General features: G+C 70.5%; 99 protein-coding genes, 4 tRNA genes and 1 pseudogene (1 of these 104 running past the window's edge). 52 read left to right on the top strand and 52 right to left on the bottom strand.

Features of this window, described 5'->3' with window-relative positions; translation table 11 throughout:
* Positions 1-118: 118 nt before the first annotated feature.
* Genes ACZ48Z_RS38945 through ACZ48Z_RS38955 form a run of 3 tightly spaced genes read left to right on the top strand, consistent with a single transcriptional unit; the run spans position 119 to position 2,057 of the window.
* Complete coding sequence (locus tag ACZ48Z_RS38945) at positions 119-940, top strand: YceI family protein (protein ID WP_468740643.1); 822 nt, start codon at positions 119-121, stop codon at positions 938-940.
* 39 nt (positions 941-979) lie between these two features.
* Positions 980-1,579 carry a class I SAM-dependent methyltransferase gene (locus tag ACZ48Z_RS38950; RefSeq protein WP_468740644.1) on the top strand — a complete coding sequence of 200 codons (600 nt, stop codon included), beginning with the start codon at positions 980-982 and terminating at the stop codon, positions 1,577-1,579.
* Positions 1,580-1,583: 4 nt separating this feature from the next.
* Positions 1,584-2,057 carry a PPOX class F420-dependent oxidoreductase gene (locus ACZ48Z_RS38955; protein WP_468740645.1) on the top strand — a complete coding sequence of 158 codons (474 nt, stop codon included), beginning with the start codon at positions 1,584-1,586 and terminating at the stop codon, positions 2,055-2,057.
* A gap of 91 nt (positions 2,058-2,148) precedes the next feature.
* Here the strand turns inward: ACZ48Z_RS38955 and ACZ48Z_RS38960 are convergent, their stop codons facing one another.
* From ACZ48Z_RS38960 to ACZ48Z_RS38995, 8 genes are all read right to left on the bottom strand, one after another.
* On the bottom strand, positions 2,149-2,910 hold the full coding sequence (locus ACZ48Z_RS38960) for a TetR/AcrR family transcriptional regulator (protein WP_468740646.1): 762 nt from the start codon (positions 2,908-2,910) through the stop codon (positions 2,149-2,151).
* 192 nt (positions 2,911-3,102) lie between these two features.
* Entirely contained in the window at positions 3,103-4,584 is a 1,482-nt protein-coding gene (locus ACZ48Z_RS38965; protein WP_468740647.1) for an MFS transporter, read from the bottom strand.
* A gap of 136 nt (positions 4,585-4,720) precedes the next feature.
* A complete protein-coding gene (locus ACZ48Z_RS38970) occupies positions 4,721-6,898 on the bottom strand; it encodes a glycosyltransferase family 39 protein (protein ID WP_468740648.1) in 2,178 nt (725 codons plus the stop codon).
* A complete protein-coding gene (locus ACZ48Z_RS38975) occupies positions 6,898-8,418 on the bottom strand; it encodes a bifunctional glycosyltransferase family 2/GtrA family protein (RefSeq protein WP_468740649.1) in 1,521 nt (506 codons plus the stop codon). The genes ACZ48Z_RS38970 and ACZ48Z_RS38975 overlap by 1 nt, the downstream gene beginning before the upstream one ends.
* Positions 8,419-8,432: 14 nt before the next feature.
* The gene (locus ACZ48Z_RS38980; protein ID WP_468740650.1) at positions 8,433-10,076 is read right to left on the bottom strand and encodes an ATP-binding protein; all 1,644 of its coding nucleotides are present in this window, start codon (positions 10,074-10,076) and stop codon (positions 8,433-8,435) included.
* Positions 10,073-10,813, bottom strand: a complete 741-nt coding sequence (locus ACZ48Z_RS38985) for a response regulator transcription factor (RefSeq protein WP_351195871.1) — start codon at positions 10,811-10,813, stop codon at positions 10,073-10,075. Before ACZ48Z_RS38985 ends, ACZ48Z_RS38980 begins: the two co-directional genes overlap by 4 nt.
* 300 nt (positions 10,814-11,113) lie before the next feature.
* Positions 11,114-11,989, bottom strand: a complete 876-nt coding sequence (locus tag ACZ48Z_RS38990) for a DUF2797 domain-containing protein (RefSeq protein WP_468740651.1) — start codon at positions 11,987-11,989, stop codon at positions 11,114-11,116.
* Between the two features lie 187 nt (positions 11,990-12,176).
* The gene (locus ACZ48Z_RS38995; RefSeq protein ID WP_468740652.1) at positions 12,177-12,554 is read right to left on the bottom strand and encodes an HGxxPAAW family protein; all 378 of its coding nucleotides are present in this window, start codon (positions 12,552-12,554) and stop codon (positions 12,177-12,179) included.
* Between the two features lie 119 nt (positions 12,555-12,673).
* Between ACZ48Z_RS38995 and ACZ48Z_RS39000 the strand changes: the two genes are divergently transcribed.
* Both ACZ48Z_RS39000 and ACZ48Z_RS39005 read left to right on the top strand, forming a co-directional pair.
* Positions 12,674-13,162, top strand: coding sequence for a MarR family winged helix-turn-helix transcriptional regulator (locus tag ACZ48Z_RS39000; protein ID WP_468740653.1), 489 nt, complete (start codon positions 12,674-12,676; stop codon positions 13,160-13,162).
* A 164-nt stretch (positions 13,163-13,326) separates the two neighbouring features.
* Positions 13,327-13,860: a GtrA domain-containing protein gene (locus ACZ48Z_RS39005; protein ID WP_468740654.1), complete on the top strand. Its 534-nt coding sequence runs from the start codon at positions 13,327-13,329 to the stop codon at positions 13,858-13,860.
* A 59-nt stretch (positions 13,861-13,919) separates the two neighbouring features.
* Here the strand turns inward: ACZ48Z_RS39005 and ACZ48Z_RS39010 are convergent, their stop codons facing one another.
* The gene (locus ACZ48Z_RS39010) at positions 13,920-14,408 is read right to left on the bottom strand and encodes an NUDIX domain-containing protein (RefSeq protein WP_468740655.1); all 489 of its coding nucleotides are present in this window, start codon (positions 14,406-14,408) and stop codon (positions 13,920-13,922) included.
* Between the two features lie 223 nt (positions 14,409-14,631).
* On the opposite strand from ACZ48Z_RS39010, the gene ACZ48Z_RS39015 reads away from it, so the two are divergent.
* Positions 14,632-14,820: a hypothetical protein gene (locus ACZ48Z_RS39015; protein WP_468740656.1), complete on the top strand. Its 189-nt coding sequence runs from the start codon at positions 14,632-14,634 to the stop codon at positions 14,818-14,820.
* Positions 14,821-14,850: 30 nt separating this feature from the next.
* Here ACZ48Z_RS39015 and ACZ48Z_RS39020 read toward each other — a convergent pair whose 3' ends face one another.
* Together ACZ48Z_RS39020 and ACZ48Z_RS39025 are read right to left on the bottom strand one after the other, a co-directional pair.
* Positions 14,851-15,264, bottom strand: a complete 414-nt coding sequence (locus ACZ48Z_RS39020) for a cytidine/deoxycytidylate deaminase family protein (RefSeq protein ID WP_468740657.1) — start codon at positions 15,262-15,264, stop codon at positions 14,851-14,853.
* A gap of 165 nt (positions 15,265-15,429) precedes the next feature.
* Positions 15,430-15,720 carry a hypothetical protein gene (locus tag ACZ48Z_RS39025; protein WP_468740658.1) on the bottom strand — a complete coding sequence of 97 codons (291 nt, stop codon included), beginning with the start codon at positions 15,718-15,720 and terminating at the stop codon, positions 15,430-15,432.
* Positions 15,721-16,121: 401 nt separating this feature from the next.
* Here ACZ48Z_RS39025 and ACZ48Z_RS39030 point away from each other — a divergent pair, with 401 nt between their 5' ends.
* Complete coding sequence (locus ACZ48Z_RS39030; RefSeq protein ID WP_468740659.1) at positions 16,122-16,622, top strand: hypothetical protein; 501 nt, start codon at positions 16,122-16,124, stop codon at positions 16,620-16,622.
* Positions 16,623-16,785: 163 nt separating this feature from the next.
* On the opposite strand, the gene ACZ48Z_RS39035 is transcribed toward ACZ48Z_RS39030, so the two are convergent.
* Both ACZ48Z_RS39035 and ACZ48Z_RS39040 read right to left on the bottom strand, forming a co-directional pair.
* Positions 16,786-16,858 (bottom strand) — tRNA-Arg (locus ACZ48Z_RS39035).
* Between the two features lie 188 nt (positions 16,859-17,046).
* Positions 17,047-17,137: transfer RNA gene (locus tag ACZ48Z_RS39040), tRNA-Ser, on the bottom strand.
* Between the two features lie 153 nt (positions 17,138-17,290).
* Here ACZ48Z_RS39040 and ACZ48Z_RS39045 point away from each other — a divergent pair.
* Positions 17,291-17,719, top strand: a complete 429-nt coding sequence (locus tag ACZ48Z_RS39045) for an SSI family serine proteinase inhibitor (RefSeq protein ID WP_468740660.1) — start codon at positions 17,291-17,293, stop codon at positions 17,717-17,719.
* A gap of 182 nt (positions 17,720-17,901) precedes the next feature.
* Entirely contained in the window at positions 17,902-22,347 is a 4,446-nt protein-coding gene (locus tag ACZ48Z_RS39050) for a hybrid sensor histidine kinase/response regulator (protein WP_468740661.1), read from the top strand.
* Between the two features lie 93 nt (positions 22,348-22,440).
* Here the strand turns inward: ACZ48Z_RS39050 and ACZ48Z_RS39055 are convergent, their stop codons facing one another.
* Positions 22,441-23,025, bottom strand: a complete 585-nt coding sequence (locus ACZ48Z_RS39055) for a TetR/AcrR family transcriptional regulator (protein ID WP_468740662.1) — start codon at positions 23,023-23,025, stop codon at positions 22,441-22,443.
* Positions 23,026-23,184: 159 nt separating this feature from the next.
* Here ACZ48Z_RS39055 and ACZ48Z_RS39060 point away from each other — a divergent pair, with 159 nt between their 5' ends.
* Positions 23,185-24,408 carry an MFS transporter gene (locus ACZ48Z_RS39060; RefSeq protein WP_468740663.1) on the top strand — a complete coding sequence of 408 codons (1,224 nt, stop codon included), beginning with the start codon at positions 23,185-23,187 and terminating at the stop codon, positions 24,406-24,408.
* Positions 24,409-24,554: 146 nt separating this feature from the next.
* On the opposite strand, the gene ACZ48Z_RS39065 is transcribed toward ACZ48Z_RS39060, so the two are convergent.
* The 6 genes from ACZ48Z_RS39065 to ACZ48Z_RS39090 form a co-directional block, all read right to left on the bottom strand.
* Positions 24,555-26,213: a long-chain fatty acid--CoA ligase gene (locus tag ACZ48Z_RS39065; protein WP_468740664.1), complete on the bottom strand. Its 1,659-nt coding sequence runs from the start codon at positions 26,211-26,213 to the stop codon at positions 24,555-24,557.
* A 628-nt stretch (positions 26,214-26,841) separates the two neighbouring features.
* A complete protein-coding gene (locus tag ACZ48Z_RS39070; protein WP_468740665.1) occupies positions 26,842-27,399 on the bottom strand; it encodes a SigE family RNA polymerase sigma factor in 558 nt (185 codons plus the stop codon).
* A gap of 156 nt (positions 27,400-27,555) precedes the next feature.
* Positions 27,556-28,722 (bottom strand): lipid-transfer protein, encoded by a 1,167-nt coding sequence (locus ACZ48Z_RS39075; protein WP_468740666.1) that lies wholly within the window; start codon positions 28,720-28,722, stop codon positions 27,556-27,558.
* A complete protein-coding gene (locus tag ACZ48Z_RS39080; RefSeq protein WP_468740738.1) occupies positions 28,719-29,120 on the bottom strand; it encodes a MaoC family dehydratase in 402 nt (133 codons plus the stop codon). The genes ACZ48Z_RS39075 and ACZ48Z_RS39080 overlap by 4 nt, the downstream gene beginning before the upstream one ends.
* Positions 29,121-29,143: 23 nt before the next feature.
* On the bottom strand, positions 29,144-30,133 hold the full coding sequence (locus ACZ48Z_RS39085; protein WP_468740667.1) for a bifunctional MaoC family dehydratase N-terminal/OB-fold nucleic acid binding domain-containing protein: 990 nt from the start codon (positions 30,131-30,133) through the stop codon (positions 29,144-29,146).
* 350 nt (positions 30,134-30,483) lie between these two features.
* Positions 30,484-30,798 carry a hypothetical protein gene (locus tag ACZ48Z_RS39090; protein ID WP_468740668.1) on the bottom strand — a complete coding sequence of 105 codons (315 nt, stop codon included), beginning with the start codon at positions 30,796-30,798 and terminating at the stop codon, positions 30,484-30,486.
* Between the two features lie 347 nt (positions 30,799-31,145).
* Here ACZ48Z_RS39090 and ACZ48Z_RS39095 point away from each other — a divergent pair, with 347 nt between their 5' ends.
* Entirely contained in the window at positions 31,146-32,030 is an 885-nt protein-coding gene (locus ACZ48Z_RS39095; RefSeq protein ID WP_468740669.1) for a bifunctional DNA primase/polymerase, read from the top strand.
* A 68-nt stretch (positions 32,031-32,098) separates the two neighbouring features.
* Here the strand turns inward: ACZ48Z_RS39095 and ACZ48Z_RS39100 are convergent, their stop codons facing one another.
* Entirely contained in the window at positions 32,099-32,947 is an 849-nt protein-coding gene (locus ACZ48Z_RS39100) for an AAC(3) family N-acetyltransferase (protein WP_468740670.1), read from the bottom strand.
* 458 nt (positions 32,948-33,405) lie between these two features.
* Between ACZ48Z_RS39100 and ACZ48Z_RS39105 the strand changes: the two genes are divergently transcribed.
* Positions 33,406-34,323: a DUF4231 domain-containing protein gene (locus ACZ48Z_RS39105; RefSeq protein ID WP_468740739.1), complete on the top strand. Its 918-nt coding sequence runs from the start codon at positions 33,406-33,408 to the stop codon at positions 34,321-34,323.
* A 29-nt stretch (positions 34,324-34,352) separates the two neighbouring features.
* Here ACZ48Z_RS39105 and ACZ48Z_RS39110 read toward each other — a convergent pair whose 3' ends face one another.
* Positions 34,353-34,847, bottom strand: coding sequence for a hypothetical protein (locus ACZ48Z_RS39110; RefSeq protein ID WP_468740671.1), 495 nt, complete (start codon positions 34,845-34,847; stop codon positions 34,353-34,355).
* 617 nt (positions 34,848-35,464) lie between these two features.
* A tRNA-Ser gene (locus ACZ48Z_RS39115) sits at positions 35,465-35,551 on the bottom strand.
* Between the two features lie 390 nt (positions 35,552-35,941).
* On the opposite strand from ACZ48Z_RS39115, the gene ACZ48Z_RS39120 reads away from it, so the two are divergent.
* Positions 35,942-36,541 carry a hypothetical protein gene (locus ACZ48Z_RS39120; protein WP_468740672.1) on the top strand — a complete coding sequence of 200 codons (600 nt, stop codon included), beginning with the start codon at positions 35,942-35,944 and terminating at the stop codon, positions 36,539-36,541.
* 72 nt (positions 36,542-36,613) lie between these two features.
* On the opposite strand, the gene ACZ48Z_RS39125 is transcribed toward ACZ48Z_RS39120, so the two are convergent.
* Positions 36,614-38,110: a S1C family serine protease gene (locus tag ACZ48Z_RS39125; RefSeq protein WP_468740673.1), complete on the bottom strand. Its 1,497-nt coding sequence runs from the start codon at positions 38,108-38,110 to the stop codon at positions 36,614-36,616.
* Positions 38,111-38,368: 258 nt separating this feature from the next.
* On the opposite strand from ACZ48Z_RS39125, the gene ACZ48Z_RS39130 reads away from it, so the two are divergent.
* The 3 genes from ACZ48Z_RS39130 (at position 38,369) to ACZ48Z_RS39140 (ending at position 41,060) form a co-directional block, all read left to right on the top strand.
* Positions 38,369-39,196, top strand: coding sequence for a glycerophosphodiester phosphodiesterase (locus ACZ48Z_RS39130; protein ID WP_328748646.1), 828 nt, complete (start codon positions 38,369-38,371; stop codon positions 39,194-39,196).
* 58 nt (positions 39,197-39,254) lie between these two features.
* Entirely contained in the window at positions 39,255-39,893 is a 639-nt protein-coding gene (locus tag ACZ48Z_RS39135) for an ATP-binding protein (protein ID WP_468740674.1), read from the top strand.
* A 201-nt stretch (positions 39,894-40,094) separates the two neighbouring features.
* Positions 40,095-41,060: a DUF5926 family protein gene (locus ACZ48Z_RS39140; RefSeq protein ID WP_468740675.1), complete on the top strand. Its 966-nt coding sequence runs from the start codon at positions 40,095-40,097 to the stop codon at positions 41,058-41,060.
* A gap of 245 nt (positions 41,061-41,305) precedes the next feature.
* Here the strand turns inward: ACZ48Z_RS39140 and ACZ48Z_RS39145 are convergent, their stop codons facing one another.
* Positions 41,306-41,938, bottom strand: a complete 633-nt coding sequence (locus tag ACZ48Z_RS39145; protein ID WP_468740676.1) for a hypothetical protein — start codon at positions 41,936-41,938, stop codon at positions 41,306-41,308.
* A 56-nt stretch (positions 41,939-41,994) separates the two neighbouring features.
* Positions 41,995-42,660, bottom strand: a complete 666-nt coding sequence (locus ACZ48Z_RS39150; protein WP_468740677.1) for a bifunctional DNA primase/polymerase — start codon at positions 42,658-42,660, stop codon at positions 41,995-41,997.
* A gap of 452 nt (positions 42,661-43,112) precedes the next feature.
* On the opposite strand from ACZ48Z_RS39150, the gene ACZ48Z_RS39155 reads away from it, so the two are divergent.
* From ACZ48Z_RS39155 to ACZ48Z_RS39170, 4 genes are all read left to right on the top strand, one after another.
* Positions 43,113-44,624, top strand: coding sequence for a PP2C family protein-serine/threonine phosphatase (locus tag ACZ48Z_RS39155; RefSeq protein WP_468740678.1), 1,512 nt, complete (start codon positions 43,113-43,115; stop codon positions 44,622-44,624).
* Between the two features lie 81 nt (positions 44,625-44,705).
* A complete protein-coding gene (locus tag ACZ48Z_RS39160) occupies positions 44,706-46,199 on the top strand; it encodes an aminopeptidase P family protein (RefSeq protein ID WP_468740679.1) in 1,494 nt (497 codons plus the stop codon).
* A 62-nt stretch (positions 46,200-46,261) separates the two neighbouring features.
* Entirely contained in the window at positions 46,262-47,602 is a 1,341-nt protein-coding gene (gene pdxR / locus ACZ48Z_RS39165; protein ID WP_468740680.1) for a MocR-like pyridoxine biosynthesis transcription factor PdxR, read from the top strand.
* 52 nt (positions 47,603-47,654) lie between these two features.
* Positions 47,655-48,917 (top strand): MFS transporter, encoded by a 1,263-nt coding sequence (locus tag ACZ48Z_RS39170; protein WP_468740681.1) that lies wholly within the window; start codon positions 47,655-47,657, stop codon positions 48,915-48,917.
* Positions 48,918-49,141: 224 nt separating this feature from the next.
* On the opposite strand, the gene ACZ48Z_RS39175 is transcribed toward ACZ48Z_RS39170, so the two are convergent.
* Complete coding sequence (locus ACZ48Z_RS39175; protein ID WP_468740682.1) at positions 49,142-49,975, bottom strand: triphosphoribosyl-dephospho-CoA synthase; 834 nt, start codon at positions 49,973-49,975, stop codon at positions 49,142-49,144.
* A gap of 623 nt (positions 49,976-50,598) precedes the next feature.
* Between ACZ48Z_RS39175 and fxsA the strand changes: the two genes are divergently transcribed.
* From fxsA to fxsT, 4 genes are all read left to right on the top strand, one after another.
* Positions 50,599-50,793, top strand: coding sequence for an FxSxx-COOH cyclophane-containing RiPP peptide (fxsA, locus tag ACZ48Z_RS39180; RefSeq protein WP_468740683.1), 195 nt, complete (start codon positions 50,599-50,601; stop codon positions 50,791-50,793).
* Between the two features lie 37 nt (positions 50,794-50,830).
* On the top strand, positions 50,831-53,224 hold the full coding sequence (locus ACZ48Z_RS39185; RefSeq protein WP_468740684.1) for an FxsB family cyclophane-forming radical SAM/SPASM peptide maturase: 2,394 nt from the start codon (positions 50,831-50,833) through the stop codon (positions 53,222-53,224).
* Between the two features lie 189 nt (positions 53,225-53,413).
* Entirely contained in the window at positions 53,414-54,667 is a 1,254-nt protein-coding gene (locus ACZ48Z_RS39190) for a TIR-like protein FxsC (RefSeq protein ID WP_468740685.1), read from the top strand.
* Positions 54,668-54,758: 91 nt separating this feature from the next.
* Complete coding sequence (gene fxsT / locus ACZ48Z_RS39195) at positions 54,759-58,724, top strand: FxSxx-COOH system tetratricopeptide repeat protein (RefSeq protein ID WP_468740686.1); 3,966 nt, start codon at positions 54,759-54,761, stop codon at positions 58,722-58,724.
* Positions 58,725-58,824: 100 nt separating this feature from the next.
* Here the strand turns inward: fxsT and ACZ48Z_RS39200 are convergent, their stop codons facing one another.
* The gene (locus ACZ48Z_RS39200; protein ID WP_468740687.1) at positions 58,825-59,697 is read right to left on the bottom strand and encodes an alpha/beta fold hydrolase; all 873 of its coding nucleotides are present in this window, start codon (positions 59,695-59,697) and stop codon (positions 58,825-58,827) included.
* Positions 59,698-59,812: 115 nt separating this feature from the next.
* Positions 59,813-60,262, bottom strand: coding sequence for an ATP-binding protein (locus ACZ48Z_RS39205; RefSeq protein ID WP_468740688.1), 450 nt, complete (start codon positions 60,260-60,262; stop codon positions 59,813-59,815).
* A 230-nt stretch (positions 60,263-60,492) separates the two neighbouring features.
* Between ACZ48Z_RS39205 and ACZ48Z_RS39210 the strand changes: the two genes are divergently transcribed.
* The 9 genes from ACZ48Z_RS39210 (at position 60,493) to ACZ48Z_RS39250 (ending at position 70,798) form a co-directional block, all read left to right on the top strand.
* Positions 60,493-61,395, top strand: a complete 903-nt coding sequence (locus tag ACZ48Z_RS39210) for a hypothetical protein (RefSeq protein ID WP_468740689.1) — start codon at positions 60,493-60,495, stop codon at positions 61,393-61,395.
* Between the two features lie 161 nt (positions 61,396-61,556).
* Positions 61,557-62,294 carry a YcnI family copper-binding membrane protein gene (locus ACZ48Z_RS39215; protein ID WP_468740690.1) on the top strand — a complete coding sequence of 246 codons (738 nt, stop codon included), beginning with the start codon at positions 61,557-61,559 and terminating at the stop codon, positions 62,292-62,294.
* Positions 62,295-62,369: 75 nt separating this feature from the next.
* A complete protein-coding gene (locus ACZ48Z_RS39220; RefSeq protein ID WP_468740691.1) occupies positions 62,370-63,026 on the top strand; it encodes an SCO family protein in 657 nt (218 codons plus the stop codon).
* Positions 63,023-63,475 (top strand): copper chaperone PCu(A)C, encoded by a 453-nt coding sequence (locus tag ACZ48Z_RS39225; protein WP_468740692.1) that lies wholly within the window; start codon positions 63,023-63,025, stop codon positions 63,473-63,475. Before ACZ48Z_RS39220 ends, ACZ48Z_RS39225 begins: the two co-directional genes overlap by 4 nt.
* Before the next feature lie 13 nt (positions 63,476-63,488).
* Positions 63,489-65,489 (top strand): copper resistance CopC/CopD family protein, encoded by a 2,001-nt coding sequence (locus tag ACZ48Z_RS39230; RefSeq protein WP_468740693.1) that lies wholly within the window; start codon positions 63,489-63,491, stop codon positions 65,487-65,489.
* Between the two features lie 8 nt (positions 65,490-65,497).
* Positions 65,498-66,859 carry an iron uptake transporter deferrochelatase/peroxidase subunit gene (efeB, locus tag ACZ48Z_RS39235; RefSeq protein WP_468740694.1) on the top strand — a complete coding sequence of 454 codons (1,362 nt, stop codon included), beginning with the start codon at positions 65,498-65,500 and terminating at the stop codon, positions 66,857-66,859.
* Positions 66,860-67,239: 380 nt separating this feature from the next.
* Positions 67,240-68,172, top strand: coding sequence for a prephenate dehydratase (gene pheA / locus ACZ48Z_RS39240; RefSeq protein ID WP_468740695.1), 933 nt, complete (start codon positions 67,240-67,242; stop codon positions 68,170-68,172).
* A 542-nt stretch (positions 68,173-68,714) separates the two neighbouring features.
* Complete coding sequence (serS, locus tag ACZ48Z_RS39245) at positions 68,715-70,004, top strand: serine--tRNA ligase (protein WP_468740696.1); 1,290 nt, start codon at positions 68,715-68,717, stop codon at positions 70,002-70,004.
* Positions 70,001-70,798: an HAD family hydrolase gene (locus ACZ48Z_RS39250; RefSeq protein WP_468740697.1), complete on the top strand. Its 798-nt coding sequence runs from the start codon at positions 70,001-70,003 to the stop codon at positions 70,796-70,798. The genes serS and ACZ48Z_RS39250 overlap by 4 nt, the downstream gene beginning before the upstream one ends.
* Positions 70,799-70,801: 3 nt before the next feature.
* Here the strand turns inward: ACZ48Z_RS39250 and ACZ48Z_RS39255 are convergent, their stop codons facing one another.
* The 7 genes from ACZ48Z_RS39255 to ACZ48Z_RS39285 form a co-directional block, all read right to left on the bottom strand.
* The gene (locus ACZ48Z_RS39255; protein ID WP_468740698.1) at positions 70,802-71,197 is read right to left on the bottom strand and encodes a hypothetical protein; all 396 of its coding nucleotides are present in this window, start codon (positions 71,195-71,197) and stop codon (positions 70,802-70,804) included.
* Between the two features lie 184 nt (positions 71,198-71,381).
* Positions 71,382-71,468: transfer RNA gene (locus ACZ48Z_RS39260), tRNA-Ser, on the bottom strand.
* Between the two features lie 267 nt (positions 71,469-71,735).
* Positions 71,736-71,933 carry an SGM_3592 family protein gene (locus ACZ48Z_RS39265; RefSeq protein ID WP_468740699.1) on the bottom strand — a complete coding sequence of 66 codons (198 nt, stop codon included), beginning with the start codon at positions 71,931-71,933 and terminating at the stop codon, positions 71,736-71,738.
* Positions 71,934-72,028: 95 nt separating this feature from the next.
* Positions 72,029-72,748, bottom strand: a complete 720-nt coding sequence (locus ACZ48Z_RS39270; RefSeq protein WP_468740700.1) for an ABC transporter permease subunit — start codon at positions 72,746-72,748, stop codon at positions 72,029-72,031.
* A 10-nt stretch (positions 72,749-72,758) separates the two neighbouring features.
* Complete coding sequence (locus ACZ48Z_RS39275) at positions 72,759-73,670, bottom strand: ABC transporter ATP-binding protein (RefSeq protein WP_468740701.1); 912 nt, start codon at positions 73,668-73,670, stop codon at positions 72,759-72,761.
* Positions 73,667-74,575, bottom strand: a complete 909-nt coding sequence (locus ACZ48Z_RS39280) for an ABC transporter permease subunit (protein ID WP_468740702.1) — start codon at positions 74,573-74,575, stop codon at positions 73,667-73,669. Before ACZ48Z_RS39280 ends, ACZ48Z_RS39275 begins: the two co-directional genes overlap by 4 nt.
* Positions 74,565-75,554 carry an ABC transporter ATP-binding protein gene (locus tag ACZ48Z_RS39285; protein WP_468740740.1) on the bottom strand — a complete coding sequence of 330 codons (990 nt, stop codon included), beginning with the start codon at positions 75,552-75,554 and terminating at the stop codon, positions 74,565-74,567. Before ACZ48Z_RS39285 ends, ACZ48Z_RS39280 begins: the two co-directional genes overlap by 11 nt.
* Positions 75,555-75,788: 234 nt before the next feature.
* Here ACZ48Z_RS39285 and ACZ48Z_RS39290 point away from each other — a divergent pair.
* The 8 genes and pseudogenes from ACZ48Z_RS39290 to ACZ48Z_RS39325 all read left to right on the top strand — a co-directional run.
* Positions 75,789-75,917: pseudogene (locus tag ACZ48Z_RS39290) on the top strand (M24 family metallopeptidase); the annotation flags it as partial.
* On the top strand, positions 75,914-77,671 hold the full coding sequence (locus tag ACZ48Z_RS39295; RefSeq protein WP_468740703.1) for an SDR family oxidoreductase: 1,758 nt from the start codon (positions 75,914-75,916) through the stop codon (positions 77,669-77,671). The pseudogene ACZ48Z_RS39290 and the gene ACZ48Z_RS39295, both read left to right, overlap by 4 nt.
* Positions 77,668-77,976 (top strand): hypothetical protein, encoded by a 309-nt coding sequence (locus ACZ48Z_RS39300; RefSeq protein ID WP_468740704.1) that lies wholly within the window; start codon positions 77,668-77,670, stop codon positions 77,974-77,976. Before ACZ48Z_RS39295 ends, ACZ48Z_RS39300 begins: the two co-directional genes overlap by 4 nt.
* Positions 77,973-78,938 carry a MerR family transcriptional regulator gene (locus tag ACZ48Z_RS39305; RefSeq protein ID WP_468740705.1) on the top strand — a complete coding sequence of 322 codons (966 nt, stop codon included), beginning with the start codon at positions 77,973-77,975 and terminating at the stop codon, positions 78,936-78,938. Before ACZ48Z_RS39300 ends, ACZ48Z_RS39305 begins: the two co-directional genes overlap by 4 nt.
* Before the next feature lie 146 nt (positions 78,939-79,084).
* Positions 79,085-79,633, top strand: a complete 549-nt coding sequence (locus ACZ48Z_RS39310) for an RNA 2'-phosphotransferase (RefSeq protein ID WP_468740741.1) — start codon at positions 79,085-79,087, stop codon at positions 79,631-79,633.
* 37 nt (positions 79,634-79,670) lie between these two features.
* Positions 79,671-80,126, top strand: coding sequence for a hypothetical protein (locus ACZ48Z_RS39315; protein WP_468740742.1), 456 nt, complete (start codon positions 79,671-79,673; stop codon positions 80,124-80,126).
* A 52-nt stretch (positions 80,127-80,178) separates the two neighbouring features.
* Positions 80,179-81,081: an LLM class flavin-dependent oxidoreductase gene (locus tag ACZ48Z_RS39320; RefSeq protein ID WP_468740706.1), complete on the top strand. Its 903-nt coding sequence runs from the start codon at positions 80,179-80,181 to the stop codon at positions 81,079-81,081.
* Positions 81,082-81,182: 101 nt separating this feature from the next.
* On the top strand, positions 81,183-82,052 hold the full coding sequence (locus tag ACZ48Z_RS39325) for an HAD hydrolase family protein (protein WP_468740707.1): 870 nt from the start codon (positions 81,183-81,185) through the stop codon (positions 82,050-82,052).
* Between the two features lies 1 nt (position 82,053).
* Here ACZ48Z_RS39325 and ACZ48Z_RS39330 read toward each other — a convergent pair whose 3' ends face one another.
* The 6 genes from ACZ48Z_RS39330 to hisC all read right to left on the bottom strand — a co-directional run bounded on the left by ACZ48Z_RS39330 (position 82,054) and on the right by hisC (position 92,338).
* Positions 82,054-83,121, bottom strand: a complete 1,068-nt coding sequence (locus ACZ48Z_RS39330; protein ID WP_468740708.1) for a M23 family metallopeptidase — start codon at positions 83,119-83,121, stop codon at positions 82,054-82,056.
* A 91-nt stretch (positions 83,122-83,212) separates the two neighbouring features.
* Positions 83,213-84,871, bottom strand: coding sequence for a sensor histidine kinase (locus ACZ48Z_RS39335; protein ID WP_468740709.1), 1,659 nt, complete (start codon positions 84,869-84,871; stop codon positions 83,213-83,215).
* 66 nt (positions 84,872-84,937) lie between these two features.
* Positions 84,938-88,426 (bottom strand): thiol reductant ABC exporter subunit CydD, encoded by a 3,489-nt coding sequence (cydD, locus tag ACZ48Z_RS39340; RefSeq protein WP_468740710.1) that lies wholly within the window; start codon positions 88,424-88,426, stop codon positions 84,938-84,940.
* Positions 88,427-88,485: 59 nt separating this feature from the next.
* Positions 88,486-89,490, bottom strand: a complete 1,005-nt coding sequence (cydB, locus tag ACZ48Z_RS39345; protein ID WP_468740711.1) for a cytochrome d ubiquinol oxidase subunit II — start codon at positions 89,488-89,490, stop codon at positions 88,486-88,488.
* Positions 89,491-89,521: 31 nt separating this feature from the next.
* Positions 89,522-91,030, bottom strand: a complete 1,509-nt coding sequence (locus ACZ48Z_RS39350; RefSeq protein WP_468740712.1) for a cytochrome ubiquinol oxidase subunit I — start codon at positions 91,028-91,030, stop codon at positions 89,522-89,524.
* Positions 91,031-91,258: 228 nt separating this feature from the next.
* On the bottom strand, positions 91,259-92,338 hold the full coding sequence (hisC, locus tag ACZ48Z_RS39355; RefSeq protein ID WP_468740713.1) for a histidinol-phosphate transaminase: 1,080 nt from the start codon (positions 92,336-92,338) through the stop codon (positions 91,259-91,261).
* 397 nt (positions 92,339-92,735) lie between these two features.
* On the opposite strand from hisC, the gene ACZ48Z_RS39360 reads away from it, so the two are divergent.
* From ACZ48Z_RS39360 to ACZ48Z_RS39370, 3 genes are all read left to right on the top strand, one after another.
* Positions 92,736-93,848 carry a LacI family DNA-binding transcriptional regulator gene (locus ACZ48Z_RS39360; protein WP_468740714.1) on the top strand — a complete coding sequence of 371 codons (1,113 nt, stop codon included), beginning with the start codon at positions 92,736-92,738 and terminating at the stop codon, positions 93,846-93,848.
* A gap of 201 nt (positions 93,849-94,049) precedes the next feature.
* On the top strand, positions 94,050-95,114 hold the full coding sequence (locus tag ACZ48Z_RS39365) for a metallophosphoesterase (protein WP_468740715.1): 1,065 nt from the start codon (positions 94,050-94,052) through the stop codon (positions 95,112-95,114).
* 194 nt (positions 95,115-95,308) lie between these two features.
* The gene (locus ACZ48Z_RS39370; protein ID WP_468740716.1) at positions 95,309-96,169 is read left to right on the top strand and encodes a hypothetical protein; all 861 of its coding nucleotides are present in this window, start codon (positions 95,309-95,311) and stop codon (positions 96,167-96,169) included.
* A gap of 303 nt (positions 96,170-96,472) precedes the next feature.
* Here ACZ48Z_RS39370 and ACZ48Z_RS39375 read toward each other — a convergent pair whose 3' ends face one another.
* Both ACZ48Z_RS39375 and thiC read right to left on the bottom strand, forming a co-directional pair.
* Positions 96,473-97,474 carry a WD40 repeat domain-containing protein gene (locus ACZ48Z_RS39375; protein WP_468740743.1) on the bottom strand — a complete coding sequence of 334 codons (1,002 nt, stop codon included), beginning with the start codon at positions 97,472-97,474 and terminating at the stop codon, positions 96,473-96,475.
* Positions 97,475-97,571: 97 nt separating this feature from the next.
* The gene (thiC, locus tag ACZ48Z_RS39380) at positions 97,572-99,404 is read right to left on the bottom strand and encodes a phosphomethylpyrimidine synthase ThiC (RefSeq protein WP_468740717.1); all 1,833 of its coding nucleotides are present in this window, start codon (positions 99,402-99,404) and stop codon (positions 97,572-97,574) included.
* Positions 99,405-99,657: 253 nt separating this feature from the next.
* Here thiC and ACZ48Z_RS39385 point away from each other — a divergent pair, with 253 nt between their 5' ends.
* Positions 99,658-101,442 (top strand): YibE/F family protein, encoded by a 1,785-nt coding sequence (locus ACZ48Z_RS39385; RefSeq protein ID WP_468740718.1) that lies wholly within the window; start codon positions 99,658-99,660, stop codon positions 101,440-101,442.
* Positions 101,443-102,014: 572 nt separating this feature from the next.
* Here ACZ48Z_RS39385 and ACZ48Z_RS39390 read toward each other — a convergent pair.
* The 4 genes from ACZ48Z_RS39390 to ACZ48Z_RS39405 form a co-directional block, all read right to left on the bottom strand.
* Positions 102,015-102,452 carry an SsgA family sporulation/cell division regulator gene (locus ACZ48Z_RS39390; protein ID WP_468740719.1) on the bottom strand — a complete coding sequence of 146 codons (438 nt, stop codon included), beginning with the start codon at positions 102,450-102,452 and terminating at the stop codon, positions 102,015-102,017.
* A gap of 98 nt (positions 102,453-102,550) precedes the next feature.
* Positions 102,551-103,285: an IclR family transcriptional regulator gene (locus ACZ48Z_RS39395; RefSeq protein WP_468740744.1), complete on the bottom strand. Its 735-nt coding sequence runs from the start codon at positions 103,283-103,285 to the stop codon at positions 102,551-102,553.
* 485 nt (positions 103,286-103,770) lie between these two features.
* Positions 103,771-103,983 (bottom strand): DUF5326 family protein, encoded by a 213-nt coding sequence (locus tag ACZ48Z_RS39400; RefSeq protein ID WP_037711649.1) that lies wholly within the window; start codon positions 103,981-103,983, stop codon positions 103,771-103,773.
* Positions 103,984-104,131: 148 nt separating this feature from the next.
* The gene (locus ACZ48Z_RS39405) at positions 104,132-104,449 is read right to left on the bottom strand and encodes a cupin domain-containing protein (RefSeq protein WP_468740720.1); all 318 of its coding nucleotides are present in this window, start codon (positions 104,447-104,449) and stop codon (positions 104,132-104,134) included.
* A 57-nt stretch (positions 104,450-104,506) separates the two neighbouring features.
* Here ACZ48Z_RS39405 and ACZ48Z_RS39410 point away from each other — a divergent pair, with 57 nt between their 5' ends.
* The 5 genes from ACZ48Z_RS39410 (at position 104,507) to ACZ48Z_RS39430 (ending at position 108,289) form a co-directional block, all read left to right on the top strand.
* Complete coding sequence (locus tag ACZ48Z_RS39410; RefSeq protein ID WP_468740721.1) at positions 104,507-104,884, top strand: phage holin family protein; 378 nt, start codon at positions 104,507-104,509, stop codon at positions 104,882-104,884.
* Between the two features lie 7 nt (positions 104,885-104,891).
* Positions 104,892-105,383 (top strand): low molecular weight protein-tyrosine-phosphatase, encoded by a 492-nt coding sequence (locus tag ACZ48Z_RS39415; protein WP_468740722.1) that lies wholly within the window; start codon positions 104,892-104,894, stop codon positions 105,381-105,383.
* Complete coding sequence (locus ACZ48Z_RS39420; RefSeq protein ID WP_468740723.1) at positions 105,380-106,519, top strand: cystathionine gamma-lyase; 1,140 nt, start codon at positions 105,380-105,382, stop codon at positions 106,517-106,519. Before ACZ48Z_RS39415 ends, ACZ48Z_RS39420 begins: the two co-directional genes overlap by 4 nt.
* A gap of 270 nt (positions 106,520-106,789) precedes the next feature.
* Positions 106,790-107,719 (top strand): LysR family transcriptional regulator, encoded by a 930-nt coding sequence (locus ACZ48Z_RS39425; RefSeq protein WP_468740724.1) that lies wholly within the window; start codon positions 106,790-106,792, stop codon positions 107,717-107,719.
* An 87-nt stretch (positions 107,720-107,806) separates the two neighbouring features.
* Entirely contained in the window at positions 107,807-108,289 is a 483-nt protein-coding gene (locus ACZ48Z_RS39430) for an NUDIX domain-containing protein (RefSeq protein ID WP_468740725.1), read from the top strand.
* 12 nt (positions 108,290-108,301) lie between these two features.
* Here the strand turns inward: ACZ48Z_RS39430 and ACZ48Z_RS39435 are convergent, their stop codons facing one another.
* Positions 108,302-109,846, bottom strand: coding sequence for a globin domain-containing protein (locus tag ACZ48Z_RS39435; protein ID WP_468740726.1), 1,545 nt, complete (start codon positions 109,844-109,846; stop codon positions 108,302-108,304).
* A gap of 338 nt (positions 109,847-110,184) precedes the next feature.
* The gene (locus tag ACZ48Z_RS39440; protein ID WP_468740727.1) at positions 110,185-110,817 is read right to left on the bottom strand and encodes an HAD family hydrolase; all 633 of its coding nucleotides are present in this window, start codon (positions 110,815-110,817) and stop codon (positions 110,185-110,187) included.
* Positions 110,818-111,025: 208 nt separating this feature from the next.
* Between ACZ48Z_RS39440 and ACZ48Z_RS39445 the strand changes: the two genes are divergently transcribed.
* The gene (locus tag ACZ48Z_RS39445) at positions 111,026-111,892 is read left to right on the top strand and encodes a GNAT family N-acetyltransferase (RefSeq protein ID WP_468740728.1); all 867 of its coding nucleotides are present in this window, start codon (positions 111,026-111,028) and stop codon (positions 111,890-111,892) included.
* Between the two features lie 26 nt (positions 111,893-111,918).
* Here ACZ48Z_RS39445 and ACZ48Z_RS39450 read toward each other — a convergent pair whose 3' ends face one another.
* Positions 111,919-113,127 (bottom strand): MFS transporter, encoded by a 1,209-nt coding sequence (locus tag ACZ48Z_RS39450; RefSeq protein ID WP_468740729.1) that lies wholly within the window; start codon positions 113,125-113,127, stop codon positions 111,919-111,921.
* A gap of 342 nt (positions 113,128-113,469) precedes the next feature.
* On the opposite strand from ACZ48Z_RS39450, the gene ACZ48Z_RS39455 reads away from it, so the two are divergent.
* Complete coding sequence (locus tag ACZ48Z_RS39455; protein WP_468740730.1) at positions 113,470-113,922, top strand: GNAT family N-acetyltransferase; 453 nt, start codon at positions 113,470-113,472, stop codon at positions 113,920-113,922.
* Positions 113,923-114,013: 91 nt separating this feature from the next.
* Here ACZ48Z_RS39455 and ACZ48Z_RS39460 read toward each other — a convergent pair whose 3' ends face one another.
* On the bottom strand, positions 114,014-114,629 hold the final stretch of the coding sequence (locus tag ACZ48Z_RS39460) for a serine hydrolase domain-containing protein (protein ID WP_468740731.1). It continues 770 nt past the right edge of the window; 616 of the gene's 1,386 nt are visible here — the last part of the coding sequence; the start codon falls outside the window, past its right edge; the stop codon is at positions 114,014-114,016.

The raw sequence follows: 114,629 nt of genomic DNA on the forward strand, positions 1-114,629 counted from the left end.
CCCCCCCCCCCCCCCCCCCCCCCCCCCCCCCCCCCCCCCCCCCCCCCCCCCCCCCCCCCCCCCCCCCCCCCCCCCCCCCCCCCCCCCCGGGCCGGTCGTCTTTGAGGAGGTATGTGACATGGGACTGACCGCGAGGATCCGCACCCGGGACGGGTGGGCCGTGTCGCACGCGGTCGTCACGGTGACCGACATGACCGGCACGCAGGTGCTGCGAGCGGAGGCCGACGCGGAGGGTGCCGTGCGGAACGGCACGCCGCTGGAGCCGGGGCCGTACACCGTCATCGTCACCGCCGTCGGGTACGCGCCCGCTGCGTCCAGCGCGATCGTCACAGCGAGCGGCCGCGCCGAGGTCGGCACGGTCACCCTGGCCCGCATCGGCGGCACGGAACTCCCGCCGCCCGGCCCGTGGACCGTGGACCCGGCCCACTCCGGGGTGAGCGCGGTCGCCCAGCACCTGGGCATCTCCAGCGTGCACGGCCGTTTCACCGACTTCACCGCGGCGATCGAGGTCGCCCCGGACGACGTGACCAAGTCCCGGGTGGAGGCGGTGATCCGGGCCGCCTCCATCGACACGGGCAACGCGACGCGGGACGAGCACCTGAGGTCGGCCGACTTCCTGGACGTCGAGCGGTACCCGGAGATCACGTACCGGTCCACGGGGCTGACTGTGGCCGGTACCGACCGGTGGACCGTGCGGGGTGAGCTGGCGATGCGCGGTGTCGTACGGCCCGTCGACCTGGACCTCGCCTATCTGGGGACGGGGGCCGACCCGTGGGGCGGTACCCGGGCCGCCTTCCGGGCCACGACCCAGCTGCAGCGGGAGGACTTCGCCATGAACTACAACCAGGTCGTGCAGGCGGGGATCGCCGCCATCGGGACGACTCTGAAGGTCGAACTCGATGTGCAGGCGGTACAGGGGGAGTCGCTGCCGCAGGTCTGAACCCGCGGCGTTGTCAGTGCCGGGTCGTACCGTTCGGGTATGGAACGGGCTGCGGGGGTGCAGGGGTACTACGCCGAGTCGGCTGAGCGGCTGGGGACGGTGTACGAGAGCGTCACGTTCGAGGTGGTGCACGAGGCGCTGCTGGATCTGCTGCCGGATCCGCCCGCGCGGGTGCTGGACGTCGGCGCGGGGACCGGGCGGGACGCGGCGGCGCTGGCCGCCCGGGGGTTCACGGTCGACGCGGCGGAGCCGGTGGCGGAGCTGCGGGGTGTGGCCGAGCGGCTGCATCCCGGCTGCGGGGTGAGCTGGCGGGCGGGGGCGCTGCCGGGACTGGAAGGCGTCCAGGGTCCGTACGACGTCGTTCTGCTGTCCGCGGTGTGGATGCATCTGCGGCCGGAGGAGCGGCCTGTCGCCATGCGGCGCCTGGCGGGGCTGCTCGCACCCGGCGGGGTCCTGCTGATCACTCTGCGGCGCGGTGAGCCGCCCGCGGACCGGCTCATGTTCGACATACCGCCGGAAGAGGTCGCCGCGCAGGGTGCGGAGGCGGGTCTTCGGCTGCTGCGGATCGTGGACGAGGGAGCGGACCGGCTCGGCCGTGACGCGGTGCACTGGAACGCCGTGGCGCTCCAACTAGGCTGATCCCATGGCATCGAACATCGCGACCAACAAGGCCGTCTCCCTGGACGAACTGCTGGACTTCGTGCGGACCCGGCACCGGGCGATCCTGCTGACGCGGCGGGGAGACGGGTCGCCGCAGGCCTCGCCGTTGACGTCCGGGGTGGACGACTCGGGGCGGATCGTCATGTCGACGTACCCCGAGCGGGCCAAGACGCGGAACGCGAAGCGGGATTCCCAGGTCAGCGTGCTCGTGCTGAGCGACGAGTGGAACGGACCGTGGGTCCAGATCGACGGGACCGCGGAGGTCGTCGACTCCCCCGAGTCCGTGGAGCCGCTGGTGGAGTACTACCGGAACATCGCCGGGGAGCACCCGGACTGGGACGAGTACCGGGCTGCGATGGTGAAGCAGGGGAAGTCGATCATCCGGGTCACGCCGGTGCGATGGGGGCCGGTTGCCACCGGCGGTTTTCCGGCTCGGTTGGCTTCGCCGGAAGCGTGACGCCTGAGAGGGTGGGGGATTGTGGCTCGTCGGCGGGTGCGGGATCGTTGTGGCTGGTCGCGCAGTTCCCCGCGCCCCTGGGTTGGCGCACCTACGTCGGATCGACCATCGCCTCGATTCCCTTGACCAAGAGCTCCACGGCGAACGTGAAGTCCCTGTCCCGCATCTCCTCCACCGTGTCGCCTCCCCTCGCCGTCATGATCTCCTCGTTCTCCTTGAGGATCTCCGCGGCGCCGGGGGACCGGGTGGCGGTGGTCATGGCGTGGCGGAAGAAGGCCTCCTGGGTCATGCCGGCCTGGGCGGAGCGGGCGATGAAGTGGCCCTCGATGGTGCCGAAGCCGTAGACGAACTGGAAGACGGCGGAGATCGCGCCGGTGATGCCGTGTGCGGGCAGGCCGGTCTTGCGGACGACCCGGTGCACGACCCGGGACAGGGCCAGGGAGTGCGGGCCGATGTTGAGGAACGTGCCGGCCAGCGGTGACGCCCAGGGGTGCCGGACCAGCAGGCCCCGGTACTCCCTTGCCACCGTGCGCAGTTGGTCCCGCCAGTCCTCGTCGGCCTCCGGGTCCGGCAGCTCCAGCTCGCCGAAGGCCGCGTCCAGGGCGAGTTCCAGCAGGTCGTCCTTGGTGTCGACGTACCAGTAGACGGACATCGCGGTCACGTTCAGCTCGGCGGCCAGCCGCCGCATGGAGAACTTCGCCAGTCCCTCGGCGTCCAGGAGACGGACCGTCACCTCGGTGATCCGGTCCCGGTCCAGGCCGGAGGGCTGCCCGCCACCGCGACCGCCCCGGCGCACCTTGCCGTCCAGCCAGACACTGGTTCGCGCGGCCGCTCCTTGGCCTGCCTTCACCATGGCCCACCTTCCGAGACGTTGTTGACTTGCAAGGATGCTAGGCCTGGACCGGCCGGTGAGGGCGCGGGCCTGTACCGATATGCGCCTTCGCCGCGTGAGCGCGACCAGCCACGACCGGCCATGATCGTCCATGACCGGTCGCGACGCTTCCGCTGCCGCCGCTGAGCCGAAGTCCCCGTCGTCAGAAGGGCCTTAGGGGCCCGGCGCCCGCTCGGCCCGCCGCAGCAACACCGCCGCCAGCAATCCGCCGAGCAGCACGGCAACCGCCCCCACCAGCTGGCTGGTCTCCAGACCGGAGGCGAACGCATCGGTGATCCGCGCCCGTTCCTCCTTCGAGCCCGCCTCCGCCAGCGCCGCCGGAAGCGACGCCGCCGCCACCGGAACCAGCGCCGCGAACCGGGAGTTGAGCACCGCGCCCAGCACCGCGACACCCAGCCCCTGCCCGAACTCCGCGAGCGTGCCGTTGATGCCCGCGCCCACGCCCGCCTTCTCCGGGGGGATCGCGCTCATCACGGCGTTGGCCATGGCGGGCATCGCGAAGGCGACCCCCGCGCCCATGACGACCAGGCCGGCCAGCATGCCGCCGTACCCGTGCCGACCGAGCACGGCGATCGCCGCGAGGCCCGTCGCCAGGCAGGTCATACCGAGCGCGATGGTCAGCGGTGTACCGGCCCTCGGCAGCAGCTTCGCGCTGACCCCGGTGAGGTTGAGGGCGACGATCGTGAGGGCGAACGGCGCCGTCCGCAGGCCGGCCTCCAACGGGTCGTATCCGAGGACGAACTGGAGGTGCTGGGTGAGCAGGAACAGCGAGCCCGCCATGCCGAAGGCGACGAGGATCGCGCCCGCGACGGCTCCGGTGAACCGCTGGTTGCGGAAGAAGTGCATGTCCAGCATCGGGTGGGGGACGCGCAGTTCCCATACGGCGAACCCGGCCAGCACCACGACCCCGATCGCGGCGGAGACGAGGGTGGTGGAGGAGGTCCAGCCGTGGTCGGGGCCGGAGATGATCGCGTAGACGACGCTCGTCATGCCGATCGTGGAGAGCAGCGCGCCGAGCAGGTCGGGGCGGTCGCCCTGCGGGTTCTTCGACTCGGGCACCAGGGCCAGGACCGCCACGAGTCCGATGACCGCGACCGGGATGTTGACGAGGAAGATCGCGCCCCACCAGAAGTGGTCGAGCATCACCCCGCCGAGCAGCGGACCCACGGCGAAGCCGAGCGAGTTGACCGTCGACCACAGGCCGATCGCCTTGACGCGCTCGCTGTCGTCGAAGATCTGGACCACGACGGCGAGCGTGGTGGTGATCAGGAGTGCGCCGCCGACGCCCATGCCGGCGCGGGCCGCGATCAGTTGGCCGCTGGTGGTGGCGAGGCCCGCCACCAGGGAGCCGATGCCGAACAGGGCCAGGCCCGCCATCAGCAGCTTCTTGCGGCCGTAGCGGTCGGCGGCGCTGCCCGCGGTGAGCAGGAGGCCGGACTGCACGAGCGAGTAGGCGTTGATCATCCACTGGATGTCGGAGGTGGCCGCGCCCAGTTCGCGGGTGAGCGAGGGGATCGCGACGTTCAGGACGGTGTTGTCGAGCAGCACGGTGAGCTGCGCGAGGCAGATGACGCCGAGGATCAGCCAGCGCTGGGGGTGGCCCCGGGAGACGGTGAGGGAGGCGGGAGCGGACATGCTGTACACCGTAGAACAGTTCCTATACGGCGTACAACGCGGTTTCCGGGCGGAGGGACGCCGACCGGTTTCCCGACGGAGGAACGCCGAAGGGCGGCGACCTTCGCGGTCGCCGCCCCTCTGCTCCGGTTCAGCGTCAGCTGCTCGCCTTCTGGGTGAGGTCGTAGAAGGTGGCCGAACCGACCGTCACCTTCTTGAACGTGGCCTCGACCCACGAGGTGATCTGCGAGGACGTTCCGCTGCTGCTGCCGCCCATGCCGCCGCCGGTGCCACTGGAGATGAAGTAGTGGATCTTCCCGTCCGTCACGTACTCCTTGAACTGGGCCAGCGTCGGGGACGGGTCGGTGCCATTGAAGCCGCCGATCGCCATCACGGACCCGTTGGTGGCCAGCTGGTAGCTCGCGGCGTTCTGGGCGCCGATCGCGGCCGCCGCCCAGGTGTAGTCGTCGGCATCGGCCTCCAGCAGCTTCTTGGCCTCGGAGGTGACCGTGGCGCCGTTGAGCAGGCCGCCCACACCGCCGCCACCGGCCATGCCACCGCCGTCACGCGTGGTGCCGCCGGGCATACCGCCCTGCCGGTTCTGGCCGGGCATCCCGCCACCGGTACCGCCACCCGGGAAGCCCTGGCCCTGCCGGCCCTGCCCCTGGGTGGTGCCGTTGCCCTGCTGGTTCTGGCCGCCGCCGAAGCCGCCGCCCATGCCGCCGCCACCGGGACCACCGCCCCGGCCGCCGCCGCCGAAGCCCATCGAGCTCGCGCCCGCCGGACCCGCCGTCGGGATGGACCCGGTGTGCGCGGAGTTCACCGTGCTCAGCGTGTACGCCGCCGGACCGGCGAGGGAGGCCACGATGCCCAACGCCGCCGCGCCGAGCGCCAGTTGCCGGCCGAGCCTGGCCACGAAGACCAGACCGAGGGCGGCGACCAGCCCGCCGACGAGAACCAGCCACTTCAGCCAGGGCAGGTAGTCCGGGGTGCGGTTGAGGAGGACGTACCCCCACGCGGCGCCCGCCACGACCGCGGCCGCGAGGGTGAGCGAGGCCCACATCTCGGCGCGCTTCTCCCAGAGGACGCCCGCGCCCATGCCGACCACGGCCGCGATGTAGGGGGCCAGAGCGATCGTGTAGTACTGGTGGAAGATGCCCGCCATGAAGCTGAAGACCACCAGCGTCATCAGCAGCGAGCCGCCCCACACCAGGAACGAACCGCGGGTCACCGACGTCCGCTTGAGCTTGCGCGTCGCCACCAGGCCCGCGACGAGCAGGACCAGCGCGGCCGGCAGCAGCCACGAGATCTGGCTGCCGATCTCGGAGTTGAACATCCGGTTCCAGCCGGTCTCGCCCCAGGCGCTGGCGGTGCCGCCGCCGGGGCCGACGCTGCCGGTCTCGTCGCCACTGAGGCGGCCGAGCCCGTTGTAGCCGAAGGTCAGTTCAAGGAAGGAGTTGTTCTGCGAGCCGCCGATGTAGGGGCGCGAGGAGGCCGGCCACAGCTCGACGATCGCGACCCACCAGCCACCGGAGACGATCAGGGCGCCGGTCGCGGCGGCCAGCTGGCCGAAGCGCCTCTTCAGCGAGACCGGTGCGACGACCGCGTACACGATCGCCAGCGACGGCAGGATCAGGAACGCCTGCAGCGTCTTCGCGAGGAACGCGAAGCCGATCGCCACACCCGCCCACACCAGCCACTTCGTCTTGCCGTCCTCGATGGCGCGGACGACGAAGTAGCAGGCCAGCGCCATGAGCAGCGCCAGCATCGCGTCCGGGTTGTTGAACCGGAACATCAGCGCCGCGACGGGGGTGAGCGCGAGCACGGCGCCCGCGATCAGACCGGCTCCGGGGCTGAAACGGCGGCGCACGGACGCGTAGACGACGGCGACCGTGCCGACGCCCATGAGGACCTCGGGGCCCAGGATCGTCCACGAGTTCAGGCCGAAGATCCGCGCCGCGATCTCCATCGGCCACAGGAAGGCCGAGGGCTTGTCGACGGTGATGGCGTTGCCCGCGTCCAGCGAGCCGAAGAACATCGCCTTCCAGCTCTTGGTGCCGGCCTGGACGGCCGCCGAGTAGAAGGAGTTGGAGTAGCCGGAGGCGCTCAGGTTGTAGAAGTACAGGGCCGCGGTGGCGAGGAGCAGGCCGAGGAAGGCCGGGCGCGCCCAGCGGGGGTCCTCGGGTCGCCCGCGCCACAGTCTGCGCGCGAAGGGCTGCTGGGGTTCACCGGACTCGGGGGCCGGGGGAGCGACGGGTTCCCGTACGTCCGTCACGGTCACCGCCGGACCCCAACCGGAACCCTGCTGGGTCGGATGGTCGGTCTGCGTGGTCATCAGGAGTTCCTCGGGTCGGTGTCGGTCGGGCGCACCGGCTGCAACTGCACGGTGGCGTCCTTCCAGGAGCGCTGCTCCGCGGCTTCACCGGCGCGGAACTCGGTCGTGTCGTACGGCGAGGTCGTGTCGTACGGCGGGTGCGGCGCCGTGGCGTACTGGGGCGCCGTGGGGCGCTGGGGCAGCGGCCCGTAGGACTGCTGCGGGGAGTAGGACTGCTGCGGGAAGTGGGCCGGGGAGGCGGGCGTGTGGCCGGCGACCACCGTGGACCGGGGCTGGTCCTCGTCGCGGTCGGGGAACACCCAGGCCCGGAAGAGCAGGAAGCGCAGCACGGTCGCAGCGAGGTTGGCGGCGATCAGGACCGCCAGTTCGGTGGAGTGCGCCGGGTCGCTGGTGGCCGCGTTCAGGGCGGCCAGCGAACCGGCGGTCAGCGCGAGGCCGATACCGAAGACGACCAGGCCCTGCGCCTGGTGCCGGACGGCGCCGCCCCGCCCGCGCACCCCGAAGGTCAGGCGCCGGTTGGCGGCGGTGTTGGCGACCGCGGAGACCAGCAGGGCCAGGGCATTGGCGATCTGGGAGCCGCCGAACTGCCGGAAGGCGCTGTAGAGAACGAGGTAGAAGAGGGTCGACAGACCGCCGACGACACAGAACCCGACAAGCTGGCGGGCCAGCCCCTTCGGCACGTCCTGCACATCGCGGTCGCGCGGGTCGTCGCCGAACGGGCGGGCGATCCGGTCCAGCGGCAGCGCGCCGCTGGCGAGTGCCTTGCCCACGCGCCACACCCCCTTCAGGTCGTCGGTGGCCGTCTTGACGATGTGAACGGTGGAGTCCGGGTCGTCGACCCAGTCGACGGGCACCTCGTGGATACGCAGTCCCGCGCGCTCGGCGATGACCAGCATCTCGGTGTCGAAGAACCAGCCGGTGTCCTCGACGAGCGGCAGCAGGACCTGGGCCACGTCACGCCGGATGGCCTTGAAGCCGCACTGCGCGTCGGAGAAGCGGGCCTGGAGCGAGCCGCGCAGGATCAGGTTGTACGCGCGGCTGATGAACTCGCGCTTGGGGCCGCGCACGACCCGGGAGCTGCGGGCGAGCCGGGAGCCGATCGCCAGGTCGGAGTGGCCCGAGATCAGCGGGGCCACCAGCGGCAGCAGCGCGTTGAGGTCGGTGGACAGATCCACGTCCATGTAGGCGAGGACCGGGGCGTCCGAGGCGGACCAGACGGTCCGCAGCGCCCGGCCGCGGCCCTTCTGCTCCAGCCGGAAGGCCTTGACCTCCGGTATCTCCGACTCCAGCCGCCGCGACACCAGGGGAGTGGTGTCCGTCGACGCGTTGTCCGCGATGGTGATGCGGAACGCGTACGGGAACGTGCGCTTGAGGTGCTCGTGCAGTCTCAGCACACACGGCTGGAGGTCCTTCTCCTCGTTGAAGACGGGGATCACTACGTCCAGGACAGGCGTACCGGCGTCGCCGGCCGGGAGGTGCTCCCGCGCCGGCAGAGTGCCGGGAGAAGAGTCGGTTCGCATGACAACGACTCTGGTCAGGCCCCCTGTTGTACCCATATGGCAGCGCTGTGCTGTGCCTGTGAGTGTGATTGCCAGTTCGTTTCGGGCGCCGGATGCGGGGTCACGGGACCGACGGCGGGCAGATGCATGGTGAACACGGTGCGCCCGGGCATGCTGTCCACGGTCACGGCACCACCGTGTGCGGTCGCGACGGCCTGCACGATGGCGAGGCCGAGCCCGGTAGATCCTGAGGCGCGGGAGCGTGAGGAGTCGCCGCGCGCGAACCGTTCGAAGACATGCGGGAGCAGGTCGGACGGGATGCCCTGACCGTTGTCCTCGACGTCCACGCACATCCAGGGACCGCGCCGCTGCACCCGTGCGGTGACGGTCGTGCCCTCGGGGGTGTGTTTGCGGGCGTTACCGAGCAGGTTGATGAGCACCTGCTGGAGCCGTGCCGCGTCACCGGAGACGAGGGCTGGTTCGTCGGGCAGGTCGAGGCGCCAGTTGTGGTCCATGCCGGCCGCGCGGGCGTCACTGATGGTGTCCACGACGAGCGGGATCAGATCGGTCTGCTCGAACTGCAGCGGCCGCCCGGCGTCCAGGCGCGCGAGCAGCAGCAGGTCCTCCACGAGCAGCGTCATCCGGCCCGCCTCGGACTCGATACGGCCCAGAGCGTGCCGAGTGTCGGGGCCGACCTCCTCTCTGCCGCGTCTGGTCAGCTCCGCGTAACCGCGGATGGAGGCGAGAGGTGTCCGCAGCTCATGACTGGCGTCCGCCACGAACTGGCGCACCCGCATCTCGCTCTGCTGACGCGCGTGCAGGGCGCCGTGGACGTGGTTGAGCATCCGGTTCAGCGCGGAGCCGACCTGACCCACCTCGGTGTGCGGATCGCACTCCGACTCGGGGACCCGCTCGCTGAGGTTGACCTCGCCTGTGTGGAGAGGCAGTTCGGAGACCCGGGTGGCGGTGTTGGCGACCCTGCGCAGGGGGCGGGTGGCGAGACCGACGAGCACGTAACCGGCGATGACGGCCGCGCCGAGGCCGGCGGCGGTGACGCTGATCTCGACGAGGATCAAGGTGTCGATGGTGGCGTCGACGTCTGCGGTGGGGATGGCGACGTAGTACGCGGAGGTGTCGTTGTTGGTGTACCGGACGAGGTAGTTGCCGATGCCCGGCAGCTCGACCTTGTGTTCGTTGCCGTCCTTGGAGACGGAGTTGAGCACCTTGAGCTGGGCGTCCGTGAGGTTCACGGCCGTCATCTCGTAGTTCTCGGTGGACGCCGACTTCACACCGCGCTGGGACTCGGTGATCTTGCCCTTCGTCACCTTGGCCGCGACGATGCCGTCCGGCCCTGGACCCTTGACGAAGTCGGAGAGCGTGATCTCCTTGGTCTTCTTGTCCTGCTTGTCCTGAGCGCTCTGGCCGGCGCTTCCGCCACCGGGCCCGTTGCCGGGCGGCTGGTTGCCGAAGCCGCCGCGCGGCGTCACCCGCGCCGAGACCTCGTTCAGCTTGCCTTCGAGCTGGTCGTACAGATGCGACCGCAGCGCCAGTGTCGTCACCGTGCCGATCACCGAGCAGACCACGGCGATCAGCACCACGGACGCGACGACGAGCCGCGTCCGCAGGGTACGCGGCTTACCCGCACGTTTCTGCTTGCGCGGCCGTCGTCGCCCGCTCATGAGGCGGCGGGCTTGATCAGGTAACCGGCCCCACGCCGGGTGTGGATCATCGGCTCGCGCCCCGCGTCGATCTTCCGGCGCAGGTAGGAGATGTACAGCTCGACGACGTTGGCCTGGCCGCCGAAGTCGTACGACCACACGCGGTCGAGGATCTGCGCCTTGCTGAGCACACGCCGGGGATTGCGCATGAGGAAGCGCAGGAGCTCGAACTCGGTCGCGGTGAGGTGAATACCCTCCCCGGCCCGCGAGACCTCGTGGCTGTCCTCGTCGAGGGTGAGGTCACCGACGACCAGCACGGAGTCGGAGCGGCGGTCGGCCGCACCGGAACGGCGGATGAGCCCCCGCAGCCGCGCCACGACCTCTTCGAGGCTGAACGGCTTGGTGACGTAGTCGTCGCCACCGGCGGTGAGCCCGGCGATGCGGTCCTCGACGGCGTCCTTCGCGGTCAGGAACAGCACCGGTACGTCGGGCAGCTCGCGGCGGAGACGACCGAGGACGGTCAGGCCGTCCATGTCGGGCAGCATCATGTCCAGAACGACGGCGTCGGGCCGGAACTCCCGCGCGGTCTGGACCGCACCCGTGCCGTCTCCCGCACTCCGGATCTGCCATCCCTCATAGCGCAGGGCCATGGACAGCAGTTCGGTGATCGACAGCTCGTCGTCCACCACAAGCACGCGGACGGGGCTCCCGTCCGGCCTCAGCAGTTCGGTGCGCCCCTGGGGCGAGGTCGTGGTCATGGTGAACACCCTGTCGGGGCCCCCTGAGAACACCCTTTCGGAAATCTGTGATTTCCCTGAGAAACGCACAGGCGCCTCTCAGGCAACACCTGGGAAGCCCCTTGCCCGGTGGGAGGGCCAAGGCGATCTCGCGACGGTCCGGCAGGGTCCCATGCCCGCGTTACGCAGGGAGAATCACCGCATCAGCGCCCCCGCCCGGCACGGACAAGAGGCCGCCCGGCACGGACAACAGGCCGCCCGGCACGGGCAAGAGGCGCACACGGAGGCCCGGTACCGCGCCTCAAAGGCAACCACCCCTCGTCAGAACAACCCGTCCTGAACCTCCGTCACCTCCTTCAACTCCCTTATCGGCACGGTGTTCTTCGCTCCGTCGCCCGGGACCAGCTCCCACCCCGTCATCAGCCGCGTGTCCAGTACGACGACCCCGTCGCCGTCCGTCTCCAGGTGCAGGTCGGGCCCCGCGGCCGCGACGAGCCGACCGCCCACCGCCCCGCCCGCGACGAGTTCGCGCACCTCCCCCACAGCGGCGGGCAGGCCCGCGAGGCCGAAGTTCTCGACGTGATCGACCGGTTCGTACGGCGCCCGCTCCAGGGTCTCGGGCCAGCCGCCCAGTGCCACCGCCCGCGCGTGCAGGCCGGCGATCTCCGCGGCCCGCTCAGCGGCCGACGCCGGCAGGGCGGAGCGGACGGCCCGCTTGGCGCCGTACGGGATACGGTCCGGCACCGAGAGCGCGGCCCGCAGCAGCTCCTCGGTGCGCCGCGCGGCCATGAGCGGCCCGGTGCCCAGCCAGCTGAAGCAGACGGCACCCTGCTCCAGCAGCCGCGCGGATCCCCGCTCGTGCGCGGTGATGCCGACCTTGGTCATGCCGGGTCCGAACCAGGCCAGATATACCCGGTACGGCCTCGGATCGTCCGCGAAGGTGTCCGCGGCCACCGAGTGCGACCGGTCCAGCCGCGCGCACTCCTCGCACCGCGCCCCCGTGCTCCGTCCCGACACCACGGCCCGCGCCGCACACGCGTGCCCCCGCGCTCCCACGCATGTCCGCACACCCCCCTCCGCGACCCCGAAGGCCACCCGCTTCCCCCAGGTCAGCGCACTGCGCTGCCCGCCGTCCCACTGCAGCACGGGACCGTCGGCCGACCATCGCAGCCCCGAGCATTTCCACGCCTGTGCCATCCCTCACGAGAGTAGGGGGCACCACTGACAACGAGAGCTGCGCGCGGGACGAGGAGGACCGGCCGTCGACTCCACAGTCCGCAGCGTCCGCAGTCCACACTCAGCACTCAGCAGTCCACAGTCCACGGAGGCGAGAACACCACAGCCGGTGCTCATGGCTCGGCCCGGGCGCGGACTTCGCGAAGGGTCAGCCCACCGGCTCCGCGGAGACGGTTTCCGCCACCGCCGCACCCCCCGGCTCGACCACCGTGACCGGCTTCCTCCGGGCACCCCGCCCCGCCATCCGGCACCCGACGCACCCGGCATGTCCCTGCCGCGCACCCGTGTCCCGCACCCGCATCCCCCACTGCTCGCGCGGTCGGCGCCCGGGCGGCTTGCCCCAGCCGGTCAGATGCAGGGCCCAGGTGACGAGAGCGCTCAGCGCGGTGATCACGAGGCCGACGACGATCAGCGGACGGGACACCATGCACACCCCCAGCCCCAGCACGGAGGTCCCGACGGTCGCGATGGCGACGCCGGTCCACCCCGCGACCGTATGCCCCTCGTCATACTGATGTGCACTCACAGTTCCTCCTCCACCCCGCAGGTCTCTCACTGGCTAAGAAGTTTAGTACAGAAACCTCTTACAAGCTAAGAGAACTGCATCCTCGTACCGCGAGCACCCTCCACAGAACCGGGAATCCGATGCACGCCGAGCCCCGCCCCACCGCCACTCCGGCCCAGGCACTGGAGGCGATGGACTTCTTCATCGCCACCGCCCACCTCGGCCAGCAGGAGATGGCCCAGCGGCTGGGTCTGAACGTCACCGACCTGCTGTCCTTCGCCTTCGTGCTGAAGGCCGGCGAAGACCTCCTCACCGCGGGCGACCTCGCCGAACAGGCCCACGTCACGACCGGCGCGGTCACCGGAATCCTCAACCGCCTCGAACGCGGCGGCTACGTCACCCGCGTCCCCGACCCCACCGACCGCCGCCGCGTCCGCGTCGCCGCGGTGCCCGACGCCGTGGCCCGGGTCGTCGCCCTCTACCAGCCGTACTACGACCGCCTCGGCGCCGTCTTCGCGGAGTACTCCGCCGACGAGATCGCCGTACTCCACGACTGGTTCAGCCGTACGAACGACCTGGCGCTCGCCTACATCGAGGAGCTGCGGGCGAAGGACGCGGACGGGGCGTAGCGGAGGGCGACGGGCGGGGCCTCCCCACCCCGGGGGTGTAGCCAGCCCCACCATGAGTCCGGTAGAGCACTCCATCGTTCCGGCGAGCTTGCGACGGCATCGTTGATCTCAGCTGATCCACCGGGATCGAGCGGATCGCAGAAGCCACGCCGGAGGGGCACACCATGGAGACGCAGACGGCCGACAGAACCCAGTCCCCGTCCTCGCCCGAGCTCTCCTCCCCCTCGACTCCCGGCCCCCTCGCCTCCTTCGTCCGCTTCGTCGTCTGCGGCGGCGGGATCGGCGTCCTCTCCAGCTTCGCCGTGCCGCTGGTGGCCATGACGATGCCGTGGGCGGTCGCGAACGCGGTCATCACCGTGCTCTCGACGCTTCTCTGCACCGAGCTGCACGCCCTGTTCACCTTCGGCACCGGCCGCCGCCCGGGCCTGCGCCGGCACGTGCAGTCCTCCGGCTCCGCGGTCGCCGCGTACGTCGTCACGTGCGCGGCGATGTTCCTCCTTCACACCGTCCAGTCGGCGCCGAGCATGGTCACCGAGCAGGCGGTCTACCTCACCGCCTCCGCCCTGGCCGGCATCGGCCGCTTCCTGGTCCTGCGCCTGTTCGTCTTCGCAGGCACCCGCAAGCCGCAACGCCTCGCCCGGACCACGCAGTTGCCCCGCCCGGTGCTGTCCCGGACCGCGGTGAGCGCCGCCTGCTGACCGGGCCGCCGCGCGCACGGACCACGGGAGCACCGCTACCGAAGCCTGAGCAGTGGGGTTCAAAGCGCCAGGTACCGCCGCAGGGCCTCCACCCCGTCGGACACGAACGTCCCGCGCGCGACCGCCTCCACCAACTCGCCCTCACCGAGCCAGCCGTGCCACGCGATCTCCGCCGGATCGGGTACGAGCGCTCCGGTCACGACGGCTTCGTGCACCCCGAGCCAGTAGGGGCTGATCTCCCCACGGCACAGGAACTTGAACACGAAGCGCACCGGCGTCCCGAACACCCCCAACTCCTCGGCGAGTTCACGAGCCGCCGCTTCCTCGTACGACTCCCCGACCGCAGCGGCCCCGCCCAACAGCCAGTTGTACTGGCCCGGGAACCGGGAGACGTCGTCCGGCCGCCGGTGCACGAGAATCCGCCCACCCGGATCACGGCAGACCGTGACCGCGATCCGGTGCAGCCACCCCTCCTCGATGGCCTCCGCCCGGTCCACCACTGCGACGACCCGGTCGTACTCGTCCACCCGCTCCACCGATTCACCCATGCCGGCGACGATCGCAGAGAGGTACGACACAGCGCCGCCGTCGGAACTCCGCAGGCTCTGTGGGAGGGGTGACGACCCCCTGGGGGTACAGCTGGCCCCACCCCGGATCGGGCAGGCCGCCACATGTCGCCGTCCCGGGATCGGAGGCATCGTGGAAGCCATCGGATCCCGGATCCCCGGGCCCCGGCCCCGAGTTCACCGCCCTCCTCAGGAAGGAACTCCCATGAGCCCGCTCCTGTCCTCCCTCTCTCCTGTCGAGCCCTCCCCCGACAGCGAGCTGACCCCGCTCCTCACCGCCTGGGACCTGGCCCACCCCGCCGCGGCCGACCCCGACTGGCGCCACCTGCTCGACGAACTCGCCCACCCGGGCACCATCCAGGCGTTCCACAGCCTGGCCGTGAGCGCCGTATGAGCGCCGTATGAGCGCACGACGGTTCGTCGTTCACCCGGTGTCGAGCTGGTGGTCGGCCCAGACGTAGCTTTCGGGCAGCAGGTCCGTGATGAGGACGGCTCGGAGACGGTCGTTCGCGCCGACGATGACCTTGAGGCCGGGGAAGTAGTCGAGGAGCACCTGCCGGCACCGACCGCACGGCGGAACGACCCCGCGCTCGCGGTCGCCCACGGCGACGATGGTCTCCAGCTCGTGGACGCCCTGAGCGGCGGCCGTACCGATGAGGACCAACTCGGCGCAGGGGCCGCCCGTGAAGTGGTAGGCGTTCACCGCGGTGACGATCGTGCCGTCCCGGGCCCGGCCCGCGGCCGCCATGGTGTGGTTGTCGCCCCGGCAACGCGTGCGAGCGACATGCGCCGCGGCCTCGACGAGTTCAAGGTCGACGGGGTGAGTCTGCGTGGTCATCTGCACATCCTCCCCTTAACCCTGAGATCCATGACGGCGCCCGTCCGCCGATACGCCTCGCCCGGACGCCCCGACGCCCCGACGCCCCGACGCCCCGACGCCCCGACGCCCCGACGCCCCGAGGGACGAACGCGAGCCGACTCTGCCTCTGCCTCTGCCTCTGCCTCAGCCGATGAGTTCGTGGATCGCCGCCAGGAGGTTGAACACAGCGGGCAGGATGAAGACGCCGCCGAAGCCGATCCACATGCACCCCGCTGCGCGCTGCCCGCGGCTCGGAGGCGTCGGCGGGATCAGGCGATCGGTGGTCCTCATCACCTCGCCCGGAGCCAGCGCACTGCGCCCGGTCCTGCGCTGCCGCAGCCCCAGCCAGATGAAGACGACCGCGGCCACGGCCGTGAAGGCCGACAGCTGGAGATGCTCAGCCGGCGTATCGGCACCGGCCAGCGTCACGGCCACATACGACAAGGCACTGCCCCCCCATGATCACGATGCGTGGAGTGGATCACCTCACAACGGCCCGCCCACGTCAACCGAATCGGGCAACCGTGGGTACGCCACAATCGCCGAAGAGACCGCCGCGTCCTGATGAAGTGCTCGCCTTCCACAACGGCGACACGTTGGGGAACATCCCCGTCATCCGTGAGACCGCGCGGCATCGCTTCCCTTGGAAGGTCACGATGGCGGGGGGAGCCGTCGCGATCATCCTCGGAGTGTGCGTAGCTCTGCTCCTGCGGCACCCGGCCGGGAGCGGTCAGGCTGCCGACGCTACAGCCCATACGCCAGCGATGCGCAGCACTCCAGGAGCCCAAGGTGTGAAGGCCGCTGGCTCCTCCCCGACGACGACAGCATCTCCCTCGGTGGCCACGACCGTGCCGACCTCGGCGAGCAAGGTGCCGGCATGCGTTCACGTGACGTACAAGACCCCTCGCGGCGATGCAGGCTGTGAATCGAAGACGGACGTCTGCAGCCCGGGGGCGCCCTGGTACGTGACTGACATCGAGGCGCTCTGTGGTGGGCCCACGCCCCTCCAGGCCATCCATGTCATCGCGGAGCCGGCCACCGGCGGAGATCCCGGTTCCAGCTACTGTCTCGCCTGGACCGGCAGCAGTGACGGTGCGGGGAAGGATGCCACCCTGCTCATGAACGCACCGGGATATCAGTGCGGGGCTGGTCTGGTCGGCGCTGACGGACAAGCGATTCAACCGGACGGAACATCCGTCTTCTACGCCAGCCCCCGGGACTGCGCCCAGTCCTACCCGGACACCCGGATGACCTACCCGGCCGTCCTGGACTTCCCGAACGACGGCGGGGCGCAACCCCCTCAGTACGTCTGCGTCGCAACCAACGCGGGAGCCTGAGCCACGGGCTCGCCCAAAGACACAAGCGCCGAGCTGCGACCTTCATAGCCGGTTTCGTCGGGAGCACGCCGTCAGGCAGCGTTCAAGCGGTGCCGTCAAACACTGCCGTCAAGACATAAGCCAGAGGCCCTAAGGATCAATCCTTAGGGCCTCTGATCTGCTGTGCACTCGGCAGGATTCGAACCTGCAACCTTCTGATCCGTAGTCAGATGCTCTATCCGTTAAGCTACGAGTGCTTGTTCTTTTTTCTTGCCGTTTCTTGCCCTTCCGGGCCGCCCGCGGCGACAGGAAGAACATTACATGACTGCTGGCGCCATGTGAAATCCGTTTGCCGTAGCCCTTGCGACCTGCGGAAACGCGTTCGAGAGCGGTCAACGCAACGACGAAGCCCCGGTCCGTGGACCGGGGCTTCGGTGATCTTGCGCGGAGGCGGAGGGATTTGAACCCTCGATGGGATTTGCGTCCCAAACCGCATTAGCAGTGCGGCGCCATAGACCGGACTAGGCGACGCCTCCAGCACAGCCGCCCGCGCGAGCGCGAGTGGTGCGTGCAGATGATGACACAGCCGAAGGTCGCGCCACCAATCGGCTCCCACGGTACTAGGCGGGCGGGGCGCAGGGCAAAGTGCTTTCGCGCAACGTACGCCCGCGTCCGGCGTTAGTCAGGGCATGTCACACGTCATCCGGTTCCGCCGGCTCGCACGGTTGAGTCCTCTCCCTCTGTTCCTCGTCGCCCTGGCCCCCGCGCCCGCCTCCGCCCACGAGCCCGGCGGCGACCACCTCACCGTCACCGTCAAGGACGCGGGTGGTGGTGCCGACGGGACCTTCGAGGTCGACTGTCACCCCGCACGCGGCACCCACCCCGACGCCCCCGGTGCCTGTGCCGCCCTGGACAGGAACACCCGGTGGGGGCGCGAGACCTTCGCCCCCGTCCCCGAGGGCAGCGTCTGCACGATGCTCTACGGCGGTCCCGCCACCGCCCATGTCACGGGGACGTGGGCCGGTCGCCCCGTGGACGCCCGGTTCGACCGGAGCGACGGCTGCGGCACCGCGCGCTGGGACCGGTTCGTGCCGCTCCTGCCCAAAGTCGGGTCGTAGACCGGATCAGCACGTCGACGTACGGGCACACGTTCTACTTCACTTCGTCGTGCGACCTCCCTCTCATCCAGCACCCCCCGCACAATCCCTGCGCTTAGACTCCCTCGCGTGACACGTCGCGGGCAGGTTGGCAAGATGGCCCGAGCGGTCGGCAAGGTGCGGTAACAGGGAGGAAGCGTCTCGTGAGCAGCAGGCCATCCCGAGGCGCTGCTCGCCTCGCAGCCATACTCGACGCGCTTCCGGACGCGTTGGTCCTGGTCAACGCCAATGGGACCGTCGTCAACGCCAACACCATCGCGTTGGAGGCGTTCGAGGCGCCGGGGACGGCTCTCGTGGGGCGGGGGCTGCTCGATCTGCTTCCGCACTTCGACTCCCGGCTCATCCCGGGCTCCATGCGGCGGCCCGACCACATGGACCCGCGCGGGCGGACCAAGCCGACCCGGATGATGGCCCGCAGGACCGACGGCACCGAGTTCCCCGTCGAGGTCACCAGCGCGAACCTGGAGAACGGCCAGCAGGCCTACGACGGTTACGGCTACGGCAGCGACGAGTTGCTGATGCTCGTCGTGCGCGACCTCACCGGGACCGTGGACACCGAGGCCGAGCTGGCCCGTTCGCAGCGGCAGACCGAGATGATCCTGCGCGCCGCGGCGGAGGGGGTCGTAGGCACCGACACCGACGGGCGGATCGTGCTCGTCAACCCGGCCGCCGCCCAGATACTGGGGTACCGGGCCAGTGATCTCGGCGGGCGCGAGCTCCACGACCTCATCCTGCACTCGCGCACCGACGGCACGCCCTTCCCGTACGAGGAGTCCCCGCTCGCCGACACCCTGCGCTCCGGGCGCAAGCACCGGGTGCGCGGGCAGGTGCTGTGGTCCAAGAAGGGCGAGAAGGTCTCGGTCGACCTGACGACCGCGCCGGTGCGCGACGGCGACCAGCTCGTCGGCGCCGTGCTCACCTTCACCGACCGGCGGCCCTACGACACCCTCGCCGACGAGAAGGCCGCCGCCGAGAAGGCACACGCCGAGGAGCTGGAGCGGATCGAGGAGGAGCACGCCTCCGAGCTGACCGCGCTGCGCCAGAAGCACATCACCGAGCTGGAGGAGCTCCAGGAGCAGCACGACGAGGAACTCGCCGCCGGTGAGGACCGGTACGCGGCACTCGGGGAGCGCGAGAAGGACCGCTACGAGGCCCTCTCCGGTCGGCATGATCAGCTGCTGACGCTGCTCGGGCGCTCCCTGCGCGGTCCCCTCGACGAACTGCGCCGCGAGCTGTCCGCGCTCGCCGCCGACGACGCGGGCCAGCTGTGGCCCGAGGCCAACCAGGTCCTGCACCACCTCTCGGCCGGCTACTCCCGCATCACCCACCTCATCGACAACGTCCTCGGCTACCAGCGCCTGGACGCGGGCAGCGACGCCATCACCCGTACCAACGTGATGCTCGACGCGGTCGTCGCCGCCGGTGTGGACGGTGCGGTCGAGCTCATCGGGCCCGGACGCGTCCAGTTCGCCGTGCACGCGCCGCCCATCGAGGCCGAGGTCGACGCCCTGCGTCTCGCGACCGCGCTCGCGCATCTCATCGCGGATGTCGCCGGGGTCGACGCGACCGGCAACTCGCCCGTGTCCGCGGGCGGTTACATGGACAACACGGTCGTGGTGGCGGCCGCGCAGCGCGGTGAGGTCGTACGGATCGAGGTGCGCGGCCCGTATGCCGGGGGAGACCCGGTGCACGAGCCGATCGTGCGCGGGATCGTGCGCGCCCACGGCGGTGTCCTCCAGACGCACGAAGTGCCCGGCATGAGCGGCAGCGCGTACGTCCTCGAAGTGCCCATCGGGGGTGGGGCCGGGGCCGTCGCGCTTCCCGGCCCGGCCGCGCTGGAGGCCGCTCCCGCGGCTGCCGCGCCCACGGGGACAGGCCTCGCGGAGCTCGCTCCCGCCGAGAGCGGCGGGCGGCGCCGGGCCCGGCGGCCGTCCACCGACTCCTTCCTCGACGGCGACGTCCCGGCCGAGGCCGACGAGCCCGCCGCGCCCACCGCGACGGCGCCCACCGGTCGGCGCAGGCGGCGGGCGGCGGCCGAGCAGGAGCAGCTCGGGTCCGTACCGGCGCAGGTCTCCGGCGACGACGGGGACGGCTCGGGCGGTACCGGGCGGCGCCGCGGACGGCCCGCCGAGGGTGCCGAGCCCGGCGAAGCCGACGTGTTCGACGGGGACGACGTTTCCGAGGGCGCCGTGGTCACCGCGGCGGAGCACGCGGCGGGAGCCGCGGCCGCGGGGACCGGTCTCGGCGGGACCGTGCCGCCGCAGGGTGTGCCCGCGCCCGCGGGGCGTCGCGCCCTGGGCGACGGCAGTGAGCAGCACGCGCTGCCGGCGGCGTTGCCCGCGGGCACTGGTGTCTCCGCCCCCGAGTCCGGCCAGGGACAGGGACAGAGCCAGGTTCAGGTCCAGATGTCCGGGCAGAACGTGCCTGACAACGGCACACAGCAGCAGGACGGGCGCCGCCGACGCGCCCTGGCCGCCGCGTCGGAGCGGGCAGCCGCGCAGGAGGCGGCCCCCCGCGCGGTGTTCGCCCTCCCGCCGGCCGACGCGGACCGCCCGGCCGACGGAGGCACGGCCCCGGCCCCTGCGGCAGCGGCAGCGGCCCAGATGCCCGGCCAGATGGTGCCCGGGCAGATGCCCGCCCAGGCGCAGGCGCAGGCGCAGGCGCAGGGGCCGGGGCAGATGCCAGGACAGGTCCCGGCTCAGGCGCAGGTTCCGGGGCAGATGCAGATGCCCGGCCCGGGGCAGGTTCCCGGCCCCGCCCAGGCCCAGGCTCCCGTTCAAGCCCAGATCCCCGGGCAGGGGCAGGCCCCCGTTCCCTCCTCGACCCCGGTCCCGGCCAACGGGCTCGTCCAGGTGCCGGGTCAGGCCGTCGCCGTTCCCGGCCGGCCTGTGCCCGCCGACGGCCACGGCGAGGACGGCCGGCACGACGCCGTGCCGCACGACCAGGCCGACGACCACACCCCGCCGCAGCCGCACCCCACCAGCGCGCCGACGGGCCGTCGCCGACGGGCCGTGGCCCAGCCGGTGGAGGCGGCAGCCGATACCCCCGCGCAGGATGTTCCGGCGCAGGCGGCCGCGCCCGGGCAGCCGGTTCCCGTGGGAGTTCCCGCAGCGCCCGCCCAGCAGGTCCCCGGCGCGGTGCCGCCGGCCCAGTTCCCGGGCGTTCCCGTGCAGAACGCGGCCGGTCAGTCCGGCCCGGTCCCGCAGGCCGCGCCCCTCCCCGCCGAGACGCCCCAGCCACAGCCGCAGGCGCAGCCACAGCTCCAGGCGCAGCCGCAGGAACAAGCCGCGTCCGCTCCCCAGGCGTGGCCCGGCACCCACGACACCTCCGGCGCCGCCACCGCCGTACCCCCGAACCAGCCCGCGCCCCAGGTCCCGCAGACCGGGCAGGGCGCGTTGCCGCCCGGTGCCCCGCTGCCCGCCGAAGCGGCCGCCGCGCCCGTCGACCCGAACTCGACGCAGGGCCGGGCGTTCAGTGTGCGGACCCTGGGCCAGGGGGTCCCCTTCACCCGGCAGGCGGCACAGGTGCAGCAGCAGGGGACGGCCACGCCTCCGCCGCATCAGTCGAACGGTTCCGGGCGGCGCCGCAAGCTCGGTACCCGGCCCGAGCCCGCTGCCGCCGGGGCACCGGAGCAGGCGGCGCGTCCGCATCCGGCGGCCGAGCAGGCCGTACCGGCACAGGCACCGCAGCCGCAGCCCTCGCTGGCCGGGCAGTCGCGGCTCGCGCACGCCACCGAGGCGGCCGGACGGTCGTACGCCATAGGGGCACCGGACGAGAACGCCGCCGAGGGGCCCGAGCCGTTGGACGGTCCCGGTGGGGCCGTCGAGATCCCGCACACCCCCCGGCCGCAGCCGATGGACGACGAGCTGCCCCCGGAGCCGCTGGACAATCCGCGGCGGTTGCTGGTGTGGCCCGCGCCGGACGTGACGACCCAGCAGGCGCTGAGCGACCGCGGGTACCGGCCGGTCATCGTGCATTCCCGGGAGGAGGTCGACGCGCAGATCGCGGCTTTCCCCGCCGCGCTGTTCGTGGACCCGCTGACCGGGCCGATCACCCGGACCGCGCTGCAGTCGCTGCGGACGGCGGCGGTCGCGGCCGAGGTGCCGGTCCTGGTGACCGCCGGGCTGGGGCAGGCCTCGCGGGAGGCGGCGTACGGCGCCGACCCCGCCGTACTGCTGAAGGCGCTGGCGCCGCGGGACAGCGAGCAGCATCCGCCGCGCGTACTGCTCATCGAGGAGCACGCGGAGATCGCGCTGGCGCTGACGGCGACGTTGGAGCGGCGTGGGATGCAGGTCGCGCGCGCGGCCAGTGACGCGGACGCGGTGACACTCGCGGGGCAGCTCAGGCCCAACCTCGTCGTGATGGACCTCATGCAGGTGCACAAGCGGCGGGCCGGGATCGTGGACTGGCTGCGGGCGAACGGGCAGCTCAACCGGACGCCGTTGGTCGTGTACACGGCCGCGGTGGACCAGGCCGATCTGCCTCGGCTGGCCTCCGGGGAGACGGTTCTGTTCCTCGCGGAGCGGTCGACCAGTGCGGAGGTCCAGTCGCGGATCGTGGATCTGCTGGCCAGGATCGGGACGAACTAGACGAACCGGGGGCGCCGTCGTCGTCTGCGGGCTCGTCGCGGCCGGTCGCGCGGTTCCGCCGCGCGCCTGGAGACCTTTACTGGGCCAAGACCTCTACTTGGCCACCAGCCGCCGTGCCGCTTCCTTCACCGACGCCCGTAGCCGGTCACGGTCGGTCTGTTCCCCGCCCACCAGGATGCGCTTCATCTGCGGGACCACGGCCGCCCAGTTCGCCACCGCGATCAGCAGGAACAGCAGGTCGCGGGGTGGGATGGCGTCGGTGACCACGCCGCGGTCCTGACCGTCCTGGAGGGTCGCGACCTTGCGGAGGTAGTGCTCCTGGCGTTCGGTCTCGTCGGGCAGCTCGCCGGTGGAGCCGTACTCCAGGCCCTCCCAGAACAGCAGGCGCAGCACCTCGGGGTGGGCCTCGTGGTAGTCCATGAGGCGGTCGATCCAGTTCTCGATGTCGTCCGGGTCGACCGGGACGGCGACGGCGAGGTCGAGCATGGCCTTGCCCAGGACCTTGGTGAACAGCTCCGCCTTGTTGCCGAAGTAGGCGTAGATCAACTGCTTGTTGGCCTTGGCCTCGGTCGCGATGCGGTCGATGCGGGCGCCGGCGATGCCGTGGCGGGCGAACTCGGCGACCGCCGCCTCGAAGATCCGGGCCCTGGTGGCCTCGGGGTCCCTTGCTGCTGCCATGGGGCCAGGGTAGCGCGCCAAGTAACCAACTATTTGGTTGACAGGGAATCGACGGGCGCACCAGACTGTTGAGCTGTTCCAACCAACCGGTTAGTTATGGGATCCGGTAGCTACCCGGTAGTTATGGGATCCGGCCCGTACTCGAAGGAGTCCCCGGCCATGCCACCAGCCGCCACCTCCGCATCCGCCTCCGCCTCCGCCTCCGCTGCCACGGAACGGTCCACGGAGTCCCCCGCCCAGCGGGCGAACTCCCTCCTCCTCGTTCTCATCGCCGTGTGCAGCGCGGTCACGGCCGCCAACATCTATCTCGCGGCCCCGCTGCTCCCCCTCATCGCCCGCGACTTCCACTCGACCCCCTCGGCGGTCGCCTGGGTGGCCTCGGTCGCGCAGTTCGGCTACGCCTTCGGGCTGCTCGTCTTCGCCCCGCTCGGCGACCGCGTGAACCGGCGCCGCCTGGTCGCCGCCCTCTCGCTCGTCGCCACCGCCGCCCTGACCGCCGCCGCGTTCGCGACCGGCACCACCGCCCTCGCGGCCGCCGTCCTGGTCGCCTCCGCGGTGACCGTCGTGCCCCAGCTGCTGGTCCCGCTGGTCGCCCAGCGCGCCCCCGCCGACCGCCGGGCCCGCCACGTCGCGGCCGTCATCGCGGGCCTGTTCACCGGCATCGTCGCCGCCCGGGTGCTCGGCGGCCTGGTCGGTCAGGCCTTCGGCTGGCGGGTGGTGTTCGTGGGCGCGGCCGTCCTGACGGCCGTCCTCGGACTCGCCACGGCGTACGCCCTGCCCGTCGAGCGCCGTCAGCGCTCCGGCCCGCTGTTCGGGGGCCTCACCGCGCTGCCCTCGCTCGTCCGCCGCTCGCCCGACCTGTGGCGCGCGTGTGTGCGCCAGGCCGGGATGTACGGCGCCTGGAGCGCGCTGTGGACCTCACTGGCCCTGCTGCTGACCGGCCCCACCTACGGCCTGTCCACCGCGACCGCCGGGCTCTTCGGCCTCTTCGGGCTCGCCGCGAGTGTGGTGGCACCCCTGGCCGGCGGGTTCGTGGACCGCTTCGGCGCCGCCACGGTCGTACGGTCGGCGTATCTGCTCGCCGCCCTCTCCGTGCCGCTGTTCTGGCTCGGCGGGCACGCGCTGTGGGCACTGTTCGTCGCGGCGATCGCCGTCCACGCGGCCCTGGTCGCCTCCCACATCGCCAACCAGACCCTCGCCCTGACGACCACGTCGACCCCGGCCACCGCCAACACGGCCTACGTCGTGGCCGGTTTCGCGGGCGGCGCGTCGGCGTCCGCGCTCGCCGCGTCGGCGTTCGGCTGGTGGGGCTGGGGCGGGGTGTGCGCGGTGGCGGGTGCGTGGCTGGGGCTGGGGTGGATCAGCACTTCGGTACGGCGGTGAGGGCTGCTGCGGTGGGGCAGTGAGGCTGCTTCGGTACGCGGTGGCCGCCGAGGTGAGGGTTGTTCCGCTACGGCGGTCAGGGTCCCCGGTGCCGACCCACCCGGGCGCCCCGATCGCCGTACCCTCATGATCCCTCGTGCTGCTTGTCAGAGCTGGGTGACGTCCAGCTCGCCCTCCGCGTACTGCTTGCGCAGCACCTTTTTGTCGAACTTTCCGACGCTCGTCTTCGGGACCGCCGCGATGATCGACCAGCGCTCCGGGAGCTGCCACTTGGCGATCTTGCAGACGTCGCTCGCGAGGAAGGCGCGCAGGGACTCGAAGTCGGCGGTGGAGCCCTCCTTGAGGACGACCGTGGCCAGGGGGCGCTCGCCCCACTTGTCGTCGGGGACGGCGACGACGGCGGCCTCGGTGACGTCCGGGTGCGACATCAGCGCGTTCTCCAGGTCCACCGAGGAGATCCATTCGCCGCCGGACTTGATGACGTCCTTGGCGCGGTCGGTGAGGGTGAGGAAGCCGTCGGCGGAGATGGTGCCGACGTCACCGGTCTTCAGCCAGCCGTCCTCGCTGAACTTGTCGGCGGGACGCAGGGGTTCGGCGTCCGGGCCGTTGTAGTAGGCACCGGCGATCCAGGGGCCGCGGACCTCCAGCTCGCCCGCGGACTCGCCGTCCCAGGGCAGGCGTTCGCCGCCGGGGCCGGAGAGGCGGGCCTCGACGGACGCCGGGAAGCGGCCCTGGGTGAGGCGGTAGGCGAACTCCTCGTCCGTGCCGACCGCGTGGGCCGGCGGGCGCGCGACGGTGCCCAGCGGGGAGGTCTCCGTCATGCCCCAGGCGTGGCAGACCCGCATGCCGAGCTTGTCGAAGGCCTCCATGAGCGAGGGCGGACAGGCCGAGCCGCCGATGGTGACCTGGGTGAGGGAGGAGACGTCACGCGGCTTGGCGGTGAGCTCGCCGAGCAGGCCCTGCCAGATGGTGGGGACGGCGGCCGCGTGGGTCGGCCGCTCGCTCTCGATCATCTCTGCGAGGGGCGCGGGCTGCAGGAAGCGGTCCGGCATCAGCATGTTGACGCCGGTCATGAAGGTGGCGTGCGGCAGGCCCCAGGCGTTGACGTGGAACTGGGGGACGACCACGAGCGAGGTGTCCTGGTCGGTCAGGCCCATCGACTGGGCCATGTTGACCTGCATGGAGTGCAGATAGATCGAACGGTGGCTGAAGACCACGCCCTTGGGGTCGCCCGTGGTGCCGGAGGTGTAGCACATGGCGGCGGCCTGGCGTTCGTCGATCTCCGGCCAGTCGAAGGTCTTCGGCCGGTCCGCGATCAGTTCCTCGTACTCGTGGACCCGGGGGCGTGCGCCGTCGAGGAGGGAGCGGTCGCCGGGGCCCGAGACCACGACGTGCTCGACCGTCGCGAGCTTCGGCAGCAGCGGGGCCAGCAGCGGCAGCAGTGAGCCGTTGACGATGACGACCTTGTCGGCCGCGTGGTTGGCGACCCACACCAACTGGTCGGCGGGGAGGCGGAGGTTGAGCGTGTGCAGCACCGCGCCCATGGCGGGGATCGCGAAGTACGCCTCCACGTGCTCGGCGTTGTTCCACATGAGGGTCGCGACCCGGTCGTCGCCCCGTACGCCCAGTTCGTCGCGCAGGGCGTTCGCCAGCTGTACCGCGCGGGTGCCGGCCTCGGCGAAGCTGCGTCGCTGGGGCTCGCCCTCTCCGGTCCAGGTGGTGATCTGGGACCGTCCGTGCACCAGCACTCCGTGCATGAGGATGCGGGTGACTGTCAGCGGTACGTCCTGCATGGTGCTCAGCACGGCGTCCTCCCGGTGGCGACATTGCCTTCGCGGTGGTCAGGGTCGCGCCGATTCTGCGCACATACCACGTGGTATGTCACTAGAGCCGGGCGATCGATCACGTCACGATGCCCTCACAACGGCCGACCGTCACGATCGGTTCCCCGCCGTGGTCCCCCGCTTGCCGGGCTCCGGCGCTCGCACCGGTTCCGTTCCTGGGTCCCAGCACGGCGAACTCGGCACGCGCTCCCACTGCCCGCTGCGGTCCCCGGCCGGCGAACATCGGCGCAAGCCGGTCGCCTGCCACGGCCCCTGCCTACGACCCCCGGCACACGCTCCGACTGCCCACCACGGCCCCCGCTTGACGAGCCTCGGCGCGACCCGGTGCCCCACCACGGCCCCTGCCTGACGAACCCCGGCGCGAGACCGGTCACCTCCACGACCCCTGCCCGGCGAACCTCAGCGCGGGACCGGCCGCCTGCCACCGCCCCGACCCCGCGAACCCCGGCGCCAGACCGGTTACCTGCCACCGCCCCCACCCGACCAACCCCGGCGCCAGACCGGTTACCTGCCACGGGCCCCTGCCTGACGGCCCCCGGCACATGCTCCGACTGCCCACCACGGCCCTCGCCCGGCGAACCCCGGTTGCCTACCGGGCGAGTACCAGCTCGGGGTCCTCGCGGAGCTTGCCCAGTGCTCGGGACACCGCTGACTTCACCGTCCCCACGGAGACTCCGAGGACCTCGGCGGTCTGCACCTCGCTGAGGTCCTCGTAATACCTGAGGACGACCATCGCGCGCTGCCGGTCCGGCAGCTTCATGATCGCCCGCCACATCGCGTCGTGCAGGGCCTGCTGCTCGGCGGGGTCGTCGCCGGCGGGCACGGGGTCGGGCTCGGGAATCTCGTCGGTCGCGAACTCGTCGACCCTGCGCTTGCGCCACTGCGAGGTCCGCGTGTTCAGCAGGGCCCGGCGCACATAGCCGTCGAGGGCCCGGTGGTCCTCGATGCGCTCCCAGGCGACATACGTCTTGGCCAGGGCGGTCTGCAGCAGGTCCTCGGCATCGCACGGGTTCGCGGTCAGCGACCGGGCGGTACGCAGCAGCACCGGCTGGCGGGCCTTCACGTACGAGGCGAACGAGGGGTACGCGAGGGTCTGCGTCGCCGGTACGGCGGCCTTCGAAGCACTGGTGCAGACGAGTGTGGTCATGACTCCACGCTAGATTCGCGACCGCCTCCCGCTCATCGGCCACAAGTCCCGAAGGCGACTCCCCCTCAGGTTGTAGAAGTGGTGCTGACTGCACCTCCTGAAGGTGGACGAGCCGGGCCGCAGTACTGCGGGTTTACCCCTGGGGGCCTCGGCGATTTACGCGTCCGAGGTGAGCACCAGCCCGGACGTCGGCACTCCCGTCCCCGCCGTCACCAGCGCCCGCCCCGCCTCCGGCACCTGGTTCACCGCCGTGCCGCGCAGTTGCCGTACCGCTTCCGCGATGCCGTTCATACCGTGGAGGTAGGCCTCGCCCAGCTGGCCGCCGTGGGTGTTGAGGGGGAGCCGGTCCTGGCGTACGAACTCCGCGGCCTCGCCCTTCCCGCAGAAGCCGAACTCCTCCAGCTGCATCAGGACGAACGGGGTGAAGTGGTCATAGAGGATCGCCACGTCGACGTCCTCGGGGGTGAGGCCGGAGGTTCGCCAGAGCTGGCGGGCGACCACGTTCATCTCGGGGAGGCCGGTGAGGTCGTCGCGGTAGAAGCTGGTCATCTGTTCCTGGGCGCGGCCCGCTCCTTGGGCGGCGGCCGTGATGACGGCGGGCTTGCGGGGGAGGTCACGCGCGCGTGCCAGGGACGTGACGACGATCGCCTGGCCGCCGTCGGTCTCCTGGCAGCAGTCCAGAAGGCGCAGCGGTTCGACGATCCAGCGGGAGGCCGCGTGGTCGGCGAGGGTGATGGGGCGGCCGTGGAACCAGGCGGCCGGGTTGGTGGCCGCGTGCGCGCGGTCCATGACGGCGACGTGTCCGAAGGCCTCCGGGGTCAGGCCGTAGGTGTGCAGATAGCGCTGGGCCGCCATCGCCACCCAGGAGGCCGGGGTGAGCAGGCCGAAGGGGAGGGACCAGCCGAGGGCGGCTCCCTCGGCGGAGGGCTCGCGGTGCTGGACGCCGGAGCCGAAGCGGCGTCCCGAACGCTCGTTGAAGGCCCGGTAGCAGACGACCACCTCGGCCACGCCCGCCGCGATCGCGAGCGCCGCCTGCTGGACGGTCGCACAGGCCGCGCCGCCGCCGTAGTGGACGCGGGAGAAGAAGGACAGCTCGCCGATCCCGCAGGCCTGGGCGACGGTGATCTCCGGGCTGGTGTCCATGGTGAACGTGACCATGCCGTCCACGTCGGCCGCCGTGAGCCCTGCGTCGTCGAGCGCCGCACGGACCGCCTCCGCGGCCAGGCGCAGCTCGCTGCGGCCGGAGTCCTTGGAGAACTCGGTGGCCCCGATACCGACGATCGCGGCCTGCCCGCCGAGCCGGTCACGCGCGCGTGCGCTCATTCCGCGCTCCCCAGGGTGTTCCGCAGGCTGAGGGTGGCCGTCCCCGTCACGTGGTGGCCGATGCCGTTGGACCCCACGATCCGGACGGTCACGGTGGCGTCTTCGAGGGTTTCCACGGTTCCGGTCAACACCATGGTGTCTCCGGGGTAGTTGGGTGCGCCCAGTCTGATGGCCACCTTGGTGAGCACGGCCCGTGGTCCGAAGTGGTCGGTGAGGTAGCGGCCGACCAGGCCGTTCGTCGTGAGGATGTTCATGAAGACGTCCGGGGACCCCTTCTCCCGGGCCAGCTCCGGATCGTGGTGCACGTCCTGGTAGTCGCGGGAGGCGATGGCCCCGGCGACGATCAGCGTGCGCGTGATCGGGATCTCCAGCGGCGGTATCCGGTCTCCGGCCTTCATGCGACGGCCCTCATACGGCAGCTTCATACGACGGCCTCCTCGGCGGCGGCGCGGAAGACGGGGAGCACCAGGTCGTCGTCGTAGGACCGGAACTCCAGCCGCACCGGCATCCCGATCCGCACCTTGTCGTACGGCGTCCCGACCACATTGCTGATCATCCGGACGCCCTCGGTGAGTTCGACGAGGACGACGGCGTAGGGAGGATCGAAGGCCGGGAAGGGCGGGTGGTGCATGACGACGTACGAGTACACGGTGCCCTCGCCGCTCGCCTCGACGGTGTCCCAGTCGGGGCCGCCGCATCGCGAGCAGCCCGGGAGCCAGGGGAAGCGCAGGGCGGCGCAGGCGGTGCAGCGCTGGATGAGGAGCCGGCGCTGCCGTACGCCCTCCCAGAAGCCGGCGTTGTCGCGGTTGACGACGGGCCGGGGGCGGGGTGGGGCCTGCTTCCGCCGGGCGGGCGCGTACTTGAGGATGCGGAAGCGGTGGGTGCCGACAAGGGTCCGGCCCACGCGGACGTCGGTGCGGGTGGTGACGAAGTGGCCGGCGCCGAGCTTGGTGGTCTTGCGGGCCGAGACCGACTCGATGACGGAGTCGAAGGTGATCTCGTCGCCGGGGCGCAAGGGTGCGAGGTACTCCTGCTCGCAGTCGGTGGCGACGACCGAGGTGCAGCCCAACTCGTCGAGGAGGGTGAGGAGTTCGTCGTACGCCTGCGAGCGGCCAGTGGTGTGGCCCGTCAGGCCGCCCATCGTCCAGGCTTGGAGCATGGTCGGCGGGGCGATGGCGTCGGGGCCGGTGTAGGCCGGGTTGGTGTCGCCCAGGGCCTCGCACCAGTGGCGGATCATGGGGGCGTTGACGGGGTCCTTGCCAGTGCCGGCGACGGCGGCGGGGAGTCCTTCGTAGGCCTTGAGACGGGCCGTCGGGTCGCCCTCGCCCCCGGGGCCCACAGACTCCGAGGTATCCACGGGCTCCGAGTTGTCCACAGGTTCCGTGGGATCCACAGGGTCCACGGTGTTCATGGGCGCGTGCTCCCTCCCTCGAACCGGTTTCTGACTGTCCGTCAGATGTGACGGGATGTCAAGGTCGTCATCGGGTCCGCGAATACGACACGCCACGCCACGAAACGCCACGACACGTCTGCGCGGCGGCGCCGAAGCACCGCCGCGCAGACGTGTCATCCCCGGTGAGTCCCTTGCGAGTCCCCTGTAGCGAGTGTCCTGTTGCACACCTCCCTTGAGCGTCCCCCGCGAACCGCCTTCAACGCCCCCTGCGCCCCCTGCGCCCCGCTGCCAACCCCCCTTGAGCGTCCCCCCGCACCCCCGTCCCCGCGCGACCCGCCCCCCGTCGAGGTCCGGTCAGCCCTCGCGGATCACCACCACAGCGGGGTGAAGTTGACGGACGTGTTGCTGTTCCCCTGGTTCACGGCCGTGAACGCGGAGCCGTTGACCTGCGCGGTGTTGCTCTGGTTCGAGGCGCCGGAGCCGACGGCGCTCTGCTGTGTGGTGGACGAGTTGCCGTTGTTGTCGTGACCGACACCGCTGCCCACGATGCTCGCGACCCCCGCGTTCGATCCGTCGTCCGCGACGCCGCCGTTGCCCGCCGCCGCGACGCCGGTGAAGAGAGCGGCGGCGAGCGGGAGGGCGGAGACGGCGGCGATGACGCGGGCGGTACGGATGCTTGCCATGGTGTTTCCTCCAGAACCCGGCCTGTTGCCGGTGGTACGTCAAGTCAGCTTGTTTTCAGGGCAGTTGGCCGACTGCCCCGGTGTTGTGCACGACGTCGCAGGACCAGAGTTGCCCACCGAATCCCCGGCGAACCAGAGCGGAAGGGGTTATTCCCCCTGAAGCGTGAGGACAAGTCGATAAACCCCTTTCGCGACTTCCTGCACCACGCCGGGACGACGAGAGCTCTTGATCGCCAAGCGGGACACCAGAGGAAGCGTTCCGGCAGATTTCCGGCCAATCCGTCGACCCCGGCGAGTCGAGCCCTCCCGCCCTTCCTTTTTTCGAACACTCGTACGAACATAGAGGCATGGCCACCACAGACCGGCAGGCCACGACGCTGGCCCTCGCACACGCCCTGTCAGCCGCCGAGCGCGGACTGGCCGTCATCCCCCTGTCCCGGACCAAGCTCCCGGCCCTGCGCTCCCCCCACCGAGACGAAAACCCCGAAGGCCCTCCGGCACCGCCCTGCCACGGCGAGTGCGGCCGCTTCGGCCACGGGGTCTACGACGCCTCGACCGACCCCGTCCGCATCCGCGAGCTCTTCGCCGCCGCCCCCTGGGCGACGGGCTACGGCATCGCGTGCGGCCTGCCGCCCCACCATCTGATCGGCATCGACCTGGACACCAAGACGGGCACGGACTCCTCGGCCGCCCTGCGCGAACTGGCCCTGCGCCACCTCTTCACGATCCCCGACACGGTCGTCGTCCTGACCCCGAGCGGCGGCCGCCACCTGTGGCTGACCGGCCCGCCCGACGCCGCCGTCCCCAACTCGGCGGGCCGCCTGGCCCCCGGCATCGACATCCGGGGCGCCGGCGGCTACCTCGTCGGCCCCGGCTCGGCGACCGACCACGGCGTCTACGGCACGGCCCCGGGCACCGCCCACCTGGCCCCCGCGACCTGCCCGCCCGCCCTGCTCCGCCTGCTCCTCCCGCCACCGCGCCCCACCCACCCCGCGACCCATCCCTCGGCCGGCGACCACGGCCAGGGCCTGGTCCAGTTCGTCCTCGCCGCCCACGAGGGCCAGCGCAACACCCGTCTGTTCTGGGCCGCGTGCCGCGCCTACGAGAACGGCATCGGCCCCGCCCTGGTCGCCCCCCTGGTGGACGCGGCCCTCAACACCGGACTCACGGAACGGGAAGCCCGGGCGACGATCGCGTCAGCGGCACGGATGTCGGGGCATCGGGCGCCGTAAGGGGGCGAGGTGAGGGGGCGGGGTGCCCCTGTCCGTTCGGTCGAGATGGCGGGGGAGAAGATCGCCCCCTACTCGACGGGGCTCCGCTTCGGGCGGTGTTCGGTCAGCCACTTCGACGCGTACGCCACCGCCGGGGCCAGATCGAACAGGCGGCTGTCGGCGGCGCCCAACCGGCCCCGGGCCACCGGACGTTCCGGAAGTGACTCGAAGGCGTCCCCCAGCGCCGGGAAGTCCGACGTGTCGAAGTCCACGTCCAGGTACCGGTGCCAGCGCCGCCCCGAGCCGTCGGCGACCGCACAGCCGTACTGGCGGCTGCCCTGGCCCGGCACCCGGTACTCGGCCAGGTGGAAGGCCGTGCAGACGGAGTAGCCGACGCCCAGCAGCAGGACGCGGGCGTCCAGTTCCTCCAGCCGGGCGAGGGGGGACTCCTCACCCAGGTGACAGTTCAGGGCGTGTCCGGCGGTGATCCGTGCGGCGGCCGGCCCCAGGGCGGCGAACGAACTCTGCGGATGGCTGCTGCGCAGGGCGCCGGGCCGGGTGCGGACCTCCTCCGGCAGTACGCCGACGCCGTAGCTCGGGGTCAGCCCGGGGTCGAAGGCGGGCAGGGTCTCCCGAAGCCGGGACCACTGCGCCGCCGGCACGGCGCGACCCCGGGTGAGGGGCCAGCGGGACGGGTCGGAGTTGTCGGGGGTCTGGGTGTAGACGACGAGGGTGCCGTCCCCGCCGAGCGCGTCCAGCAACGAGTCGACGACCGCACGAACACCGCCGCGCACCCGCCCGACAGCGCTCAGGGACGCGTGCACCAGCACGGTGTCACCGGGGCGGACGCCCAACGCCCGCAGCTGGGCGGTCAGTTCGTCGGGATCGAGGAAGGACCCGGGCGGCGGCTCGGCGAGTCGGACGGCACGGCTGGTCAACGCACGCTCCCTGAAGGATGTCGGTGGCTCTGTACGGGTCGTCGCATGGGATGTCCGTGATCCGGTCCGGGCGTTCGCATCGTGCGGTGGACTCAGATCGGCGGCATCTCCAGAACGACGTCGATGCGCCTGCGGTCACCCACTCACCCGGGGCGCGATACGCCCCGACTCGAAGTCCTGCTCGACGCTGAGCGCAGCCACGCGGAGGTCCCGCCGAGCACCGTCGTCACCATCAGACTGCGGTCCGACGCGCCGCGGAAGGGGTGGCCCCGCACGGTTCCCGTTCCGGTGCCGGTCTCAAGTCCTCGCCGGACACGCGGTGTTGGCACCCGGACGACTCCACGTCACCATGAGTCTTCCCCCCTTCCTCGCGAGGTGACTCATCCATGGCGGCAACCACACCTGGGCACAACGTCCCGGGGCCGCGCGCGACGATAGGAAACGACGACCTGCCGCCGTTGTTCCGTTCCAACGACCGGTGGGCCATGAACCGTCAGAGCGAGGCGTTCAGGGCCACCATGACCCAGCTGGCGCTCCTGCTCGTGGCGACCGTCTGCGCCACCCTGGCCGACCACTTCGACAGCCACGCCCTCACCGCACTGTCGGCCCTGCTCTACGGGCTCACCGTGGTCACCGGCGTCGTCATCCAGCGCCGCCGGGCCCGCGCCCACTGGCAGGCGCACCGCGACGCCGCCGAGACCGTCAAGTCGCTGGCGTGGCAGTACATGGTGCACGGCGGGCCGTTCCACTCCAAGGTGCCCGACCCCGACGGGCTGTTCAACCAGCAACTGGAGGAACACCTGCGGTCGTTACGGCGCATAGGGTGGCAGGAGCCCACCCACGACCCCGGCTCGGGCCCGGCCCCCGTAAGCAACACCCCGGGGTACCCGGCCGGCCGTCACGAGCCGGACGATCCGCGCCACCCGCAGATCACCCGCACGATGCGGGCGGTGCGCGACAAACCGTTCACCGTCCGCAAGGACATCTACCTGCGGGACCGCGTCCTCGACCAACTCGGCTGGTACGGCGGCCGGGCCGTCCAGGCACGCCGGTCCGCCGCCCTCTGGTCGGCGCTGACCGCACTGCTGACCCTGCTCGCCCTGGCCGCCGCGGTGGTCCGGAGCACCGGCGTCCTCTCCGGCTGGGATCTCAGCGGCCTGCTCGCCGCCTCGGCCGCCACCGGCGTCGCCTGGCTGGAGACACGACGCCACCACCCGCTCTCGTACGCGCACGCGCTGGTACGGGAGGGACTGGAGACCCAGCGGGCCGTCCTGGCCCAGAGCGTCACCGAGAAACGGTGGCCCGAAGCCGTGTCCGACACGGAACACCTGATGCTGCCGCAGCACACCGACTGGCTCGCCCGCTTCGGGGGCTGAACCGTCGGGCGGCGGCCCGGGCGGCCGGGTCAGGGGCGCCGCGCGCCGGGACGCCACAGGACCTTCACCGGTACGCCCACCCGGCTCGCGTACGCCACGATGTCCGCGGTGCCCCCCAGCCCCCGCGCGGGCTCACCGTCCCAGACGGCGACCAGCCGGTCCGTGTGGTCCACGATCCAGCGTCCGGCCGCCAGGTACGCCTCCTCCCGGTTCCGCTCGACCGGCAGGTCGACCCGGTCCGCGCAGGCCAGCAGCAGACGACGGAACGCGGCACGGATCTCCTGTCCGCCCAGGTGGCGTTCGTAGTCCATGCCGGGGATGACCGCGGTGACGGGAATGCCGTTCCGCAGCGCGAGGTCGGCGAAGAGCTGGTCGGCGCCGGCGGCCAGAGCACTGAACGCCTCGACGGGGCCACGCGCGGCCCGGCTCGCGAACTCTTCGATAATGCCCGTGCGCACGCGCTCCACCACCGGCTCGGGGATGTCCCGGTGACCGGTGACTCCGATCCGAGTCGTACGCTCCACGCTCTCCGCCCCCTCGTGAGAACCGGCCGGGACGCCCTGCTCCCTACCCAGTCCCGACGCCGAAGCCACCCACTCCCCGCACCCCGGCACCCGAAAGGGGCGCCCCCTTCGGGGGGACGCCCCTCCCCCTCACACCGTTCACTCGCGGTGGCTGTGGTGCGGCTCGGTGCCGCCCAGGGGACACAGGGCCCGGCCCCGGGCAGAATCCCGGGCACGCACGGCCACGGCCAGAACGACCCCTCGGGCGCGGTATCAGCCCGGCACCGGGACGGTGTGGGCACCGTTCACGACCGCGGGTTCGCAGGGAGCCGCCCACCGCCGGGACGGGAAGTCCGGTCCGGGGGCAGGCCCAGGACCATGACAGGGGACGATCCGCTCATGCGCATACGACGAGAGGCTCGCCGGCTCCTCTGGGGGCTGTGGCTTGCGTGTCTGGTGTTCTCCGTCTGGTTCGTCGCGGAGGTGATCGCACTGTTCCTGCAGGCCGAGTCCTGGTGATGACGCGGCTACGGCCAACTGGTGAGGACGACGGACCACGGCCGTCGCCCACCAGCGCACATGAGAACGGCCCCCGACCGATTTGCCTGGTCAGGGGGCCGTTCACACTGCTTGTCCCGCGGTGGGTGTGGGATTTGAACCCACGGTCACATCGCTGCGACGACGGTTTTCAAGACCGTTCCCTTAGGCCGCTCGGGCAACCCACCTGTGCACCCGCCCACCAGGGGCGGAGCCTGTACAGAGTACCGGTCGCAGTCCGTGCGGTGGGGCGTGGCCCACACATGGCCCACAGGCCCGCCACCTCGCCGGCGCTCAGGAGCAGATCCCGCGCTGAACAAAGAGTGCGCAGCCGCTCCTCTCCGCGAGCCGCACCTACCGCGCCGCCCTCCACGACCGGCCATCACGTCATGGCGGTGGGCGGCAACCCCGGTTCTGTACAGCCGAGTTGTTCATGTCACGGGACTGCGACAGCGTTGTATTGGATCAAGGACCGAGGCAACCGTTCGGGTCCCGGCCCTCTCATAGTGAGCGAAAACCCGCTGAGGAACCGACCGCGCTTCAGCTCCGACCAAGCGAATACTCAGGTGAATCGACCCATGATCCTCAACCGCCGCAAGGCCTTCCTCGTCTCTGCCGCGCTCATGGGCGGCATGGTGCTGATGACGGCGTGCAACCAAGGCAGCGACGCCGCCGACAGTTCCTCCGGCAAGGAGAGCACGGCCACTGCGACGTCGAACACGTCCGCCGACAAGGGCGTCAGCGACGCCTCCTCGCCCTCCGCCGGCTCCGGGAGCACGTCCGGCGGCGGCAGCACCCCCGGCTCCGGGAACACGTCCGGCAGCAGCACCTCCGGCTCGGGGGGCACGACCGGCGGCAGCGAGACTGTCGTAGAAGGCCTGAACAAGGGCAAGGGTGTCAACGGCACCTGGTACGGCATCGTGCGGTACGTGGCACCCGGCAAGTACCTGGTCGACGGCCCCGCGGCCAAGGGCTCCGGCGGTGAGCAGCAGATCTTCTACGTCGCCGAGGACACCGTGATCCTGGGCGGGGGCCAGATCTGCGGCGTCGGCGGCTCGAAGGTGGACGCCCCGTGCGAGGAGGCCGACCTGGAGAAGGCGGCCAAGAAGGGCGTTGAGGCCCAGGTGGAACTCAAGAACGGCATCGCCACCCAGATCACCGACGGGGCGCTTGTCTGATCCGGTACCCCGGGACGAGCTGAGGCGGTCGTACCGGAATCCACGCTTCCGGCACGACCGCCTCACTCAGTGTCAGCTGTCGCCCGTGCGGGAGCCCAGGGTGAGGTCGACCGTGTGGGTCTTCCCGTCCCGTTCGTAGGTGATCTTGACCTTGTCGCCGGGCTTGTGGGTCCAGATCTCGCCGATCAGGGTGGGCCCGGAGTCGATGACAGAGTCGTCGAGCTTGGTGATGACGTCGCCGGGCTTGAGGCCGGCCTTGGCCGCGGGGCCGCCCGCCTCGACCGACGCGGAGCCGCCGGCGCCCTCGCTGGTGATCTTCGCGCCGCCCGAGGAGTCCTCCAGGGAGACGGACGCGCCGATCTTGGCGTAGACGGGCTTGCCGGTCGCGATCAGCTGCTGGGCGACGTACTTGGCCTGGTTGATCGGGATGGCGAAGCCGAGGCCGATCGAACCGGACTGGCTGGTGCCGCCGAGGCCACCGCTGCTGCTGGACTGGATCGCGGAGTTGATGCCGATCACGTTGCCCTGGGCGTCCAGCAGCGGGCCGCCCGAGTTGCCCGGGTTGATCGAGGCGTCGGTCTGCAGGGCGCTCATGTACGAGGCGTTCGAGCCGCTGCCGTCGCTGGAGGCGACCGGGCGGTTCTTCGCGCTGATGATGCCCGTCGTGACGGTGTTGGAGAGACCGAAGGGGGCGCCGATGGCGATCGTCGAGTCGCCGACCGCCACCTGGTCGGAGTTGCCCAGGGTGAGCGGCTTGAGGTCGCTCGGCGCGTTCTTGAGCTTGATCACCGCCACGTCGTAGCCCTGTGCGTGGCCCACCACCTCGGCGTCGTACTTCTTGCCGCTCGGGAAGGTCGCGGTGAGCTTGCCGCCGTCGACCGCGTCGGCCACCACATGGTTGTTGGTGACGATGTGGCCCTGGGTGTCGAAGACGAACCCGGTGCCGGTGCCGCCCTCACCGCTGGTGGACTCGGCCTCGATGGTCACCGTGCTGGGCAGGGCTCTCTGCGCCACGCCCGCGACGGTGCCGGCGTCCCGCTTGACGCTGCCGCCGCTGTCGGAGGCGGAGAGGGTGGTCGAGGAGCCGTCGTCGTTGTTCTTGGCCAGGGTGTACCCGAGACCGCCGCCCAGACCGCCGGCGACCAGCGCGGCCACCAGGATCGCGGCGACGAGGCCACCACGGCCGCTCTTGGGCTTCGGGGCGGGCTGCTGGTAGGCCGCGCCCCAGGCACCGCCCGCGCCACCGGCACCTTCACCGGCGCCCGCGCCGCCGTCGGCGTACAACGGCGTGTTGGGGGCCTGCGGCGGCGGCCACGCGCCCTCGGGGCCGGGGTACTGCGGAGCCCCGCCCACACCCTCCGTGGAGGCGTACGCCGGAGCCTGTCCGGCGTGCACGAGTTCCGGTCCCTGGTGGGCGCCGCCGGAGGCGTTCGGCGGTACCGGCGGGATCGGGGTGGTGGGGGCGCCCGCGTCGGAGGCGTGGGGCGCCGAAGCCGCGGGAGCGTCCACCGGCACAGGGGGTGCTGACGGGGCCGGGGGTACCGCGGTGCCCTCGTTCTCGGTGCTCACAGCTTCTCTCCTCGGTCCACGGCTGTCGTTGTCGGGTCGCACACGGTCACGCTCGGCCAGTGCCGCTCGGTGTCCGGCGTGCGTCAGCTGTGCATGTCCTTTTGTATGCCGTCAGCTTTTCCCATGGGCCGTCAGGGCACCATAAGCGGTCCCTGTGCGTCCATGGCCGTTCTTTATATAGGCCATGTAAGACAAAAGAGGCGCAATCCATGTGCCTCCGTTCGCACGCGTACCCCCGCGCGGTGGCACCATGACGCGGTGACCCACGCACGACAGCAGCTGACACAGGTCGTCGCCCACCGCGGTGCCTCGGAAGACGCCCCCGAGCACACCCTGGCCGCGTACCGGAAAGCGATCGAGGACGGCGCGGACGCCCTCGAATGCGATGTACGTCTCACAGCGGACGGCCATCTCGTCTGCGTCCACGACCGCCGAGTCAACCGTACGTCCAACGGCCGCGGCGCGGTCTCGGCGCTGGAGCTCGCGGACCTGGCCGCCCTGGACTTCAGTTCCCGCAGAACCCGGGAGTTGTGGCGCACCCGCGACGAGGAGCCGGACTGGGTGTACCGGCCCGAGGACCGGGAGGACACCTCCGTCCTCACCCTGGAGCGGCTGCTCGAACTCGTCGCCGACGCGGGGCGGCCCGTGAAGCTGGCCATCGAGACCAAGCACCCGACGCGTTGGGCGGGCCAGGTGGAGGAGCGGCTGCTGGCGCTCCTGAAGAGGTTCGGCCTCGACGCCCCCGCCTCGGCCGCCGAGTCCCCGATCAGGGTCATGAGTTTCTCGGCCCGTTCGCTGCATCGCGTGCGTGCGGCCTCACCGACGCTGCCGACGGTCTATCTGCTCCAGTTCGTCTCGCCCCGGCTGCGGGACGGCCGACTGCCCGCGGGGGTGCGGATCGCGGGGCCCTCGATCCGGATCGTGCGCAACCACCCCGGTTACATCGAGCGCCTGAAGAAGGCGGGCCACCAGGTGCACGTGTGGACCGTGAACGAGACGGAGGACGTGGACCTCTGCGTGGACCTGGGCGTCGACGCCATCATCACCAACCGCCCCCGCGCGGTACTGGACCGCCTGGGCCGCTGACGTCGTCTCCGTCACAGGGTGTGCCCCGGCGCGTTCGGTGCGTGTTCGAGCGTGGCGAATGCGTCGGCGGAAGGGGATTGGCCGGTTTCCGGTACAGGCCAATGGGGCATCCACACCGTGGCGTGGGGCGAAGGAGGTCTCGGGGGTGGCGTTGGTGGTGGCACAGGAGGTGCCCACGTCGTCGAGCATGGCCGTACCCCATGGCCCTGCGGGCGTGGGGGCAGCGAGACACCGTATGCGCGTGCAACTGCGCACGGGCGGCGTGGCGGAATCGGTCATCGACGATGCCGTACTCATTCTTTCCGAACTCTTGAGCAACGCGTGCAAACACGGTCGGCCGCTGGGCGACGCCCTTGCCGGGGACGGTGACGTCCGTGCCGCCTGGCGGGTGGAGGCGGGCGGCAGGCTCACGGTCGAGGTGACGGACGGCGGCGGACCCACCCGCCCGGCTCCGGCCACGCCCTCGGTCACCGCGCACGGCGGGCGGGGGCTCAACATCATCACCGCGCTGGCCGACGACTGGGGTGTCAGGGACGACGCCCGGGGCGAGGTCACGGTCTGGGTGATCGTGCACTCGGACGTTCACGATCCGGACGCGGGGCGCCGTCGCGACGATTTCGCGTCACGGGTCACCGCTCCTTCGGTGTCCGCGATATCCGACCTGGGATTCGCGGACGCGTTCAACGATCTCGACTGAAGGCCCACGCGGGGCCAGGAGATGCCGTCCGTCGGCTGCGGGCTCGTCGCGGTCTGTCGTGGCTTGTCGAGGTGGAGCCGTATATGCGACAGGTCCGCGCCCCTGAAAACACCGGGCGTTGTCCACAGGCTCCCGTCGGCCAAGTCACGAACGGCTAGGCTCCCGCCGTACGAGACGAGCCGTAACCGGGAGACAGCCACGATGGCCAAGAAGCGACCCCAGACGAAGGCCAAGCGCCCGCAGATCACGGAGGGCGAGGTCCCGGTCGTCGGCGCCCGCGAACCCTGCCCCTGCGGCAGTGGCCGCCGCTACAAGGCCTGCCACGGCCGGGCCGCCGCGCAGGCCGCGACCGAGCTGGTGCAGCGCCCGTTCGAGGGGCTGCCGGGCGAGGGCGACTGGGTGGCCCTGCGCGAGCTGGTCCCCGCCGCCACCGTCGAACTGCCCCTCAAGGACGGCCTCCCCGAGGGCGTCCCGTCGGTCACGCTGGCCACGGTGCTGCCGATGGCATGGCCGGCCCTGCGCCGCGACGACGGCTCGGTGCTCCTCGGTCTGCAGAACGACACGGCGTCGGGCGACATCAGCCGCGACCTCGCCGACACCCTCCAGCGCGCGCTGACCGCGCCTGTGGGCACCCCGGTGGAGGGCCGCCGCGCACCCGCCGACGGTCCGCGGCTCCAGGACCTGCTCGACCCCGAAGGCACGTTCGAGCCAGTTGTGCACGAGGGCTTCGAGTTCTGGGTCCCGGACGCGGAGAACGCCACGCCCGAGGTGACCGCCTCCCTGGAGCGGGCCAACGCCGCGGCCATCCCCACGGTCCGGCTGACCGGCGTCGACGCCGCCTACTGGTGCGAGACCCCGGACAAGAACCACCTGCGCTGGGTCATGCCGCACCCCGAGGAGCAGCTTCTGGACGCGCTCGCGCGGCTGCACGCGGCCGGGCGGTCGAGCCTCGGCGAGGGGACCCGGCTCGTCGGTTCCTTCCGTGCTCACGGGCTCACGGTCCCCGTCTGGGACCTGCCGAGCGGGGTCACCGCGGAGGATGTCGAGAAGCCGGCCGCCGAGTTCGCCGAGCGGCTCGCGGGCGCGCTGGCCACGGACGCTCCGCTGACCCCCGACGAGCGCCGCGCCCGCGGCGGCCTCACCAACCGCCAGGTCACGCTGAGTTGACAGATCCGGTGCGGCTGACCGGACGGTCAGTCGCACCGCTCCTTCACGCTCCGACCGGGTACGCTCACAACTCCCGCCAAAAAGTGGTGAGTCGGTGTCCGAATCAGCCACGGAGCGTCGCGGTCGAATTTGCGAACGGCCGATCTCTTGTTACGGTTCCAATAGCCCGGTTGCTGGTGCATCCCCCGTCGCCAGCAACCGGGTCTTTCTGTGTCCGGGCACCCTTTACGCAACGGATCCGTCCGTCAACTGCCCGTGGTTTCCCCGGAGTTGCTCCCGGAGCGCAGCAGCAGCGGCCCGTCTTCCGACCGGGCGGCGAACTCCGCGACCGCCGTGTAGTCGTCCGGCGTCCCCCTGGTCTGCTGCCGGGGTGTCTCGCAGCTGTCCGGCTCGTCGTCGGCGCCGACCACGCAGTGCATCTGCACCGAGCGCGCGCCGGGCCCCATGAGGCTGAGCACGGCGTCCAGCGCCGCGCCGGTCGCGTTGCGGTAGTAGGTGCGCGCCCACGTTTGCTCGCCCTGCGTGAGCACACAGGTCTGTGCCTCGACACCGTCGGGGGAGTTCAGGTCCGGACCGCAGCGGGCGGCGGTGGCCAGACCCAGGCCGAGCAGCAGCGGGGATCCGCTCGCCGCCGCTCGGGGCTCTTTCTCGTCCTCGCGGGCGGAGGGCCGTTTCTCGTCCTCGCGGGCGGAGGGCCGTACGGAAGGGCGCACGAGATCACGTACGGCGGCGCGCCCCCCGTCGCCCACCTGTCCCGCGGAGGCCACGGCCAGCGGCAGCGCGACCGCGCACACCACGACGCCGCACAGGGCGAACAGACGGATCCGTCGGGGGTCCCGTCGGGGGGCTGGGGGGCGTCCCCCGGAATGGCGCAGCATGAAGCGGACGATAACGACAGGGCGCGGGCACCCGGTTCCGCCCGCGCCCGACACCCTTACAACTCGGGCGCGCTCACACCCGTACGAGTGAGGGCCTCGACCACGGCGTCCACCACGGCCTCGACGTCGGGGACCCACGGGGAGGCCGAGCCGGGAAGCGGAGCCCGCTCCCAGGTGATGTCACCGTGCCCGGTCTCCGACGGGGGCAGGGCGAGGTAGCCGCCCTCGCCGTGGAAGCGGAGGGAGCCGGGGACGTGGTCCTGGGCGTACAGCAGTTCGCCCAGCTGCTCCAGGGAGTACGGCTTGACGAGGATCGCCCAGCGGGTCGGCGAGGCGACCACCGGGCCGAGGCGGATGCCCTTGGCGTCGAGCGCGGCCAGGGCACGGGAGGCCGGGAGCGCCGGCAGGCTGACCGCGCAGGGTGCCGTGCCGCCGGTGGCCAGGACGATCGGTGCGGCGGGGCGGTTGCTCCACCACCAGCGCACCATGCGCGCGTCTGTGGTGGCCGCGAGGAGGCCGGGGTCGAAGGGGTGGGCGCCGGGAACCGTGCACTCCGGGTCGGGGCAGCCGCAGCGGGCCCGGCCCTCGGGGTCCGGTGCCACACCCGGGAGTACGGGCCACTGCCATTCCGTAGCGATGGTCAGGGCCGCGCTGATCAATTCAGGCCTTCCGTCGTTGCGCTGGGACAGGAGCCTGCGTCGCCTTCCGAGGATCTCGCGCATGAGCGCTCGTTCCTTTCCGTTGCACCGCTGGCAACACCGAGGACCACATCACACCATGTGTCGATCACTTCACTGTGCGTACCTGTTGGCGCATCACACCCTTGTCCGAGACAAGGGGAACCCCATACTGCGTCTATCAAAAGCATGGGCGTGGCGGGGGGTGGCGAAGTCTGGCGTTTTGCCGTCGCGCGTATTTCTCTCCGCCTCCGCCACGGGAGGATGGGGCTCGGTCGTCGGTGGTTAAGACGCCCGGGCCGGTCACCAGGTTCCGGGTGGCTGTCCACCACCCCTGGCCCTTACCGAGTACGTACCCATCACGACCGCTGTGACGCTCTGTGGAGCAAGGCCAGTCGACCTCAATACACCGTAACCCGATGCAGTTTTGAGCCAACTTAACCCATAGACCCACTCCCCACCCGTTACCCACGGACACCAGGAATCCCGGCAGGACAATGCTGGACATCCCCTTACGAGTGCGTGTACATGTGGAGACACTGCTAGCGGCGCAGAATGACATGGGGGTTTGCGATGCTTTTGAGCAATACGCACCGGTCGGAAAGCCGGACGACATGAACGCCCCTCACCCTCCGAAAGTGGCTGGAATCGATTCAACGGTTCCCGCACCAGCACACACTGTCGCGCCCGCGACCGCCGCCACGGCCACCCCATCGGTCCCCTCCCCGAACGCACCCGGCGCCCTGCTCCAGGACCGTCTCGCCGGCTGGGTCTCCGACCTCACGACCCTGCACGAGCTCACCGAACGCCTCACGCGCACGGACACGCTGACCGAGGCCCTGCAGGAACTGCTGCACGCGGGAGCCGCCCTGGTGGGCGCCCGGCGCGGACTCGTCGTCCTCGAACCGGACGACGGACTGGGCCCCGACACCACCCTGGGCCTGGGCCTCGCGCGAGCCGACCTCGGGCACATCGAGACCGTCCCGCGCAGCTCCATGTCGTACGGCAAGATCCTCGACGGACTGCCCGGCGGCGACGGCGAGATCACCCAGCCCGACCTGCTCGCCGAGGAGGGCCTGGACCCCCGCCACCGCGAGGTCGCCGCCCGCCTGGGGTACGGAGCCTCCTACGCGCTCCCGCTGTCCACCGACGCCGCCGGCCGCCTCGGCGCCGCCGTGTGGCTCTACGACGAGCCCGCCGAACCGGCCGAGCGCCAGCGCCACCTCATCGGCCTGTACACCCGGTTCGCCACCGAGCACCTGGCCCGGCTCCTCGAAGTCGAGCGCACGCGCGCGTCCATGGCGACCATGGCGGAGGAGCTGCTGCCGTCCCGGCTCCCCCGCGTCGCCGGTGTGCGCCTCGCCGCCCGGCACCGCACCGGTCCGCGCGGCGGCGGCGACTGGTACGACGCACTGCCGCTCCCGGACGCGGCACTCGGCCTCGCGGTCGGTTCGGTGACCGGCAGCGGCGCCAGCGCCATCGCCGCGATGGGACGCCTCAGAGCCTCCCTGCGGGCGTACGCCGTGATGGAGGGCGAGGACCCGGTCGCGGTCCTGTCCGACCTGGAACTGCTGCTGCGCCTGACCGAACCGGCCCGCTCGGCCACCGCCCTGTTCGCCTACTGCGAGCCCGCGCTGCGCAAGATCACGCTGGCCGGTGCCGGGCACTGCCCGCCGCTGCTGATCGGCGAGCGGCGCACCGAGTTCGTGGAGACCTCCGTGTCCGCGCCGCTCGGCATGCTCGCCTGCTGGGAGGCGCCGAGCGTGGAGCTGAGCGCCGAACCCGGCGAGACGGTTCTGCTGTACACCGACGGGCTGCTGCACCGCACCGGCGACCCCACCGACCGTGCCTTCGCGCGCCTGCACTCGGCGGCGGCCGGGGTGCCGAAGGGGCTGCGCGGCGACCCCGGGGCGATCGCCGACCACATCCTGCGGACCGTGCTGCCGGACGGGCGGGACGAGGCGGCCTCCGAGGAGGACGTCGTCCTGCTGGCGGCTCACTTCGAGTAGCGGTCGGTAACAGGTCTTTCGACCCTGGGCCCCTTCCGTACGACCGTACGATGGACGGGGTCCAGTGTCGTATCTAGGAGGATGACCGTGGCCGAAGAGGTCAACCCGGCCGAGACACCCGCTGCCGCCGCAGCGGGCCCGGAAGCCGAGCCCGAAGAGCCGATCAAGAAGCGGAAGAACGGACTGTACCCGGGCGTGTCCGACGAGCTGGCCGAGAACATGAAGTCCGGTTGGGCCGACACGGAACTGCACGACCTGCGGCCCATCGCGCAGGCCGCCGAGACCGCGGCCCGTCGTGCGGCGCTGTCCGCCCGCTTCCCGGGTGAGCGCCTGGTGATCCCGTCCGGCAACCTGAAGACGCGCTCGAACGACACGGAGTACCCGTTCCGGGCGTCCGTCGAGTACGCCTACCTCACCGGCAACCAGACGGAGGACGGCGTGCTCGTCCTCGAACCGGCCGCCTCCGGCGGTCACACCGGCACGCTCTACCTCCTGCCGCGCTCCGACCGCGAGAACGGTGAGTTCTGGCTCTCCGGGCAGGGCGAGCTGTGGGTGGGGCGGCGGCACTCGCTCACCGAGTCCGAGCAGCTGTACGGCCTGCCCGTCTCCGATGTGCGCGAGCTGGCGGACGCGCTGCGCGAGGCCACCGGCCCGGTGCGGGTCCTGCGCGGCCACGACGCCGGGATCGAGGCCGCGCTGAGCGACAAGGTCACCGGCGAGCGGGACGAGGAGCTGCGGGTCTTCCTGTCCGAGGCGCGGCTCGTCAAGGACGAGTTCGAGATCGGGGAGCTCCAGAAGGCGGTCGACTCCACCGTTCGCGGGTTCGAGGACGTGGTGAAGGTCCTCGACAAGGCCGAGGCCACCTCCGAGCGGTACATCGAGGGCACCTTCTTCCTCCGCGCGCGCGTCGAGGGCAACGACGTCGGCTACGGCACGATCGCCGCGGCCGGGCCGCACGCCTGCACGCTGCACTGGGTGCGCAACGACGGACCGGTGCGCTCCGGTGACCTGCTGCTCCTCGACGCGGGCGTCGAGACGCACACGTACTACACCGCCGACGTGACGCGGACCCTGCCGGTCAGCGGCCGCTTCAGCGAGATCCAGAAGAAGATCTACGACGCCGTGTACGACGCCCAGGAGGCCGGGATCGCGGCCGTGCAGCCGGGTGCCAAGTACCGGGACTTCCATGACGCGGCCCAGCGGGTGCTCGCCGAGCGGATCGTGGAGTGGGGTCTTGTCGAGGGGCCCGTGGAGCGGGTGCTGGAGCTGGGGCTGCAGCGGCGGTGGACGCTGCACGGGACCGGGCACATGCTCGGCATGGACGTGCACGACTGCGCTGCCGCGCGCGTGGAGTCGTACGTGGACGGGGTCCTTGAGGCGGGGATGGTGCTGACGGTCGAGCCCGGTCTGTACTTCCAGGCCGACGACCTCACCGTGCCCGAGGAGTACCGGGGGATCGGAGTGCGGATCGAGGACGACATCCTGGTGACGGATTCCGGTAACCGGAACCTGTCGTCCGGGTTGCCTCGGGAGTCCGACGCGGTCGAGACGTGGATGGCGGGTCTCAAGGGTTGAGATTCGGGTGCGGGTGCTCCGTGGCTTGTCGCGCAGTTCCCCGCGCCCCTGGGTAGGTTGCGGTGGACCTGCATCTGGAAGCCGCCCCTGGTGAAGGGCGTCGCGCCGGGCTTGAACGGGCCCTGCGCGACGCCATTCGCAGTGGGCGGCTGGCTCCTGGAGCCCGACTGCCTGCCACTCGGCGGCTTGCCGAGGAGTTGGAGGTTTCCCGGGGGACCGTCAAGGCCGCTTATGACCAGTTGATCGCCGAAGGGTTTCTCACCGCTCGGCAGGGGGCCGGCACCGAGGTCGCGTCTCTGCCGCCTCTTGAGGCCGCACCTGTGAAGTCCGCTTCACGCGTGCGTGCGCCGCTTTTCGATCTGCGGCCCGGGAGTCCGGACGTCGGCGCGTTTCCCGCCGCCGCCTGGCTCAAGGCCGTGCGGCGGGCCATCGCCACCGCGCCGGTCTCCGCGTACGACTACGGCGACCCCCTGGGGCGTATCGAGCTGCGGACCGCACTGTCGGAGTACCTCGGGCGGGCCCGCGGGGTCGTAGCGCCTCCCGAGCGGATCCTGGTGACCTCCGGGTCCGTGCAGGGGCTCGCGCTGCTCACCCGGGTCCTGGAGGGCGGCACGATCGCCATGGAGGACCCCGGGCTGCCGTTCCACCGGGAGGTCGTACGGCGCGGTGGCGGACGCGTGGTGCCGGTGCCGGTCGACGAGCGGGGCGTCCAGGTCGACGCTCTCGGGGATCCTGCAGCCGTCGTCGTCACTCCTGCCCATCAGTACCCGACCGGCGTGACCCTGCACCCCTCGCGCCGACGCGCGCTGACCGACTGGGCACGCGCGCGTGGGGCGTTGGTCGTCGAGGACGACTACGACGGGGAGTTCCGCTACGACCGGCAGCCCGTCGGGGCGCTCCAGGGGATGGCTCCGGGGCAGGTCGTCTACCTGGGGACGGCGTCCAAGACGCTAGGGCCCGCTCTCCGGCTCGGGTGGATGGTGCTGCCGCCCCAGCTCGTCGGACCCGTCGCCGACGCCAAGCTGCACAGCGACCACAGCACGGAGTCCATCGGGCAGCTCGCCCTCGCGGAGCTGATCCGCAGCCACGCGTACGACCGTCACGTGCGCGCGTGCCGGCTCCGGTACCGGCGGCGCAGGGACCTGCTCATGGAGCGGCTGGGGGCGCGGTGGCGGGTGCGGGGGATCGCGGCCGGGCTGCATGCGCTGATCGAGGTCGACGACGAGAAGGCGGTGCTGGCCCGGGCCGGCGCCGAGGGGCTCGCGGTGGGGGCGCTCGGCGAGCACTGGCACGCGGCGGGCTCTCGCCAGGGGCTCGTGGTGGGGTACGGGACGCCTCGGGAGGGGGCGTATCCGCAGGCGCTGGAGGTGCTGGCCCGGGTCCTGGAATTGGGCCAGTCCTGAGCATCTTCATTGGGTCTGTCGAGTGGCCCACTGCACTTCTAGTGTCGTCTGCATGACGAACTCACTCGTCCCGCCCGCGGGGCCGCAACGCGTTCTGGCACTCGCCCAGCTGAGCAATTCCGTCGGGGACGGCGCCTACTACGTGACGTCGGCCCTGTACTTCACGCACGTCGTCGGGCTCGACCCCGCGCGCGTGGGGCTCGGCCTGACCGTCGGCTGGGCGGTCGGGTCGGTGGTGGGGGTGCCGCTGGGGCGGCTCGCGGACCGGCGTGGAGCACGCGGTACGGCGGTGCTGCTGGCGCTGGCCACGGGGCTGGCGGTGGCGTCCTTCCTGGTGGTCCGGGACTTCGTGCCGTTCGTCCTGGCGGCCTGCGCCTACGCCTCCGCCCAGTCCGGGCTCGCCGCGGCCCGGCAGGCGCTGCTCGCGGGGCTGGTGTCCGCCGGGGAACGGACCGGGCTGCTGGCCCACCTCCAGGCGACGCTGAACGCCGGGCTGGCCGTGGGCGCGGGGCTCGGCGGGCTCGCGCTGCACGCCGGGACGCGGGCGGCGTATCTCGGGGTGTTCGCGGTGGACGCGGCGAGCTTCGCGGTGTGCGCGGTGCTGTTGCTGAGGCTGCCGTCGGTGGCACCCCGGGTGGCCGCGGGGTCCGCGGGGTCCGCGGGGAAGCGTCACGGTTCGAGTGTGCTGCGCGACCGGCCGTACGCCGTGATCACGCTCCTGAACACCGTCCTGTTGCTGCGGATGCCCTTGCTGAGCCTGGGGATTCCGCTGTGGATCGCCGAGCGGACCGCGGCGCCGACCTGGCTGGTCTCCGCGCTGTTCGTCCTCAACACCGGGGCCGTGATGGTCTTCCAGGTACGGATGGCCCGCGGCGTGAGCGGGCTCGCGTCGGCCACGCGCGCGGTGCGGCGGTCGGGGTGGGTCATGCTCGCGGCCTGCGCGGTGTTCGCCCTGTCGGCGGGCGCCTCGCCGTGGGTCGCCGTGGGAGCGCTGGTCGTCGGGGCCGTGCTCCAGGTGGTGGCCGAGATGGGTCAGTCGGCGGGGTCCTGGCAGCTCTCCTTCGACCTGGCTCCGGCCGACCGGGTCGGCGAGTACCAGGGGTTCTTCGGGACCGGGGTGACGGTGGCCAGGACCCTGGGGCCGCTGGTGCTGACGACGCTGCTGGTGGAGTGGGGCACGCCGGGCTGGCTGCTCCTCGGCGGGGTGACGCTCATGGCGTCGTACGCGATGGGACCGGCGGCCCGCCGAGCCGCCGGCCGTGCCTCGCTGCCGGGCGTCGGGCGGGCCGTGTCCGCGTCCGCGTCCGCGAACTGAGGGATGTGACAGCGGCAGGGCCCGTGCCGGTGAACCGGACACGCGTCGGACGGTGTCCGGGGGCCCGCGTCGGTTCTGGCGCCGGGCCGGGCAGCGCCAGAACCGATGCCCGACCAGCCGGATCAGGCGGACCGCGAACCGACACCCTCCCGGGCGACGCCCGGCCCAGGCGGTGCCGAGCGAACGGTGACCGCGGAACCCCACCCGAACGACGGCCGGCCGTGTCAGGTCAAGCGTTCGCCCGGGGTCGCCGGAAGCGTGTCCACGAAGAGGGCCCCCGCGAGCAGCCCCGCGCTGCCGCGGGGGCTCCACGCGCGCGTGTGCAGGTCGGCGTCGAGGGCGAGCAGGGCCTCGCGGCCCGCTTCCGTCGTCGTACCGCCCGCCTCAAGGACGCCCCGGGCACCCGCCTGGACGTGGCGCAGGCCCAAGGGGCCCGCCGTGTAGAGGAGTTCGGTGTCCTGGAGGCTGGACATCACGGTGAGCAGGGCGTCCAGGCGGGCCTCGGACTCGTCGGCGCCCGCCCTGCGGGCCCCCGCCAGCGCGTCCAACGCCCGCCTTACGTGCGGGAATCCGGCGCGTGCCTCGCCCCGGGCGCCCGCGGCGCCGTACTTCGCGGAGACCGAGGAGCCCCTGGAGGCACGGCGTGGGGCCCGTCTGTCGGCGTGCGCGGCGATCTTCTTGGCGGTCGCGGCCACGTCCTTCGACCGCGCCCCCGGGTTGAGGGCGGCCGCGGCGACCAGCAGACCGAGGGTCCACAGGGCACCGCGGTGGCCGCCGCCGGCCAGGCCCACCGAGTGTTCGGTGCAGCGGCCGATCGCTCCCAGTTCCGCGCGCAGTCCGGGGGTGGGTTCGCCGGTGCGGCGGGCTGCGGCGGCCATCGCCGCCAGGCCGGGCGCAAGCGCCTTGGCCGACCAGCGCAGGGAGCAGTGATCCTTGCTCGTGGCACGGGCACCGAGGTCACGCGGGTCGGGCAGGCCCGGCTTGGGAGCCAGGGCCAGCTGCCCGGTGAGCGCGTCCACGGCGGCCAGCGCCAGCGCCTCGTCCTCGCGGCTGCTCATGGCCGTACCTTACGAGGAGGCCGCGGCGGCGGGACCGGCACTTTCGGACGAAGCGTCGCCCGGGGGTGTGCCGCCGGTCGACGTGAGGTCGGTGTTCCTGTGGATTCCCGTCATGACCGGGACCGTAGGGAGGGGGGCCGTCAGGACCCTGAGGGGACGCTGTGCGGGGGCTGGGAATGCGGCAAAGCCGAAGGGGTGCCGCGGGCGGGCGTACCGGAGCGCCCTCGGTCGGGTGAATTCCGAGCGGGCGCCGCCGTTTCTCAAACGTCCCGATGGGGCAAAATCTTCGCAAACAGATCTTGAGGATGGAGGGGGTTGGGCTTTCCTTGTCTCCCTACGAGCACGATCCCGTGCACGATTTCGGGTTCATCGCCACCGCTCAGACCCCCCTCAGGGCCGTAAAACCCGAGGTGGGCGCTGACATGCGCAACTCACGCAGGGGGGAACGCAGTTGGGCCGCCCTGTGGTTTCATATCTGCTCTGCGACCCCTGCTCCGGGGTTGTTCACTCTCACGAGCGTGTTCGCGCGCGGGACGCTCCGGATGTCCGTAATATCCGCCTTGCGTGGACCGTTCCTTGTCCATTTGCAGACCAGCGGGCACACGGAAGATCGAGGTTCGTCCATGAACACGCCCACCATCACCTCGGCCGACGAGCCCGGGCAGCAGTCGACCGCCGGGGAGCGGGTCCCGTTGGTGCGGCTCGCCGCCCGGGCCGACGGTCTCCGGTCGGGTGCCCTCACCCGGGTCGTGCCGCAGGACACCCCCGACCGCGGTCCCGCGCGGGTCTCGGTCGCGGCGTTCCAGTCGGCCGTCTGATCCCTGCCCCCGCGAGCAGGAAACGCGCCGTGCGCTGATGGACCCGTCGCCGCACCCCCTGAGCCAGTTCGTACTGAAGATGCACAGCCGCTGCGATCTCGCGTGCGATCACTGCTACGTCTTCGAACACGCGGACCAGAGCTGGCGGGGGCGGCCGGCGGTGATCTCAGGTGAGGTGCTGGACCTCACCGCCCGGCGCATCGCCGAGCACGCCCGCACCCACCGGCTCGACACCGTTCACGTCGTCCTGCACGGCGGGGAGCCCCTCCTCGCCGGCCGGAAAAGACTCCGCCAGGCAGCACAGGGCTTACGCACCGCCCTGGCCGGTGTCAGCGCGCTGGACCTGCGCATCCACACCAATGGCGTCACCCTCGACGAGAAGTTCTGCGAACTGTTCGCGGAGTTCGACATCAAGGTCGGCATCTCGCTCGACGGCGACCGTGCCGCGAACGACCTGCACCGCCGCTACCGCAACGGCCGCAGCAGCCACGACCGGGTCCTTGCCGCCATCGGCCTGCTCAACAACCCCCGCCACCGGCATCTGTTCGCAGGCCTGCTCTGCACGGTCGACCTGCGCAACGACCCCGTCACGGTCTACGACGCGCTGGCGGAACTGAACCCGCCCCGCATCGACTTCCTGCTCCCCCACGCCACCTGGGACGAACCACCGGCACGCCCGGCCGGCACCCCCTCGTACGGCGAGTGGCTGCTGGCCATTCACGACCGCTGGACCGCCGCGGGCAGACCCATGGGCGTACGGGTCCTCGACTCCGTGCTGCGCACCCTGCGCGGCGCGAGCAGCCTCACCGAGTCCCTCGGGCTTGCCCCGGTGGAACTGGCCGTCATCGAGACCGACGGCGCGCTCGAACAGGCGGACTCACTGAAGACGGCGTACGACGGAGCGCCCGGCACCGGCATGGACGTACGCGTCAACTCCCTGGACGAGATGGCCGTGCACCCCGGCATCGTGGCCCGGCAGCAAGGGCTGGACGGGCTGTGCGGGACCTGCCGCGCCTGTCCCGTCGTCCGCTCCTGCGGCGGCGGGCTGTACGCGCACCGCTACCGCTCCGGGAGCGGGGCCGGCGACTTCATGAACCCGTCCGTGTACTGCGCCGACCTGAAACAGCTCATCACCGGGATCCGCGACAGGGAAGCCCAGAGGACACCGATGACGCACCTGCCCCTGGACGACACGCGCTTCGACGAGATCGCCTCCGGCTTCGGCGGGGCCGACGCCGTCGAGCTGCTGGCCCGGCGCGAACTCGGCGTGAACCGCGAACTCCTCGCCGCCGTCTGGCAGGAGAGCGCGCACAGTACGACCGGCACGGCCGCCTGGGACACCCTCGCCGTCCTGGACGCCGAGGCTCCCGAGTCCGTGGACGCGGTCCTGGCCCACCCCTATCTACGGCCCTGGGCACAGCGCGCGCTGCGCGGCGACGAGGAGGGCGGCCGGATCGCGATGCGCGGGGTGGCGGAGCTCGCGGCGGCGGCGCTGCTGCGGGCCGGGCGCGCGGGCACCCTGACCGTGCCGACCGGTTCCGGAGTGCTGCGGCTGCCGACCCTGGGCGCGCTGGTCGTGGGCGACGCGGCGCAGGCGCAGGTCACCGGCGGCGCGGACGGGAGCTTCACCGTGCGGGTCGGGGAGCGCGAGCACACCGTGGGGCCCAAGTCGGCGGCGGATCCTGCGTGGTTGGCCCGGCACCGGTTCGAACTGCCGGGCTGGGCCGTCGTCCTGGAGGACACGGACCCCTGGCGGGACGCCCACGGATATCCCGTGCGGGCACGGCTGTCCGCCGCGGCGGCCGAGGAGTGGCGCGGTGACCTCGCCGCCGCGTGGGAGTGGATCCGGCGCGAACTGCCCGCGTACGCGCCCGGACTCGCCGCGGGCCTGAGTGTGGTCACCCCGCTGCGGGAGACTGCCGCGGGCGCGGACATCAGTTCCGCGGCCCGGGACGCCTTCGGCGCGGTCGGCATCGCCCGGCCGGGCACGCCGCAGACCCTCGCCTGTCTGCTGGTCCACGAGTTCCAGCACGTCAAGCTCGGCGCCGTACTCGATCTCACGGACCTCTACGACCCCGCCTGCGAGGAGCTGTTCTACGCTCCCTGGCGTCCGGATCCGCGCCCGCTGGAAGGGCTGTTGCAGGGGACGTACGCACACATCGCCGTGGTCGACTACTGGCGGGCCCGCCGCCGGACCGCGAGCGGCGCCGAAGCCCGTGATGCCGAGGTCCGGTTCGCCCGATGGCGCGAGCAGACCGCGGAGGCGGTGGACACCCTGGCCGGCTCCGGCGCCCTGACGGAACTGGGGGAGCGCTTCGTGACGGCCATGGGGGAGACCGTCTCGACGCGGCTGACGGACCCGGTGAGCCCCGACGCGCTGATCAGCGCCCGCAGAACGGCGGCGGACCACAGGGACCGTACGGCACGGTGATGTGCGCGCGGCGGGCGGAAGCCCTGCGCGCCGGTCGCCGTCCGGGTGGCTTCTCGCCCCGCCCTGCGCACTGGCCGACTGACGTCCCGTCACATCCACTGCGCCATAGTCGAGTTCACCGCACCATTCCGCTGATGAGGCGGTCGTTCCTACACTGAGGCTCCGTCGGGCGGCGTATCGGGGGTATTCGTGCGAGGGGACGCAGAGGATCCCAGGAGTGGGCGGCCGTACTTCTTTCTCAGTTACGCGCACACACCGCGCAACGACTCCGAGATCGCCGGCCCCAACGCGTGGGTGAAGAAGCTGTACGACGGGTTGTGCGCGCACATCCTGGAGATGACGTCGTTACCGATGGGCGCCAGGGCCGGATTCCTGGACCAGGGGATCGCACTCGGAACGCGGTGGACGGACGAGTTGTCGGAGAACCTGGCCCGCTGCCAGGTGTTCGTACCGCTGTACTCACCCCGGTACTTCATCAGTGAACAGTGCGGCCGCGAGTGGTGGGCGTTCTCCCAGCGGGAGATCTACCGCCGCACCCTGCGCGGGGAATCGCGCGAGAGCGCCATCGTCCCGGCGTTATGGGTGCCCGTCGAACTCGCCCAACTCCCCCAGGTGGCCAAGGACCTGCAGTTCCAGCACGCGGACTTCGGGGACGACTACGCGGCGGAGGGGTTCTACGGGCTGACCAAACTCAGCTATCTCAGGGACCAGTACGAACTCGCCGTCTACCGGCTCGCCCAGCGGATCGTGCGCGCCAGCCGGGCCATAGATCTCGGGGAGGGCCAGGTCTACCGGCAGTACGAGTCACTGCCCAGCGCCTTCGGGGACGGCGCCCATCCACCCGAGTTCGACGTCACGGTGATCGCCCGCTCCCGTTCGGACCTGCCCCCGGGCCGGGCTCCCGACTACTACGGGGAGACCGCGCTGGAGTGGAACCCGTACCACCCGGTGTCGACCCGCTCCCTCGCGGAGCACGCCGCCGACCTCGTCAGGGCGATGAACTACCGGGTCACCGTGAGCGACTTCGAGAACGAGCCCGACCGCCTCCTCACCATGGGCCCGCCCAACACGCCCGCCCTGCTGCTGCTCGACCGGTGGGCTCTGGACTCCCCGCGCGTGAAGGAACTCATGGCGCAGCTGGCCGAGCAGCAGCGCCCCTGGATCAGCGTGATGATCCCCCAGCACCGGGACGACGCCATCCCCCCGGAACGGGACCGGCAGTTGCAGGAGCTCACCGACCGGGTGCTGGCCGCGCGGCAGGTGGTGGGCTCGGGCCACCGGTCGCCGGGCGGCGCCATACGCACCCTCGAGGCGTTCCAGCTCGAACTCCAGAAAGCCGTACGGCAGGCGGCCAACTACTACGAGACCCATGCGAAGACCTATCCGCCGAAGGGGCCACCCACCGATCCCCCGCGGCTGCCCAGGCTGGGATACCACGTCTGAGCGCGACGCCCGGCCCCCTGCGCGGACCCGCCCGCAGGACCCGGCGCACACGGCACGAGGGAAGAGCAAGGCCGACACAGCGGAGGGCTCCATGACCGAGAACCGCAAGGGCTCAGTGATCACCTTCTACTCGTACAAAGGCGGGACCGGGCGCACGATGGCACTCGCCAACGTGGCCTGGATCCTGGCCGCCAACGGGTATCGCGTGCTGGCCGTCGACTGGGACCTGGAGGCGCCGGGTCTGCACAGGTTCTTCCACCCGTTCCTGAAGCCCTCCTTACTGCGGGAGACACCCGGCCTGATCAACCTCATAGACGACTACCGCCGCGAGGCCCTGCGCGACCTCCCCGACCGCGCGCCGGACTGGCACCGGCGCTACGCCCGCGTCCGCCCCCACGCCATCTCCCTGGAGTGGGCCTTCCCGGATCGCGGCAGCCTGGACTTCCTGTCGGCCGGCATGCGCCACCGGGACTACCCGATCGTCGGCAACATGGACTGGGACCGCTTCTACAGCAGCTACGGCGGCGGCCAGTTCTTCGACGCGATGCGCGCCGACATGGAGCGGTACTACGACTTCACCCTGATCGACAGCCGCACCGGCCACAGCGACCTCGCCGACATCTGCACCGTGCAGATGCCCAGCACCCTGGTGGTCTGCTACACCCTCAGCGACCAGAGCATCGAGGGCGCCGCCGCGGTCGCCCAGGACATCGAGGAGCGGTACGGCGAGAAGGGCATCCGCATCCTGCCGGTCGCCATGCGCATCGACGACGGCGAGAAGGACAAGGTCGACGCGGGCCGGGCCCTGGCACGCGAGCGCTTCGACGGCCTGCCGAGCGGCATGGACCCCGAGCAGCTCACCGCCTACTGGGGGTCGTTGGAGATCCCCTACCGCCCTTACTACGCCTACGAGGAGATCCTCGCCCCGTTCGGCGACCCGCCCAAGGTCGCCAGTTCCATGCTGACCGCCTGCGAACGGCTGACCCACGTCGTCACCTCGGGCCGGGTGAGCTCCCTGCCGCCCATCAACGAGGTCAAGCGCAACCAGTACGTGTCCGCCTACACCCGCCGCCGCCCGCTGCCGCCGTCGAAACTGCTGCTCCAGTACGTCTCCGAGGACCGGATGTGGGTGGACTGGCTGGAGGCGGTGCTGCGCGAGGCGCGCTTCGAGGTGGTCTCCCAGGACCTGCGGTCGATGACCACCCTGGAGGTCGGCGGCGAGGCCCTGTCCGGCGGCTCGCAGCGGGCGCTCGCCGTGGTCTCACCCGCCTTCCTCGGCTCCCGCACGGCCCGGGCCGCCTGGGAGGCCACCGTGCACTCGGGGGGTTCGCACAAGCACCAGCCGGTCGCCCTGCGGGTCGGGGACGTGCAGCAGATCCCGTACGCCAGCCGGGGCGGCACCATCGATCTGGCCCGGCTGGACGAGGAGACGGCCGCGACCACGCTGCTCACGGGTCTGGGCCGGCCCAGCTCACCGCAGCCGGCCGGACGTCCGCACGGGGCGCGCTTCCCCAACAGCAGCACCAGCGTGTCCAACGTCCAGCCCCGCTACCCGTTCTTCACCGGCCGCTCCTCGATCCTGGAACAGGTGCGCCGGCAGTTCGTCACCGGCGGTTCCGGGGAACCGCTGCCGCAGGTGCTGCACGGACTCGGCGGCGTGGGCAAGACCCAGCTGGCCCGCGAGTACGCCAACCGCTTCAAGCCCGACTACGACCTGGTGTGGTGGGTCGACGCCGAACAGCCCGACCTGGTCGCCCCCAAACTCGCCGACCTCGGCCGGCGGCTCGCCCCGGGCATCGGCGACGACGTCTCCGAGGCGGCCGTGGCCGCACTCCAGGCACTGCGGGCCGGTGACCCGTACAAGCGCTGGCTGCTGGTCTTCGACAACGTCGAGGACCTGGACGAGGTGCTGAACCGCTTCAGCGACCAGACCGGACCGATCCCGGACGGTGTCTATGGCCACCTCCTGGTCACCACCCGCACCAAGCCGGCCACGACCCGGGTCCGGACCGTGGAGGTCGAGGTCTTCACCCGGGAGGAGAGCGTGGAGCACCTGACCGCGCGCGTGCCGGGGCTGCGCGAGGAGGACGCAGCCCTGGTGGCCGACGCGGTCGGCGACCTTCCCCTGGCGATCGAGGTCGCGGCGGCCTGGCTGGCCACGACGGCCACCCCGGTCGGCGAGTACATCGAGCAGCTGCGCGAGCAGAGCACCCAGGTGCTGTCGGTCCAGGCCGCCGTCAACGCCGTGGAGTACCCGTCCTCCGTGGGCGCCACCTGGAACATCTCCGTGACCCGGCTGCGTCACGAGTCCCCGGCGGCGGCCCGGCTGCTCGAACTGTGCAGCTTCCTGTCCGCCGAGCCGATCTCGATGGCCCTCGTCGGCAGCGACGCGATGATCAAGGCGCTGCTGCCGTACGACAAGGACCTGCGCGCCCGGTACATGCTCGGCAAGGTCACCCAGGCGCTGAACCGGTTCGCGCTGGCCAAGGTGGACTCCACCGACAACTCCATCCAGGTGCACCGGCTGGTGCAGGCCGCGGTGCGCGAGAGCATGGCCCCGGATGTGGCCGAGGAGACCGTCCACGAGGTGCACCGCATCCTCGCCGCCATACGGCCCTCCGAGGACGCGGTGGACGACCCGGCCAAGTGGCCCGAGTTCGAGGTGATCTGGCCGCACCTCGTCCCCTCCAACATCCGCGAGTGCGCGGAGGAGGAGCCACGGCAGCTGATGGTGGACCGCATGCGCTATCTGTGGAAGCGCGGCGAACTGCATCTCGCCCGCACCCTGGGCACCCAGCTCGACGAGTTCTGGAGCACCGAGTTCCGGGACTCCAACGACGAGCAGATCCTCAACCTCCGTTTCGAGCTGGCGAACATCCTGCGCTCCCAGGGTGAGTACCAGGCCGCCCGGGCGATGGACGAGGACACCCTGGCCCGCCAGCGCCGGCTCCTCGACGAGGGCCACCCCTCCCTGCTCATCACCTCCGGCAACGTGGCCGCCGACCTGCGGGCGCTCGGCCGGTTCAGCGAGGCGCTGGAGCTGGACCAGCGGAACTACAACGGCTTCCGCGAGATCTTCGGCGAGGACCACTCCCGCACCCTGCGCTCCGCCAACAACCTCGCCATCGACCACCGCCTCACCGGGGACAGCGAGGCCGCCCGGCGGCTCGACGAGGACACCGTGCGCCGTCGTACCGCGCTGGACGGCCCGCTGCACCCCTACACCCTCACCACTCGCAGCCACTACGCCCGCGACCTGCGGGAACTCGGCGAGTACGACGAGTCGGTGGAGATCCTGCGCCAGGTGCGGGATCTCTTCGGCCAGGTGCTCAACCCGTACGTGCCGGAGGTGCTGCGGGTCGACAAGAGCCTCGCCGTGTCCCTGCGCAAGGCCGGCCGGCACGCGGAGGCGCTGCGGCTGAGCGAGCAGACCTGGGAGACCCACACCCGCTACCGCGACCGGTACGGCCGCTCCATTCCCGAGGAACTGGCCTGCGGGCTCAACCTCGCCGCCGACTACCTCGCCACCGATCCCGAGCAGGGCGCCCAGCGGGCCGTGCGCCAGGTCGAGGAGGTGCTGGTGGGATACCGCAACTCCTTCGGTCCCGGCCACCCGTTCACGATGTTCTGCATCAACAACCTGGCGACCTATCACCGGGCCCTCGGCGACGCGCAGAAGGCCGCGGAACTCGCCGAACAGGCCCGCACCGCCCTCGCGGCGGCCCTCGGCAACGACCACCCGGCCACCCTCAGCGTGGGAGCCAGCCTCGCCAACGCCCTGGCCGACCTCGGCCGCCTCGAAGAGGCCGAGCACTGGGAGCGGCTTGCCGTGACCGGCCTGCGCAAACGGCTCGGGCCCAGCCATCCCGACACCCTGGCCGGCGTGGCCAACCTCGCGATCACGCTGCGCGACCTTGGCCGGGGCAAGGAGGCCACCAGACTCCACCGGGAAGCGGAGACCGAACTGGTCCAGCGGCTGGGCGAGACGCATCCGCTGAGCGAGGCGGCGTCCGCGTGGCGCCGGATCGACCGGGACCTGGAGCCGCAGCAGGTGTGATCCGCGGTGGCTGTGATGCGGGGTGGGGTTGGGTGGGGTGGTGCGGGGGGGGGTAGGCCCGCACCGCCGCGGATCGGGGTACGCCGCGATACCGGCGTCCTCATCCGTCCTGTCGGGAGGCCCAGCCGATGAAGCGGGTCATCACGCGCAGCGCTCCGAAGTGGGCGGCGTGGCGTTCGACCTCGACGCGGGCCCCGGGGATGTGACGGCCGAGCCAGCGGGTGTGTTCCACCGGGGCGAAGATGTCCTCCTCGCCGTGCCAGAGGAAGACCGGGGCGGTGATGCCCGACAGCTCGAAGCCCCAGCCGGTGCTGAACGCCATCACGTCGTCCACCCAGCCGTCGGCGGAACGGCGCAGCCCCTCGGCGAAGTTGCGCTCCAGCATGGCCTGGATACCGGCGTCGGCGACGATCCGGCGGTCCGACTCGGGCAGTTCGCTGCGCATCTCGGCGACGGAGGCGGCCGGATCGGCGAGGATCGTCACCGAGCGTCTGCCCAGGCTGGCGGTGAGCCGGTGCCGGCCCGCGGCCGCGTTGACGTAGGCTAGGACGTTGGCCTCGGTCATGCCGTCGAACCAGTCGAGGTCGGCGGCGTCCGGCGGGGCGAGCCCGACCAGGGAGCCGGCCCGAGCGATGCGTTCGGGGATCAGTGCGGCGCAGGCGAGCGCGTGCGGGGCGCCGCCGGAACGGCCCACCACGCCGAACCGGCCGATCCCCAGGGCGTCGGCGATCAGGCGTACGTCCTCGGCGGCCGCGCTCACCGTGCGGCCCAGGCTGCGGTCCGAACCGCCGTATCCCGGCCGGTCGAACGTGATCAGGCGGATCCCCATGCGGTAGAGGACCGACGGCCGCGGGGCGGGCCCGAGCCGGCTGCCCGGAGTGCCGTGCAGCAGGAACACCGGGCGGCCCTCGGGGTCACCGCGCTCCTCGACCGACAGCCGTCGCCCGTCCCTGGTGTGTACCGTCCACGCCATCGGCAGTCCCCCCACGGCCCGGCGTTCCCATGAGTCCGGCGGCAGAGCGACCGGGTCCGGTCAGTATGCAGACCGGACCCCCCTGGAGTCAGGGGATCGGAGTCATGGGATCGGTTCACACCGCCATCAGCGGTGCGTCCTTCTTCCACTTCAGGATCTTGTCGAAGCTGACCACCGCGCCGCGGCGGCCGGGCTTGTTGCCGATGTGGACGTGGTCGGCGAGCTCCTGGATGAGACAGAGGCCGCGGCCGTTCTCGGCGTCGTCGGAAACGGGGCGCACGGCCTGGCGCACGGACTGGGGACGGGTGAACCCCGGGCCGGAGTCGGTGACTTCGATACGGCACTTCTCGCCGTCGAGGTAGGCGGTGACCCGGTACGCCGTCGAGGAGTCCTGCCGGCCGCCGTGTTCGACGGCGTTGGCGCAGGCCTCACTGAGGGCGAGGGAGAGGTCGTAGGAGACGTCCGGATCGACGCCCGCGGTCTCCATGGTGCCGAGCAGCAGGCGCCGGGCGAGCGGGACGCTCGCAGCCTCGCGCCTCAGATGGAGTGACCACCAGATGCTCATGCTCCAGCCTCCTGGGCGCGGCTCGACATACCGTTACGTATTGCCGCCCGCACCCGGGTGTAAGCACACAGTTGACGTGATGCCGCCCATACGGGGGATGCACGGGGTGCGCTCATCGGTGTATGTGGGGCAGTTCGCGTCAGAAGTGACCTTCCGGTCGTACACCCCGTACGTCATCTTGTGGACCTGCCGTATGGCGTCCATAAGGCCAGTGCGATGATGAGCCCGCCATGACTGCCCCCCACGCACGCTCCGGAGGCGATCTCCGGGTTCTGCGGGCCGCGGTGTTCGCCGCGGTCTGCGTCGTGCTGGCCGCGGCCGGTCACTCGATAGCCTCCTGCGCGACCGTCCCGTGGTGGACGCTCGGCGCGGGCTTCCTGGGGGCCGTCCTGGTCGTGGCACCGCTCGCCGGACGTGAGCGGTCGCTGGCGGGCATCGCGACACTGCTCGCGGCCGGACAGACCGCGCTGCATGTGCTGTTCGGGCTGGGGCAGCACGGCGCGACGACGATGGCATCGATGACGTCGATGACGGCGATGACGGCGACGTCCTCGGCACAGGCGGCGCAGGCCGTGCAGTCGGTGCAGTCGGTGTCCGACGCCTCGCTGGTCCAGCAGGCCGCGCGGCTGCTGTGCGGGACCACCGCCGCGGCGATCAGCCCGGCGCAGGCCCAGAAACTCCTCACCGACGCGCGGCTCTATCCCGGGGCGACGGGTGGTACGGGCGCCACGGGTACGACGGCCGTGCACCACTCGGCGGAGGCCATGGCCGGCTCCTCCGGCTCCTCCGTCCTGGCGCTGCTGCCCTCCCTGCCGATGGTCCTCGGGCACGTCCTCGCGGCCGTCGCGGCCGGCTGGCTGCTGCGGCGCGGGGATCTGGCGCTGCTGCGGCTCGCCGAACTGTCCACGTGCTCGGCGCATTCCGTCGCGGAAGAGGCGCTCGTACGGTCCCTGCGCGGGGCGCTCGCGCTGGTGCGCGCCCTGCGTGCGGGACTGCCGGGGGCACCCGAGGCCGGACCGCGCATTCGGCGCACCGCGCTGCCGACGGTGCCCGAGCCACGCACCACCGCACTCCAGCACTCGGTGATCAGGCGGGGTCCGCCGGCCGGCGGCTTGTTCGTTCTCGCCGCCTGACACGACGGGCGCAACCCGGGGTCCCCCAAGGACCTCCAGGCGCCGCGTCGTGCGGCACGCATGCGTGCGGGTGTTTCCCACGTCTCTCGACCGACCGGGCACCCACGCGCACGCGTACCCCTCCTCAGTACCGGAACCCCTTTCGAAGCGGAGTGCACTTCATGAAGGCTTCTCGTCTCGCCGCCACCGGCGCCGTCGCCGCCACGGCCGTGGTGATCCTGTCCTCGCCCGCGTTCGCGCACGTCAGCGTGGCCCCCGAGGGCACCGCCGCCAAGGGCGGTTACGCGGTCGTGGACTTCAAGGTCCCCAACGAGCGCGACAACGCCTCCACCAGCAAGCTCGAGGTCGCCTTCCCGAGCGACCACCCGCTGGCCTCGGTCATGCCGGAGCCGATGGCCGGCTGGAAGATCCAGGTCACCAAGTCGAAGCTCGCCAAGCCCCTCGAACTGCACGGCAAGCAGATCACCGAAGCCGTCACCAAGGTGACCTGGACCGCCACCAGCGCGGCCGCCGGCATCCAGCCCGGCTACTTCGAGAAGTTCCCGGTCTCCATCGGCGCCCTGCCCGAGGACGCCGACGAACTGGTCTTCAAGGCGATCCAGACGTACTCCAACAAGGAGGTCGTGCGCTGGATCGAGGTCCAGGAGGACGGCGCGGAGGAGCCCGAGACGCCGGCTCCCGTCCTCGCCCTGTCCGCGGCCACCGCGGACGGCCACCACGGCTCCACGGCCGCCGAGGAGACCGACGCCAAGACCGAGAACGCCGCCGCGGCCACCGAGGCCGCCCCCGCCGACAGCAGCGACACCACCGCCCGCGTCCTCGGCGTGGTCGGCATCGTCGTCGGCGTGCTGGGCGTGGCGTACGGCGTGCTCGCCGGGCGTCGGCGCAGCGACGCCTGACCTGTTGCACGGACGCGTGCCGGGGCCGGACAGCCCCGGCACGCGCCAAAAAACTTACATCTGGGACATTTTGATATGCGCAAGAAGACGTTCGCAGCGGCCGCTCTGATCGCCGCCGCCACCCTGACCCTCTCCGCCTGCGGCAGCGGTGACGACAGCTCCTCGCCCGTCTCCGTGGTCTCGGAGGAGGCCGGCTCGGAGAAGGCCGCCACCGTCCTCGACCAGCCGTTCGAGAAGCCGGACCTGGTCCTGACCGACACCAAGGGCGCGAAGTACGACCTCCGGGCCGCGACCAAGGGCAGGCCCACCCTGATCTACTTCGGCTACACCCACTGCCCCGACATCTGCCCGCTGACGATGAACAACATCGCCGTCGCGAAGAAGCAGCTGCCGAGGTCCGAGCAGGACAAGCTGACCGTCGTGTTCGTCACCACCGACCCGGCCCGCGACACCCCGGCCGAGCTCGGCAAGTGGCTCAAGGGCATCGACACCCAGTTCGTGGGCCTGACCGGTGACTTCGCCACCATCCAGGCGAGCGCCCGCACCCTGGGCATCTCCATCGAGCCCACCCACAAGGACAAGAAGACCGGCAAGACCGTCTCGGTGCACGGCACCCAGGTCGTCGCCTTCTCCCCGAAGACCGACAAGGGATACGTCCTCTACGGCGAGGACGCCACCGTCGACGACTACACCAAGGACCTGCCCAAGATCATCAAGGGGCAGAACCCATGAGCAGGACCACAGCGTCGGTCGCGGTGCTCGCCGCGGCCCTCGTCCTGGCCGGCTGCTCGGACTCCTCCGGTTCCGACGGCCCCGCTCTCTCCGTCTCCGGCGCCTACATCCCGCAGCCAGTCTCCGCCGACATGGCCGCCGGGTTCCTCACCGTCTCCAACTCCGGTGGCACGAAGGACGAACTGACCTCCGTCACCAGCGCCGACGGCGACGTCACCCTGCACGAGACGACCGGCGGCGCGATGGAGCAGGTTTCCCGCCTGCCCGTCCCGGCCCACGGTCAACTCGTGTTCAAAAGCGGCGCCAACCATCTGATGTTCGACAAGCTGAAGCGCAAGCCGACGCTGGGTGACACCGTCACCGTCGAACTGCACTTCGCCAAGTCCGACCCCGTCGTCGTGAAGATGCCGGTCAAGTCGGCGACGTACGTCCCCGAGACCGGACACTGAGGGAGGGACCACCTTGACGCAGACCATCGCCCCCCGCGTCCGGACCCTGTTGCTGCTGCTCCTGGCCACCGTCGGCCTGCTGCTGACCACGGCCGCACCCGCCTCCGCGCACGCCGCGCTCACGGGCAGCGACCCTGAGCAGGGGGTGGTGGTCGACAAGGCGCCCGACCAGATCTCGCTGACCTTCTCCGAGAAGGTCGCCCTGTCGGACAACTCGCTGCGGGTCCTCGACCCCAAGGGCAAGGCCGTCCAGCAGGGCAAGCCGTTCGCGGTGGACGGCACGACGTACGGCGTGAAGGTCCACAGCGGCCTGCCCGACGGCACGTACACCGTCGCCTACCAGGTCGTCTCCGCCGACAGCCATCCCGTCTCCGGCGCCTTCACCTTCTCCGTCGGCGCCCCCTCGACCACCACCGTCTCCGTCTCCGGAGAAACCGTTGGCGGCGGAATCGTCGGCTGGCTGTACGGCTTCGGGCGGTACATGTCGTACGCCGGGTTCATCGTCCTGATCGGCGGCGCCGCCTTCGTGCTCGGCTGCTGGCGGCGCGGCGCCGGAGTACGGCCCATGCAGCGCCTCGTCGTCGGCGGCTGGCTCACCCTCACCTCGGCCACCCTCCTGCTGCTCCTGCTGCGCGGCTCCTACACGGGCTCCGGGAAGGTCGGCGACATCTTCGACCTGGACCTGCTCGGGAACGTGCTCCAGACCAAGGCGGGCGCAGCCCTGGTGTCCCGGCTGCTGCTGCTCGCTGCGGCCGCCCTGTTCATCTCCGTGCTCTTCGGGGCGTACGACAAGCGCGACGAGGAGGAGAAGCGGGACCTCACCTTCGGCCTCGCGATCGGCGGGACGGTCGTCGCGGCCGGGCTCGCGGCGAGCTGGGCGATGGCCGAGCACGCCTCGGTCGGCCTCCAGGCGGGCATCGCGATGCCCGTCGACGTCGTCCACCTGCTGGCCGTCGCCACCTGGCTCGGCGGACTGACCGCGCTGCTCGTCGCGCTGTACCGCTCCGAAGCGCCGATCGAGTCGGCCGCCGTACGACGGTTCTCCCAGGTCGCCTTCGGCAGCGTGGTCGCGCTGGTCGTGACCGGTGTCTACCAGTCCTGGCGGCAGCTCGGCTCCTGGTCGGCGTTCACCGACACCCGGTACGGGCAGCTGCTGCTGGTCAAGATCGCGCTGGTGGCGCTGATGGTCGGCGTCGCGTTCGTCTCACGGCGGTGGACCGCGCAGCTCGCGGACGTGGCGGTGCAGCGGGGGAAGCGGACGCCGCAGAAGGAACGGGTGACGGCCAACGCCTCCGGAGCCGGCAAGGCCAAGGGTGGCGCGGGGGGCAAGGAGGCGGGGGCCAAGGAGGCTGCTGCCAAGGGCGCGGACGGTTCGCGCTCGCAGGGCACCGGTTCCAAGGGCTCGGGCAGCTCCAAGCGGGCCGCTCAACTCGCCCGGCAGCAGGCCGCGGTGGACACGGCACGGCAGAAGCGGTCCCGGGACGCCGACCCCAACCGCTTCGGGCTGCGCCGCTCGGTCCTCGCCGAGGCGGGTGTCGCGGTCGTCCTGCTGGCGGTCACGACCGTGCTGACCCAGACCGAGCCCGGCCGCACCGAGGAAGACGCCAAGGCGGCCAAGGCGGCCTCCTCTTCCTCGTCGTCCTCGTCCTCGTCGGACGCCTCGGACTCCTCCGGGGCCCTGACCCTGGACATGTCCTTCGACACCGGTGGCACGGACGGCAAGGGTGTGGTGACGGTCGACCTCGACCCCGCGCGGGTGGGCGGCAACGAGATGCACGTCTACGTACAGCGGCCCAACGGCCGTGCCTTCGACATCCCGGAGGTGAAGGTCGCCCTCACCCTGGAGGCCAAGAAGATCGGGCCGCTGACCGTCACCCCGGACCACATCACCACCGGTCACTGGTCCGCGAGCAGCGTCCAGATCCCCATGGCGGGCGACTGGAAGATCGCCGTGACCGTGCGTACCTCCGACATCGACCAGACGACCGTCTCCAAGAACGCGCAGATCGGCTGACCCGCACCATGTCTGAACAGTCCATTCCCGTCACCGGCACTGGCGGGGGCGACCCCGGGAGGGTCGACACCGGGGAGTTCGACCCCGGGGAGGTCGACCCCGGGGAGGTCGGCCCCGGGAACCCCGAGAGCCCCTCCCCGGCAGGCGCCGCCACGGGCATCTCGCGGCGCACCCTCCTCGGCACCGCCGGCGCCACCGGGCTCGTCCTCGGCGCGGCCGGCGGGGCCGTGGGCTACGCCGCCGCACCGGCCGGGGCGACCGCGCTGACCTCCGTGGGCAGCGACAAGGTGATGTTTCACGGGAAACATCAGCCTGGCATCACCGAGGGCCTCCAGGCCCGCGGCCACCTCGTCGCCTTCGACCTGGCGGCGGGCGCGGGCCGCAAGGAGGCCGCCGCGCTGCTGCGCCGCTGGTCCGACACGGCGAAACGGCTGATGGCGGGGGAGGCCGCGGGATCCGGCGACACGGATGTCGCCCGGGACGCGGGACCGTCGTCCCTGACGTTGACCTTCGGTTTCGGGCACAGCTTCTTCTCCCGGACCGGGCTGGAGAAACAGCGCCCCGTCGCCCTCGACCCGCTGCCCGACTTCTCCTCCGACCAGCTCGACAAGGCCCGCAGCAACGGCGATCTGTGGGTGCAGATCGGCGCCAACGACGCCCTGGTCGCCTTCCACGCCCTGCGGGCGGTCCAGAAGGACGCGGGCAGCGCGGCGAAGGTCCGCTGGCAGATGAACGGCTTCAACCGCACACCGGGTGCCACGGCCCACCCCATGACGGCCCGCAACCTCATGGGCCAGTTGGACGGCACACGCAATCCGAAGCCGGGCGAGTCCGACTTCGACGAGCGGATCTTCGTTCCGGCGGCGGTCTCGAAGGACCCGTCCTGGATGGCGAACGGTTCCTACGCCGTCGTACGGCGCATCCGCATGCTCCTCGACGACTGGGAGAAGCTGTCCCTGGCGCACCAGGAGGCCGTCATCGGGCGCCGGAAGGCCAACGGGGCGGCGTTGTCCGGGGGCACCGAGACCACCGCGATGGACCTGGACAAGACGGACGCCCAGGGCGATCTGCTCGTCCCCATCAACGCGCACGCCCGGATCACCCGGCCCGACCAGAACGGGGGCGCGGCGATTCTCCGCCGCCCGTTCTCGTTCCACGACGGCATCGACGCGGACGGCGTCCCGGACGCCGGGCTGTTGTTCGTCTGCTGGCAGGCGGACCCGCTGCGCGGCTTCGTCCCGATCCAGCGCAAGCTCGACCGCGGCGACGCGCTCTCCCAGTACGTCCGGCACGAATCGAGCGGCCTGTTCGCGGTGCCGGGCGGGGCTGCGGAGGGGGAGTACGTGGGGCAGCAACTGCTGGAGGGGTAGGGCGAGGCCACGGCGGGCGGGGGGCGCAGCCGGGAAACCGCGGCGGGGCCGCGGGTGGGATGTGCAGCCAGGAAGGTGCAGCGGGGGCGTGGCCGGGCGGGAGCACCCGGGTGGCGTGGCCGGGCGGGCAGGCGGGCTCAGCCACGAGGCGCGGCCGGGGGGTACAGCGTCACCCGAGGACGCGTGGCCGGGGCGTATCCCGAAGGCCACAACCGGAGGTCGCAACCGGGAGGTCGTATCCGGAAGGCCACAGCTGGAGGTCGCAGCCAGGAGGTCGCGCGAACGGCCGTGGGTGGCCTGCGGTCACGCCGTTTCACTCACCGGAGGGGCAGTGGTGAGACATGTGCGCCGGGCCGCGCAAGGGCCATTAGGGTGAGGTCATGCCAGCGAGCTATGCGTATCTCGGCCCTGAGGGCACCTTCACCGAAGTCGCGCTGCGGACCCTTCCCGAGACGGCGACCCGGGAGCTGATCCCCTACGTGTCGGTGCAGTCCGCGCTGGACGCGGTACGCACCGGTGAGGCCGAGGCCGCGTTCGTGCCGATCGAGAACTCCGTCGAGGGCGGCATCACCACCACCCTCGACGAACTGGTCGCGGGCGCCCCGCTGATGATCTACCGCGAGGTGCTGCTGTCGATCACCTTCGCGCTGCTGGTCAGGCCCGGCACGAAGATCACGGACATCAAGACGGTCTCCGCGCACCCGGCCGCCCAGCCGCAGGTGCGCAACTGGCTGAAGAAGCACCTCCCGGACGCCCACTGGGAGTCGGCCGCGTCCAACGCGGACGCCGCCCGCCTGGTCCAGGAAGGCCAGTACGACGCGGCCTTCGCCGGCGAGTTCGCCGCCGCCCGGTACGGCCTTCAGGCCCTGGAGACCGAGATCCACGACGCGGAGAACGCGCAGACCCGGTTCGTCCTGGTCGGCCGCCCTGCCCGGCCCGCCGCCCCGACCGGTGCCGACAAGACGTCCATCGTGCTGTGGCAGCGCGACGACCACCCCGGCGGGCTGCGTGACCTGCTGGGCGAGTTCGCCACCCGCGGCATCAACCTGATGCTGCTCCAGTCCCGGCCCACCGGCGCCGGCATCGGCAACTACTGCTTCTGCGTCGACGCCGAGGGACACATCACCGACCGCCGGGTCGCGGACGCCCTGACGGGGCTGAAGCGGATCTGCCGCGAGGTGCGCTTCCTCGGTTCGTACCCGCGCGCGGACAAGGAACCCGCGGACCTGCGGGCGCCGCTCCCCGGCACGTCGGACGAGGCCTTCGTGGCGGCCTCGGACTGGGTGGCCCAATGCCAGGACGGGCGCTTCTAACGCCTCAGGAGCCGGTCCTACCTGCAGATTTTAGTTATCCACAGGAGTTATCCACAGGTCAGCTTCTCGACCTGGGGACAAGTCGACAACAAAGGGTGATCCTGTCGACAAATCGGCCCTCAGGGCACTTCCGTGTCCACACGCGCGCACGTCACCCTTCGTCCACTGTTTTCCTTTAGGCAATCCTTTGGGGTGACCTATTTCCACTCGAAAGTAGGGGTAAAGAGGAGTTTGCGTCGTGAATCCTCGGCATGATCCCCAGGTTTCGGAGTGATCAATTCCGAAATCCACAGACCCTCCGCACAGCCTGTGGATAACTCTTGGAGGCGGGTACACCTCTGTGGACAACCATGCGCCAAGTCCCGCTCACCGCAAGGGATTCGAGTCAACCCGGCGCCTCACCCGTGCCTCGTCCCGGCGAGCCGGGGTACTTTTCATTGACACGTTCCGCAATTCACCCATAACGGAACGTAAGCCACCATTCGCCACGGTCGGGAATAGTGAGTCGTGGGGCGTATCCCCGCACCGGTAGCCTTGGCCGCGTGATTGACCTTCGCCTGCTCCGTGAGGACCCCGACCGAGTGCGCGCGTCCCAGCGCGCCCGTGGAGAGGACGTCGCCCTCGTCGACGCCCTCCTGTCTGCCGACGAGCGGCGCAGGTCGTCCGGCGTCCGCTTCGACGAGCTGCGTTCCGAGCAGAAGAGCATCGGCAAGCTCATCTCCAAGGCCTCCGCCGACGAGAGGGCCGAGCTGCTCAAGAAGACGGGCCGGCTCGCCGCGGACGTCAAGGCGGCCGACGCCGAACAGCACGAGGCCGACGAGGAGACCAAGCGGCTCCTGCTCCAGCTCGGCAACCTCGTCCACCCCGACGTCCCCGTGGGCGGCGAGGAGGACTTCGTCGTCCTGGAGACGCACGGCACCATCCGCGACTTCGGCGCCGAGGGCTTCGAGCCCAAGGACCACCTGGAGCTCGGCGAGGCGCTCGGCGCCATCGACGTCGAGCGCGGCGCCAAGGTCTCCGGCTCGCGCTTCTACTACCTGACCGGTGTCGGCGCCCTGCTGGAACTCGCCCTCGTCAACGCGGCGATCGCGCAGGCCACCGAGGCCGGCTTCACCCCGATGCTCACCCCCGCGCTGGTCCGCCCGCGCGCCATGGAGGGCACCGGCTTCCTCGGCCAGGCCGCGGAGAACGTGTACCACCTGGAGAAGGACGACTACTACCTGGTCGGCACCTCCGAGGTCCCGCTCGCCGCGTACCACATGGACGAGATCCTCGACGCCGACAAGCTGCCGATGCGCTACGCCGGCTTCTCGCCGTGCTTCCGCCGCGAGGCCGGCACCTACGGCAAGGACACCCGCGGCATCTTCCGCGTGCACCAGTTCGACAAGGTCGAGATGTTCTCGTACGTCCACCCCGACGACGCGGAGAACGAGCACCGGCGGCTCCTCGACTGGGAGAAGCAGTGGCTCACCGGCCTCGAACTGCCCTTCCAGGTCATCGACGTGGCCTCGGGCGACCTGGGCGCGTCCGCCTCGCGCAAGTTCGACTGCGAGGCGTGGATCCCGACCCAGGGCAAGTACCGCGAGCTGACCTCGGCCTCCAACTGCGACGGCTTCCAGGCGCGCCGCCTGTCCGTGCGGATGCGCGACACCAGCGACGGCAAGAACAAGGTCCAGCCGCTGGCCACGCTCAACGGCACGCTGTGTGCCGTACCGCGCACCATCGTGGCGATCCTGGAGAACCACCAGCTGGCCGACGGCTCCGTGCGGGTGCCCGAGGTGCTGCGCCCGTACCTGAGCGGCCGGGAAGTGCTGGAGCCGGTCGCCAAGTGAGCTTCCCCTACCGGCTGATCGCGACCGACCTCGACGGAACGCTCCTGCGCTCCGACGAGTCGGTCTCGCAGCGCACGCGTTCCGCTCTCGCGGCGGCCACGGACGCCGGAGCCGCGCACATCGTGGTGACCGGCCGCGGGGTCCCGTGGACGCTGCACATCCTCGAAGACCTCGGCTACAAGGGGCTCGCGGTCTGCGGACAGGGCGCCCAGGTCTACGACGTCGGCGAGCACCGACTGCTGACCTCGGTGACGTTGGACCGGAAGCTGGCGGCCGTGGCCCTCGCGAAGATCGAGGCGGAGGTCGGCCCGCTGTACCTGGCGGCGAGCCGCGACGGCCTCGACGGTGATGTGCTGGTCGGGCCGGGCTACTCGGTGACGGGCGCACTGCCGTCGACGCCGTTCACCGACGTGGCGGATCTGTGGGCCGCGCCGCTGAACAAGATCTACGTACAGCATCCGCAGCTGTCGGACGACGCGTTGGCACAGGTGGCCCAGCGGGTGGCGGGCGGCTTCGTCTCGGTCGTGATGTCGGGCGCGGGCATCGTCGAACTGCTCCCGCTGGGGCTGTCGAAGGCGACCGGTCTGTCCCTGGCGGCCCGTCGGCTCGGCCTGAAGGCCGCGGACACGATCGCCTTCGGCGACATGCCCAACGACATCCCGATGTTCGCCTGGGCGTCGTACGGCGTGGCGATGGCGGACGCACACGAGGAACTCAAGACGGTGGCCGACGAGGTGACGTCCTCCCACGAGGAGGACGGGATCGCGGTGGTCGTGGAGCGGTTGCTGGGCTGACGGCTACGGGCGGTCCGGCTGGGCCGTCTGTGCCGGCCGGTCCGTCTGAGCCGTCTGAGCCGTCTGAGCCGGAAGTTCACCGAAGGTCAGCAGCGCGTGCACCGGCCCCGCCGAGGCGTGGTCTCCCGGGCCGAGCTGATCGACGATCACACCGCAACCGGCCCACGCACCGCCGCGCTCCTCGACCATGGTCCTGACGGCGGCCGCCTGACGCCCGGTCTCGATCCAGTCGTCGACCAGTGCCAGCCGATCGCCGGGCCTAACGGAGTCCCGCTGCATCCGAAGCCGGTGCCGAAGCCGACGGTAGTCCGGTGCGGTGGTCCGTTCGGTCTTCGGCCCGGGGAGCATGCCGTCGCCCTTGCGGACGGGCACGAAGCCGACCCCCAGCTCGACGGCCACGGCGGCACCGAGCAGAAAGCCCCGGGCCTCGACACCGCAGACCGCGGTGATCCCGGCGTCCCGGAACGCCGCTCACACATAGGGGTGTTCGAGGACGAGGTCGCGTGCGGTTCTGGTCTAATCGGGGCCTTCTTGACCTACTCCAGCCAGGAAGTCCAGCCCCATTCCCAGTGACAACGTCTTGCGGAGGATGCACGAATCGAACGTGCGCGGGCCTTTCGACCCGACCACGGTTTAGCAAACCGGTGCCTTACCACTCGGCCAATCCTCCGGGTGGGCGGCCTCACGCGAGAGCGACATCGCGTGCTCGAAGCGGCCGCCCGGGCAGTTCCCGCGCGGAGCGGGTCCGACGGTGGCGTAACTACACCGGAACCCGCCGCGGGCTGCCCTGCAGGGAGCTCGACGGACTGTCGTGCATGGACATCGTCGAGCACCTCCCCAGTGTGTGGCGCCGGTCCCGCCCGGCGTCGTGAACACAACCACTGTGCCTGTACGACGACTTGGGCGCCACCGATTAAAATCGGCCGTGCGTTCGAAGCTAGCCGCGCCGCCACCGCCGCCGGCGCTTGCTGAAGAACCAGCCCGCGGGCGGCTCGTCGGAGCGCCAGGGCTGGGGCTCGGGAGCCTCCTGGCGCCAGCGCGCGGCGAGCATACGGGCGCGGGCAGACGGCTCGTTCGTCCCGGCGGACCGTATGAAGTCCTCGTCCAGGACCAGGTCGTCCCAGTCGTCTGCCATGCCTGTTCCCCTCGACTCGCAGCCGAACACTCCCCTTTGTCCAGTCTGCCCGGACAGAGATGAAGCCCCTGTCAATAAGCCCGACGTCAGAGCGCCTACTCCTCGCCCGCCAGCTTCAGCGACCGCAGCTTCTGTCCCGCGTACCAGGTGGCGAGGACGGTCACCACGACCAGCAGCACCGTGGCCGTCGGCAGTGAGACGTCCGAGGTGACCAGGTCACCGCCGGCGACCTTGTGGGCTACGGCCAGCGACCACTGCTGGACGCTCAGCGTGCGCGCCCCGGCGACCAGGGAGCCGAACAGGGCCTCCCAGACCAGCGCGTAGACGAGCCCGAAGACCACCGCGTGCCGTGACACCGTGCCGAGCAGCAGGAAGAGCGCCGCGTAGGCGATCGAGGAGACCAGCGCGGCCACCGTGTAGGCGACGGCGATCTGCTGGCCGTTGCCGTTGAGGATGAGGCCCGCGATGAAGGTGGGCAGCGCGGAGAACACCATCGTGACGGCGATCGCCACGATCAGCTTGGTGAAGATGATCGTCGGGCGCTTGAGCGGCTTGGACAGCAGGTAGACCACCGAGCCGTCGTCGATCTCCGGTCCGATCGCGCCGGTGCCGGCGATGACGCCGATGATCGGCACCATCGTGGCGAGCGCGAGCCCGCCCAGCAGGTCGGAGGCGGTCTGGTCGTCGGCGCCGACGAGCGCGCGCACGATCACGGAGATCACGATGAGCAGCAGGGGCAGGGCGCCCAGGATGAGGGCCCGGCGGCGGCCGAGCAGGGCCCGATAGGTGAGTCGGGCGACTGTGGGGTCGTACATCTTGGGCCTCCTACGCCGCGACGAGATACGAGAAGACGGACTCGAGGGACTCGTCGGACGGCGAGACCGTGAGCAGCCGGATGCCGTGGTCGCGCGCGACCCTCGGCAGCAGCGCGGTGAAGCGGCCGAAGTCGACGGCCTGGATGTGCAACGCGCCCTCGGCCAGGTCGACTTCGATGCCGGACGTCGACGGGTCGGCGATCAGCGCGGCCGCGAGGGCGCGGTCGTCACTGGAGCGCACCAGGTAGCGGTGTGGCCGGTCGGTCATCAGACGGCGGATCCGGCGGAAGTCACCGCTGGCCGCGTGCCGTCCGGCCACGACGACCTCGATGTGCCAGGCCAACTGCTCGACCTCTTCGAGGATGTGGGAGGAGAACAGGACCGTGCGGCCCTCGTCGCCCATGCGGCGCAGCAGGTCCATGAGCTGCATGCGCTGGCGCGGGTCCATGCCGTTGAAGGGTTCGTCGAGCAGGAGCAGCGACGGGTCGTGGACGAGCGCGCTCGCCATCTTCACGCGCTGCCGCATGCCCTTGGAGTACGTCGAGATCTTGCGGTCCTGCGCGTACTCCATCTCGACCGTGGCCAGGGCCTTCTGGGCGGCCTTGGCGCCGAGGCCGTGCAACTCGGCGTTGGCGACCACGAATTCGCGGCCGGTGAGGAAGTCGTACATCGCCTCGCGCTCGGGGACGATGCCGATGTGCTTGTAGATCGCCTCGTTGCGCCACACCTGCTGTCCGTCGAGAGTGACGGCGCCGGTGGAGGGGGCGAGGAAGCCGCCCATCATGTTGATGAGGGTGGACTTTCCGGCGCCGTTCGGGCCGAGCAGGCCGGTGACGCCGGGGCCGATGGTCATGGTGATGTCGTTGACGGCGACCACGTTGCCGAACCAGCGGGAGACATGGTCGATCTGGAGCGTGGTCACAGTCCCACCTTCTTGTAGCGGCGCAGCAGGAGACCGTAGCTCGCCGCGATCAGGCCCAGTACGGCGAGGACGTAGACGACCCCTTGGCCGTTGCTCGGGCCCACCGCGCCGGGGAACGCCGAGTGCGCGCCGAGGAACGCGGACTGGAGTCCGTCGATGAGCGTGACCGGTGAGAACAGGCCGATCCACGGGACGGCGCCGGAGCTGCCCTGGGCGTCGGCGATGGCCTGGAGGGTGGAGACCGCGCCGTAGGAGATGGTCATGACGGCGATCACGGCCGCGATGCCGAAGCCGCGGCGCGGCGTGACCGAGGCGATGACCAGGCCGATGCCGGCGAAGAGCAGCGAGAGCAGTGCCACGGAGACGAGTCCCTGCCCGAATCCCTCGGTCTGGTCGGAGAAGTCCAGCTTGGCCAGCAGCGCACCCACATAGAGCACGATCAGCGGGGCGGCGGTGAGGACGAACATCGCCGAGGCCAGCGCCGCGTACTTCGCGCGCACGTAGTCCGCGGTCTCGATGGGCCGCGAGAAGTACAGCGGCACCGTCTTGAAGCGCAGGTCGCGCGAGACGGACTGGGGTGCCTGCGAGGCGACGTACAGGCTGATCACGGCCTGCATGATGATCGCGTAGCGCGTGTAGTCGACCGGCAGGTCCTTCGCCTTCGTGGCGACCGCGACGGCCACCATGATGGCCGCGGGCACGCACATCACGACGAACAACAGCATCGGCAGCACCTTGGACTTGACCGAGCGGCCGAGGCCGTAGGCGCCGCGCAGGGACTGCGAGTAGAGCGAGCGGGTCGCGTAGGAACGTCCGAGGCGGGGCCCGTCGTAGGTGCGGTAGCCGATGTTGTGGATGCGGGTCTGGTCACCCGACGGTGGTGCTGCGGAGTGCTCAATTGCCATGGCCGACCGCCTCCTTCCGCTGGTTCTCGTCGTTCATGTCGCTGCTCTTGTCCTCGCTCGTGAAGACTTCCGAGATGTGGTGCCTGCGCTGTTCCATGCGCACCAGGCCGAGGCCGAGGTCGGCCACCACGTCCCGGACGACGTCGTAGGTCTCCTCGCCCCGCGCGGTCAGCAGCAGGACGTGGCCGGCGCCCGGCAGACCGCTCGGGGATTCGAGGATCTCCACCCCGCGCGCGTGCAGCGCCTCGCGCACCGCGCGGGTGCCGTCCGGGTGCTCGTCGGTGTCGGTGACCTCGACCGCGAGGGTCGTCGTCATCTGGGTGAAGTCGGTGGTGGAACTGGAGCGCAGCAGCTTGCCGCCGTCGATGACGACGACGTGGTCGCAGGTGCGCTCCAGCTCGCCCAGCAGGTGCGAGGTGACCAGGACCGAGATGCCGAAGTCGGTGTAGATACGGCGGATCAGGCCCAGCATGTCGTCGCGGCCGACCGGGTCGAGGCCGTTGGTCGGCTCGTCCAGGAAGACCAGCTGCGGGTCGTGGACCAGGGCCTGCGCCAGTTTCACACGCTGCTTCATACCGGTCGAGTAGCCGCCGATGGGGCGGTAGCGCTCCTCGTACAGACCGACATGGCGCAGGGTGTCCGCGGTGCGTTCGCGCGCGGCGGTGGGCGGCAGGCCGGACATGCGGGCCATGTGCACGACGAACTCGGTGGCCGAGACGTCCGGCGGCAGGCAGTCGTGCTCCGGCATGTAGCCGACCCGCTCGCGGATGTCGGCACCCTTGGTCGCAACGTCGAGGCCGAGCACTTCGGCACGGCCCTCGGTGGCGGGGGACAGACCCAGCAGGATCTTGATCATGGTGGACTTGCCGGCTCCGTTGGCTCCGACGAGTCCGGTCACACCGGGTCCGACGTCCAAGGAGAGCCGGTCAAGCGCGGTCACCCGGGGGAACCGCTTGCTCAGGCTTTCGGTCGCGATCACAGTCACGTCATAGACGGTAGTGACACGGACCACTCAGGTCGTCACCCCGCAGAGCTGCATCGGCATCAGACTCCAGAGGTACGGGCACCTAAGGGTCACCCTGAGGTAGAACATCCAGGCCTCTGTTTTCCACATCGGCGGAGTTGTCCACAGCCCGGTCCGGCCCCGTTGACGCAGCCTCTGACGACTGTCACATTCACCGGTGTCAGGTTACGGACGAGTACCGCGGTCGACGGGGACCGGGGTCGGGGTGGCACGTCCGAGGAGGTCCTGGTCGTCACCGACTCCCGGGACCCGCAGCGGAGCGCCTTCTGGCCCGACGACGATCTGCCGCACGTGCGGCGCTGGGCGGAGGAGAAATGACCTTGCTCGAAGGCGCGCGGGAGCGCCGGGTACGCACCGGCGGCGTCGACCTGTGCGTGGCCGAACTGGGAGACCCGGCGCAGCCCACCGTGGTCCTCGTGCACGGCTACCCGGACAGCAAGGAGGTCTGGTCACAGGTGGCCGCCCGCCTCGCCGACCGCTTCCACGTCGTCCTCTACGACGTCCGCGGCCACGGCCGCTCCACGGCACCGAAGCCACTGCGCGGCGGATTCACCCTGGAGAAGCTGACGGACGACTTCCTGGCCGTGGTCGACGCGGTCAGCCCCGACCGCCCGGTGCACCTGGTCGGACACGACTGGGGCTCGGTCCAGTCCTGGGAGTTCGTCACCGTCCGGCGCACCGAGGGCCGCATCACCTCCTTCACCTCGATGTCCGGGCCGTCCCTCGACCACTTCGGCCACTGGATCGCGGGACGCCTCAAGCGCCCCACCCCGCGCCGGATCGGCCAGCTGCTCGGCCAGGGCGCCAAGTCCTGGTACGTCTACCTGCTGCACACCCCGGGCCTCCCCGAACTGGCCTGGCGCGGTCCGCTCGGCACGATCTGGCCCCGCCTCCTGGAGCGCGTCGAGAAGGTCCCCGCCGACGGCTACCCGACCCCCTCGCTGCCGAGAGACGCGGCCCACGGCGCCTGGCTGTACCGGGACAACGTCCGGCCCCGGCTGCGCCACCCGCGCACCGACGCGTACGCACACACGCCCGTGCAGCTCATCACGCCCCTGGGTGACGCCTTCCTCTCCGAGAAGCTCTACGACGATCTCGGACACTGGGCGCCCCGGCTGACCCAGCGCACCCTCCCCGCCAAGCACTGGATCCCCCGCTCCCGGCCGGACCAACTGTCCGCGTGGATCACACAGTTCGTGACATCCGTCGAAGAGGGCCGGAGCACCGCGCAGGCGACCGGGAAGTACGCCGAGCGGTTCGGCGGACAGCTCGTCCTGGTCACCGGCGCCGGCAGCGGCATCGGACGGGCCACAGCGCTCGCCTTCGCCGAGGCGGGCGCCCGCGTGGTGGCCGTCGACCGGGACGCCGAATCCGCCGCCCGCACCGCCGAACTGTCCCGGCTGGCCGGCGCCCCTTCGGCGTGGGCGGAGACGGTGGACGTCTCCGACGAACAGGCCATGGAGAAACTCGCCGCCAAGGTCGCCGCCGAGTACGGCGTGGTGGACGTCCTCGTCAACAACGCCGGGATCGGCCTGGGCGGCTCCTTCTTCGACACCACGACCGAGGACTGGAAGAAGGTCCTCGACGTCAACCTGTGGGGCGTCATCCACGGCTGCCGCCTCTTCGGGAAGCAGATGGCCGACCGCGGCCAGGGCGGCCACATCGTCAACACCGCCTCGGCGGCCGCCTACCAGCCCTCCAAGGCCCTGTCCGCCTACGGCACCTCCAAGGCCGCCGTCCTCATGCTCAGCGAGAGCCTGCGCGCGGAACTGGCGGGGCAGGGAATCGGCGTCTCGGCGATCTGCCCCGGCTTCGTCAACACCAACATCACCTCCACCGCGCGCTTCGCGGGCGTCGACGCCGACGAGGAGAAACGCCGCCAGAAGCGCACCGCCCGTCTCTACGAGGTGCGGAACTACCCGCCGGAGAAGGTCGCCGACGCCATCCTCAAGGCCGTCGTGCGCAACCAGGCCGTCGTCCCGGTCACACCCGAGGCGCGCGGCGCGCACGTCCTGGCGCGGTGGGCACCGAAGGCACTCCGGGCGATCGCACGGCTGGAGCCCCCGCTGTGAGCCACCGGACCGTTGCGCGCCGGGTGCTCTTCGTGTCGTTGCCGTCCTTCCGACGATCCCGGGTATCCCTGCAGCGAGTCCCGGGTGAGGCCAAGGCGACTCGCGTCACCGGGTGCGCCGACTCCGTCATCGAGCGGCTGCTCGGCGAGCGTCCGCCGCTCAGCGCGCCCATATCCGCGCGCGAGGAGCCGCGCTTCCTGCGGCCCCACCACCCCTCGGGGGAGAGCGCGTCAAGCCGGGTGACCGAGCACTCGAAGCGGGCACCGGCGACCGGGGCAGGCCGGTCAGCAGCGGTGGACGCGTGAGCGACGGTGGGGCGGGGGCCCGCTCAGACGACGAGCCCGCCTACCGGATCGAGGACCTCGCCCACCTCAGCGGCGCCACCGTCCGCACCATCCGCGCCTACCAGGACCGCGGCCTGCTCCCCCGCCCCGAGCGCCGCGGCCGGGCCAACATCTACACGCGCACCCACCTCGCCCGGCTGGGCCAGATCGCCGGCCTCCTCGACCGCGGCTACACCCTGGCCTCCATCAAGGAACTCCTGGAGGCCCACGACTCCGGCCGCGGCCTCGGCGGAGTCCTCGGACTGGTCTCCGAGGTGGACGGCCCGTGGACCGACGAGGAGACCGTACGGATCTCCCGGGCCGAACTGGAAGAACGCTTCGGCGGCTCCCCCGACGAAGCGGCGGTCGCCGAAGCCGTGGAACTCGGCGTACTGGAACCGGCCCCCGGCGACGACGACTCCTTCCTCGTGCCGAGCCCCCAAGAGCTCGCCGTGGCCGTCGAGTTGCACACGGCCGGGGTCCCCCTCGCGGCGATCTCGGGCCACCTGCGGGAGTTGAGGGGCCAGGTCGAGCACATCGCGGCCCGTTTCCTGGAGTTCACCACCGAGCACGTCTTCGCCCGCTACCTGGAAGGACCGCACCACCCGACCGACGCGGACGCCGCCGAGGCGGCCTCACTCGTACGACGGCTGCGGCCGCTCGCACAGCAGACCCTCGACGCGGAACTCGCGCGCGCGATGCGGCTGTTGGCGGTACAGCACCTGCGGCAGCAGCTGGACGCGGAAGGACCGCCACCGAGCCGCCCCACGTCACGTTCCGTGGCCGTGCCCGAGGAGACAATGCGGGCGGTGGAGGAGCTGGTTGGTGCGGAACGGGCGGCGGAGTTCTTCGTGCTGGCGGCTGAACGGGAGGTGCGGGCAAGGGGGTTGGACGCGCTCACGTCAAAGTTGCGCCCCCCAGTCGATCTTGACGAAGAGGGCTGACATGACAGGGAGTTGTCCACAGAAATGCCAAGTAGCCTGTGGATAACTACAGTTGGTTGTGGACCAAACATCCGGGTCAAAATCGTTCGCGTGATTCACGTCTCTCCCGGCACCCTGGTGGGATGAACGAGAGCAAGCCGCGCGAGATGGACGAGAGACGCACCGTGAAGGTGTCGAAGTACCTCTCAAAACATCTGCGCCATCAACCCGAACGAATCGGGCTCACGCTCGACGAGGCCGGCTGGGTCGAGATCGACGTACTCCTCGCCGCAGCCGCCACCCACAGCTTCCGCATCACCCGTGAAGAACTGGACCACGTCGTCGCCGCCAACGACAAACAGCGCTTCGCCATCGACGGCACCCGGATCCGCGCCAGCCAGGGCCACAGCATCGAAGTCGACCTCCGACTCACCCCGGCGACTCCGCCGCCGTACCTCTACCACGGCACCGTGGCCCGCAACCTGGACGCGATCCGTGCCGAGGGACTGCGCCCGATGAACCGGCACGACGTGCACCTGTCGCCCGACCGAGAGACCGCGACCCGGGTCGGCTCCCGTCGCGGCCGTCCCGTCGTGCTCTCCGTGGACGCGGCAACCATGCACCGGGACGGCCATGTCTTCCACGTCAGCGCGAACGGGGTGTGGCTGACCAAGAGCGTGCCACCTCGCTACCTGCGCCTTCCCGAGTCGCACTGAGCCCAGCGGGGAGATGATCGACGCCATGGACCCAGGCATGGAACACGGCGGGAACCACCTCCCCACCACCGAAGCAGCCGTCACCACGCTCCGCGCCCTCGCCGCCCGGTACGGCCTCGCGATCGAGGTGACCCACGACGTCGGCGCCGACCGGACCTCCCGCCGCAGCGCGGCGGGCGTCGGCGTCACCACCGACCCGGACGGCACCCTGCCCCACGAGGCCTACGTCGAACTCGGCGGCCGACCCCGGGTGGACGTGCGGCTCTTCCCGGACGACGACGCCCTGATCACCGTCGACGGAGTCGAGTGCCCCGACGTCGCCCGTGACGACGTCCCCGCCTTCCTCCGCGCTCTCTACGAGGGCCACGCCTGGGTGAAAGCCCGCCGCTTCCCGCCCGGCCGCTTCCTGATGGTGCCGCTGCCCGGCGACCGCGTGCACAAGGAGTTCATCCTGGCCGGGCTCAGCCCATGGCTCAACGGCCCCACATCGTGACCGTGAGTCACCGTTTCACGTGAAACAGCACCCGGCGCATACGCTCGGGCACATGAGTCTGCGCCTGAGCACCGTGATCCTCCCGTACCGCCGCTGGAACGAGGGAGGCCGTGAGGCGTGGCAGCGCGCAGAGCAGCTCGGCTTCCACACCGGATACACCTACGACCATCTGTCGTGGCGGACCTTCCGCGACGGCCCCTGGTTCGGCGCCGTACCCACTCTGACCGGCGCCGCGGGCGTCACCGACCGGCTGCGCCTGGGCACCCTGGTGACCTCGCCGAACTTCCGGCACCCGGTGACCCTCGCCAAGGAACTGATCACCCTCGACGACATCTCCGGCGGCCGTGTGACCCTCGGTATCGGTGCGGGCGGCACCGGGTTCGACGCCACTGTGCTCGGTCAGGACATGTGGAGCCCGCGCGAGCGGGCCGACCGGCTCGCCGAGTTCGTCCCGCTGCTCGACCGCCTGCTCTGCGAGGACTCGGTGTCCTATGAGGGGGACTTCTACTCGGCGCACGAGGCCCGCAACATCCCCGGCTGCGTCCAGCGGCCCCGGCTGCCCTTCGCGGTGGCCGCCACCGGACCGCGAGGCCTGCGGCTCGCCGCACGCCACGGGCAGGCCTGGGTGACCACCGGCGACCCCAAGCTGTTCGAGAACGGCACGCCCCAGCAGTCCGTCCAGGCCCTCCGCGGCCAGGTCGACAAGCTCACGGACGCCTGCGCGGCGCTCGGCCGGGACGTGAAGGAGCTGGACAAGATCCTGCTCACCGGCTTCACCCCGGACCGCGGCCGTCCGCTGGAGTCCCTCGACGCCTTCGTCGACTTCGCCGGACGGCACCGGGAGCTCGGCTTCACCGAGATCGTGATCCACTGGCCGATCCCCGACTCGGACTTCGCCGCGGACGAGAAGATCTTCGAGCAGATCGCCATGGAGGCGCCGACGCAGCTGCGCTGAGACCGCGTCCCTGGGGCGGTTGTGGCCGGTCACGCGTCATCCGGGTCTCACCTGTGCGGCCACCCGCACGGTCGTGCGCGCACATGCGGGAGAATGAGCGGGTGACCTCAGCGACCCGACAGCCCGAGACCCCGACCGCCGACATACCGCCGCGCCTGATCGCCACCGACCTGGACGGCACTCTGCTGCGTGACGACAAGTCGGTGTCCCCGCGTACCGTCGCGGCCCTCGCCGCCGCCGAGAAGGCGGGTATCGAGGTCTTCTTCGTCACCGGCCGCCCGGCTCGCTGGATGGACGTAGTCAGCGATCACGTCCACGGCCACGGCCTCGCGATCTGCGGCAACGGCGCCGCAGTGGTCGACCTGCACGGCGGTCCGGGCGCCCACCGGTTCGTGAAGGTGCGCGAGCTGGCCCGTCAGAACGCGCTGGACGCCGTACGGCTGCTGCGTGAGGCGGCACCAGGCACGGTGTACGCGGTGGAGCAGACGTACGGCTTCTACCAGGAGCCGGACTATCCCAAGCTGCACATGGAGATCCCGGACAACCTCGCCCCCGCCGAGCGGCTGCTGGCGGAGGACGGTCCCGGTGCCGACGAGCCTGTGCTGAAGATCCTCGCCTACCACCCCTCGATCGACCCGGACGCCTTCCTCACCCTCTCCCGCCTCGCCATCGGCGACCGTGCCAACGTCACCCGGTCCAGCCCCAGCGCCCTGCTGGAGATCAGCGGCCCCGGCGTCTCCAAGGCCAGCACGCTCGCCCTGTGCTGTGCCGAGCGCGGCATCTCGCACGAGGAGGTCGTCGCGTTCGGGGACATGCCCAACGACGTCGAGATGCTGACCTGGGCGGGCCAGTCGTACGCGATGGGCAACGCGCATCCGGACGTGATCGCCGCTGCCTCGGGCCGGACCGTCGCCAACAACGACGACGGAGTGGCGGTCGTGATCGAGCAGATGCTGGCGGAGCGGTTCTAGATCAGCCGACCGGTACCCCTCGCGCTGCCAGCCACGGCACCGGATCCACCGCCGAGCCCGACTCCGGTGTGACCCGCACCTCGAAATGCAGGTGCGGGCCGGTCGAGTTGCCGCTCGTGCCCGACTGGCCGATCCACTGACCAGGAGTGACGCTCTCCCCCTGGTCCACGGTGACGGCGGCGAGATGGGCGTACTGCGTGTAGTAGCCGCCGGGGTGCTCGATCACGATCTCGATGCCGAAGGCGCCTCCGCAGGACACCCTCACCACCCGGCCCGCGCCCACCGCCCGCACCGGCGTCCCGATCGGCACCGCGAAGTCCTGCCCGGTGTGCCGGTTCGCCCATCGCGACCCACCGTTTCCGAACCCCGCGGACAGTTCGTACGCCGCTACCGGTGTGGCCCATGCGCCCACCGAGGGCTGCTGGGGCTGGTCCAGTCGTACGGCGCCCCGGCATGAACCTGCCGCGACGGAGGCGTCGGCCTGCCCCTGCAACTGCCAACGGGCCTCCTCCAGCCTGTGCTCGATGTCCCCCTTCAACGCGGCGAGTTCGGCTCTCCGCTTCTCCAGCGTCCGCCAAGTCGCCGCGGCCTTCGCCTCGTCCGCTGCGAGCCGTGACTCGGCGCGACGGCTCTTGTCGACCGCGTTGTTCACGGCCAGCGTCGTCCGCGAGAAGACGTGCTGACCTTGCATCAGCTCATCGGGGTCGCCCGCGAAGACGATCTGCGCGGTGAGGGGCAGACCGCCGCCGTCGCGGTACTGGGCCCGGGCGATACGGCCGAGATCCTCGTGCAGGACGGCGATCTCCCGCCGCTCCCGGTTCAGAAGACCCTCGAACCGCAGTGCCCGCGCCCGCTGCGTCTGCGCCTCCTGACGCCCCGCCTCGTACTGCTCGGTCGCCAGGGCCGCGTCCTGGTACAGCCGCTCCACCTGCGCGCTGATCCCGGGATCACCGTCCTTCCGGCGGCCCGCACCCTCGTCGGCGGCGTTCGTGGGCCGGGCCGCCGGCAGTACCGCGAACAGGCACAGCAGGGCCGGAACGAGTAGCGGGCGCAGGCGAGGTGATCGCATGTCAGTGATCCTGTCCCGGACTCCGGACGCGGTCCTGTTCACGTCGTACGGCTGGGGGACACGTTGCTGCGGACGGGTCACACCGGGCCCTTCAGCGCGGTACCTCCCACACCACCGTCGCCCCTCCGCCGTTCTCACCGATGCCCGGCCCATGGCCGCTGTCGCCGCCGAGGGACTCTGCCCGTCGTTCGAGGTTGCGCAGGCCGCTGCGCCGACCGCCCTCGGGAATGCCGACACCGTCGTCCGCGACGGTCAGCCGGACGCCCGGACGGCCGTCCCGCAGGGCTGCGTCCGCATCGACGACGACATCGATCCGAGAGGCACCGGCGTGCCGGAAGGTGTTGGAGAGCGCCTCACGCAGGGCCGCGACGAGGTTCTTGCCGACCAGGTCGCCGACCACCGTGTCGACCGGGCCGACGAAACGGTGCGAGGGCGTGAAACCGAGCGGCACGGCGGCCATGTTGATCTCCCGCAGCACCCGGGTGCGCAGTCCAGCCGGGGCTTCGGCCGGACTCTGCTGGAGCGCGAAGACCGCGGTGCGGATCTCCTGGATGGTCGTGTCGAGTTCGTCGACCGCCCTGCCCACCCCGTCCTGCACCTCGGGCACGGCCGACCGGCGCTGCGCGCTGCCCAGCATCATCCCCGTCGCGAAGAGCCGCTGGATGACGAGGTCGTGCAGGTCACGGGCGATGCGGTCGCGGTCCTCGTACACCGCGAGCCGTTCCCGGTCCCGCTGGGTCTCGGCCATCATCAGTGCGAGCGCCGCCTGCGAGGCGAACTGGACGGCGAGGGTGCGCTCCGCCTCGGTGAACGGCCGCTCCCCGCGGGCGCGCGGTGTGACGAGGCTGCCCAGCAACCGGCCCTCGCTCTGGAGCGGCACCATCATGATCGGCCCGTAGACGCGCGTGAAGTCGCTGGTCACGCGTGGATCCGTGGCCGCGTCCTGCACGAACACGGCTTGACCGTCGAGGAGTTCGGCGACGATCTCGCTGTCCGGCGGAATCACCGTGCCGAGCGCGTCCGACGGCCGGTCCGCGGCCACCGCGACGATCTCCAGCCCGCCGTCGTCACTGGGCAGCAGCACGATCCCCGCCGTCGACCTGGACAGCCTGCGGGCCTGCTCGGCGACGACCTGGAGCGCGTCGTCGGCGTCACCACCGGAGAGCAGGGCGGTGGTCACGGCGACCGAGCCGTCGATCCAGCGCTCGTGCTGCTGTGCCGCCTCGTACAGACGGGCGTTGCCCACGGCGATCCCCGCCTCCGTGGCCAGCACGCGGACCAGGTCGAGGTCGAGGTCGTCGAACGGCGCGCCCCCGTGCTTCTCCGTCACATACAGAGTGCCGAAAACCTCTCCCCGCACCCGGACGGGCAGACCGAGGAAGCTGCGCATCGGCGGATGGTGTTCGGGCAGGCCGCACGAACGCGGGTCCGCGGTCAGATCCGCGAGCCGCATCGGCTCCGAGTTGCCGACGAGGGCCCCGAGCAGCCCTTTGCACCCGTCGGGCCGTCGCCCGATCCGCAGGGCCGTCGACTCGTCGGTCCCGTGGAAGACGAAGTCGATGAGCCCCCCGCCGTCCTCGTCGACGACACCGATGGCCGCGTACCGGGCGCCGGTCAGTTCTGCCGCCGTGCTGCAAATCCTCTGCAGCACAGAGTGCGGCTCAAGACAGCCGCCGACCGACCGCATCGCCTCCAGGAGTCGCGGTAGCCGTACGGCCAGGTCGGTCGGCAGTCCCTGAGGGGTGGGCATACCCCCGAGCGTAGTCAGGGGCATTTCACCTGAAAAGCCGGACTGGTCCTCCTGAGCCGGCCGGCTTCAGCGTGCTTCCACCAGCAGATCCGACGCCGCCTCCCGCGCGGCCATCTCCCGCAGTGGCCCCTCCACGGCCGCCAACTCCGCGTAGGAACCCCGCTGCACCACTCGTCCCGCATCGAGCACGACCACCTCGTCCACCGACTCGAGTCCGGCCAGCCGGTGGGTGATGAGGAGTGTCGTACGGCCCTCCGTGGCAGCCAGCAGATCGGCGGTGAGCGCGTCCGCGGTGGGCAGGTCGAGATGTTCGGCGGGCTCGTCCAGGACGAGGACCGGGAAGTCGGCGAGCAGCGCCCGGGCCAGCGCGAGGCGCTGCCGCTGGCCGCCGGACAGCCATGCCCCGTGCTCGCCGACCAGCGTGTCGAGCCCGTCGGGCAGACCCTCGGCCCAGTCGAGCAGCCGGGCCCGCCGCAGGGCGTCCCGCAACTCGCCCTCGGTCGCGTCCTTCTTCGCCAGGAGCAGGTTCTCGCGCACCGAACTGTCGAAGAGGTGCGCGTCCTGCGCGCACAGCCCCACCAGCCGCCGTACGTCGTCGCTGTGCACCCCGTAGGCGTCAACGCCACCCAGGGTGTAGATGCCGGTCTCCGCGTCCAGGAAGCGCAGCAGTACCTGCGCGAGCGTCGTCTTGCCGGAGCCGGACGCCCCGACCACGGCCACCCTGCGGCCCTGGTGAAGGGTCAGGTCGAGCCCGGCGAGCGCGTCCCGGTCCTGGCCCTCGTGACGGGCGGCAAGTCCCTTGAGGACGACCGGGAACGGTGAGGCGGGCGCCTGGCGGCCGTGTTCCGGCTCCCGGACGGGCTCGGGCGCGTCCAGCACCTCGTACACGCGCTCGGCGCTCCTGCGCACCCGCTGCCGGTACTGCACGGCGAGCGGCAGCCCGAGGACCGCCTCGAAGGCGGACAGCGGAGTGAGCACGACGACGGCCATGGCGATCCCGCCCAGTCGCCCGGCGGCGACCGCCTGGACGCCCACGAGGGCGGTGGCCGTGACGGTCAGACCGCAGACCACTGCGGTGAGTCCGTCGCCGAGGGCGGTGGCGGTGGCGGCCCGGGAGGCGATCCGCTTGAGGACGCCATCGGCTCGCCGTGTCTGCGCTGTCCGGGCGGACAGAGCACCGGCGACGGTCAGTTCGGCGGTCCCGGTGAGGAGATCGGTCACGCGGACCGCCAGTTCCCCGCGGGCGGGCGCGAGCCTGCGCTCGGCCCTCCGGGACACGGCACCGGTGATCAGCGGGACACCCACTCCGGCCGCCAGCAGGCCCACGGCGAGCGCGGCACCGGCCTCGGGCAGCAGCCAGGCCGTGAAGCCCACGGAAGCCGCCGACACCACGACCGCGGCACCGGCCGGCAACAGCCAGCGCAGCCAGTAGTCCTGAAGCGCGTCCACATCGGAGACGAGCCGCGACAGCAGGTCACCCCGGCGGGCCGTGCGCAGACCGGACGGCGCCAGCCGTTCCAGCCGTCGGTAGACGGCGACCCGGGTGTCGGCGAGCATCCGCAGCACGGCGTCGTGCGACACCAGCCGCTCCGCGTACCGGAACACCGCCCGCCCAATGCCGAAGGCCCTGGTCGCCGTCACGGCCACCATCAGATACAGCACGGGGGGCTGCTGCGAGGCCCGCGAGATCAACCACCCGGAGGTCGCCATCAACCCCACGGCGCTGCCGAGGGCGAGACTGCCGAGGAGCAGCGCGAGCGCGAGCCGGCCCCGCCGAGGACCGGACATGGCGCGCACGCGGGCGAGAGGGCTGCGCCGGTCCGACGGCACCTCGATCACCCCGGGTACAGCCGAGGCGACGGCACCGGACGCCACCGCCTGTGTTGCGGATGCCCTGCCCGTGGCCCCCGCCGGCGCCTGAGTCACCGGCTCCGCCAGCCGCACCACACGGTCCGCCACCCCGAGCAGCGCGGGCCGATGCACCACCAGCAGCACCGTCCGCCCGGCCGCCAGCCGCCGTACCGCCGCCACGACCTCCGCCTCGGTGGCGCCGTCGAGCGCCGCCGTCGGCTCGTCGAGGAGCAGTACAGGACGGTCCGCGAGGAACGCCCGTGCCAGCGCGAGCCGTTGCCGCTGTCCGGCGGACAGCCCGGCCCCGTCCTCACCGAGCACGGTGTCAGCTCCCCGGGGGAGTGCGTCGACGAAGTCCAGCGCCCCCGCGTCCGCCAACGCCCGCCGTACGGCGGTCTCGTCCGCGTCGGGACCCGCCAGCCGCACGTTCTCGGCGATCGTCCCGGCGAACAGCTGCGGTCGCTGCGGCACCCATGCGATACGCGACCGCCACTCCGCCAGGTCGACCTCGGTGAGATCGGTGTCCCCGATGCGTACCCGCCCCTCGGTGGGCCGGACGAATCCCAGGAGGACGTTCAGCAGCGTCGACTTGCCCGCGCCGCTGGGACCGACCAGAGCGACCGTCTCACCGGGCGCGACCTGAAAGGACACGTCCGTGACGGCGTCCCCCGAGCGACCCGGGTAGCGGACGGTCACCTGCTCGAAGGAGAGTGCGCCCGCAGGCACGGGGCCGGTCCCCGACGGCGGGACCGGCGTCTCCAGCACCGCGAAGATCTCCTCTGCGGCAGCCAGCCCCTCCGCCGCCGCGTGATACTGCGCGCCCACCTGACGCAGGGGCAGATACGCCTCGGGCGCCAGGATCAGGATCACCAGGCCGTCGTACAGATGCATCTCGCCGTGGACAAGCCGCATCCCGATCGTGACGGCGACCAGCGCGACGGAGAGCGTCGACAGCAACTCCAGTGCGAAGGAGGAGATGAAGGCAATCCGCAGCGTCCGCATGGTCGCCTGCCGGTACTCACCGGTGATGCGCCGGATCGACTCGGCCTGCGCCTTGGCCCGGCCGAACACCTTCAGGGTCGGAAGGCCCGCGACGACGTCCAGGAAATGCCCCGACAGCCGGGAGAGCAGCCGCCACTGCTGGTCCATGCGGGACTGGGTGGCCCAGCCGATCAGCATCATGAAGACCGGGATGAGCGGCAGGGTCCCGACGATGATGGCTGCCGAGACCCAGTCCTCGGTCACGATCCGCGCCAACACCGCCACCGGCACGACCGCCGCCAGCCCCAACTGCGGCAGGTAGCGGGCGAAGTAGTCGTCGAGGGCGTCGACTCCCCTGGTGGCGAGGGCGACCAGGGAACCGGTCCGCTGTCCGCTCAGCCACCCGGGGCCCAGGGCCGTTGCCCGCTCCAGCAGCCGCCCCCGAAGCTCCGACTTCACCGCGGCACTCGCACGATGGGCGGCCAGTTCGGTGAGCCAGGAGACCAGCCCGCGACCGATGGCCACTGCCGTCAACAGCAGCAGGGGAGTGCGGAGTTCACCGACCGACAGACCGTGCTGGAACGCGCCGACCACGATCTCGGCGATGAGCATCGCCTGGGCGATGACCAACAAGGCACCGAAAACACCCAGGCCGACCACGGCGACCAGGAAGAGCCGAGTGGCCCTGGCGTATCGGAGCAGGCGCGGGTCGATCGGTTTCACGTGAAACACACCCTTTTCTCAAGGGGCATGTTTCACGTGAAACATGCCCCACATCGGGCTCAGTGGGCGGGTTCGGCGATGTGGTGCGTGCCGATCCGCTTGCGGAACACCCAGTACGTCCATCCCTGGTAGAGCATCACGACGGGTGTGGCGATCCCCGCGCACCAGGTCATGATCTTCAGGGTGTAGGGGCTCGACGAGGCGTTGGTGACCGTCAGACTCCAGTCCGCGTTCAGCGAGGAGGGCATGACGTTCGGGAAGAGCGTCAGGAAGAGCATCGCCACGGCGGCCACGATGGTGATGCCGGACAGCGCGAACGACCATCCCTCCCGCCCTGCCTGGTTGGCCACCAGAGCGGCGACCAACGCGGCCACGGCAACCACCATGGCGACCAGGCTCTTGCCGTTCCCACCGTCGACCTGGGTCCACAGCAGGAAGATCAGTGCCAGAGCGGCCGTGACGAGACCGACCACCGAGGCCAGCTTCCGCGCCCGCTCCCTGATCTCGCCCACGGTCTTGAGAGCCGTGAACACCGTGCCGTGGAAGGTGAACAGCGTCAGCGTCACCAGACCGCCGAGAAGGGCGTACGGGTTGAACAGGTCCCACAGGGTGCCGACGTACTCGAAGTTCCGGTCGATCTTCACTCCGTGCGCGATGTTGCCGAAAGCGACGCCCCACAGGAACGCGGGGATGAGCGAGGTCCAGAAGATCGCGGTCTCCCAGTTGCGCTGCCAGTTCTCCTCGGGCCGCTTGGCCCGGTACTCGAAGGCGACACCGCGGACGATCAGGCAGACCAGAATGACCAGCAGCGGCAGGTAGAACCCGGAGAAGAGCGTGGCGTACCACTCCGGGAAGGCCGCGAAGGTCGCGCCGCCCGCCGTCAGCAGCCACACCTCGTTGCCGTCCCAGACGGGACCGATGGTGTTGATCAGGACGCGCTTCTCGACCCGGTTGCGGGCGAGCAGCTTGGTGAGGACACCGACCCCGAAGTCGAAGCCCTCCAGGAAGAAGTAGCCGGTCCACAGGACGGCGATGAGCACGAACCAGACGTCGTGAAGTTCCATGACTTGAGCTCCCTTTGCCTAGCAGCGAGGCCTAGTACGAGAAGGCCATCGGCTTGTCGGCGTCACGGGCGTCGCCGCCGATCTTCGTGGGCGGGTTGAGGTCGGCTTCCGTGAGTTCGGGCGGGCCTGCCTTGATGTACTTCACGAGCAGCTTGACCTCGACGACGGCGAGGATGGCGTACAGGCTCGTGAAGGTGATCATCGAGATGAGGATCTCGGCCTGGGAGACGCCGGGGGAGACCGCGTGCCGGGTCTGCAGGACGCCGTAGACGACCCACGGCTGACGGCCCATCTCGGTGAAGATCCAGCCCCAGGAGTTGGCGATCAGCGGGAAGCCGAGGGTCCAGATCGCCGCCAGCCAGTACAGCCTGCCGAGCTTCGGGCTGAGCGCCTTGTTCCTGAACAGGACCAGATGCGGCACCTCGTCCTCGGCGACCCGCAGGTGCTGCGGCAGCATGAACTTCTTGCGGGTCAACCAGAGTCCGGCGAGGCCGATGGCGAAGGACGTCATGCCGAAGCCGATCATCCAGCGGAACGCCCAGAAGGTGACGGGGATGTTGGGACGGTAGTCGCCCGGCCCGTACTTCTGCTGCTCGGCCTTGTTCACGTCGTTGATGCCGGGGATGTACGAGGTGAAGGTGTCGTCGGCGAGGAAGGACAGCAGGCCAGGGATCTCGATGGCCACGGTGTTGTGGCCCTTCTCCACGTCGCCGTAGGCGAAGATCGAGAACGGGGCGGAGTCCTGGCCGTCCCACAGCGCCTCGGCAGCTGCCATCTTCATCGGCTGCTGCTTGAACATGACCTTGCCGAGGGTGTCGCCGCTGATGGCGGTCAACATGCCGGCGATGACCACGGTGATCAGGCCCAGCCGCAGCGAGGTCTTCATCACGGCGATGTGCTTCTTGCGGAACAGATGGAAGGCCGCGACGCCGACCATGAACGCGCCTCCGGTCAGGAAGCACGCGCTCAGCGTGTGGAAGGCCTGGGCGAGAGCGGTGTTCTGGGTCAGCACCAGCCAGAAGTCGGTGAGCTCGGCCCGGCCCTTCGCCTCGTTGATCCGGTAGCCGACCGGGTGCTGCATCCACGAGTTGGCCGCGAGGATGAAGTAGGCCGACAGGATGGTGCCGATCGAGACCATCCAGATGCAGGCCAGGTGGATCCTCTTGGGCAGCTTGTCCCAGCCGAAGATCCACAGGCCGATGAAGGTGGACTCGAAGAAGAAGGCGATCAGGGCCTCGAAGGCGAGCGGGGCGCCGAAGACGTCACCGACGAAGCGCGAGTAGTCGGACCAGTTCATGCCGAACTGGAACTCCTGCACGATGCCGGTGACCACACCCATCGCGATGTTGATCAGGAAGAGCTTGCCCCAGAACTTGGTGGCCCTGAGGTACCGCTCGTTCTCCGTACGCACCCATGCGGTCTGAAGGCCGGCCGTGAGGGCGGCCAGCGAGATCGTCAGGGGGACGAACAGGAAGTGGTAGACGGTGGTGATGCCGAACTGCCAGCGCGCCAGGGTCTCCGGCGCCAGAGCCAGGTCCACGTCGCCGCTCCTTACCTCACAGGCTTGTGGAACATATGCGGATGAAAGGTTCGCTTGTGAAAGCGTTCACATTCACAAGCCAGTATGCCGCATGCCTGTTCGGCGTGGAGCAGGTGGGGGGTCTCTCAGCGGGTCCGATAGGTCACACCTGACGGAGACCGGTCGGCCCACGCTGCGGGGCGCCTCGGTTCCACGTGAAACCAAGACGCCCCGCAGCTGGCGACAGCCTCACACCTCCTTGCGGAAGCCCTCCGCCACCTTCAGGAAGATGTCGTTCGCCTCGTTCTCCCCGACCGTCACCCGCACGCCCTCGCCCGGGAACGGCCGTACGACCACGCCGTGCTGCTCGCACACCGCGGCGAAGTCGGCCGTGCGCTCCCCCAGCCGCAGCCACACGAAGTTGGCCTGGCTCTCGGGCACCGTCCAGCCCTGGGCCCGCAGCCCTTCCACCACACGGTTGCGCTCACAGACCAGCGTCCCGACCCGGCCCAGCAGGGCGTCCTCGGCCCGCAGCGAGGCGATCGCCGCCTCCTGAGCGAGCTGGCTGACCCCGAAGGGCACCGCCGTCTTGCGCAGCGCCGCGGCCACCGGCTCATGGGCGATCGCGAAACCGACCCTGAGCCCCGCGAGGCCGTACGCCTTGGAGAAGGTGCGCAGCACACACACGTTCGGCCGCGTGCGGTACAGCTCCACGCCGTCCGGCACCTCGGGGTCCCGGATGAACTCGCGGTACGCCTCGTCGAGCACCACCAGCACGTCACTCGGCACCCGGTCGAGGAACCGTTCCAGCTCGGGCCGCTTCACGACCGTGCCCGTCGGGTTGTTCGGGTTGCAGACGAAGATCAGCCGGGTCCGGTCCGTGATGGCGTCGGCCATGGCGTCCAGGTCGTGCACATCACCCGCCGTCAGCGGCACCTGCACCGAGGTGGCGCCGCTGATCTGCGTGATGATCGGGTACGCCTCGAAGGACCGCCAGGCGTAGATCACCTCGTCCCCCGGGCCGGAGGTCGCCTGGATCAACTGCTGGGCGACACCGACCGAGCCGGTCCCGGTGGCCAGGTGGGAGAGCGGGACGCCGAAACGCTCCGACAGCTCGTTCATCAGACCTGTGCAGGCCATGTCCGGGTAACGGTTGAAGGAGGAGGCCGCGGCGGTCACGGTCTCCAGCACGCCCGGCAACGGCGGATAGGGGTTCTCGTTGGAGGACAGCTTGTAGGCCACCGGACCGTCGGCCGCGGCGGGCTTGCCCGGCTTGTAGGTCGGGACACCCTCCAGCTCGGCGCGCAGCTTGGGGCTCTTCTCGCTCACCGCAGTCCTCCTCATGACCACCCGCTTCCAATACTGCTCACCTTATGAGGATTGGGCCCGGCTGCGTACAGGTGAGACCCAACCTCATCGGCCCCATGGGCATCACGGGCATCACCGTACGAAGTGAGACGAACCAGGGGGCGCGGTCACATATATCTATGCGCCGGTGGTTCGCGCCGTGGCGCGCGTCACCCGTGCAGGTGAGTTGAGACCTCTTCGAAACATCGGGGACTTGGCAGGCCCATGCGTGCCGACAAGTTACGTAGTGCCATTGGATCGTTTAACTGTCTTTGTTTCGCAGGTAGTTGATGTGAGATGACCTTGCAGAAACGTGCCTGTCAACGCGTGCATATGCGTCCGCCCTACCCCACCGCATGAGCCCTACTATCGGCTCGCCATGACAGCAGCAGGGAAGCACCAGGTGAGCCGCGCGGAAACCTCACGTCGAGGCAGCCGGCCGGGTCGGGCGGGCATCAGAGACGTGGCCGCCGCCGCCGGAGTCTCCATCACGACCGTCTCCGATGCCCTGAACGGCAAGGGCAGGCTCCCGGACGCCACCCGCCGCCACGTCAGGGAGGTCGCCGACCGGCTGGGCTACCGGCCCTCCGCCGCGGCCAGAACCCTCCGTACCGGCAAGTCGGGACTCATCGGCCTGACCGTGACGACGTACGGGGATGAACCTTTCACCTTCACCGAGTTCGCGTACTTCGCCGAGATGGCGCGGGCCGCCACCTCCGCCGCGCTCGCCCGCGGCTACGCCCTCGTCATCCTCCCGGCGACCTCGCGCCACGACGTGTGGTCGAACGTCGCCCTGGACGGCACCGTGGTCATCGACCCGTCCGACCAGGACCCGGTCGTCAGCGAGCTGGTCCGGCAGGGGCTACCGGTGGTCTCCGACGGCCGCCCGGCGGGCACGCTCCCGGTCACCGCCTGGGTCGACAACGACCACGAGGCCGCCGTACTCGGCATCCTCGACCACCTGGCCGACGCCGGCGCCCGCCGTATCGGCCTGCTGACCGGGACGACGACGGACACGTACACCCATCTGTCGACCACCGCGTATCTGCGCTGGTGCGAGCGGGTGGGCCAGGATCCGGTCTACGAGGCCTATCCGGCACACGATCCGTGCGCGGGCGCCGTCGCCGCCGACCGGCTGCTCGCGCGCCCCGACCGCCCCGACGCCGTGTACGGCCTGTTCGACCCGAACGGCACCGACCTGCTGGCCGCCGCCCGCCGCTACGGCCTGCGCGTTCCGGAGGACCTGCTGATCGTCTGCTGCAGCGAGTCGACCGTGTACGCCAGCACCGAGCCGCCCGTCACCACGCTCTCCCTCAAGCCGCGCCGCATCGGCACGGCCGTGGTCCAGCTCCTCATCGACGCCATCGAGGGGGTCGAATCGGACCAACCGGTCGAGCAGGTGATACCGACGGAGCTGATCGTGCGCACCTCGTCCCAGCGGCGAGCCCCACGCACGACGGTCAGCCCGCCGCGCTCGCCCGAGGAGAAGTAGTCCAGGAACGGCCGGGCGATGGTCGAAGCCCGGCCCAATCGGGGCGAATGCCGCGATGAACAGGAGTCTCGCTCCGATTCACCACCCCTGGGTCATCACACGGCGCGATCCGCATTCCTATGATGGGCCCACGACACCGCGGGCCGCTGCGACCAGGCAGTCCGAAGCGGTGCACATGCGGCGCGATGGTGGAGGGGTCTGATGACTCAGGGGGCCGGTCAGGGACCCGAAGTGGAGCGCACGCCAGTGCTGCGCGACTTCCGGGTACCCGCGTACGTCAACGAGACCGGTCCCTACGGCCACAGCACGCACCCCGGCGACGTGGCACCGGCCCACGAGGAGGCGTACCCGGAGGGGTACACCCCCACCGAGCAGGACCTGCCCGTCATCAACCCGGACGACGAGCTCCAGCCGGCCGCCGACCCCGCGTCCGACGCGGTGGACGGTCCCGGTCCGCTGTTCGTCGTCGGCGACGTCCACGGCTACCTCGACGAACTGTTGGCCGCGCTCGGCGAGAAGGGCCTCGTCGACGCGGAGGGCAACTGGTGCGCGGGCACCGCCCGGCTGTGGTTCCTCGGCGACTTCACCGACCGCGGGCCCGACGGCATCGGCGTCATCGACCTCGTGATGCGGCTGTCCGCGGAGGCCGCCGCGGCCGGCGGCTACTGCAAGGCCCTCATGGGCAACCACGAGCTGCTGCTGCTCGGCGCGAAGCGGTTCGGCGACACCCCCGTCAACTCCGGCGCGGGCACCGCCACCTTCCAGGCGGCCTGGCTGCTCAACGGCGGGCAGAAGACCGACATGGACCGCCTCCAGGACCACCACCTGCAGTGGATGGCACGGCTGGACGCCGTCGAGGAGGTCGACGGCCATCTGCTCGTCCACTCCGACACCACCGCCTATCTGGACTACGGCGACTCGATCGAGGCCGTCAACGACACGGTCCGCGAGACCCTCACCCGCAACGACGCGGACGAGGTGTGGGATCTGTTCCGCAAGCTGACCAAGCGCTTCTCCTTCCGCGACGAGGGCGGGGCCGGGCATGTGCGTTCCCTGCTCGACACATACGGCGGCGCCCGGATCGTCCACGGCCACAGCCCGATCCCGTATCTGCTCGGCGACGTGGGCTCCGAGGACGACGAGGACGATTCCGGTCCGGTGGTCGAAGGACCGCACGTCTACGCCGACGGACTGGCCATCGCGATGGACGGTGGGGTGACCATGGCCGGAAAACTGCTGGTCCAGCAACTGCCCTTGGATATCTGAACCGTTCGTGGGGCAGATGTCCCCCTATGGCGGACTGACCGGCGAGAGCGCAGGCCAGAGGGCAATTTCTGGAAACCCCCTGTCACCGTGTGCCGTAGCGGCTCTACCATCTGCTTATCCGTAGCAGGCTCCCCTCCGTTTCTGCCCGACGGCTCGTTGGCATGCGAGCCCCAAGCCCTACGGAGCATCGGGGGATGCACATGAACAGCGTTCCGCAGCACCTGCTCAGCGAGGACCGCCAGGAGTACGAGCGGATCCTCGACGAGGCGCTGCGCTCCGCCCCTCACCGTCCCGAACTGGCCGCTGTCGGACAGCGGCTGAATCCCGAGCAGCTGCGCACCATGGCGCTGAACGCCACCGCACTCATCACGGTGGCCGCAGCGACCGAGTACCAGCACTACGTGAAGGTCCGCGAGGAACAGCGCCGTCCGGCGCCGTCCACCCTGTCGTCCGTGCACGAACCCGGCCCCGCCGAGTCGGGCACGGGTGCGATGGGGCTCGCCACCGCCATGGGAGAGGTCGCCGAGACCACCGGTGCGGGCGCCGTCGCCGTCGCCGCGGTCCTGACGCCCGTTCTCGCCGGAACAGCCGCGGCGATCTTCCTCCTTGTGGGCTACATCCTCCAGATGATCAACCCCGAGCCGGCATTCGCCCACACCATGATCACCATCGGCTGGGTGTTCGGGGCCATGACGGCGGCCGCGATCCTGGTCGCCGCCTGCGGCCTGCTGCTCACCGCCCTGCGCAACCGGCCCTCACCGGGCCCCGGGTACGGCGAGCTCAGCGAGGAAGTGGCTCGTGCCAGGGACTCCTGGCACGATGCACTGCTGGAACGCGGCATCCTCCCCTTCCTCAGGGAGGCGCTGGCCGACCCGGGCACCGTCGCACTGCACCACACGGCACCGCCCGCACCGACCAGCCGGATGCCCAACCTCGGCTACGACCGCCCCGGTTTCTCCAGCCCCGACGAAGGAGCCTCGGGCGCCCGCCCGAGTTTCACCAGCCCGGACTACAGCAGCCCGGACTTCGGGGGGCCGGAACACCAGCCGGAGTGACACGAGCCGCCGTCACGCAGCCGGAACGGCCCCTCGGCTTGCGCGCCCACGAATGGGAGCGCAAGCCGAAGACCCGGCTGCGGGGTGCCGCGCCATACGGCTTCGCCACCCCGCCGTGCGCTGCAGCCACAATGCCGGAATCCGACCGACGGCAACGGCGGCGTACCGCCACAGCCGGACAGCGTTCACGGTCCGCTCGCCGGGGCCTCGCCCCGTGCTAGGGCCTCGCCCCGTGCTGCTTCGGTCGGCGATCGGCAGAAACACCCGGTTGCCCGATGCCGCGAACTCCTTACGCGGACAGCTTCAGCCCTGAGTGGGCACATGCGATTCATCCCTTTCCGGAAGAGTGATGATCGCGATGCTCTCCGGCTGGGCTATGGCCAGGCGGGTGCCATCCGGGTGCAGGGCGGCAACGGGCGTCGGAATGTGCGTGACCCCGTAGCTGCCATCTCTCCTGGGCACCTCCAAGGTGGGCCATTCCGCCACCACAGCACCCGTCGTGACATCGATCAGCCGTGGACTCCCGTACAGCGAAACGACCGTGTCACCCCGCGCGATCAGAGTGCCGATATTGAAATCAACCCTGCTGCGATGGACCCACCGCCCTGCGGAGAGCGACCACACACCCAACTGCCGTGGCCCCAGGGCAGGCGTCTCCTCGTCGTCGAGGACCTCCTCCCCGGTCGCCACAGCCAGGCGGTCACCATCGAGCCAGCAGGCCGAGACGACCTCCGCGTCGATGCCCGGTTCCAAGGGCAGCACGCCACCGCCGTCGAGCACGGCGGGATCCGTCAACGCACCGGCCAGGTCGAAGACTTCGACGACCCCGTACGGATGCCACAGCCAGCCGGCCGAGAGCAAGTGTGTTCCGCCCGGACTCACCGCCAGCCGCGAGTGGAAGACGTCCTTCGGCTGACGTTCACCCTTGGTGAGCCGCTCTCCCGACTCCGCATCCTCGATCTCGAGGACGTTGTACTGCTCCGGACAGTGGACCAGAATGTCGCGGCCGTCCGGCAATGCCCCGAGCGCCACCGGATAGTCGAAGTCATCAGCGTGGTAGTAGCTGCGGTTCAGCTCACGGACGAGCCGATCACCGTCGAACAGCAGTGCCTCGGTACCACGCTCGGCATAGAGGACGGAGTAGCGGCCGGACGGGGAGACGACGCTCCGGTCGAAGGCAAACGCATGGGCGACCGAGGCACGCCGCTCCACACCGTCAGGACCCCATCGGCGGCCGCCACCCACCGCATCGACCAGATCATCGCCGTTCCACGCCAGCGACTGGGCCTCGGCCGTCACCTTCACAATGTTCAAGACTCCCCCACCCCCTCATCTCATCCCCGAACGCGATGGCGCTGCCCCGAAGGCGCCCAGCCTGCGGAACAGCGCCAATCTACGGACGTCAGTCCGCCAGCGGCAGGTACACGCGATTGCCGCTCGCCGCGAACTCCTTCGACTTCTGCAGCATCCCCTCAGCGACCTCTTCAGGCGTCGCCTCCGCAGCCGCCGTACCGCCGAACCGCTCTGTGATGCTGTGACTGATCTTCATCGAGCAGAACTTCGGCCCGCACATGGAGCAGAAGTGAGCCGTCTTCGCCGGCTCGGCCGGGAGGGTCTCGTCGTGGAACGCGCGGGCCGTGTCCGGGTCCAGAGCGAGGTTGAACTGGTCCTCCCAGCGGAACTCGAAGCGGGCGTCGGAGAGGGCGTCGTCCCACTCCTGGGCGCCCGGGTGTCCCTTGGCCAGATCCGCCGCGTGGGCGGCGATCTTGTAGGTGATGACTCCGGTCTTGACGTCGTCCCGGTTGGGCAGGCCCAGGTGCTCCTTGGGCGTGACGTAGCAGAGCATCGCCGTGCCCCACCAGGCGATCATCGCGGCACCGATGCCGGAGGTGATGTGGTCGTAGGCGGGCGCGACGTCGGTGGTCAGCGGGCCGAGCGTATAGAACGGAGCTTCATCGCAGATCTCCTGCTGAAGGTCGATGTTCTCCTTGATCTTGTGCATCGGGACGTGTCCCGGGCCCTCGATCATGGTCTGTACGTTGAAACGCTTCGCGATCCGGTTGAGTTCCCCCAGCGTGCGCAACTCCGCGAACTGCGCCTCGTCGTTGGCGTCCGCGATCGAGCCGGGCCTGAGGCCGTCACCCAGCGAGTACGTGACGTCGTAGGCGGCGAGGATCTCGCACAGTTCCTCGAAGTTCTCGTACAGGAACGACTCCTTGTGGTGTGCGAGACACCAGGCCGCCATGATCGAGCCACCGCGCGAGACGATGCCCGTCTTGCGGTTGGCCGTCAACGGTACGTACGCCAGGCGCACGCCCGCGTGGACCGTCATGTAGTCCACGCCCTGCTCGGCCTGTTCGATCACCGTGTCCTTGTAGATCTCCCAGGTCAGCTCCTCGGCACGGCCCTCTACCTTCTCCAGTGCCTGATAGAGCGGCACCGTGCCGATGGGAACGGGGGAGTTGCGCAGCACCCACTCGCGTGTGGTGTGGATGTTGCGGCCGGTGGACAGATCCATGACCGTGTCGGCGCCCCAGCGGGTCGCCCAGGTCATCTTCTCGACCTCCTCCTCGATGGAGGACGTGACCGCGGAGTTGCCGATGTTGGCGTTGACCTTCACCAGGAACCGCTTGCCGATGATCATCGGCTCGATCTCCGGGTGGTTGACGTTGGCCGGCAGCACCGCGCGACCCGCAGCGATCTCCTCACGGACCACCTCGGGCGAGACGTTCTCCCGAAGGGCCACGTACTCCATCTCCGGAGTGATCTCACCGCGACGCGCATAGGCGAGCTGCGTGACCGCGTTGCCGTCACGACTGCGGCGCGGCTGACGCGGCCTCCCCGGGAACACCGCGTCGAGGTTGCGCAGTCCGCCCCGCGGTGAGGTGTGCTTGATGCCGTCGTCCTCGGGGCGCACGGGACGGCCCGCGTACTCCTCGGTGTCCCCGCGGCCGACGATCCAGTTCTCCCGCAAGGGCATCAGGCCCCGGCGGACATCCGTCTCGGTCAGCGGATCGGTGTACGGACCCGAGGTGTCGTACAGCGTGACCGACTGCCCGTTGGTGAGGTGCACCTGACGGACCGGCACCCGCAGATCGGGGCGCGAGCCCTCGATGTACGCCTTGTGCCAGCCGATGGACTTCCCGGCCTCCGTGGGGTGTTCCGTCGGGGTTTCTCCCTGAACGGACTGTTCGTCCTGGTTGGAGGCAGGCGTGCGTGCGTCCTTGATGGTCATGAGACCTACTCCCTACGCCGGCATTACCCGGTAACAGGTTCGGCGGTCGACGCAGCGATTTCCGTCCGCCGACGTTTCGTGGGGAACGTCACTCGGTTGTGAGGACGTTCCACGTGAAACATCGCTGGGACGGAGGTCAGCGCCCTCTCAGCCCGGTGCTCCGAGCTCCCGCGTGTACAAAGGTGCCACCACGCTAGCGTCAATTCGGGCGCGGTGAACAGGGGGCCCCATTCGTTCTTGCGATGATCGGTCGGTGACCACGACGCATCAGCCCCCGTACCCGCCGCCCGAGCCACCGCGCCGACCGGGCTCCGGAAACGGACCCGGAGATGACCCTGGAAATGGGCCTGGGAACGGCCGCGGGTACGGGTCCGGCGCCGGGGGGCCTGGAGTCGGTGGGTCCGGAGTCGGTGGGTCCGGAGTCGGTGGGTCCGGAGTCGGTGGGTCCGGAGTCGGTGGGTCCGGCGGCTGGCACGACCATGAGCACGGCGATGGGCATGGCTTCAGCGAAGGGCACCGAGCCGGTGACGGTGGCGTTGACCATGGCAGAGGTGACCGCGGCGGTCATGGCGGAGGTGGCGACGGCCACGGACACAACTCCGGCGACGGGCACGGGCATGGGCACGAGGACGGGAGCGGCTCTGGGCCGGGCAGTGGTGCGGGGGGCGGTGGCGGAGCCGGCCACTCGCACGGTCACAGTCACAGCCATGGCCCTGCGGCCCCAGTCTCCAAGCACCTGCGGAAAGTCATCGCGGCAATCCTGATCCCGTTCGGCGCGGCCGTCCTGGTGGGGCTCGTGGTGCTCTGGCCCGGTGGCGCCCCGGCCCACGAGCGGACCGGGGTCGGCTTCGACCGGCAGACCCAGCAGGCCACGGTCAGCAAGGTCGTGAGCGTCAGCTGCAAGTCGGTCAACGCCTCGGGAGAGGCCCCCACCGGGGACACCTCCACAGCCGAGGGCTCCTCCGCCGAGCAGCAGGCGAACGGCACCTGCAAGAAGGCGACGATCCGGGTCGACACCGGCAGTGACAAGGGCCGTACCTTCACGGAGATCGTCCAGCCGGACCAGTCACGGCAGTTGCATCAGGGTCAGAAGGTCGTGGTCGCATACGAGCCCTCGGCGCCCAAGGACCTGCAGTACTCGGTCACCGACGTCAACCGCAGGTTCCCGATGGGCCTGCTGGCCGGCATCTTCGCGCTCGCCGTCGTGGTCGTCGGGCGGTTGCGCGGTGTCATGGCACTGGTCGCGCTGGCCATCAGCTTCATGGTGCTCAACTTCTTCGTCCTGCCCGCGATCCTGCAGGGCTCGAACCCGCTGCTCGTGGCGGTGATCGGGTCGAGCGCCATCATGCTGATCGCCCTCTACCTGTGCCACGGGCTGTCGGCCCGCACCTCCGTGGCGGTACTGGGCACCCTGATCTCCCTGGTGCTGATCGGCATCCTCGGCTCGCAGTTCATCGGCTGGGCCGCGCTCACCGGCAACACCGACGACAACACCGGGCTCATCCACGGGCTGTACCCGTCGATCGACATGAGCGGCCTGCTGCTCGCCGGCGTCATCATCGGCTCGCTCGGTGTCCTGGACGACGTGACGGTCACGCAGACCTCGGCGGTCTGGGAACTGCACGAGGCCAACCCCGCAATGGGCTGGCGCGGGCTGTACCGCGCCGGAATCCGCATCGGCCGTGACCACATCGCGTCCGTCGTCAACACGCTCGTGCTCGCCTACGCGGGCGCCGCGCTGCCGCTACTGCTGCTCTTTTCCATCGCCCAGTCCAGCGTGGGAGTCGTCGCCAACAGCGAGTTGGTGGCGGAGGAGATCGTGCGGACCCTGGTCGGCTCGATCGGCCTCGTCGCCTCGGTACCGGTCACCACGGTCCTCGCGGCCCTGGTGGTCTCGGCGGACCGGCCAGGAAAAGAGACAGCGGGGGTGGGAGCCGTGGCGCCTTCACCCGTGCCGGCGACCAGTGCGAGCGCAGGCACGGCAGGGGGTCGCCCTACTCCGAGCCGGGGCGGAAAGGGACGGCGGCGCAGGCACTGAGAGTGCGCACTCCCGAGCGCACGACCAGGTGACACAGCCCGGCCCGGGGACGCGGGCGCGGATACGCGTGGATGCGGGAGGACCGCACGCGTCAGGCGGGCGGGGGATCGAGGGGTGGGCACCGGGAGGAAATCCGTGCGTTGAACGACGTCCAGCCAAGGCTGCCGGATCCCCCGCATCAGCCGCCACCCCACCGACATCGCCACAGGAGCAGGCACAGGCACAGGTGCGATGAGTTCGGACTCCGGCGCCCCGAAACGTCAACGACCCCAGACGGACCCGCCTCGGACCAGTGCCCCCACGGCAGTACCCGCTCAGCAGTCTCACCCGGCATGAGGGGAACCGCTCCTGCCCCGCTTGCCCGAAGCCGATCACATCCTTGCCCCGGCTCAAGGTCAGCCAGCCACTCATCCCGGCTCAAGACCGACAGCCCGCACCGGCCCAGCATCGTCCCGTCCGGGCCGCACAACACGGGACCGGTCAAGCCACCGCCACACACCCATCCGGCAGAAGCGTTCCTGCACCCTCCCGGCCCACGATGAAGCGTTCCGCCACTTCCTTGCCGTACGGCGTCAGCCCGCGCTCTGTTCCTCCGCCAGGATCCGGTCCAGCGCCTCGTCGAGATGGGTGTCGAAATCGGCCAGGGCGGCCTCCTGGCCGAGCGGCACCAACTTGTCGGTGCGGTCGAGGAAGGCGATGATCGGCGCCGTCGACGACCTGAACATCGCCTGGTCAGCGCCGACCTGAAGCCGGATCAGCACATCACCCAGCAGTTCGGGACCGGAGGGCGCGACCCGCACATCGCCCTCCCCACAGGGGCGGCCCACCCCGTCGATCAGCAGCTCACGGCCGAAGGCCCAGGTCACCGGGGCATCGCCGGGAAGATGGAACGTCAGCCGGACGGCGTAGGGATCACAGGCCTCGTAGCGCAGCTCCACCGGGATGCGGAAGGAGAGCTCCTCCGACACCAGAAAGCTCATCATGACCTCTGCTTGCACGGTCTCGCGCATCGCCTACCCCGTCATCTGCCTTGGTTGGCCGGGAATGATCCCTCTGACACTGGTGGCATCTTGCTTAAAGTACACGGCAGATCACAAGGAGTGAGTTTTCAGATACTGATAGAGATCGCGAGCGAACCCACCAGACGCCCGATTTCCCCTTGCAGTTGCTGGGTTGCGGCCAGGAGTCGGTCCGCCTGATGAGCGGGTAGGGAGATGGCCATCGTCGCCGCTGTGTTACCCAACGTGATCGGAAGAGCCGCGCATACCGTCCCCAGCGCGTACTCCTGACGCTCGATCACCGGCTCCATCCGACCGGTCCGTTCGAGGCGCCTGAGCAGGTTGTGGTTGTCGCGCACGGTGTACGGGGTGATGGACCGCACGGGATAGCGGTCGAGGTGGTCGCGCCGCGCCTCATCGTCGAGCTGGGCCAGCAGGCACTGCCCGATGGCGTGCGCGTGGGCGGTCTCACGGAAGTCGGCCCACTCCTCGACCGCCGGGTTGCCCGGGGTGTCGGAGACACAGAGGACCTCGATCTCTCCGTCCCGGTACTGCGCGTAGTACACCGGCACGCCGATCAGGTCGCGGCAGTGTGCGAGCACCTCGACGACCGTGCTGCGACGTTTCTGCTGGGCTCCGCTGCTGCTCAGCCGCTCGGTCGCCTCACCGAGGAAGAAGAGGCCCCTGTCCCGGCGTAGATAGCCCTCATGCACGAGTGTGCGCAGCAGGTGGTACGCCGTGGGCAGCGCCAGCCCGGTCTCCCGGGCCAGTTGTTTGGCCGGGGCTCCGTGCTCGTGCTCCGCGACGGCTTCGAGCAGGCGCATCGCACGCTGAACGGACCCGATGAGGGTCGTGGGGTGGGGGTGCTCCGGCTGCTCGGAGGGGGGCGTCGCGCGTCGCTGGACGGGTGCTGTCGGCCGTACAGGAGCGGATGTCTGCCCGGGAGCTGCTGGCCGGTCCTGAGCTGATGGCCGGCCCTGAGCTACCGGCTCTACCGGCTCTGCGGAAGCCGTCGGCCGTACCGGGTCCGCCGTCCGGTCGGGCGCCGTCGGCTGCGCGGGAGTGGTCGTCGGGTGGGCGTCGGAGTGTGCGGGTGCGGTGTCAACCGTGGCCAAGGGTCACTCCCGGAGCGCGAGGGGGGCAGCCCGTGCGGAGAACACGGGAGGGGGTGTACGCCGCTCGCGGGGTCGTCCCCGCGTCGAGTTCCGGACTTTAACGGTCCGCCACCGCCCGCATACGGCCCGTCCGGAAAACTTCCCCCGCCCGAGGTAACCGGTGATTCCTCTTACCGGTGGTTCCTCTTACCGGTCGCCCCACCCGCTCCGGACGCTCACCAGTCGCTGCGCGAGGAGGAACTCGACATGAACTTCCGCACGACGTAGACGAGTCCGCCGACCAGGGCCACGAAGACCAGCAGCTTGAAGAGGAGGCCGATGACGAAGCCGACGACTGTGGCTATCAGCCCGCCGAACACGACCAGGGCGATGACCGGCACCGCGATCCACTTCACCCACCACGGCAGCCCCGCGAAAATCTCTCCCATCGCCCTACACCTCTCTGCAGTCCGGCATCTTCCGTGCCGGATCGTCAATGTCCTGCACTCGATGCTAGGGCCGGCAGGGGCCTCGGCGGGGGCCTCGCACCCCTTGTCCTCCCCTGACTGATCCCCTAGGGAACCCCGAGACCCCAGGTCAGCTCTCCGGGGGAGAGAACACCACCATGACCCTCAGGTCCTCGCTGATGTGGTGGAACTTGTGGGCGACGCCGGCCGGCACGTACACCACGCTGCCGCGCGCCACTTGGGTGGTCTCCATGCCCACGGTGATCGCCGCGCGGCCGCTGACCACGAAGTAGATCTCGTCCTGCCGGTGCGGCTGCTGCGGGTCCTGCGCGCCGGCGTCGAGTGCGTACAGGCCGACCGACATGTTCCGCTCACGCAGGAACTGGAGGTAGGCGCCGTCATTGGCGGCGCGCTCCGCCTCCAGTTCGTCCAACCGGAATGCCTTCATCGACTTCGTCCGCCCTCGCCGTGCTCGTAACCGATCTCTTCTGCAACGATCAGACACATGAAGAATTTCGTAGTCAAGACGATCGCCAACGCGGGTGCCCTGGCAGTCGCGGTCTGGCTGCTCGACAAGATCACCCTGACCGGTGACAACACGGGCAAGGAGGTCTGGACGCTGATCCTCGTCGCACTCGTCTTCGGCCTGGTGAACTTCCTGGTCAAGCCGGTGTTGCAGGTGCTGACCTTCCCGTTGTTCATCCTGACGCTCGGCCTGTTCACCCTGGTGGTCAACGCGCTGATGCTGATGCTCACCTCGTGGCTGGCCGGCAAGCTCGACCTCAGCTTCCACGTCGAGGGCTTCTGGACGGCCGTACTCGGCGGCCTGATCATCTCGATCGTGTCCTGGGCGCTGCACATCGTCCTGCCCGACGAGGACTGAGCAGGCTGTGACCTACCGCGTCTGCTTCGTCTGCACCGGCAACATCTGCCGTTCCCCGATGGCCGAGTCGGTCTTCCGCGCCCGTGTGGCGGAGGCCGGCCTGGACGGTCTGGTCGAGGTCGACAGCGCCGGTACGGGCGGCTGGCACGAGGGTGACGGCGCCGACCCGCGCACCGTGTCGGTCCTGGAGGAACACGGCTACGACGGCGGCCACACGGCCCGGCAGTTCCGGCCTGCCTGGTTCTCCCGCCTCGACCTCGTCATCGCCCTCGACGCCGGCCACCTGAAGGCCCTGCGGCGCCTCGCGCCCACCCCGGAGGACGCGGGGAAGGTGCGACTGCTGCGTTCGTACGACCCGGCCGCGGGCGATGACCTCGACGTCCCGGACCCGTACTACGGGGGCCGGGACGGCTTCGAGGACTGCCTTGAGATGGTGGAGGCGGCGAGCGAAGGTCTGCTCGCCGCGGTACGCGAGCAGACGGAAGGACAGATGGCATGAGCGACAGGGCTGCGGACGACGGAGAGGGCACACGCGCGGTGCGGGCCGGACTGCCCGAGGCGGTCAAGAACGAACCGACCCTGCCCGGTCCGGCGTTCGCCGCCCATTTCCATCTGCCGGGGGAGGTCGACGGCCCCTACACCTACGGCCGTGACGCGAACCCGACCTGGACCCTGCTCGAACGTGCCATCGGCGAGCTGGAGGCACCGGGGCAGGACGGCGTGGAGACACTCGTGTTCGCCTCCGGGATGGCCGCCATCTCGTCGGTGCTGTTCTCCCAGCTCCGCGCGGGCGACACCGTGGTCCTGCCCGACGACTGCTACCAGGCGATGCCCCTGGTACGAACCCAGCTGGAGGCGTACGGCATCGAGGTGCGCACCGCGCCGACCGGAGGCGACGCCCAGCTCGACGTCCTGGACGGCGCGCGGATGCTGTGGATCGAGAGTCCGTCCAATCCGGGGCTCGACGTGTGCGACATTCGGCGGCTCGCCGAGGCGGCACACGCGCGGGGGGCGCTCGTCGCCGTCGACAACACACTCGCCACACCGCTCGGACAGCGCCCGCTGGAGCTCGGCGCGGACTTCTCCGTGGCCAGCGGCACCAAACAGCTCACGGGGCACGGAGACGTCCTCCTGGGGTACGTCACCGGCCGCGAGGGCGAGGCCATGGACGCCGTACGCCGTTGGCGCAAGATCGTGGGGGCGATCGCGGGGCCCATGGAGGCGTGGCTCGCGCATCGCTCGATCGCCACGCTCCAGATGCGGGTCGACCGGCAGAACGCGAGCGCCCTGGTGCTCGCCGAGGCGCTGCGCGCGCGGCCCGAGGTGACCGGACTGCGCTACCCGGGGCTGTCCGACGACCCCTCGCACAAGATCGCGTCGCAGCAGATGCGGCGCTATGGCTGCGTGGTCTCTTTCACGCTGCCCACGCGCGCGCGTGCCGACCGTTTCCTCGACGCCCTGCGGCTCGTGGACGACGCGACGAGCTTCGGCGGGGTGCGTTCCACGGCCGAGCGGCGCCTGCGCTGGGGCGGGGACGACGTGCCGGAGGGCTTCATCCGCTTCTCGGTCGGCGCGGAGGATCCCGAGGACCTGGTGGTGGATGTACTGCGTGCGCTCGACGAGTCGGCCGACTGACCGTTCAGCGTTCAGCGTTCAGCGTTCAGGCGAGCTTCTACAGGTGCTCGGCCACTTACGACAGATGTCCGCCCACGTACGACGGACGGTCCGAGCCTCCCCCCTCGTGGCTCGGACCGTCCCGGTTCCCGCGCGTAAGAACCGCGCGAACCAGGCTAGTTGACTCTGTGTCAGTGTCCAATCACAGTAGCGACAGAGACCTATCGACATATTTATAGTTGAGTCCTGTCCCCAGGCCGGGAGAAGGGCAGGGAAGGGGAGGGCGTCGCCATGGATCTGGCCCTGCTGCGCACCTTTGTGACGGTGCACCGGGCCGGTTCCTTCACCCGCGCCGCCGCTCTGCTCGGTCTGTCGCAACCGGCCGTGACCTCACAGATCCGCACGCTGGAGCGGCAGTTGGGCCGCCCGTTGTTCCTGCGGCAGGCGCGCGGGGTGACCCCGACATCCATCGGCGACGAGCTCGCCCACAAGGCCGCGCCCCATCTCGACGCTCTGGTGGAGATCGCCGAGACCGGTCTCGACGACGAGTCCTCCCTGCGGACCCTGCATCTCGCGGGGCCTCCCGAGTTCACCGCGGAGCGGGCACTGCCCGCGCTCACCGAGCTGACCGGTGAGGACGGCCAGGGTTTCGCCCTGCGGGCCTCCTTCGGGAATGCCGAGGAAACCCTGGAGGGGCTGGCCGCAGGACATCACGATCTGGCCATCAGTACGGCCCGCCCCCGGGGCGCGCTGCTCACGGCCAGCACGCTCTGCGACGAGGAGCACGTCCTGGTCGCCGCCCCGCGCTGGGCAGAGCAGATCGGTTCGGGAGAGACACACGGCGTGCTGGAGACCGTCCCTGAGGGCAAGCGAGCGCCGGCGCTGGAGAACATCCCCGTGATCGGGGTGCACGAGTCGCTGCCCTTCGTCTCGCGCTACTGGGCCTCCGTCTTCGACTCCCGGCCGGCCGCGCCGGGCCGGGTCATCGTGCCCGACCTGCGTGCTGTGCTCGCCTGCGCGGTCGCGGGCGCCGGGCTCGCGGTACTGCCGCGTTATCTGTGCAAGGCTGCCCTGGAGCGGGGTGACGTCGTCGCACTGCACGAGCCCACCGTGCCGCCGCTGCGGACGTACTTCTTGGTGGTGCGTACCGGGACACTAGCCATGCCGCATATCGCGCGGGCTCACGAATGGCTGTTGCGGGCCGCCGCCGACTGGGCCTGAGCAGGGATTCGCGCAGTTCACGCAACGAACCCCACCGGTGACAGCATGCGATGTTTCACGTGGAACCATCCGGGCCACATTCCACCCATGACCGTCCGACCCGTGGTCAAGCGCACCGCACGTGCCGTCCTGCTCGACGGTGACGACCTGATCTTGATCAAGCGCACCAAGCCCGGCCTGGATCCCTACTGGCTGACTCCCGGCGGAGGGGTCGAGTCTGCGGACACGACCGTCGTCGACGCCCTGCACCGCGAGGTGTACGAGGAGCTCGGCGCCAAGGTCACCGACGTGGTGCCCTGCTTCGTCGACACCGTCGAGCACATCGGCGCGGACGCCGCCACGACCGGCGTGAAGGTGCAGCACTTCTTCGTCTGCCACCTGGAGTCGATGGACCCGTCCCTGCGCCACGGACCCGAAGTGGATGAGCCCATCGGGGAGTACGAGATCGTACGAGTACCGTTCACCCGCGTCGGGATCGCCTCCGTGCACCTCGTTCCGCTGTCCCTGCGGCACTACCTGGACGGCAACATCGAGGGCGTACGGGCCATGCACGCGCCGGACCTGGGATGATCCCTCTCCGGGTCACTGCGTCAGGACGAGTTCCGCCACGGAGTCGTGGCGGATGCGTTCCGACGGGATCCCGATGGACCTGAGTGTGTCCACACCGGTGCGGATCATCCCGGGCGGCCCCGACAGATAGGCGTCGTACTCGTGCCACGGTCCGTACGCGCGCACGGCGTCCGGGAGCTGGAGCCGGGACTGCTGGTCGATGATCGCGCGGACCGACAGCCAGGGATGGGACTGCTGAAGCCTGAGCATCGTGTCGATGTCGTACAGGTCGTCGTCGGTGCGAGCTCCGTAGAACACCTCGACCGACCGCCGTTCACCGTGCTCGGCCACGTCCTCGACCAGCGCCTTGATCGGCGCTATGCCGGTGCCGCCGCCCAGGCACAGCAGCCCGCTGTCGGTGCTGTGGTCCACTGTCATCGACCCGGCCGACGGGCCGAGACGGATGATGTCGCCCGGCCGGGCGCGGTGCACCAGGGCGCCCGAGACCCAGCCCGCGGGGACGGCCTTCACATGGAACGACAGCAGCCCGTCGGCCCGCGGCGCCGAGGCGAACGAGTAGTGCCGCCATATGCGTGGCCACCACGGTGTCTCCAGGCTCGTGTACTGGCCCGCGAGGAAGGGATAGGGCTGGTCGGGTCTGACGGTGACGACGGCGACGTCAGGAGTCCTCAGGTCGTGCGAGACGACCTCCGCATACCACCAGGGCGGGGCACGCAGTTCGTCTGTGGCCGCCGCGTCGATCATCACCTGCGAGATCCTCGTGTACGTCCGTACCCACGCCGCTTCCGTCTCCGCGTTCCAGGACTCGGAGGCGTACTTGCTCAGGGCGCCGATGAGGCACTCGCCAACCGCCGGATAGTGCTCGGCGCGGGTGCCGTACTTGCGGTGCCCCCGGCCCAGGTTCTGGAGGTAGCCGACCAGGACCGGGGTGTTGTCGATGTACTCGGCTGCGGTCAGCAACGCCTTGAGCAAGCGATCCCGCTGTGCATCCATGGCGGCGGGAAACAGGGGGCGGAGATAGGGGTGGCGTACGAAGAGCAGCGCGTAGAAGTACGACGTGACTTTGTCGGCCACGGGAGCGGCCTCCGCCATGGTCCGGCGAATGAGGACGGCGTCGGGAGAGGGCGGCTGGTCACTCGGGTCCAAGTGTGCGAACCGCAGCGGTGCAGTGCCGGAGGTGCCGGTGCCTTGCTGTGGGGCGGAGCTCTGTAAGGGAAGGTGCGAGCCGGTGGAGGGAGGGTTGAACGTCACCGGTATCTCCGCACCGCGGGTCTCTTCACCGCGGTCGGGCCCCGTGCCGGACGACGCCGTGTCCTGAGCCGACAGGCCGGCCTCTGCGCCGGTCACGGTGGCCGGCGACGTACCCGCCCCGGGCCTGCCGGCCGGACCCGACACGGCCGGCCTGCTTCGTTTGGCCGATTCTGCCGGTTCCTGTTCGGTGCGGGGCCCCGCCACCGGTTGCGCGTTCGGAGCGAACCGGTTGCCCCTGCCTCCGGAAGTGCCGTCGTCGGCCGACTTGGCGCTCGGAGCGTCCATGGTGTGCCTCGCCTCGAACATCTCTCGGTAGGTCTGCGCACCTCCTGCATCGGAGGACGCCTGCTTCCCCCGCAGACGGCTTGCTCTCCCCGCCGGGTGTCCGGGCCCACGTGGCCACCTTCACCTCGTAGGCACAGCCCGCACGGACAAGCGGGCGAGCCTGTGACATCGGCCCCGGCACTCTCACAGCAGCGTCCCACCCTGTACGGACGCACTGCCTGCATAACCACAAACTCGGGTCTTTGATCTCCCCATCCCGTTAGGCTGCATCGCCCCGCTCTGAGCCGCACACGAGTCCTCCCTCAGCCTCCACGAATTGATCGCGGAGTGCTTGCGGGGCGAAGCGATGAAGTCCTCAACTACCGGACGTGGCGCACCAATTCATAGGCTTCCCACAGATCCCCGCCCGTGTAGGAGTGGGTGGCGACATCGGACAGATGACGGTCCGCATTGACGGCCACGGAGATCGGCACGGCACCGAACAGATCCCTGTCGGAAGACGAGTCGCCATAGGCAACACAGTCCGCCCGTCTCACTCCGAACTGCTCACACAACCGGTCGGCGATCAGGACCTTGGCGGCGGCATTGAGCACTCCGGCGGGATCCACCGGCTCGATGAAGGGAATGGCCGGAAAGCGGGATCCGTATGCGGCATGGGCTCCCCAGCCGGTGAGCCGCTCCACGAAGAAGGACGGGGAGAGTGAGACGACCGCACAGTAGTCGCCCTGCTCCCTGATCTCCGCCCATACGTCACGGATGCGCGCCAGCCACGGGGCACTGTCGAATGCCGCGACGACGTGCGCCTCGGTCAGGGCCGCCCATAGCGCGTACACCTGCTGCGCGTACTCGGGCGGCCCTATCAGCCCGGCTCCGATCGCTTGGTCGAGCGCCACCGCCTCGGCCTCGAGCCCGAGTTGGCGGGAGATTTCCACGGGTGCGGTGGTTCCATGGAGCAGAGTGCCGTCGAGGTCGAAGAGATGCAGTCTCGCCATGTCCCAGAGGTTAGTGGTCCAGGGCGGCGGTGGAGCCTCGGTCCCGCGCACGATCGATCGCCGAATGGCCGCCGTTTTCCGATGTTTCACGTGAAACACCCGCCATCTGCTCGGGCGCTGTGCACTTGGCTACGACATGGCCAAAAGCTCGTACGCGCCCCCAGAAACAGGTGGACGCCGAGGCTGCCAGTCGGACAGCCTGACCTGCGTGCCGATTCCTTCTCTCGCTGCTCTGCCCATCCGTCGTCTGACGCTTCGCGATCTCACCGCCTGCGCCGACTTGTCCGAGGACCGGGGGTGGCCGCGTGAGGAGCACAAGTGGGGCCTCCTCCTCGCGGCCGGAAGGGGCTACGGCATCGACGACCCCGCCGGAGGTCTCGTCACCGCCTGCGTGATCACGGAGTACGGCCCGTACAGCCAACCCGATCTGGCAGCGATCGGAATGGTGCTTGTCGCCGAACGGCACGCCCGCCAGGGCATCGGACGTCGACTCATGCGTCACGTCCTCTCCGCGATGGACACCACCCCGCTGACTCTGCACGCGACGCCCTACGGCCGACCGCTCTACGAGGAACTGGGTTTCAAGGTCACCGGCCGAGCGGAGATGCTGCAGGGGCACTTCGCCCCCGTCGGCCCGGCGCCCACGAGGAGCACGCGCGCGGCCACCGCCGAGGATCTCGCCGCAATCCTCCGGCTCGACGAAGAAGTGCTCGGCACCGACCGCACGCATCTCATCACCCGACTGCCCGCCTTCGCCGACCAGTTGCGTGTCGCCGAGGAGAACGGCCGGATCATCGGATACGCGGCTGCCTGGCCCAACATGCACACCCATGTCGTGGGTCCTCTGATCGCCCGTGATTCCGAAACGGCACAGTCCCTCCTCGCCTCCCTCGCCGCCGGTACCGACCGGCCGCTGCGCACCGACATCGATGTACGGCACGAAGGGCTACTGGAGTGGGCCAAGGAACGCGGGCTGGCGTCGGTCGCCTTCAACTCAGTGATGACGTACGGCATCCCGGAGCTGCCGGGCGACTGGAGCCGGCGGTTCGCTCCGCTGACGGTGGCGGCGGTCTGAGACACGCCTGTCCGGCTGAGCGTCGCTCAGTGGTGCACGGCCGTCCGCTGGTCGGCAGACGTCGCCCCTGCCACAGCGGAGCCGACAGTGCTGTCCCTGCGCTCCAACGCGGCGGAGATGAACACGAGGAGCACTGCCGCCGCGGCCAGGGCTGCGCCCACCCAGTTGGGGGCCGTGTAGCCGAACCCGGCTGAGATGACGAGGCCGCCGAGCCAGGCGGAGAGGGCGTTGCCGAGGTTGAAGGCACCGATGTTGACGGCTGAGGCAAGCGTGGGTGCCTCATGCGCCTGGTCGAGGACCCGCTTCTGCAACGGCGGTACGGCGGCGAAGCCCAGGGCCCCGATGAGAAGGATCGTGACGCCGGCCAGGATCTTGTTGTGGGCGGTGAGCGTGAAGAGGGCGAGTACGACGGCCAGGGCGCCCAGGGAGACGAACAGCAAGGGCATCAGGGCGCGGTCGGCGTACTTGCCGCCGATGAGATTGCCCCCGACCATGCCGAGCCCGAAGAGGACCAGCAGCCAGGTCACCGAGCCGTCGGCGAAGCCGGTCACGTGGGTCATCATCGGCGCGATGTAGGTGATGGCGGCGAAGACACCGCCGAAGCCGAGGATGGTCATCGCCATGGCGAGCAGCACCTGGACGTTCTTGAAGGCTGCCAGTTCGTGGCGTAGGCGTACGCCCTCCACCCGGGGCATCTCGGGTACGAGCCTGGCGATGCCGGCAAGGCCGACGACACCGAGGGCCGCGACGATCGTGAAGGTGAGACGCCAGCCGGCGGTCTGCCCGATCAGCGTGCCGAGCGGAACGCCGACGACATTGGCGACGGTCAAGCCGGTGAACATCATCGAGATGGCTCCGGCCTTCTTGTCCGGGGCGACGAGGTCGGCAGCGACGACCGAGCCGATGCCGAAGAAGGCCCCATGGGCGAGGGAGGCGATCACGCGGCCGATCAGCATGACACTGAACGTGGGGGCGAGGGCGGAGAGCAGGTTGCCGACGATGAACAGCCCCATCAGCAGCATCAGCATCCGCTTGCGGGAGATCTTGGTGCCGAGTGCGGTCATGAGCGGGGCGCCGAACATGACACCGAGCGCGTAGCCGGTGACCAGGAAGCCGGCGGTGGGGATGGAGACTCCGAAATCGTCCGCGACCTCGGGCAGCAACCCCATGATCACGAACTCGGTCGTTCCGATTCCGAAGGCCCCGATCGCGAGGGCCAGAAGCGCGAGCGGCATGAGGGAGTGACACCTTCCCAGAAGAGTGCAGGAGCATATGGCGCACGACAACAATAATTGCAGACGCGCTATATATGCAAACGACGACTATCCTGGTTTGCCGATTCCCCCGGTAGACGTCTCGGGGCGGAGGAAGGAAGCAGTCGCGCAGCCTGGCTACCTGTCTCAGGGAACGCGGCCCGCTCTGCCCCTATCTGCGCCCCACCGACCGTCGCCACCTCTCACCAGCGTCACCGACACCGGCCGCACTGTCCTCAAGCAGGCCCGACCTACAGGCGAGGTCAGGAAGGCCTTCTGGTACCTGCAGTGCCGGTGCAGGAGAACCCCGCATAGGGTGCGGTCATGGGAGATCTCCACATCCGGCCCGCCACGACGGACGACGTCTCCGCGATCGTCGCCATGCTCGCCGACGACCCGCTGGGCGCCCAGCGCGAATCACCGGACGACCTGGCTCCCTACCTGGTCGCGCTGGAGCGGCTGTCCGCCGACCCGAACCAGCATCTGGTCGTCGCCACGCGGGAGGACCGCGTGGTCGGCACGCTTCAGCTCACGGTCATTCCGGGGCTGTCGCGACGCGGCGCCACCCGGTCGGTTGTCGAAGGGGTCCGAGTCCACGCCGACGAGCGTGGCAGTGGACTCGGGACCCGCCTCATCGAGTGGGCGATCGACGAGTCCCGGCGCCAGGACTGCCAGCTGATCCAGCTGACGTCCGACAACACCCGTACCGACGCCCACCGTTTCTATGAACGGCTCGGCTTCACGGCCTCACACGTGGGATTCAAGCTGACGCTCTGACCCTCCCCCGTGACACATGCGTCGCGGTACAGCGAGGGGCGCTGTTTCACGTGAAACAACGCGCTGATCAGGCAACGGGGCGCACCGGGGCCTAACCGATACCCCGCCACCCCTCCGGATCCACTCCGCCCGGCACGGAAGACCCCTCGTCGTACGGCTGCCGCGTGAACACGAAAGAGCCGAGGTCCAGGTGGTCCACGGACCCGTCAGGGCGTCGTACGGCCCTCAGGAGCTCCCCCTGGAAGTAGCCCTCCAGCCCCGTCCAGGTGCCGTCACCGTTGGAACGGAACCGCGAGCGGCGGCCCGCACCCGACAGAGGTTCCAGCGAGGCGAGTCCGTCCGCAGTCAACCGTAGGGCGAATCCGTTGGTCCCCCAGTACCACTGTCCCGCCAACTCCAGGACGGACGGGTCGACTTCCCGCATCGGGCGCCACGGCTCAGGAATCCTGGGCTCGGCCTCGGCGACGATCCGGACGAGATCCGCGCCGACGACGGAGGGCATCGGGCCGGAGGTGCAGTTGGTCAGCACAATCGCCGCGATGTCGTCCGCCACACTGATGGTGAGGTTCGCGAGGAATCCCGGCAGCGAGCCCGAATGGCCCACGAGCAGTCGGCCGTCGCGGTACTGAACCTGCATTCCGAGCCCGTACGAAGCACCGTCGGCGAGATCACCAACCCCGGCCGGCGCCGCGGGTGTGCGCATCTCC

The organism is Streptomyces sp. NPDC031225 (assembly GCF_055570355.1).

Excerpts from the sequence above, each read along its gene's own strand:
- ACZ48Z_RS38945 (WP_468740643.1), top strand. The coding sequence starts at position 119 with ATGGGACTGACCGCGAGGATCCGCACCCGGGACGGGTGGGCCGTGTCG.
- ACZ48Z_RS38950 (WP_468740644.1), top strand. The coding sequence starts at position 980 with ATGGAACGGGCTGCGGGGGTGCAGGGGTACTACGCCGAGTCGGCTGAG.
- ACZ48Z_RS38955 (WP_468740645.1), top strand. The coding sequence starts at position 1,584 with ATGGCATCGAACATCGCGACCAACAAGGCCGTCTCCCTGGACGAACTG.
- ACZ48Z_RS38960 (WP_468740646.1), bottom strand. The coding sequence starts at position 2,910 with ATGGTGAAGGCAGGCCAAGGAGCGGCCGCGCGAACCAGTGTCTGGCTG.
- ACZ48Z_RS38965 (WP_468740647.1), bottom strand. The coding sequence starts at position 4,584 with ATGTCCGCTCCCGCCTCCCTCACCGTCTCCCGGGGCCACCCCCAGCGC.
- ACZ48Z_RS38970 (WP_468740648.1), bottom strand. The coding sequence starts at position 6,898 with ATGACCACGCAGACCGACCATCCGACCCAGCAGGGTTCCGGTTGGGGT.
- ACZ48Z_RS38975 (WP_468740649.1), bottom strand. The coding sequence starts at position 8,418 with ATGCGAACCGACTCTTCTCCCGGCACTCTGCCGGCGCGGGAGCACCTC.
- ACZ48Z_RS38980 (WP_468740650.1), bottom strand. The coding sequence starts at position 10,076 with ATGAGCGGGCGACGACGGCCGCGCAAGCAGAAACGTGCGGGTAAGCCG.
- ACZ48Z_RS38985 (WP_351195871.1), bottom strand. The coding sequence starts at position 10,813 with ATGACCACGACCTCGCCCCAGGGGCGCACCGAACTGCTGAGGCCGGAC.
- ACZ48Z_RS38990 (WP_468740651.1), bottom strand. The coding sequence starts at position 11,989 with ATGGCACAGGCGTGGAAATGCTCGGGGCTGCGATGGTCGGCCGACGGT.
- ACZ48Z_RS39000 (WP_468740653.1), top strand. The coding sequence starts at position 12,674 with ATGCACGCCGAGCCCCGCCCCACCGCCACTCCGGCCCAGGCACTGGAG.
- ACZ48Z_RS39005 (WP_468740654.1), top strand. The coding sequence starts at position 13,327 with ATGGAGACGCAGACGGCCGACAGAACCCAGTCCCCGTCCTCGCCCGAG.
- ACZ48Z_RS39010 (WP_468740655.1), bottom strand. The coding sequence starts at position 14,408 with ATGGGTGAATCGGTGGAGCGGGTGGACGAGTACGACCGGGTCGTCGCA.
- ACZ48Z_RS39015 (WP_468740656.1), top strand. The coding sequence starts at position 14,632 with ATGAGCCCGCTCCTGTCCTCCCTCTCTCCTGTCGAGCCCTCCCCCGAC.
- ACZ48Z_RS39020 (WP_468740657.1), bottom strand. The coding sequence starts at position 15,264 with ATGACCACGCAGACTCACCCCGTCGACCTTGAACTCGTCGAGGCCGCG.
- ACZ48Z_RS39045 (WP_468740660.1), top strand. The coding sequence starts at position 17,291 with ATGTCACACGTCATCCGGTTCCGCCGGCTCGCACGGTTGAGTCCTCTC.
- ACZ48Z_RS39055 (WP_468740662.1), bottom strand. The coding sequence starts at position 23,025 with ATGGCAGCAGCAAGGGACCCCGAGGCCACCAGGGCCCGGATCTTCGAG.
- ACZ48Z_RS39060 (WP_468740663.1), top strand. The coding sequence starts at position 23,185 with ATGCCACCAGCCGCCACCTCCGCATCCGCCTCCGCCTCCGCCTCCGCT.
- ACZ48Z_RS39070 (WP_468740665.1), bottom strand. The coding sequence starts at position 27,399 with ATGACCACACTCGTCTGCACCAGTGCTTCGAAGGCCGCCGTACCGGCG.
- ACZ48Z_RS39075 (WP_468740666.1), bottom strand. The coding sequence starts at position 28,722 with ATGAGCGCACGCGCGCGTGACCGGCTCGGCGGGCAGGCCGCGATCGTC.
- ACZ48Z_RS39080 (WP_468740738.1), bottom strand. The coding sequence starts at position 29,120 with ATGAAGGCCGGAGACCGGATACCGCCGCTGGAGATCCCGATCACGCGC.
- ACZ48Z_RS39085 (WP_468740667.1), bottom strand. The coding sequence starts at position 30,133 with ATGAACACCGTGGACCCTGTGGATCCCACGGAACCTGTGGACAACTCG.
- ACZ48Z_RS39090 (WP_468740668.1), bottom strand. The coding sequence starts at position 30,798 with ATGGCAAGCATCCGTACCGCCCGCGTCATCGCCGCCGTCTCCGCCCTC.
- ACZ48Z_RS39095 (WP_468740669.1), top strand. The coding sequence starts at position 31,146 with ATGGCCACCACAGACCGGCAGGCCACGACGCTGGCCCTCGCACACGCC.
- ACZ48Z_RS39120 (WP_468740672.1), top strand. The coding sequence starts at position 35,942 with ATGATCCTCAACCGCCGCAAGGCCTTCCTCGTCTCTGCCGCGCTCATG.
- ACZ48Z_RS39135 (WP_468740674.1), top strand. The coding sequence starts at position 39,255 with ATGCGTCGGCGGAAGGGGATTGGCCGGTTTCCGGTACAGGCCAATGGG.
- ACZ48Z_RS39140 (WP_468740675.1), top strand. The coding sequence starts at position 40,095 with ATGGCCAAGAAGCGACCCCAGACGAAGGCCAAGCGCCCGCAGATCACG.
- ACZ48Z_RS39145 (WP_468740676.1), bottom strand. The coding sequence starts at position 41,938 with ATGCTGCGCCATTCCGGGGGACGCCCCCCAGCCCCCCGACGGGACCCC.
- ACZ48Z_RS39150 (WP_468740677.1), bottom strand. The coding sequence starts at position 42,660 with ATGCGCGAGATCCTCGGAAGGCGACGCAGGCTCCTGTCCCAGCGCAAC.
- ACZ48Z_RS39155 (WP_468740678.1), top strand. The coding sequence starts at position 43,113 with ATGCTGGACATCCCCTTACGAGTGCGTGTACATGTGGAGACACTGCTA.
- ACZ48Z_RS39160 (WP_468740679.1), top strand. The coding sequence starts at position 44,706 with ATGACCGTGGCCGAAGAGGTCAACCCGGCCGAGACACCCGCTGCCGCC.
- ACZ48Z_RS39170 (WP_468740681.1), top strand. The coding sequence starts at position 47,655 with ATGACGAACTCACTCGTCCCGCCCGCGGGGCCGCAACGCGTTCTGGCA.
- ACZ48Z_RS39175 (WP_468740682.1), bottom strand. The coding sequence starts at position 49,975 with ATGAGCAGCCGCGAGGACGAGGCGCTGGCGCTGGCCGCCGTGGACGCG.
- fxsA (WP_468740683.1), top strand. The coding sequence starts at position 50,599 with ATGAACACGCCCACCATCACCTCGGCCGACGAGCCCGGGCAGCAGTCG.
- ACZ48Z_RS39185 (WP_468740684.1), top strand. The coding sequence starts at position 50,831 with ATGGACCCGTCGCCGCACCCCCTGAGCCAGTTCGTACTGAAGATGCAC.
- fxsT (WP_468740686.1), top strand. The coding sequence starts at position 54,759 with ATGACCGAGAACCGCAAGGGCTCAGTGATCACCTTCTACTCGTACAAA.
- ACZ48Z_RS39200 (WP_468740687.1), bottom strand. The coding sequence starts at position 59,697 with ATGGCGTGGACGGTACACACCAGGGACGGGCGACGGCTGTCGGTCGAG.
- ACZ48Z_RS39205 (WP_468740688.1), bottom strand. The coding sequence starts at position 60,262 with ATGAGCATCTGGTGGTCACTCCATCTGAGGCGCGAGGCTGCGAGCGTC.
- ACZ48Z_RS39210 (WP_468740689.1), top strand. The coding sequence starts at position 60,493 with ATGACTGCCCCCCACGCACGCTCCGGAGGCGATCTCCGGGTTCTGCGG.
- ACZ48Z_RS39215 (WP_468740690.1), top strand. The coding sequence starts at position 61,557 with ATGAAGGCTTCTCGTCTCGCCGCCACCGGCGCCGTCGCCGCCACGGCC.
- ACZ48Z_RS39220 (WP_468740691.1), top strand. The coding sequence starts at position 62,370 with ATGCGCAAGAAGACGTTCGCAGCGGCCGCTCTGATCGCCGCCGCCACC.
- ACZ48Z_RS39225 (WP_468740692.1), top strand. The coding sequence starts at position 63,023 with ATGAGCAGGACCACAGCGTCGGTCGCGGTGCTCGCCGCGGCCCTCGTC.
- efeB (WP_468740694.1), top strand. The coding sequence starts at position 65,498 with ATGTCTGAACAGTCCATTCCCGTCACCGGCACTGGCGGGGGCGACCCC.
- pheA (WP_468740695.1), top strand. The coding sequence starts at position 67,240 with ATGCCAGCGAGCTATGCGTATCTCGGCCCTGAGGGCACCTTCACCGAA.
- ACZ48Z_RS39265 (WP_468740699.1), bottom strand. The coding sequence starts at position 71,933 with ATGGCAGACGACTGGGACGACCTGGTCCTGGACGAGGACTTCATACGG.
- ACZ48Z_RS39270 (WP_468740700.1), bottom strand. The coding sequence starts at position 72,748 with ATGTACGACCCCACAGTCGCCCGACTCACCTATCGGGCCCTGCTCGGC.
- ACZ48Z_RS39280 (WP_468740702.1), bottom strand. The coding sequence starts at position 74,575 with ATGGCAATTGAGCACTCCGCAGCACCACCGTCGGGTGACCAGACCCGC.
- ACZ48Z_RS39295 (WP_468740703.1), top strand. The coding sequence starts at position 75,914 with ATGACCTTGCTCGAAGGCGCGCGGGAGCGCCGGGTACGCACCGGCGGC.
- ACZ48Z_RS39310 (WP_468740741.1), top strand. The coding sequence starts at position 79,085 with ATGGACGAGAGACGCACCGTGAAGGTGTCGAAGTACCTCTCAAAACAT.
- ACZ48Z_RS39315 (WP_468740742.1), top strand. The coding sequence starts at position 79,671 with ATGGAACACGGCGGGAACCACCTCCCCACCACCGAAGCAGCCGTCACC.
- ACZ48Z_RS39320 (WP_468740706.1), top strand. The coding sequence starts at position 80,179 with ATGAGTCTGCGCCTGAGCACCGTGATCCTCCCGTACCGCCGCTGGAAC.
- ACZ48Z_RS39330 (WP_468740708.1), bottom strand. The coding sequence starts at position 83,121 with ATGCGATCACCTCGCCTGCGCCCGCTACTCGTTCCGGCCCTGCTGTGC.
- ACZ48Z_RS39335 (WP_468740709.1), bottom strand. The coding sequence starts at position 84,871 with ATGCCCACCCCTCAGGGACTGCCGACCGACCTGGCCGTACGGCTACCG.
- cydB (WP_468740711.1), bottom strand. The coding sequence starts at position 89,490 with ATGGAACTTCACGACGTCTGGTTCGTGCTCATCGCCGTCCTGTGGACC.
- ACZ48Z_RS39360 (WP_468740714.1), top strand. The coding sequence starts at position 92,736 with ATGACAGCAGCAGGGAAGCACCAGGTGAGCCGCGCGGAAACCTCACGT.
- ACZ48Z_RS39365 (WP_468740715.1), top strand. The coding sequence starts at position 94,050 with ATGACTCAGGGGGCCGGTCAGGGACCCGAAGTGGAGCGCACGCCAGTG.
- ACZ48Z_RS39370 (WP_468740716.1), top strand. The coding sequence starts at position 95,309 with ATGCACATGAACAGCGTTCCGCAGCACCTGCTCAGCGAGGACCGCCAG.
- thiC (WP_468740717.1), bottom strand. The coding sequence starts at position 99,404 with ATGACCATCAAGGACGCACGCACGCCTGCCTCCAACCAGGACGAACAG.
- ACZ48Z_RS39390 (WP_468740719.1), bottom strand. The coding sequence starts at position 102,452 with ATGCGCGAGACCGTGCAAGCAGAGGTCATGATGAGCTTTCTGGTGTCG.
- ACZ48Z_RS39400 (WP_037711649.1), bottom strand. The coding sequence starts at position 103,983 with ATGGGAGAGATTTTCGCGGGGCTGCCGTGGTGGGTGAAGTGGATCGCG.
- ACZ48Z_RS39405 (WP_468740720.1), bottom strand. The coding sequence starts at position 104,449 with ATGAAGGCATTCCGGTTGGACGAACTGGAGGCGGAGCGCGCCGCCAAT.
- ACZ48Z_RS39410 (WP_468740721.1), top strand. The coding sequence starts at position 104,507 with ATGAAGAATTTCGTAGTCAAGACGATCGCCAACGCGGGTGCCCTGGCA.
- ACZ48Z_RS39420 (WP_468740723.1), top strand. The coding sequence starts at position 105,380 with ATGAGCGACAGGGCTGCGGACGACGGAGAGGGCACACGCGCGGTGCGG.
- ACZ48Z_RS39425 (WP_468740724.1), top strand. The coding sequence starts at position 106,790 with ATGGATCTGGCCCTGCTGCGCACCTTTGTGACGGTGCACCGGGCCGGT.
- ACZ48Z_RS39430 (WP_468740725.1), top strand. The coding sequence starts at position 107,807 with ATGACCGTCCGACCCGTGGTCAAGCGCACCGCACGTGCCGTCCTGCTC.
- ACZ48Z_RS39435 (WP_468740726.1), bottom strand. The coding sequence starts at position 109,846 with ATGTTCGAGGCGAGGCACACCATGGACGCTCCGAGCGCCAAGTCGGCC.
- ACZ48Z_RS39440 (WP_468740727.1), bottom strand. The coding sequence starts at position 110,817 with ATGGCGAGACTGCATCTCTTCGACCTCGACGGCACTCTGCTCCATGGA.
- ACZ48Z_RS39450 (WP_468740729.1), bottom strand. The coding sequence starts at position 113,127 with ATGCCGCTCGCGCTTCTGGCCCTCGCGATCGGGGCCTTCGGAATCGGA.
- ACZ48Z_RS39455 (WP_468740730.1), top strand. The coding sequence starts at position 113,470 with ATGGGAGATCTCCACATCCGGCCCGCCACGACGGACGACGTCTCCGCG.